This is a genomic window from Massilibacillus massiliensis (genome assembly GCF_900086705.1).
Classification (GTDB): domain Bacteria; phylum Bacillota; class Negativicutes; order FLKF01; family FLKF01; genus Massilibacillus; species Massilibacillus massiliensis.
Genome location: NZ_LT575483.1, coordinates 2,357,325 through 2,472,667, shown reverse-complemented (window position 1 = coordinate 2,472,667; position 115,343 = coordinate 2,357,325). Strand labels below are relative to the sequence as shown.

At 40.1% G+C, this 115,343-nt stretch carries 105 protein-coding genes, 3 tRNA genes, 1 other RNA gene and 1 riboswitch (2 of these 110 cut by a window edge); of the genes, 22 read left to right on the top strand and 87 right to left on the bottom strand.

What is annotated here, in order from left to right; all coding sequences use genetic code 11:
* On the top strand, positions 1-239 hold the 3' end of the coding sequence (locus BN6559_RS11925; protein WP_199883963.1) for a class I SAM-dependent methyltransferase. The gene continues 481 nt to the left of window position 1, outside the view; 239 of the gene's 720 nt are visible here — the last part of the coding sequence; its start codon lies off the left edge, out of view; it ends in the stop codon at positions 237-239.
* Positions 240-530: 291 nt separating this feature from the next.
* On the opposite strand, the gene BN6559_RS11920 is transcribed toward BN6559_RS11925, so the two are convergent.
* The gene (locus BN6559_RS11920; protein ID WP_110954921.1) at positions 531-824 is read right to left on the bottom strand and encodes a hypothetical protein; all 294 of its coding nucleotides are present in this window, start codon (positions 822-824) and stop codon (positions 531-533) included.
* A 360-nt stretch (positions 825-1,184) separates the two neighbouring features.
* On the opposite strand from BN6559_RS11920, the gene BN6559_RS11915 reads away from it, so the two are divergent.
* On the top strand, positions 1,185-1,640 hold the full coding sequence (locus BN6559_RS11915) for a DUF441 domain-containing protein (protein ID WP_110954920.1): 456 nt from the start codon (positions 1,185-1,187) through the stop codon (positions 1,638-1,640).
* 65 nt (positions 1,641-1,705) lie between these two features.
* A complete protein-coding gene (locus BN6559_RS11910) occupies positions 1,706-2,773 on the top strand; it encodes a tetraprenyl-beta-curcumene synthase family protein (protein ID WP_110954919.1) in 1,068 nt (355 codons plus the stop codon).
* Positions 2,774-2,784: 11 nt separating this feature from the next.
* On the opposite strand, the gene BN6559_RS11905 is transcribed toward BN6559_RS11910, so the two are convergent.
* Complete coding sequence (locus BN6559_RS11905; protein WP_110954918.1) at positions 2,785-3,387, bottom strand: DUF3846 domain-containing protein; 603 nt, start codon at positions 3,385-3,387, stop codon at positions 2,785-2,787.
* 230 nt (positions 3,388-3,617) lie between these two features.
* Here BN6559_RS11905 and ssrS point away from each other — a divergent pair.
* Positions 3,618-3,791: non-coding RNA, 6S RNA (gene ssrS, locus BN6559_RS11900), on the top strand.
* Positions 3,792-3,839: 48 nt separating this feature from the next.
* On the opposite strand, the gene BN6559_RS11895 is transcribed toward ssrS, so the two are convergent.
* Positions 3,840-5,000, bottom strand: a complete 1,161-nt coding sequence (locus tag BN6559_RS11895) for a DNA polymerase IV (RefSeq protein ID WP_110954917.1) — start codon at positions 4,998-5,000, stop codon at positions 3,840-3,842.
* A gap of 121 nt (positions 5,001-5,121) precedes the next feature.
* Positions 5,122-5,196, bottom strand: a tRNA-Cys gene (locus tag BN6559_RS11890).
* Between the two features lie 165 nt (positions 5,197-5,361).
* Here BN6559_RS11890 and BN6559_RS11885 point away from each other — a divergent pair.
* Entirely contained in the window at positions 5,362-6,687 is a 1,326-nt protein-coding gene (locus BN6559_RS11885) for an ISNCY family transposase (RefSeq protein ID WP_110954916.1), read from the top strand.
* 306 nt (positions 6,688-6,993) lie between these two features.
* On the opposite strand, the gene gndA is transcribed toward BN6559_RS11885, so the two are convergent.
* The 12 genes from gndA to BN6559_RS11825 form a co-directional block, all read right to left on the bottom strand.
* Positions 6,994-8,412 carry an NADP-dependent phosphogluconate dehydrogenase gene (gndA, locus tag BN6559_RS11880; RefSeq protein ID WP_110954915.1) on the bottom strand — a complete coding sequence of 473 codons (1,419 nt, stop codon included), beginning with the start codon at positions 8,410-8,412 and terminating at the stop codon, positions 6,994-6,996.
* A gap of 168 nt (positions 8,413-8,580) precedes the next feature.
* Positions 8,581-9,303 carry a 6-phosphogluconolactonase gene (gene pgl, locus BN6559_RS11875; RefSeq protein WP_110954914.1) on the bottom strand — a complete coding sequence of 241 codons (723 nt, stop codon included), beginning with the start codon at positions 9,301-9,303 and terminating at the stop codon, positions 8,581-8,583.
* A 5-nt stretch (positions 9,304-9,308) separates the two neighbouring features.
* The gene (gene zwf, locus BN6559_RS11870; RefSeq protein WP_110954913.1) at positions 9,309-10,823 is read right to left on the bottom strand and encodes a glucose-6-phosphate dehydrogenase; all 1,515 of its coding nucleotides are present in this window, start codon (positions 10,821-10,823) and stop codon (positions 9,309-9,311) included.
* Between the two features lie 329 nt (positions 10,824-11,152).
* The gene (locus BN6559_RS11865) at positions 11,153-11,458 is read right to left on the bottom strand and encodes a type II toxin-antitoxin system RelE/ParE family toxin (protein WP_110954912.1); all 306 of its coding nucleotides are present in this window, start codon (positions 11,456-11,458) and stop codon (positions 11,153-11,155) included.
* The gene (locus tag BN6559_RS11860) at positions 11,448-11,714 is read right to left on the bottom strand and encodes a type II toxin-antitoxin system Phd/YefM family antitoxin (protein WP_110954911.1); all 267 of its coding nucleotides are present in this window, start codon (positions 11,712-11,714) and stop codon (positions 11,448-11,450) included. The genes BN6559_RS11865 and BN6559_RS11860 overlap by 11 nt, the downstream gene beginning before the upstream one ends.
* 159 nt (positions 11,715-11,873) lie before the next feature.
* On the bottom strand, positions 11,874-13,148 hold the full coding sequence (locus BN6559_RS11855; RefSeq protein ID WP_110954910.1) for an ammonia-forming cytochrome c nitrite reductase subunit c552: 1,275 nt from the start codon (positions 13,146-13,148) through the stop codon (positions 11,874-11,876).
* Positions 13,141-13,617, bottom strand: a complete 477-nt coding sequence (locus tag BN6559_RS11850) for a cytochrome c3 family protein (RefSeq protein ID WP_110954909.1) — start codon at positions 13,615-13,617, stop codon at positions 13,141-13,143. Before BN6559_RS11850 ends, BN6559_RS11855 begins: the two co-directional genes overlap by 8 nt.
* Before the next feature lie 73 nt (positions 13,618-13,690).
* On the bottom strand, positions 13,691-15,820 hold the full coding sequence (ccsA, locus tag BN6559_RS11845) for a cytochrome c biogenesis protein CcsA (protein WP_110954908.1): 2,130 nt from the start codon (positions 15,818-15,820) through the stop codon (positions 13,691-13,693).
* Between the two features lie 8 nt (positions 15,821-15,828).
* Complete coding sequence (locus tag BN6559_RS11840) at positions 15,829-16,197, bottom strand: cytochrome c maturation protein CcmE domain-containing protein (RefSeq protein WP_110954907.1); 369 nt, start codon at positions 16,195-16,197, stop codon at positions 15,829-15,831.
* Between the two features lie 8 nt (positions 16,198-16,205).
* Positions 16,206-16,859 (bottom strand): cytochrome c biogenesis protein, encoded by a 654-nt coding sequence (locus BN6559_RS11835; protein ID WP_110954906.1) that lies wholly within the window; start codon positions 16,857-16,859, stop codon positions 16,206-16,208.
* A gap of 30 nt (positions 16,860-16,889) precedes the next feature.
* A complete protein-coding gene (locus BN6559_RS11830) occupies positions 16,890-17,567 on the bottom strand; it encodes a heme exporter protein CcmB (RefSeq protein ID WP_110954905.1) in 678 nt (225 codons plus the stop codon).
* Positions 17,539-18,159 (bottom strand): ABC transporter ATP-binding protein, encoded by a 621-nt coding sequence (locus BN6559_RS11825; protein ID WP_110954904.1) that lies wholly within the window; start codon positions 18,157-18,159, stop codon positions 17,539-17,541. The genes BN6559_RS11830 and BN6559_RS11825 overlap by 29 nt, the downstream gene beginning before the upstream one ends.
* 136 nt (positions 18,160-18,295) lie before the next feature.
* On the opposite strand from BN6559_RS11825, the gene BN6559_RS11820 reads away from it, so the two are divergent.
* Positions 18,296-18,535, top strand: coding sequence for a chaperone NapD (locus BN6559_RS11820; protein ID WP_110954903.1), 240 nt, complete (start codon positions 18,296-18,298; stop codon positions 18,533-18,535).
* Here the strand turns inward: BN6559_RS11820 and BN6559_RS11815 are convergent.
* The 7 genes from BN6559_RS11815 to BN6559_RS11785 form a co-directional block, all read right to left on the bottom strand.
* A complete protein-coding gene (locus tag BN6559_RS11815) occupies positions 18,532-20,793 on the bottom strand; it encodes a molybdopterin-dependent oxidoreductase (RefSeq protein ID WP_110954902.1) in 2,262 nt (753 codons plus the stop codon). The two genes, BN6559_RS11820 and BN6559_RS11815, sit on opposite strands and share 4 nt — an antisense overlap.
* A 31-nt stretch (positions 20,794-20,824) precedes the next feature.
* Positions 20,825-21,355, bottom strand: a complete 531-nt coding sequence (locus tag BN6559_RS11810) for a cytochrome c3 family protein (RefSeq protein WP_110954901.1) — start codon at positions 21,353-21,355, stop codon at positions 20,825-20,827.
* Complete coding sequence (locus tag BN6559_RS11805; protein ID WP_110954900.1) at positions 21,352-22,122, bottom strand: 4Fe-4S binding protein; 771 nt, start codon at positions 22,120-22,122, stop codon at positions 21,352-21,354. Before BN6559_RS11805 ends, BN6559_RS11810 begins: the two co-directional genes overlap by 4 nt.
* 30 nt (positions 22,123-22,152) lie before the next feature.
* Positions 22,153-22,683 carry a 4Fe-4S dicluster domain-containing protein gene (locus tag BN6559_RS11800; RefSeq protein WP_199883962.1) on the bottom strand — a complete coding sequence of 177 codons (531 nt, stop codon included), beginning with the start codon at positions 22,681-22,683 and terminating at the stop codon, positions 22,153-22,155.
* Between the two features lie 126 nt (positions 22,684-22,809).
* Entirely contained in the window at positions 22,810-23,496 is a 687-nt protein-coding gene (locus tag BN6559_RS11795) for a response regulator transcription factor (RefSeq protein ID WP_199883961.1), read from the bottom strand.
* Positions 23,497-25,167 carry an ATP-binding protein gene (locus BN6559_RS11790; protein WP_199883960.1) on the bottom strand — a complete coding sequence of 557 codons (1,671 nt, stop codon included), beginning with the start codon at positions 25,165-25,167 and terminating at the stop codon, positions 23,497-23,499.
* A 691-nt stretch (positions 25,168-25,858) separates the two neighbouring features.
* Entirely contained in the window at positions 25,859-27,334 is a 1,476-nt protein-coding gene (locus BN6559_RS11785; protein ID WP_110954899.1) for an aldehyde dehydrogenase family protein, read from the bottom strand.
* A 162-nt stretch (positions 27,335-27,496) separates the two neighbouring features.
* Here BN6559_RS11785 and BN6559_RS11780 point away from each other — a divergent pair, with 162 nt between their 5' ends.
* Positions 27,497-28,144, top strand: a complete 648-nt coding sequence (locus tag BN6559_RS11780) for a TetR family transcriptional regulator (RefSeq protein WP_110954898.1) — start codon at positions 27,497-27,499, stop codon at positions 28,142-28,144.
* Positions 28,145-28,202: 58 nt separating this feature from the next.
* On the opposite strand, the gene BN6559_RS11775 is transcribed toward BN6559_RS11780, so the two are convergent.
* From BN6559_RS11775 to BN6559_RS11765, 3 genes are all read right to left on the bottom strand, one after another.
* On the bottom strand, positions 28,203-28,733 hold the full coding sequence (locus tag BN6559_RS11775; protein ID WP_110954897.1) for a DUF6622 family protein: 531 nt from the start codon (positions 28,731-28,733) through the stop codon (positions 28,203-28,205).
* A gap of 531 nt (positions 28,734-29,264) precedes the next feature.
* Positions 29,265-29,353: transfer RNA gene (locus BN6559_RS11770), tRNA-Ser, on the bottom strand.
* 23 nt (positions 29,354-29,376) lie between these two features.
* Positions 29,377-29,465: transfer RNA gene (locus tag BN6559_RS11765), tRNA-Ser, on the bottom strand.
* 366 nt (positions 29,466-29,831) lie between these two features.
* Between BN6559_RS11765 and BN6559_RS11760 the strand changes: the two genes are divergently transcribed.
* Positions 29,832-30,785, top strand: a complete 954-nt coding sequence (locus BN6559_RS11760) for a magnesium transporter CorA family protein (RefSeq protein WP_110954896.1) — start codon at positions 29,832-29,834, stop codon at positions 30,783-30,785.
* Between the two features lie 17 nt (positions 30,786-30,802).
* Positions 30,803-31,033, top strand: coding sequence for a hypothetical protein (locus BN6559_RS11755; protein ID WP_110954895.1), 231 nt, complete (start codon positions 30,803-30,805; stop codon positions 31,031-31,033).
* 453 nt (positions 31,034-31,486) lie between these two features.
* On the opposite strand, the gene addA is transcribed toward BN6559_RS11755, so the two are convergent.
* From addA to BN6559_RS11725, 7 genes are all read right to left on the bottom strand, one after another.
* Positions 31,487-35,200 (bottom strand): helicase-exonuclease AddAB subunit AddA, encoded by a 3,714-nt coding sequence (addA, locus tag BN6559_RS11750; RefSeq protein ID WP_199883959.1) that lies wholly within the window; start codon positions 35,198-35,200, stop codon positions 31,487-31,489.
* Positions 35,197-38,631, bottom strand: coding sequence for a helicase-exonuclease AddAB subunit AddB (addB, locus tag BN6559_RS11745; RefSeq protein WP_110954893.1), 3,435 nt, complete (start codon positions 38,629-38,631; stop codon positions 35,197-35,199). The genes addA and addB overlap by 4 nt, the downstream gene beginning before the upstream one ends.
* 12 nt (positions 38,632-38,643) lie before the next feature.
* On the bottom strand, positions 38,644-41,694 hold the full coding sequence (locus BN6559_RS11740; RefSeq protein ID WP_110954892.1) for an AAA family ATPase: 3,051 nt from the start codon (positions 41,692-41,694) through the stop codon (positions 38,644-38,646).
* The gene (locus tag BN6559_RS11735; protein WP_110954891.1) at positions 41,691-42,845 is read right to left on the bottom strand and encodes an exonuclease SbcCD subunit D; all 1,155 of its coding nucleotides are present in this window, start codon (positions 42,843-42,845) and stop codon (positions 41,691-41,693) included. The genes BN6559_RS11740 and BN6559_RS11735 overlap by 4 nt, the downstream gene beginning before the upstream one ends.
* A gap of 99 nt (positions 42,846-42,944) precedes the next feature.
* Positions 42,945-43,082, bottom strand: coding sequence for a hypothetical protein (locus BN6559_RS19295; protein ID WP_199883958.1), 138 nt, complete (start codon positions 43,080-43,082; stop codon positions 42,945-42,947).
* 74 nt (positions 43,083-43,156) lie between these two features.
* The gene (locus BN6559_RS11730) at positions 43,157-44,116 is read right to left on the bottom strand and encodes a phenylacetate--CoA ligase family protein (protein ID WP_110954890.1); all 960 of its coding nucleotides are present in this window, start codon (positions 44,114-44,116) and stop codon (positions 43,157-43,159) included.
* 98 nt (positions 44,117-44,214) lie between these two features.
* Positions 44,215-44,937 (bottom strand): polysaccharide deacetylase family protein, encoded by a 723-nt coding sequence (locus BN6559_RS11725; protein ID WP_110954889.1) that lies wholly within the window; start codon positions 44,935-44,937, stop codon positions 44,215-44,217.
* 142 nt (positions 44,938-45,079) lie between these two features.
* Here BN6559_RS11725 and BN6559_RS11720 point away from each other — a divergent pair, with 142 nt between their 5' ends.
* Positions 45,080-46,243 carry a D-alanyl-D-alanine carboxypeptidase family protein gene (locus BN6559_RS11720; protein ID WP_110954888.1) on the top strand — a complete coding sequence of 388 codons (1,164 nt, stop codon included), beginning with the start codon at positions 45,080-45,082 and terminating at the stop codon, positions 46,241-46,243.
* Here BN6559_RS11720 and BN6559_RS11715 read toward each other — a convergent pair.
* The 4 genes from BN6559_RS11715 to BN6559_RS11700 form a co-directional block, all read right to left on the bottom strand.
* Positions 46,240-47,022 (bottom strand): CheR family methyltransferase, encoded by a 783-nt coding sequence (locus BN6559_RS11715; RefSeq protein WP_110954887.1) that lies wholly within the window; start codon positions 47,020-47,022, stop codon positions 46,240-46,242. The genes BN6559_RS11720 and BN6559_RS11715 overlap by 4 nt on opposite strands.
* Before the next feature lie 83 nt (positions 47,023-47,105).
* Positions 47,106-47,837 (bottom strand): nuclease-related domain-containing protein, encoded by a 732-nt coding sequence (locus BN6559_RS11710; RefSeq protein WP_110954886.1) that lies wholly within the window; start codon positions 47,835-47,837, stop codon positions 47,106-47,108.
* A gap of 66 nt (positions 47,838-47,903) precedes the next feature.
* Positions 47,904-49,901: an LTA synthase family protein gene (locus BN6559_RS11705; RefSeq protein WP_110954885.1), complete on the bottom strand. Its 1,998-nt coding sequence runs from the start codon at positions 49,899-49,901 to the stop codon at positions 47,904-47,906.
* 302 nt (positions 49,902-50,203) lie between these two features.
* The gene (locus BN6559_RS11700; RefSeq protein ID WP_110956386.1) at positions 50,204-50,428 is read right to left on the bottom strand and encodes a helix-turn-helix domain-containing protein; all 225 of its coding nucleotides are present in this window, start codon (positions 50,426-50,428) and stop codon (positions 50,204-50,206) included.
* Positions 50,429-50,595: 167 nt separating this feature from the next.
* On the opposite strand from BN6559_RS11700, the gene BN6559_RS11695 reads away from it, so the two are divergent.
* Entirely contained in the window at positions 50,596-52,317 is a 1,722-nt protein-coding gene (locus tag BN6559_RS11695) for a methyl-accepting chemotaxis protein (protein ID WP_110954884.1), read from the top strand.
* Positions 52,318-52,542: 225 nt separating this feature from the next.
* Here BN6559_RS11695 and BN6559_RS11690 read toward each other — a convergent pair whose 3' ends face one another.
* The 3 genes from BN6559_RS11690 to BN6559_RS11680 all read right to left on the bottom strand — a co-directional run bounded on the left by BN6559_RS11690 (position 52,543) and on the right by BN6559_RS11680 (position 55,929).
* On the bottom strand, positions 52,543-54,426 hold the full coding sequence (locus BN6559_RS11690; protein WP_234407839.1) for a heavy metal translocating P-type ATPase: 1,884 nt from the start codon (positions 54,424-54,426) through the stop codon (positions 52,543-52,545).
* Between the two features lie 22 nt (positions 54,427-54,448).
* Positions 54,449-54,724: a metal-sensing transcriptional repressor gene (locus tag BN6559_RS11685; RefSeq protein WP_110954882.1), complete on the bottom strand. Its 276-nt coding sequence runs from the start codon at positions 54,722-54,724 to the stop codon at positions 54,449-54,451.
* Between the two features lie 239 nt (positions 54,725-54,963).
* On the bottom strand, positions 54,964-55,929 hold the full coding sequence (locus BN6559_RS11680) for a GGDEF domain-containing protein (protein WP_110954881.1): 966 nt from the start codon (positions 55,927-55,929) through the stop codon (positions 54,964-54,966).
* Positions 55,930-56,158: 229 nt separating this feature from the next.
* Positions 56,159-56,254, top strand: a riboswitch (guanidine-I (ykkC/yxkD leader).
* Positions 56,255-56,323: 69 nt separating this feature from the next.
* Here BN6559_RS11680 and BN6559_RS11675 point away from each other — a divergent pair.
* Together BN6559_RS11675 and BN6559_RS11670 are read left to right on the top strand one after the other, a co-directional pair.
* On the top strand, positions 56,324-56,662 hold the full coding sequence (locus BN6559_RS11675; RefSeq protein WP_324609410.1) for a DMT family transporter: 339 nt from the start codon (positions 56,324-56,326) through the stop codon (positions 56,660-56,662).
* Position 56,663: 1 nt separating this feature from the next.
* On the top strand, positions 56,664-56,978 hold the full coding sequence (locus tag BN6559_RS11670; RefSeq protein ID WP_110954879.1) for a DMT family transporter: 315 nt from the start codon (positions 56,664-56,666) through the stop codon (positions 56,976-56,978).
* Positions 56,979-56,990: 12 nt separating this feature from the next.
* On the opposite strand, the gene BN6559_RS11665 is transcribed toward BN6559_RS11670, so the two are convergent.
* The 6 genes from BN6559_RS11665 to BN6559_RS11640 form a co-directional block, all read right to left on the bottom strand.
* Positions 56,991-58,229: a multidrug effflux MFS transporter gene (locus tag BN6559_RS11665; RefSeq protein WP_110954878.1), complete on the bottom strand. Its 1,239-nt coding sequence runs from the start codon at positions 58,227-58,229 to the stop codon at positions 56,991-56,993.
* A gap of 354 nt (positions 58,230-58,583) precedes the next feature.
* A complete protein-coding gene (locus tag BN6559_RS11660) occupies positions 58,584-59,711 on the bottom strand; it encodes a mechanosensitive ion channel family protein (protein ID WP_110954877.1) in 1,128 nt (375 codons plus the stop codon).
* A 97-nt stretch (positions 59,712-59,808) separates the two neighbouring features.
* A complete protein-coding gene (locus BN6559_RS11655; protein ID WP_110954876.1) occupies positions 59,809-60,135 on the bottom strand; it encodes a YnfA family protein in 327 nt (108 codons plus the stop codon).
* A 76-nt stretch (positions 60,136-60,211) separates the two neighbouring features.
* The gene (locus BN6559_RS11650; protein ID WP_199883957.1) at positions 60,212-60,646 is read right to left on the bottom strand and encodes a pyridoxamine 5'-phosphate oxidase family protein; all 435 of its coding nucleotides are present in this window, start codon (positions 60,644-60,646) and stop codon (positions 60,212-60,214) included.
* Between the two features lie 71 nt (positions 60,647-60,717).
* Positions 60,718-61,245, bottom strand: coding sequence for a ClbS/DfsB family four-helix bundle protein (locus BN6559_RS11645; protein WP_110954874.1), 528 nt, complete (start codon positions 61,243-61,245; stop codon positions 60,718-60,720).
* 152 nt (positions 61,246-61,397) lie between these two features.
* Positions 61,398-62,252 (bottom strand): AraC family transcriptional regulator, encoded by an 855-nt coding sequence (locus BN6559_RS11640; RefSeq protein ID WP_199883956.1) that lies wholly within the window; start codon positions 62,250-62,252, stop codon positions 61,398-61,400.
* A gap of 267 nt (positions 62,253-62,519) precedes the next feature.
* On the opposite strand from BN6559_RS11640, the gene BN6559_RS11635 reads away from it, so the two are divergent.
* Positions 62,520-63,941 carry a sugar porter family MFS transporter gene (locus BN6559_RS11635; RefSeq protein WP_110954872.1) on the top strand — a complete coding sequence of 474 codons (1,422 nt, stop codon included), beginning with the start codon at positions 62,520-62,522 and terminating at the stop codon, positions 63,939-63,941.
* Positions 63,938-64,960, top strand: coding sequence for a Gfo/Idh/MocA family protein (locus BN6559_RS11630; RefSeq protein ID WP_199883955.1), 1,023 nt, complete (start codon positions 63,938-63,940; stop codon positions 64,958-64,960). The genes BN6559_RS11635 and BN6559_RS11630 overlap by 4 nt, the downstream gene beginning before the upstream one ends.
* A 62-nt stretch (positions 64,961-65,022) precedes the next feature.
* Here the strand turns inward: BN6559_RS11630 and BN6559_RS11625 are convergent, their stop codons facing one another.
* On the bottom strand, positions 65,023-66,723 hold the full coding sequence (locus BN6559_RS11625) for an ABC transporter ATP-binding protein/permease (protein ID WP_110954871.1): 1,701 nt from the start codon (positions 66,721-66,723) through the stop codon (positions 65,023-65,025).
* Between the two features lie 222 nt (positions 66,724-66,945).
* On the opposite strand from BN6559_RS11625, the gene BN6559_RS11620 reads away from it, so the two are divergent.
* Positions 66,946-67,626 carry a hypothetical protein gene (locus BN6559_RS11620; protein WP_110954870.1) on the top strand — a complete coding sequence of 227 codons (681 nt, stop codon included), beginning with the start codon at positions 66,946-66,948 and terminating at the stop codon, positions 67,624-67,626.
* Positions 67,627-68,067: 441 nt separating this feature from the next.
* Here BN6559_RS11620 and BN6559_RS11615 read toward each other — a convergent pair whose 3' ends face one another.
* From BN6559_RS11615 to BN6559_RS11575, 9 genes are all read right to left on the bottom strand, one after another.
* Complete coding sequence (locus BN6559_RS11615; RefSeq protein ID WP_110954869.1) at positions 68,068-69,483, bottom strand: GntP family permease; 1,416 nt, start codon at positions 69,481-69,483, stop codon at positions 68,068-68,070.
* 84 nt (positions 69,484-69,567) lie between these two features.
* On the bottom strand, positions 69,568-71,160 hold the full coding sequence (locus BN6559_RS11610; protein WP_110954868.1) for a solute:sodium symporter family transporter: 1,593 nt from the start codon (positions 71,158-71,160) through the stop codon (positions 69,568-69,570).
* A gap of 209 nt (positions 71,161-71,369) precedes the next feature.
* A complete protein-coding gene (gene iolE / locus BN6559_RS11605; RefSeq protein WP_110954867.1) occupies positions 71,370-72,266 on the bottom strand; it encodes a myo-inosose-2 dehydratase in 897 nt (298 codons plus the stop codon).
* A gap of 103 nt (positions 72,267-72,369) precedes the next feature.
* The gene (iolG, locus tag BN6559_RS11600; RefSeq protein WP_110954866.1) at positions 72,370-73,395 is read right to left on the bottom strand and encodes an inositol 2-dehydrogenase; all 1,026 of its coding nucleotides are present in this window, start codon (positions 73,393-73,395) and stop codon (positions 72,370-72,372) included.
* 46 nt (positions 73,396-73,441) lie between these two features.
* Positions 73,442-75,373 carry a 3D-(3,5/4)-trihydroxycyclohexane-1,2-dione acylhydrolase (decyclizing) gene (gene iolD / locus BN6559_RS11595; RefSeq protein WP_110954865.1) on the bottom strand — a complete coding sequence of 644 codons (1,932 nt, stop codon included), beginning with the start codon at positions 75,371-75,373 and terminating at the stop codon, positions 73,442-73,444.
* A 26-nt stretch (positions 75,374-75,399) separates the two neighbouring features.
* Positions 75,400-76,185: a 5-deoxy-glucuronate isomerase gene (locus BN6559_RS11590; protein WP_110954864.1), complete on the bottom strand. Its 786-nt coding sequence runs from the start codon at positions 76,183-76,185 to the stop codon at positions 75,400-75,402.
* The gene (gene iolC, locus BN6559_RS11585) at positions 76,182-77,213 is read right to left on the bottom strand and encodes a 5-dehydro-2-deoxygluconokinase (RefSeq protein WP_110954863.1); all 1,032 of its coding nucleotides are present in this window, start codon (positions 77,211-77,213) and stop codon (positions 76,182-76,184) included. Before iolC ends, BN6559_RS11590 begins: the two co-directional genes overlap by 4 nt.
* Positions 77,214-77,227: 14 nt before the next feature.
* Positions 77,228-78,073, bottom strand: a complete 846-nt coding sequence (locus tag BN6559_RS11580) for a class II fructose-bisphosphate aldolase (protein ID WP_110954862.1) — start codon at positions 78,071-78,073, stop codon at positions 77,228-77,230.
* A gap of 29 nt (positions 78,074-78,102) precedes the next feature.
* Complete coding sequence (locus tag BN6559_RS11575) at positions 78,103-79,254, bottom strand: iron-containing alcohol dehydrogenase (RefSeq protein WP_110954861.1); 1,152 nt, start codon at positions 79,252-79,254, stop codon at positions 78,103-78,105.
* Positions 79,255-79,539: 285 nt separating this feature from the next.
* Between BN6559_RS11575 and BN6559_RS11570 the strand changes: the two genes are divergently transcribed.
* On the top strand, positions 79,540-80,295 hold the full coding sequence (locus BN6559_RS11570; protein WP_110954860.1) for a DeoR/GlpR family DNA-binding transcription regulator: 756 nt from the start codon (positions 79,540-79,542) through the stop codon (positions 80,293-80,295).
* A 73-nt stretch (positions 80,296-80,368) separates the two neighbouring features.
* Here the strand turns inward: BN6559_RS11570 and BN6559_RS11565 are convergent, their stop codons facing one another.
* The 6 genes from BN6559_RS11565 to serS all read right to left on the bottom strand — a co-directional run bounded on the left by BN6559_RS11565 (position 80,369) and on the right by serS (position 85,841).
* Positions 80,369-81,043 (bottom strand): GGDEF domain-containing protein, encoded by a 675-nt coding sequence (locus tag BN6559_RS11565; RefSeq protein WP_110954859.1) that lies wholly within the window; start codon positions 81,041-81,043, stop codon positions 80,369-80,371.
* Between the two features lie 64 nt (positions 81,044-81,107).
* A complete protein-coding gene (locus BN6559_RS11560) occupies positions 81,108-81,884 on the bottom strand; it encodes a histidinol phosphate phosphatase (protein WP_199883954.1) in 777 nt (258 codons plus the stop codon).
* 105 nt (positions 81,885-81,989) lie between these two features.
* Positions 81,990-83,831, bottom strand: a complete 1,842-nt coding sequence (feoB, locus tag BN6559_RS11555; RefSeq protein WP_110954858.1) for a ferrous iron transport protein B — start codon at positions 83,829-83,831, stop codon at positions 81,990-81,992.
* 28 nt (positions 83,832-83,859) lie between these two features.
* A complete protein-coding gene (locus BN6559_RS11550) occupies positions 83,860-84,078 on the bottom strand; it encodes a FeoA family protein (protein ID WP_110954857.1) in 219 nt (72 codons plus the stop codon).
* Between the two features lie 184 nt (positions 84,079-84,262).
* The gene (locus BN6559_RS11545; protein ID WP_110954856.1) at positions 84,263-84,523 is read right to left on the bottom strand and encodes a TIGR03905 family TSCPD domain-containing protein; all 261 of its coding nucleotides are present in this window, start codon (positions 84,521-84,523) and stop codon (positions 84,263-84,265) included.
* Positions 84,524-84,569: 46 nt separating this feature from the next.
* Positions 84,570-85,841: a serine--tRNA ligase gene (gene serS, locus BN6559_RS11540; RefSeq protein ID WP_110954855.1), complete on the bottom strand. Its 1,272-nt coding sequence runs from the start codon at positions 85,839-85,841 to the stop codon at positions 84,570-84,572.
* A gap of 303 nt (positions 85,842-86,144) precedes the next feature.
* Between serS and BN6559_RS11535 the strand changes: the two genes are divergently transcribed.
* The gene (locus BN6559_RS11535; RefSeq protein WP_110954854.1) at positions 86,145-87,164 is read left to right on the top strand and encodes a YkvI family membrane protein; all 1,020 of its coding nucleotides are present in this window, start codon (positions 86,145-86,147) and stop codon (positions 87,162-87,164) included.
* Between the two features lie 46 nt (positions 87,165-87,210).
* Here BN6559_RS11535 and alr read toward each other — a convergent pair whose 3' ends face one another.
* Positions 87,211-88,320 carry an alanine racemase gene (alr, locus tag BN6559_RS11530; RefSeq protein WP_110954853.1) on the bottom strand — a complete coding sequence of 370 codons (1,110 nt, stop codon included), beginning with the start codon at positions 88,318-88,320 and terminating at the stop codon, positions 87,211-87,213.
* Between the two features lie 46 nt (positions 88,321-88,366).
* Positions 88,367-88,534, bottom strand: coding sequence for an aspartyl-phosphate phosphatase Spo0E family protein (locus BN6559_RS11525; protein WP_110954852.1), 168 nt, complete (start codon positions 88,532-88,534; stop codon positions 88,367-88,369).
* Positions 88,535-88,768: 234 nt separating this feature from the next.
* Between BN6559_RS11525 and BN6559_RS11520 the strand changes: the two genes are divergently transcribed.
* Positions 88,769-88,981 (top strand): alpha/beta-type small acid-soluble spore protein, encoded by a 213-nt coding sequence (locus BN6559_RS11520; RefSeq protein WP_110954851.1) that lies wholly within the window; start codon positions 88,769-88,771, stop codon positions 88,979-88,981.
* 64 nt (positions 88,982-89,045) lie between these two features.
* Here BN6559_RS11520 and BN6559_RS11515 read toward each other — a convergent pair whose 3' ends face one another.
* The gene (locus BN6559_RS11515; protein WP_110954850.1) at positions 89,046-91,013 is read right to left on the bottom strand and encodes a penicillin-binding protein; all 1,968 of its coding nucleotides are present in this window, start codon (positions 91,011-91,013) and stop codon (positions 89,046-89,048) included.
* Positions 91,014-91,239: 226 nt separating this feature from the next.
* Here BN6559_RS11515 and BN6559_RS11510 point away from each other — a divergent pair, with 226 nt between their 5' ends.
* On the top strand, positions 91,240-91,686 hold the full coding sequence (locus tag BN6559_RS11510; RefSeq protein WP_110954849.1) for an Lrp/AsnC family transcriptional regulator: 447 nt from the start codon (positions 91,240-91,242) through the stop codon (positions 91,684-91,686).
* Positions 91,687-91,760: 74 nt separating this feature from the next.
* On the opposite strand, the gene BN6559_RS19820 is transcribed toward BN6559_RS11510, so the two are convergent.
* From BN6559_RS19820 to BN6559_RS11450, 12 genes are all read right to left on the bottom strand, one after another.
* A complete protein-coding gene (locus BN6559_RS19820) occupies positions 91,761-92,123 on the bottom strand; it encodes a methyl-accepting chemotaxis protein (protein ID WP_267886731.1) in 363 nt (120 codons plus the stop codon).
* Positions 92,124-92,583: 460 nt separating this feature from the next.
* Positions 92,584-93,405 carry a methyl-accepting chemotaxis protein gene (locus BN6559_RS19865; RefSeq protein WP_199883952.1) on the bottom strand — a complete coding sequence of 274 codons (822 nt, stop codon included), beginning with the start codon at positions 93,403-93,405 and terminating at the stop codon, positions 92,584-92,586.
* 18 nt (positions 93,406-93,423) lie between these two features.
* The gene (locus BN6559_RS11495; protein WP_110954846.1) at positions 93,424-94,770 is read right to left on the bottom strand and encodes an MFS transporter; all 1,347 of its coding nucleotides are present in this window, start codon (positions 94,768-94,770) and stop codon (positions 93,424-93,426) included.
* A 32-nt stretch (positions 94,771-94,802) separates the two neighbouring features.
* The gene (locus tag BN6559_RS11490; protein ID WP_110954845.1) at positions 94,803-95,654 is read right to left on the bottom strand and encodes a hypothetical protein; all 852 of its coding nucleotides are present in this window, start codon (positions 95,652-95,654) and stop codon (positions 94,803-94,805) included.
* The gene (locus BN6559_RS11485) at positions 95,654-97,147 is read right to left on the bottom strand and encodes a DUF362 domain-containing protein (RefSeq protein ID WP_110954844.1); all 1,494 of its coding nucleotides are present in this window, start codon (positions 97,145-97,147) and stop codon (positions 95,654-95,656) included. The genes BN6559_RS11490 and BN6559_RS11485 overlap by 1 nt, the downstream gene beginning before the upstream one ends.
* Positions 97,148-97,245: 98 nt before the next feature.
* Positions 97,246-97,596 (bottom strand): XdhC family protein, encoded by a 351-nt coding sequence (locus BN6559_RS11480; protein WP_110954843.1) that lies wholly within the window; start codon positions 97,594-97,596, stop codon positions 97,246-97,248.
* A 4-nt stretch (positions 97,597-97,600) separates the two neighbouring features.
* Positions 97,601-98,359, bottom strand: a complete 759-nt coding sequence (locus tag BN6559_RS11475) for an XdhC family protein (protein ID WP_110954842.1) — start codon at positions 98,357-98,359, stop codon at positions 97,601-97,603.
* Positions 98,359-99,246: an NAD(P)-dependent oxidoreductase gene (locus BN6559_RS11470; RefSeq protein WP_110954841.1), complete on the bottom strand. Its 888-nt coding sequence runs from the start codon at positions 99,244-99,246 to the stop codon at positions 98,359-98,361. The genes BN6559_RS11475 and BN6559_RS11470 overlap by 1 nt, the downstream gene beginning before the upstream one ends.
* Before the next feature lie 77 nt (positions 99,247-99,323).
* Entirely contained in the window at positions 99,324-100,730 is a 1,407-nt protein-coding gene (locus tag BN6559_RS11465) for an SLC13 family permease (RefSeq protein WP_110954840.1), read from the bottom strand.
* 123 nt (positions 100,731-100,853) lie between these two features.
* Complete coding sequence (locus BN6559_RS11460; RefSeq protein ID WP_199883951.1) at positions 100,854-102,212, bottom strand: MFS transporter; 1,359 nt, start codon at positions 102,210-102,212, stop codon at positions 100,854-100,856.
* A 136-nt stretch (positions 102,213-102,348) separates the two neighbouring features.
* The gene (locus BN6559_RS11455; protein WP_110954839.1) at positions 102,349-102,930 is read right to left on the bottom strand and encodes an amino acid synthesis family protein; all 582 of its coding nucleotides are present in this window, start codon (positions 102,928-102,930) and stop codon (positions 102,349-102,351) included.
* A gap of 17 nt (positions 102,931-102,947) precedes the next feature.
* Positions 102,948-104,114, bottom strand: a complete 1,167-nt coding sequence (locus BN6559_RS11450; RefSeq protein ID WP_110954838.1) for an amidohydrolase family protein — start codon at positions 104,112-104,114, stop codon at positions 102,948-102,950.
* Between the two features lie 277 nt (positions 104,115-104,391).
* Between BN6559_RS11450 and BN6559_RS11445 the strand changes: the two genes are divergently transcribed.
* The gene (locus BN6559_RS11445; RefSeq protein WP_199883950.1) at positions 104,392-105,288 is read left to right on the top strand and encodes a LysR family transcriptional regulator; all 897 of its coding nucleotides are present in this window, start codon (positions 104,392-104,394) and stop codon (positions 105,286-105,288) included.
* A gap of 23 nt (positions 105,289-105,311) precedes the next feature.
* Here the strand turns inward: BN6559_RS11445 and BN6559_RS11440 are convergent, their stop codons facing one another.
* The 9 genes from BN6559_RS11440 to BN6559_RS11400 form a co-directional block, all read right to left on the bottom strand.
* A complete protein-coding gene (locus BN6559_RS11440) occupies positions 105,312-105,965 on the bottom strand; it encodes a nucleotidyltransferase family protein (RefSeq protein ID WP_199883949.1) in 654 nt (217 codons plus the stop codon).
* A gap of 64 nt (positions 105,966-106,029) precedes the next feature.
* Positions 106,030-106,890 (bottom strand): FAD binding domain-containing protein, encoded by an 861-nt coding sequence (locus BN6559_RS11435; protein WP_110954835.1) that lies wholly within the window; start codon positions 106,888-106,890, stop codon positions 106,030-106,032.
* A gap of 18 nt (positions 106,891-106,908) precedes the next feature.
* Positions 106,909-107,559: an HD domain-containing protein gene (locus BN6559_RS11430; protein WP_110954834.1), complete on the bottom strand. Its 651-nt coding sequence runs from the start codon at positions 107,557-107,559 to the stop codon at positions 106,909-106,911.
* Positions 107,560-107,640: 81 nt separating this feature from the next.
* Positions 107,641-109,899, bottom strand: coding sequence for a xanthine dehydrogenase family protein molybdopterin-binding subunit (locus BN6559_RS11425; protein ID WP_110954833.1), 2,259 nt, complete (start codon positions 109,897-109,899; stop codon positions 107,641-107,643).
* A 12-nt stretch (positions 109,900-109,911) separates the two neighbouring features.
* Entirely contained in the window at positions 109,912-110,373 is a 462-nt protein-coding gene (locus tag BN6559_RS11420) for a (2Fe-2S)-binding protein (protein WP_110954832.1), read from the bottom strand.
* A gap of 269 nt (positions 110,374-110,642) precedes the next feature.
* Positions 110,643-111,251, bottom strand: coding sequence for a manganese catalase family protein (locus BN6559_RS11415; protein WP_110954831.1), 609 nt, complete (start codon positions 111,249-111,251; stop codon positions 110,643-110,645).
* Positions 111,252-111,262: 11 nt separating this feature from the next.
* Positions 111,263-111,520, bottom strand: a complete 258-nt coding sequence (locus BN6559_RS11410; RefSeq protein ID WP_110954830.1) for a spore coat protein CotJB — start codon at positions 111,518-111,520, stop codon at positions 111,263-111,265.
* A gap of 18 nt (positions 111,521-111,538) precedes the next feature.
* A complete protein-coding gene (locus BN6559_RS19290) occupies positions 111,539-111,748 on the bottom strand; it encodes a spore coat associated protein CotJA (RefSeq protein WP_199883948.1) in 210 nt (69 codons plus the stop codon).
* Positions 111,749-111,860: 112 nt separating this feature from the next.
* A complete protein-coding gene (locus BN6559_RS11400; RefSeq protein ID WP_110954829.1) occupies positions 111,861-113,033 on the bottom strand; it encodes an FtsW/RodA/SpoVE family cell cycle protein in 1,173 nt (390 codons plus the stop codon).
* Positions 113,034-113,152: 119 nt separating this feature from the next.
* On the opposite strand from BN6559_RS11400, the gene BN6559_RS11395 reads away from it, so the two are divergent.
* Positions 113,153-114,085, top strand: a complete 933-nt coding sequence (locus tag BN6559_RS11395; protein WP_110954828.1) for a YncE family protein — start codon at positions 113,153-113,155, stop codon at positions 114,083-114,085.
* 100 nt (positions 114,086-114,185) lie between these two features.
* Here the strand turns inward: BN6559_RS11395 and BN6559_RS11390 are convergent, their stop codons facing one another.
* Positions 114,186-115,343, bottom strand: the 3' portion of a protein-coding gene (locus BN6559_RS11390) for an L-cysteine desulfidase family protein (RefSeq protein WP_110954827.1). Its footprint extends 120 nt past the window's final position; the window shows 1,158 of its 1,278 coding nt (coding positions 121-1,278); the start codon falls outside the window, past its right edge; it ends in the stop codon at positions 114,186-114,188.

Here is a 115,343-nt window from a genome sequence, read left to right as displayed (position 1 = left end):
AAAAAACACAAAATGTACACCATGGAATCGATACAAAATTACTCGCTGAATGTGATGCATTGAAAAATGGGTTACCCATCAGCCAAAGGAAAAGACCTCAATGGGATATAACAGTATTGCAAAACATCGGCTTTCATTCTTGTAAAAGTTATGAAGCTATAGAAAATAAAGTCCACAAAGAAACAACCACCATGCGTTATGATACACCACCGTTATTCGCACTATATGCGAAAAAATAAACAACTAAGATTTTATTTATAAAAATCTTAATCCATCCATAAACACGTAAATGTCCTTTTGTCATTGCCACAAAAGGACCAAAAAGTCTAGGCCCAAACCTCCAAAACACTTGAAAAATGACTGACTTACTAAAATTCTAAACTCGCTTCGCTCAGACAAACGAATTTCTTTACGTAAGTCAGTTATTTTTCATCCTTCGGAACATGTTTTTCCGGAAAGACCAAATACGCGAAAAATAGGGGTGGCGCATTAAAAAATGCGCCACCCCTTATTTCATTCAATATAAATAATTATACGTTTACTGGTCTGCTCCAATCAACATAAACACCAGTAATCCCCCATAACCTTGTCAAAGATAATTTGAATTCTTCCAGGCTATTTAAAGGATTTACCATTCGCTTTGAAAAATCAAGAATTGTTTCATTAGGTACATTTATTTCATGCGTTTGTGCTAAATAAGATTCTACTTGTTCTTTTTTATCCACCGTTTCTAACACAACTTTTGCAGCTTTTTCTTCCTTTGCATATTCAATATAACCATTGTCTTCATTATAGTGTATTGCTACACGATAAATATTTTCCATCCAAATATACTCCTTTAAATTCTTATAAAATATTATCAATTTTACATATTAACAACAATCACCATGTTATCATTATAATATTTATAAAGAAATTTGTCTCGTTAATTTTTTCATTCCCTTTTTCAAGCCGTTTGCATATAACATACATTGTAACAAATTATTTTAGCATTATACATAAAAATTTTACTTTAGCATTTCATTTACACTACCACACCTAACGAAACCCTTTGCTTTAGATTCCCCTGTTTATTTTTTTCTTCATTCAGTGTAAACTGATAGTATTTAAGGTAATCAACATGCTTGTTTCTCTACATACTATAAACTATGTACTGATCTTTAATATTGAAAGGATACGACAAAATGAATAACACGTATATTCCCTTACTTGCAATTTTTGCAATTAGCTTTTTCGGTCATAATATGTCCGTTGCCTATGCAACAGGCATTCTAATTATTATGAAACTACTCGGTTTAGATGCGTTATTTCCTACAATTGAAGCACATGGCTTAAGTTTAGGTATTATGTTATTAACAATCGCAATTTTAGTCCCCATTGCAACTGGACGAATTACTTTACCCATCATACTGGAGTCTTTTAAAAGCCCACTTGGAATTATTGCTATTCTCGCCGGTATCTTTGCGGCTTTTTCCGGTGGAATTGGCATTGATTTATTAAAATCATCCCCAGAAATTGTGAGTTCTTTGATCATTGGTACAATGATCGGGGTATTCTTCTTCAAAGGAATTACCGTAGGCCCTTTAATTGCGGCTGGTATGGTTTATATGATTTTATCACTGGGCAAATTATTTCACTAACATACACCTATTTCTTTGCGAATATCTTATCCTATACTGTGTTTTTACAGAGCGGAGGTTTTTAAATGAACAAAAAAATCTTTAACACCACTGCAAGTATCAAAATGATCCAGCAATTTCTGACGAAAGTTCTGCCAAGTGTAAATCAAGAAGTAAACTATTGGCAGGCATATGCAAAACAAAATATGCATGGTGAACTACAAATGCAAGCTTTATCTAGCATCGCTAGCAAACGATTTCATTGTCAGGGCGGTAATTTTTACAGCATCTATCCAGGTGTTCCTACCGAAGAATTTATAAAATTCATTGTTGCTTTGCAAACAATCAGTGATTATTTAGATAATTTGTGCGATCGTGCTGCTGTTACGGATGCCGCAGCATTTAAGCAGTTGCATCTAGCAATGACAGATGCACTAGACCCCGATGCAGCCCTGCATCCGTATTATGCATTCTATCCCTTCAAAGAGGATGGCGGCTATCTAAATAATCTTGTGATCACCTGTCAATCTATTATTAAAAACATACCGAATTATCTTTTGGTAAAGCCTTCGATTTTGAAATTTGCTGCACTTTATTGTGAATTACAAACTTACAAGCATATTGACCCTGCTTTACGTGAAGAAGCTATGCTCACGTGGTTAAATGAATGCAATACGACAGATACACTAACAAACTGGGAATTTGCCGCAGCGACTGGTTCGACACTAGGGATGTTTGTACTGGCTGCGATCGCCTATCAGCCGACACTAACAAAAACTGAAGTCGAGGCTGTAACAGATGCTTATTTCCCTTGGATTTGTGGACTGCATATTCAGCTTGATTATTTTATTGACCAAGCTGAAGATCGCTTAAATAATGATCTTAATTTTATCTTCTACTATAAAAATGCAGCGCAGATCTCTTATCGACTTCGGATGTTCTATAGAGAAGCTTATGCAAGAGCTGAATTTACACCTCATAGTTTTTTTACAAAGACCATTGTACAGGGACTGCTTGCACTCTATTTATCAGACAAAAAAATTAAGACTCCAACAGAAAAAGCAATCCGAAATGATTTACTCAATCAAGCTGGAGTCTCTGCAAAACTTTTATACGGCTTTTGCAAGGTACTACGACATCAAAAGGTGCTATAAATCCATTTTCTTTACTGTAATGGAGTCTTTTTTGTCGCAATCGTCACTTGTTTAAAATAACGACCATTAATTTCGATGATTTCATGGGTATCATGTTTAATCAGTTTTGCACGACCTGCGGGAATAAAATCATCTACATTCTTAGGTTTTTCTATTTCACGCCATTTGAAACTGCGTTCATTTTCACTGTCGATGTATACCTCATCTTGTGAACGCGGCTTTTCATCGCCATTACAAGCTTTGAAATTCTGTTTGATCTGTTCGATAAACATACGGCAAACATGTTCAGGCATATTTACCGACCCTTCAAACTCACTTTCTTCATTATAAATTGCAATAAAAATAATATTTCCAAATAAAATTTCATCCTGATCCTTGCCTGGTAAGTGGCGATTTGGCTTTAATCCCAATGGTACAGCAAAATCATTCACCAAAATCCAAAGTGATGCACCATTGCCGATATCAAAAAACTCTGTACTACCAATATTGCCATCTAAAATATTGGAAATTTCTTCTATCTGTTCATCGACATTCATGGGCAATTGACATATTTCCGGTTCTTGCCCAGGTCTCGCTAATATCGCATTTATCAATTTTTTTTCTTCAATTGTCATAACATTCTCCTTATATGTGCATATTATAGAATATACAACGTAAATAACAAGTAACTTGATTCGCCATATCATAAAAAAAACCTTTATTTCGATATCATAATTGATGCATACGCACGCATTGATTATATATATTATGTAAACTTAATAAAATTCTAAAAATTTAAACTAAAAATACAGATCTTCTGACTTGCATACCTGTTTTATTTATGGTATCATTACAAACATAGAGAAGATGCCTGAAATGCACGCGAACCTTAATATGTCTAACCTACTTTTATTATTAGGGAATCGGATGTTTTGCGGCTGCTGAGCCGCCTTGAGCGGATAGCAAAAACAAGGCTATGATGCCCACCTGCTAAGCTGCAGGTTTAGACATAAAAAGTGAGCGACATTGCGGGCTAAAATTTTAAAAGACCTTATTCTTGATAAGGTCTTTTTTGTTATGTCAACTATTATTTTTCAGTTTGAATTGGATTTACCAGCTTTGCTTTTGTAATAATTTTCTCGCCAAACCGCTCTTTCAATTGATCCACGGTTCCATATAACGCTTTTCTCTTATCTTGCTCCTGAAATAAATTGCCCTGCTCATTTATCATTAAATTGCTGCCGGTGACCCCAAGCAAGCGAATCTTTTCTGTAATTGCAGCTTTTCTATATAAATCGATGACAGCATGATAAATCTCTTCATCAAAATTGGTCGCTGCCGGTAAAGTCCTGCTCCGTGTAATCGTAGTAAAAGAAGCAAACCTAACCTTAATTGTAATGGTTCGTGCTGCACAGCCTCCCATGCGTAAACGCCAGCCAACTTTTTCTGATAAAGCGAGAAGTTCTGTTTCCGCCTGTGCACGAGTCAACAAATCCTGTTCAAAGGTAATTTCATTACCAATCGATTGCAAACTTCGATCGGCTTCAATTTCCCGATCGTCTTTGCCGTTTGCTAAATTAAATATATGATAGGCAAAATTACCAAAATGTTTTACTAAAAAATTAAGATCTGCTTGCGCAATCTGTCCAATTGTCTCAAAACCTAATCTTTGGAGTTCAATCGCAGATTTCTTGCCAACACCCCATAATCGTCGAATCGGTAAGTTCTCAAGGATATGTTTTGCATTGTCTCGTTCAATCAGAACCAACCCGTTCGGCTTTTCCAAGTCAGAAGCCAATTTGGCTAAAAATTTATTCGGTGCAATACCAACAGAAGCCACTAAACCAACTTCCGACTGAATCCGCTCCTTTAATTGCATCGCGTAAGTTCGCCAATCATGTACCAAATAGTTCATCCCACTAACATCCATAAATGCTTCATCTAAGGATAACGGCTCAATTGTCGGAGAGAATTCTGATAAAATCGAAAAAATGCGTTGTGATACCTGACTGTAATGCGCATGATTTGGCCAAACAAAAATCCCCTGGGGACAACGTTTGCGTGCTTGTACCATTGACATCGCGGAAAACACGCCGAATTTCCGAGCTTCATAAGAGGCAGTCGAAACTACGCCACGATTGCTAAGCCCGCCCACAATGACGGGTTTACCACGATATTCTTCATGATCACGCTGTTCTATTGCAGCATAAAAAGCGTCCATATCCACATGCATAACCCATTTTTCCATATGATATACACTCCAAAAAAGTTTTCTTATCCATCATAGAATATATGTTCTTTTTTGTAAAGCTATACATTAAAATAAAAAAACTCATAATCCTTAGATTATGAGTTATCATAATAACTTTTGGAGGCGACACCCAGATTTGAACTGGGGAATAAAGGTTTTGCAGACCTCTGCCTTACCACTTGGCTATGTCGCCGTATTTAATTTTCGCTAAACCTATTTAGCGTCAATAGCTATATTATAGCTACTTTTTATTCTTTTGTCAAAACATATTTTATATAGCTGTGTTTAACTTGTGATAATGTCACTATGTAGACTATCGTGAGATAATGTCACCATGAACAATGAGGTGCGTTATTTAATGTCTGAAAAACAACTGAATAGATTCTCCGTCATTTCAAAAACAATTGATGGTCATATGACCATTGCTGAAGCTGCCGTTAGCTTAGGAATCAGTGTGCGCCAAATTATACGGCTTAAACAAGGAGTTATAGCCGAAGGTGCCGCCTTCCTCATCCATAAGAATACGGGACGCAAACCACAACATGCCTTTGACGATAAACAAATCAAAGATATTATTACACTAAAACAATCTGAAATCTACTCGTCTGCTAATTTTCAACACTTCCAAGAATTGCTTGAATGTAATGAAAAGATTAAGATTAGTTATTCTGCTCTCCATTCTTTACTAACTCGAGCCAATATCAAAAGCCCGAAGAAACGACGGAGGTTTAAACCTCATCCCAGACGTAAACGCAAACCACAAGAAGGGCTTTTAATTCAAATGGATGCCACTCCTTTTGAATGGTTTAATTCCTCTGAGAAGTTTTCCTTACACGGCGCAATTGATGACGCTACTGGTAATATTGTCGGTCTGTATATGACAAAAAATGAGTGTCTTCATGGTTATTGGGAAGTCATGCGGCAATGTATTCTAAATCATGGTCTCCCTGTCAGTTTATACACCGACCGACATGCTATCTTTCTTTCCACACTTGCTGGCAAGCTTTCTATTGAAGATCAACTTTCAGGAAAGGTCGTTAATGATACTCAATTCGGCAGAGCTATGGGCGAGCTTGGCATTACCTTGATTCCTGCACGTTCCCCTCAAGCTAAAGGAAGAGTTGAAAGGCTTTGGGAAACACTACAAAGTCGTCTGCCTGTGGAGTTTAAAATTGCTAACATTTCAACCATTGATCAAGCAAATGAGTTTTTAACCAATTACATTGCATTATTCAATGCTAAATTCTCTGTAGAACCAGAAAGTACAGAATCTGCTTTTAGATCTTTATCAGTTGCTTTAAACATTGATTCTATTTTATGCGTTAAACTTACCCGATCTGTTGATGCTGGTGGCGTATTCTCATTTTACAATAGACAATTCAAGGTCGTTACATCTCCGGATTTACCTTTGCTTACCAGCAAAGCGAAAGTAAGTGTTCTAGTAGGTCCTAGAATTGGGGTCGCTGTACAATTCAAAAAAACTATTTTTAAGGTATTGCCATATATTAAATCAAAAAGATCTGTTAACGAGCGTGCTCCACAATCCAGCAAAAAACCTTATTCACCACCAAATACTCATTATTTTAAGTATGGACACAGCCTAGTTAAAAAACTTACTTTTGAAGACACTCACAACGATATGCTTTTAATGCTAGAAAGCATCTTTCTTAAAAATTATGCTTAACTTTTGAAGTGACATTTTCATGCGATAATTAACTACTTTCGAGGGTGACATTTTCATAAGTTATTGACAAACATATTTTATATAGCTTAGTATATGCAGAATCACAAAAAAAGGTACTGTTGCACTCATATTTTATTTGTAAAACGCTAAATGTAATACTGATTTCTTTTTTTCATTGCCATAAACGAACCAAAGAGGGATGCCGCATTTTTTATGCAGACATCCCCAAAATAAATTATTTATGTCGCTACATCAGAAACTATTTAAGTTTGTTCCACTTATAAACTTGCACGAAGATAGGTTACATTACTTCTTTTCAAGCCACTGTGTATGAAAAATTCCCGCTTTATCCACACGTTCGTATGTGTGCGCACCGAAATAATCGCGCTGTGCCTGAATCATATTTGCTGAAAGCACTGCCTGACGATAACTATCGTAATAATCAAGCGAAGCGCTAAAGGCTGGCGTTGGAACGCCGAGCTTTTTGCACAAACTAACAACTAAGCGCCAATTATCCTGCATACGATTTAATATATCACAAAAAAATGGATCTAACATAAGATTTGGTAAATTCGAATCCTCAGAAAAAGCTGATTTGATTCTTTCTAGGAATTTCGCTCGAATAATACAGCCGCCCCGCCATAAAAGAGCCAGATCACCATAATTTAAATCCCAATGGTATTCTTCACTTGCCGCTTTTAGTAGTGCAAACCCTTGTGCATAAGAACAAATCTTCGAAGCGTACAACGCATCATGGATCGCTTGAATCAAAGCTTCTCGATCGCCCTCATATACCGCTTTAGGCGCAGCAAGAATTTTTGCTGCTTCCACTCTTTCTTCCTTATATCCAGACATACACCGTGCAAAAACAGCTTCGGTAATTGTCGGAACTGGCACACCTAAATCAAGCGCACTTTGTGAGGTCCATTTTCCCGTACCTTTTTGTCCAGCTTTATCTAAAATAACTTCAACTAAAGGCTGCTTCGTTTCTGTATCTTGCTTCAATAAAATATCACTTGTAATTTCAATCAAATAGGAATTGAGTTCCCCTTGATTCCACTGATTGAAAATTGTGTGCATTTCTTCAGCATTTAGCCCCAAGACCATTTTCATCATGTAATAGGCTTCACTGATGAGCTGCATATCACCATACTCAATTCCATTGTGCACCATCTTTACATAATGTCCGGCGCCGCCTTTACCGACATAACTGCAGCAAACACCATCGGAAACTTTCGCTGCAATCGCTTCACAGATTTCTTTCACTTCCTGATAGGCCGACAAATCTCCGCCCGGCATAAGACTAGGTCCAAGCAAAGCACCTTCTTCACCGCCGGACACCCCCATACCGATAAAACGAATGTTTTTTGCCGTAAGTTCCTTAAAGCGTCTTTCGGTGTCAAGGAAAAATGAATTTCCGCCATCAATGATGATATCCTCTTCATCCAAGTAAGGTAAAAGCTCTGCAATCATTGCATCTACAGGTGCTCCAGCCTTTACCATTAACATGATTCTACGCGGTTTTTTGAGCATTTGAACAAATTCACCAATCGAATTTGCCGCGCCAATATTTTCTGCATTCTCCGCTTGTTCAATAAACTCTTTGGTTTTACTTGCCGTACGATTATAGACAGCTACACGAAAACCATGATTGCGCATATTTAGAACAAGATTCTGTCCCATAACAGCCAATCCTACGAGTCCAATATCATATACTTCAGCCATCATACTCCTCCATCCCCAGGTCTTTATTTGTTTTTATTGCCATAAAAGTACCACTTCTTGATATCATTATATCATTTTTCAAAACTACTGCAATGTTTTTTTCATTTTATTGACCATAAAATGATATAGTTACATCATTTTATGTCTAAGCAAATGTATTGAAAATGATCATTTGGCTGTCAATAAATTTGCCGCAGCTTGATCTAAAACCCAAATCAGCTCCCCTGATGCCGGACAAATTCGTTGTGCTGGAAACGCATGATTTTTATCGATAGGTTCGACTATATTTTTTACCATAGCTGCTTTTTCAATACCTGTGACAAGAAAACAAACTTTGGTCGCATGGTTGATCACCGGATAAGTCAGTGTGATTCTTTCCGGTCCCTGCGCATTGACCTTTGACGGACAGACCCACCGTATTTCTTCTTTTAATGCTGCCGATCCCGGAAATAAAGAAGCAGTATGCCCATCAGAACCTAACCCCAGTAAAATTAAATCAAACACCGGTAAATGAACAAATACACGTTTCAAATCTGCTTCATATTGTTTGGCAGCTACATCAACTGTTGCTAAGAAAGGTATCGGAAAAATATTTTCTTCGGGAATGGGCACATGATTTAGCAAAGTTTCTCTTGCCATCTTCTGATTGCTTTGTACGTCAGTTGCCGGCACAAAACGTTCATCACCCCAAAAAACAAGAATTTTTGACCAGTCAAGCTGCTTTTGCCACCGTGGCTTTGCCAGTTCAGCAAAAAGTGCTTTTGGTGTCGCCCCACCGGATAAGGACACGGTAAATCTTCCTTTTTCTAAAATTGTCCGTTTTGCTTCAGCAACTAACCATTCTGCTGTCTCTACACACAATTGATTCACGGTTTGATAGACTTTTAACATCCCAATCACCCCCGCTTTTTAGGCTCAAACGATACCGGTAATAACCAGGTTCTTCGATCCCGCGCAATTAAATTTTCCGCTTCTGATGGGCCCCATTGTCCGGCTTGATAATTTGGGAAATTTAATTCTTTTGTTTCGCTCCAAACATCCAAAACCGGTTGAATCACCTTCCACGCTGCTTCCACCTGATCCGCACGCATAAATAGACTCGGATCATTCCGCATAATATCTACGAGCAATGTTTCATAAGCATCTGGCGATGGCTGATGAAAAACATCCTGATAGCAGTATCTCATATCCACTGGTTTTAACTGCATTCCCATACCAGGTTCTTTCGCCTGTGTCCGCAGTACGACTCCTTCATTTGGTTCAATTTGAAGCACCAGACGATTCGGCTGGAACACTTGTGTGTTTAAATGAGAAAATGGATGATGCGGTACCGGTCGAAATTGCAGTGAAATTTCAGAAACTCTTCCCGGCATTACTTTGCCAGTCCGTAAGTAGAAGGGAACTCCCTGCCAACGCCAATTATCCACAAATAATTTTAACGCCGCAAAAGTTTCAACATTAGAAACCGGATTTACGTCCTTTTCATCACGATACCCCTGCACCTCTTTTCCTTCTATCCAGCCTTGTCCATATTGCCCTCTGACTGCATACGCTGGAACTTCCGCTTTAGGAATCAAACGGATTGCATGCATAACATCGACTTTTTTATTACGAATCTCATCGGCAGTGAAAGAGGTAGGTGCCTCCATCGCGATTAAGCATAAAAGCTGCATCAAATGGTTTTGGATCATATCCCGAAGTGCTCCGGCCGAATCATAATAACGTCCACGCTGCCCTATACCGATTTTTTCTGCAACAGTAATCTGTACATGGTCGATAAAATTACGATTCCAAAGCGGTTCCCAAATCGCATTGCCAAATCGAAATGCCAGTATATTCTGCACAGTTTCTTTACCTAAGTAATGATCAATACGATAAATTTGCTGTTCTTCAAAGACCTGCAATAGTTTGTGATTTAACTCTTGTGCTGACTGCAAATCATGCCCGAAAGGTTTTTCAATCACGATACGATACCTCATATCGCCATGCAGTGCAGGAATTTTACCTAATTGCTCAATAACAACTGTAAATAAATTCGGCGGAGTAGCTAAATAGAAAATAATATTCGGCGGTTTACTCCAAGATTTATCTCCTAACTGAATTAAACGTTTATAAAGTTTCGGATCGTCATAATCGGCTTGTATATAATGTACATTTTCGGCAAAAGCTTCCCAATCCTCCTGCTTTGCCTCACCTCGTCTGGAAAAACGATTGACACCATCATGAAGCTTATCCCGCAATGCATCATCATCAAAATCACTGCGCGCTACGCCAACAATTGCATACTGCTTGGGTAAAAGTCCGTCAAGATGCAGATTATACAACGCCGGAATTACCTTTCGCGCCGACAAATCACCGGAAGCTCCAAACAAAACAATCACCACAGGATCTAAATTCATATTTTTGTTCATCCTCGTTTTCACTCCTTCATCATAAATTTAATAAATTAAAATCACCAAATTCATAATAATTATCAATAAATTTTCATTCTCACTTTACAATTTCATTTTATCATTCCTAGAAAATTTTGCAATCAAATAAACGCCCTTCCCTTCATTCATGATACAAATTTTTCTATACTTCTTTTAGGTTTTGCATATCTGAGCTTTATATACAAATACCTCATATCGTCCATTTATCTTATTATGGAACGATATGAGGTATGTATAAAAATTTATATTATCCAAGGAATATAAAATTTACTATTGTTACTTGCAACACCAATTTGTATATCCTTACTCTAATCAAACAACTTCGTATACTCCGTCTGTGTATTTCCTATGTGATACACATAAACATCATGATCGATTATCTTATAAATTGCTACAAACTTTTCACAAATAATCAAACGATAGCCTTGCTCATTTAACCATGGATCTGGCGTAAGCGAACCCGAATCCGGAAAATCTTCCAATCGCTTTAATGTATCTAAAATATGCTGACTTACTTTGATTGCCGACTGCAGGCTAAATTTTATACAATAGTAATCTTCAATCTTCTTCAAATCTTCCCATGCGGTAGGCAAAATCTTAACTTCATATTTCATGCATTCTATCAACCAATCTTTTTCTAGCCTCACGAATACTTAACGTTTGCGCACCGGATATTCTTTCTGCTTCGGCTTGTAGAACTTTTGCTCTTAATGCTAAAATCTGCTCTCTCTTTTCGAATGCTTCTATACTCATTAAAACCATATCACCTTCTCCATTTTTTGTGATATAAATTGGTTCACATGTCTCGCGTGCCATCATTGATATTGACGCATACTCATTTCGAAGCGCAGCTGATGGTTTGATAATCATTGATCTCACCTCGTGTATATTTTAATGATATTATTATATCATTATTTTGTTATATGTTCAAAAATATTCTTATTTTATGCGAATACTTTGAAAGAGGAAACGAAAAGGAGCTGTCACACTAAAAAATTAGTGAGGCAACTCCTTTGCATATATGCTTTTCTAAAGATTCGTACCAGCTGCGCGCTGCGCGGCATCAATGGCTTCGTAGCCAAGCTGATTTGCCTGACCTAAAGTACTCAATACCTGATCTGGATTATGGAAGCCCATACCGTTTTCTGCGGCAACCATATCCCAAAACCATTGTGCCTTGCGCACAAGTTCTCTTGCGTTTGCCAGCTCTTCCTGATTTGCATTTGGTGCTTCGCTGGCTATTTTGATTGCTTCATGTGCTCTGGCAATCGTAGTACCTGCAGTATGCTGCATTTGCCAAGTTCGATCTTGTATCGTTTTTACACGTTCCATCGCCCAGGCTTCACCTTGTGTATGACATGGACTGCAAGAAGCATCTAACGTTTTCAACGGGCTTGTCATCCAATGGGAAGAATATTTTTGTCCGTCTTCACGCATATATGGCATATGACAATCCGCGCAAGATACACCGGATTTTCCATGTGTACCATTCATGAAAGTTTCAAAATCAGGATGCTGCGCTTTCAACATTGGTGCCTTGGAATCAGGATGTACCCAATCCTGTTTAAAACCATTTGGTTGGGTTTCATAATATGCATACATTTCCTCTGGCGTAAATCCATTATCCCAAGGGAATACCACCTGCGTTGTCCCAGGCGCAAAATAGTACTCTGCATGACACTGTGCACAAACATAGGTACGCATTTCTTCTCTTGATGCCTGCTTTACATCAACACCACGTCGTTCCATCGCCTCAATAAACGCCGGATTAATGACCCGAAGATCCATAGTTTCTGCATCATGGCAGTTTGCACAAGTAACCGGGTGCTTCGATTTTTCTAATAATTCCGCGAAAGGTTTGTTCGCATACTCCCAGCCGGATTCTTGATAAAACTGTTCTACATAAGGTGTTTTACAGGTAATACATGCACCCTTTGTTGCCGGACCAACCCGTTTACTTTCTGCAATATCTTCAAGCGCGTAACTATGCCCTCGATCTTCTGTGTAATCTTTACTAAACGGCATACCCTTGAAATTTTTAAAAAGCTCCGGCTGCATATCAGATTTTTGTACCTTGCTACTTCCGCCATACCCTGTTGGCGATGCTGACATATCAAAATTTTTCATATAGCTTTGATACTGCAATGGATAGTACTTACCCCAAACCGCCGGATCATATTCACCCTTTGGAATATTTGCGGCTTTTACGGTAGACGGTTTCGCACCAATACGCACAATGACAAAGCCAAAGAATACGATACATATTGCCAGTAAAACAGCTAATAATTTCTGCGTTTTATTCAACCTTTATCCCTCCTTGTGTCTTGTTAGTACCGTGCACCAAGCTACGGTGACACTTTTGACAATCCTGCCCGCCAGCTGCCATGCCGGTGTTTTCTACTGTCGATTTGTGGCAGCGTAAGCAATTGTCCTGCACAATAGCTTTACCCTCTAAACTTAACTTCATTGTTGCGGGATAATCTTTTAAAACTTCATGATACGTGTCATTCATACCGGTCTTTGCCTTTGTCACCAGCTTTGTCACAAGATTTCCCTGTGGCAAGTGACATTCTGTACATTTTAGTTCTTTATGATTTGACACCTGCCAACTCGCATGTGCCTGCTGCATGGAGTGACAAGTACTGCCACAGAAAGCACTGCTGTCTGCATAGGCATACCCAGTTCCGACAAAAATTACGACGACTGCCGTTACTGCTAGAGTCACTGCCGCAACAGCAAAATTACGACGGTTAAAATATTGACCAGTATCCAAAAAATCTCCTCCCTTCCTCAAAAATCAGTTCATCTGATCCGACAGTACGACCAGAATCGCTTGGACATATAATTTATCTGGCGAAACGTTTAAGAGACGCCAGAATCGTCCCTACAGTAATCAAAAACGTTCCTAACCAAACGAGATTGATGAATGGCTTATCGCTGATTTCTGCCTGCATCGTTTGCTTCTGATCCTCAGAATTTGTATCCCTATAAGCAAAAATAACACTTTGATCGTTCGGATTTACCGTATATAAGGTAAACTCATACTGACCAAATACTACGATAGGCTGACTATGAATATGACCATTGCGATAGCTCATTTCAGGTGCTACCTGCACTGTTTCTCCAGCTTTATCAATCTCTAACTGTGCAGCCACCCGAACATCATTGCTGCCCATTCCTTGCATTGCAAGTTTAAGAAATGTAACCTGCAGTTCATCTACTTCCATGCTTTCACCCTCACGCAAAGCAACTTGCTTAAGCTGAGGAGCCTCACTTTCCGGGCTAGGCGCAATATATAAGTCTGAAAGCAACGTGCGATAGATTGCGGGTTCTCTCGCTGCAGGATTGCCTTCCTTGTTTAATTTGGTGTAGGCTTGTAACGCCACTTGATCCCCGGCATGCGCTGCGATAAAGTTCTGATAAATCCCCGATCCATCCGCCGCCTTTTCATCCCCCAGATAAGTCAAATCATAGCCAAAAACTTGCTGCGCCTCTGTTTGCTTAAAATTTATATGCGCGGATTGATTTTGACTCGAGGAAATCACAATCCCCATGACCAAAACTGCCAGTCCGACATGCGTAATCGCAGCACCCGTAGAAACCACCTTTTTATAGCCCATCCAAGTGTTGCTAACAACAGCACCGCAGGCAAAACTCATTGCAAGCAGAATCAAAGGCTGTTTGATTCCATATAGAAAAGCGAAGCAGAAAGAAATTACAATGATACCCGCGAGCATCCAAACTTTCTTTCGGCTCGCAGTATAAACTACCGGCAATGCCGCAAGCAAAATCATCAAACAAATCCCTAACGGTAAAGATACCGCGTTATAGAAAGAAATTTGCAGACTTTGCGGATTGCCAATCATCATCGTAATCAGTGGCGTAGACATTCCGATAAAGACAAATACAGAAAGTACCCCAAGTACCAATGAAGTAGCTAAAAGCACACTCTCTTTACTGATGAGTTTAGATGTTAATTCTCCCTGCGGTAAATTTGGCAGTCGAATGATATAAAGCCCCAAAGAAACAAACAAGGTAATCAGAACAAAACCTGCTAATACACTGCCAATACCTTCATCAGAAAATGAATGGGTAGAAAAATTACTTAAAATCCCACTGCGGGTCAAAAAAGTACCATATAAAACACTGACGAAGCTAAAAATAGCCGAAAAATACGCTAAACTGATACCGGCGGCTCTATGTTTTGCCAATACGATTGTATGTACTAGCACACCCGCAATGAGCCAAGGCACCAACGACGAATTTTCTACCGGGTCCCATGCCCAGTATCCGCCCCAGCCTAATACTTTATACGCCCAAAAACCACCAATGAAAATGCCTGCCCCAAGCGTCCCCGAAGAAAAAAGTGTCCAAGGCAGCGCCGCCGACAACCAGCTTTTATGGTCTTTAGACATCAACCCATGCATTGCATAGGAAAATGGGACTGCAAGCCCTGCATAGCCTAAAAAAAGAATCGGCGGATGAATCACCATCCAAGGATCTTGCAGCAGCGGATTTAACCCGAAGCCTTCCATCCTTGGCTGGGCAAGCATCATAAAAGGGCTTTTCGCGAGTAAGATCATCAGCAAAATTGCCTGCAGCGCACTATATACGACCATCACGCCCGGCGCCGCTTTACGGCTTAGAATTCCTCCGAATATAACATGAAAAACCAGCCACAGCATAAACGAGCCCTCTTGCCCTGCCCAGAAAACCGACAGTTTATAGGCAAGCGGTAAATCTGTTGAAGAATACCCAGCCACATACATAAACTGAAATTGATTCGTTAAAATGATATATAACAAATAAAGAGCTGCGATGCCAATACATCCGGCCGCCGCCGTATAAAACTTGCGGCCGCCTTGACTTTTTTTACTCGATGACTTTGTCAATTCTGCCATATGATGATGAAAATAAAAAAATGCAGAGATGCAGGTCATAACCAATGCTAAAAATAATGCACCATATCCAATCATGCTTTCATTCAACTCCCTTGTGTTGTTCCCTGATACTTAGAAGGACATTTTACGAGCAGTTTTTCGGCGGTAAATCTTCCATTTTTCACTTTGCCAATTGCAACAATACTGGATGCCTGCTCAAATCCTTCCGGTCTGACACCTTGGTAAGTCACTTGTGCTTCTTCTCCATCTTCATCCCGTAAAGTAAAATGAACTGCACCGGCGCTTGCTGTCACACTATCCGCTACAAGTACGCCCTTTACCTGTACAATCCCGGTATTGCTGCGCGCCTCGGCAAACGTAACATACGGCGTAAGAGATTCTTTAAAACTAAATGCGCTAAACAGGAAAAACGCGCCGATAAGACCAATTCCAACTAAATGACGTACTTTCATAGAAATTTTCACTCCTCACTACAATTTTCTAACTGCGCTGCGTGTTTTTTTCTGTTCACCAGATACTGCAGCATTTGCCAAAAAGCGGCTGTAACTATACATAATGTAAACATAAGCACCGCAACCATCGTCGTATCCATTCCCAGCGTACCTTTGCCGTTAATTACCGGTTCCGGATGAAGCGAAGCATAAAATCGGGGAATGATAAATACTAAAAAAGGTACTGTCAGAAACGACACGAGCCCATAAACAGCAGAGATTTTAGCCCGTTCCTCTTCATCACTGATTGCCGAACGTAAAACCATATACGCACCATAAATCAAAAGTAAAATAAAAATCGTCGTTTGCCGAGGATCCCAGTTCCAGTAGGCGCCCCAAGTGAGTTTTGCAAAAATAGCCCCGCTGACCGTTGCCAATAGACAAAATACCAATCCGAGCGCAGCCGCACTAGAACTTTTCCAGTCATAGTCCATTTCACGCTTTCTTAAATACTGCCCGCCCCAGTAAGCAGACAGGAAAAAAGCAAGTACTGAAACCCAGGCAACCGGAATATGAAAAAAAGCGATTCGCACCAAATTTCCGAGTCCCGCTGCCGGCGGTACAATATAAAACACTGCATATAGCGCACCTAAAAAACCTAAAATCAAGCCGGTTACTCTCATAATATCCTCCCATATTTCTAAAAATAGGTGCTAGTTATACCAAAAATAATCAAATAAAATATAGGCCGCAACGATCAGCACCAAGTCATACCCCGCCATAAAGATCAGATCATGATACGTTGGTGGAATCTGCGAGAAAAGACAGATCGTTGCATGAATGCTGCCCAAAAATTGCGGCAGTAAAATCGGAAAGGTCAGCACCGTAAATAAAGCATGCTTACCGCCCGCTTTTGCGACCATAGCCGCCGTCAGCGTCGAAGCCGCCGCTATCCCAACCGTTCCCAAACATAAAACCGTAAGAAATGACCACCAAAACGAAATATCCACGTTAAGAAACATAATAAACAGTGGTACAACAAACCAACTCAAAAACAATAACAATACCGTGTTAAACAACATCTTGCCTAAAATAATCGCTTGACTCGGCATATAAATACGCAAAGCAAACATTGTACCTGTTTCCTGCTCCTCAACAAAAACCCGCGACAGACCTGCCATAGAGCAAAAAAACAAAATAATCCATAACAGTACACCACTGATTTGCGGCGCTAAACTTACCCCACCGACCGCCATACTTACGCTGGACAGCGTAACCAAAGCAAACATAACAAGTGTGCTCAGTACATACTTCGTCCTAAATTCACATAAAAGTTCCTTGGTAAATACACACCAGATTGCATTAAGTAAGGGATATTTCATCATCGGCATACTGCGCCTCCCAACGTTCATTTGTCGCAATGATGACAGTTACGCCTTGCTGCAATGCTTCCTTGATACAATGCATAGCTAAAGCTTTACCCTCATCATCAAGATTTGCCGATGGTTCATCTAAGAGCCATAAAGCAGGCTGCAGAATTTTTAGCAGTGCAAACTTCAGCCTTTGTTTCATCCCCGTAGAATAGGTACTGAGCAAACGCTTCGTCTGCAGACCAACCTGCTCCATAGCTTGCTCTGCCTGCTCTTTCGTGCAACGGCAACCATGGCCGTTAGCAAAAAACAAAAGATTTTCCACGCCTGTCAATGTGGGATAAAACACCAACTCCGGCGAGATAAATCCCAGTTGCTTTAGACGCTGTTCAGTATCCAGTGTTTGATTGCCACAAATCATCTCAACCGCTCCCGAAGTGGGGCGAACCAGCCCGGCAATTAATTTTAACAATGTCGATTTTCCCGAACCGTTTTTACCGGTAATCGCTATACATTGTCCCGGCTGCACTACTTTATCGATTCCACAAAACAAGACTTTACGACCATACCGCTTGCCTACGTTTGTTAAATGAATCACCAACTGATTTTCCATACATCGTTCCTCATCTCTGCTGACTTCTTATATCTCTACATTTCACACTCATTTTACCAGTATCCTCTGTTGAAACGATTGCCAATTCTCTTCTACTCTCTTATACTAAAGTAAAAGAGGAAGAGGAGGCCAAGTAATGGCGATTGCAAGTATCATCGTACAACCGATTGCGCAAGATATAGAAAATATAACATCGCAGCTTGCACAGTTTCAGGAAATAGAGATTCATTCTGTTTCACCCAAAGGAGAAATCATCCTGCTTCTTGAAGCGGACAACCTAAATGTCATGCATACGGTATGTACCAAAATAGAACAACTAAAGGGCGTAGCCGGTGTATTTCCAAGCTATATCACGACAGCCGATGAAGAAAGCTAAGCTCTGCTGATTTTCACTGCACAAAGTTTATATTCCGGTTGCTTTGATACGTCATCAAATGCATCAATCGTTACAAAATTAATCATACGAATCATTTCCTGATCATGAAATGGTACATACACCATTCCCGGCCGTGGCTGTCCACGGCCATTTATTTTTGCCTTCAGCTTACACGTACCACGACGGGAAGTAACGTCTACCAACATACCATCTTTGATGGCAAGACGCGCTGCATCTTCCGGGCAAATTTCAATATACATCTCAGCCGCAGCTCTTTTTAACTCCGGCACATTAAAGGTCATCGTGCCGGTATGCCAATGTTCTAAAATTCGCCCCGTTGATAAAAAGAAAGGATATTCTCCATCAGGCACTTCCTGCGGAGCGGCATGCGGTCTTGCATAAATCACCGCTCGTCCATTTGGACGCCCATAAAATTTGATGCCTTCCGGTACAAACGGATCATAAGGTGCGGCGTAACGTATCGCAGTAGGCGGCGCATCATCTTTCGGAATCGGCCATGTAAGTCCGTGTTCTTTTTTCAAACGCGCATACGGCGGCAAATCCATTTTTGTGCCAGTCGTACATTTCCGATATTCTTCCCATATCGCTTCGTTGTCTTTATAATTGAAAATTTCTCCGTAACCCAACCGCTTGGCGACTTCAAGCAAAGCCCATACATCCGGTTTTGCCTCACCCGGCGGCTCTACAGCCTTATCCAGATGTTGTGTACGCCGCTCACCATTTCCGTAAACCCCTTCCTTTTCCATCCATAAAGCCGCCGGCAAAACAACATCCGCCAACTCCGAAGTACGCGTAGGATGATAGGTTTCCGAAACTACCATAAAGGTATCTTCCATCCCTTTACGATACGCATTTAAATTGGGAAGTGACTGCCCCGGATTGGTGCACATCACCCACAAAGCTTTTAACTTGCCTGCAGCGGCAGCCCGGAACATCTCAATTGTATGATAACCCGGTTTAGCGCTCATATGATTTGGATCAACACCCCAAATTTTTGCGATTTCCGCGCGATGTTTGGGATTGGCGACAACACGATGTGCCGGCAATAAATGTGATAATGCACCAACTTCACGAATACTGCCGCAGGCACTGGGCTGTCCGGTCAAAGAGAATGGTGTATTGCCCGGACGACAGATTTTCCCCGTCAGCAGATGTAAATTATGGATGAGATTATTCACCCAAGTTCCTCGAATCCTCTGGTTCAGCCCCATACACCATAGCGATATCGTATTTCTATCTTTTGCGGCAAACAGCCTTGCTACATTCTTAATTTCCCCTGCATCAATGCCTGTCAGCTCACTGACTTTCTCCGGTGCATAGTCTTGCAGAAACCGCTTAAATTCTGCAAAATTTAATTTTTGATCTGCACCTTTGACAAATTCCGTATGTTCGTTTATAAAATTCATATCAACCAAATCTTCTTCAACAATCACATACGCCATACTATTTAAAAGTGCCAAATCTGTCCCCGGTGTAAACTGCAGCAGTACATCGGCAATATCCGCCGTACGCGTCCGCCGTGGATCGGCAATGATAATCTTCGCATTCGGATTGCTATTTTTACGATCTACCACCCGAGAATAAAGAATCGGATGCGCCTCTGCCAGATTGGAGCCAATGATAAAAAATACATCGGCAGCTTCAATATCCGCATACGTTCCCATCGGCTCATCCTTGCCGAAGGTACTGATATACCCCGCGACTGCACTCGCCATACAAGTCCGTGGATTACCGTCAATGTTATTGGTCCCGATCGCCCCCTTAAACAATTTATTGGCGATGTACGCTTCTTCGGCAACGTTTTGTCCCGAACCGTAAAAGCCCACTGCATCCGGGCCAAATTCATCAATGGAGCTTTTAAACTTCGTTGCAATCAAATCTAAAACTTCCTCCCAAGAAGCCTTGACAAATTCACCATTTTTTTTAATTAACGGATGCAATACCCGATCTTTTGTATCCATAATTTTAGGCAATAAAATACCTTTCACACATAGGCGGCCTTTATTCACCGCACAATCCGGATCGCCTTTCACCGCAACAATCTTGCCTTTACTGACACCTGCCAATACACCGCAGCCGGTACCACAATATCGGCAAACACCTTTATGCCATTTTTCCACATCTTGCTGAGAGGTAGGTCCCTGCGTTTTTCGACTCGTATCCATCGCACATCCGGCACTGAATAAAGCCGATGATACAGCCATTGCCTTCAAAAATTCCCGTCGTGAAAACTTCATTGTTCTTCCTCCTTACGCGAAGTATTATCCATTACTTATTCATCTCATCCCAATGACAAGATACGCAAGTCGCCCGACTCGGTAATGTTTTATTTTTCATCTCATCGTGCACAAGACCACTATGGCAAGATAGACAATTCATGCCATTATCAAAATGTTTTTTGGTATGCGGATCTTTCCTTTCTGCAGCAGTTTCCACATTTTTCACTTTATCTTGATGACATCCATAGCAATTTACATCCCTCGCATCTGCTTTCGGTGCTGAAAAATCTCCCGTCATATGCAAATATAATTCTTTCGTCCCTTTTGCTTTCGACTTAACGACCCCTAAAGCTCCCGGCTCTTCATGGCATTCTGCGCAAGCGATATCTTTATGACCCGAAGCCGCCCATGTCTTATACATCGGTGACATTTCATGACAACTGCCGCAAAAATCACTCTGTGATGTATATGCCACAGCGCCTGCTGTAGATAGGATAAAAACCACCATGAATAAACCTAACCCAATAAAATGTTTCAACGTGAACTTTTTTTCCCCGCATACTTTATCCCATAGTTTCATAGAGCTTCATCTCCCCTCTTTTTCCGTTTCCCGCAGACAGCATAATATAAGGCCTTCTCCTCACAAACATCAATACAATCTCCGCAATTGGTACAGCTGACCTTATCGAGTAAAGTCAAACTACCGGGCCTTACTGCCATACTGCAAGTCTGTACACATTTTCCGCAATGCGTGCATCTCTCTTCATCAAAACCAATCATTATCCAGCGGCCTATTCCCATTACGCCATAAAGAGCACCTAATGGACAGATCGCCTGACACCAAATTTTACGTCCATAAAACCAGGCTCCAAGTAAAACAGCAACCACGAAAACAAATTCTATACCAAGCCCAAATAAAAACATCCGCATCAAATTATGCAGGGGGGATAGCATCGTAAAAATGGGAATTTGCACCAGAGCAGAAAGAAGCACAACAACGAAGATACCTGCAATCGGCCACCACTTTTTCCTGACCTTCGCTTCTTTTTTCATTGGCAGCAATTCCAATAAAAAATTAAGCGGACATATAAAACTGCAAAACACGCGTCCTGCTAAAGCTGCAACAAGGACCAAAGGGATCACCGACACGAGCAGCGGCCACCATACAGTGCGCCCCGCTGCCAGTATTTCCAGCGCTGTTAAGGGATCTGTAAGTGCCACGCCTAAGAAATCCGCTGAAATATAAGTGCCAAACCATATCGTAGGATAAAAAAACAACGGGATCAGCAGCACGATGACAGCCCCGCTCTGCACAACTCTGCGCCTGCTCCTGAAAGAAAGTTTCATGAAAGCGCCTCCTGTTTTAACCTCTTCATTTTAAAGCGTTTTTACCCGTACCGCCGCAGGCTGTGCAATACATACATGTTCACATTGCCCGCAACCCGTGCAGTAGGTTTCATCAATGATTGGATATTTATGATCTTTCAGTTGAATTGCCTTATCATAGAAAGGACAGCTTGTATAACAGATTTTGCATTCATCACCCTGCCAGGCAAGACATGTATCATGATCAATTTCCGCGCGACCCATCCTCACCTGCTCTTTTTCCTTAGGCCGCAACGCACCGCTCGTACAAACCTTGGTGCATTCCATGCATAAATCACAAGCTTGCTCCCTTGGCACAATATACGGTGTCCCGATGGACAATCCCGTCTCACCATGCCCGATCACAATCGCTTTTGCTGTGCAAACTTCCGCACATTTTCCACAGCGAGCGCAAGTAGAAAGAAAAAGACCTTCTTCAACTGCGCCCGGCGGCCGAATATAGGCTTTTGCTTTGTTTGTACCGAATAAAACCGCGAATATACTTCCACTCAACAACAATTGAATCATCGTCCTCCTCTCCATGCAGCTCGGCCTCCTTAAAAACTTTAAAAATACTGAAAATTTCAATTTTTTATGATAAAAAAATCATACCGCAAGATACTTACGGTATGATAACGAAACTATTACAAAAGTATTAAATTTATGATATTATATGTGAAATTTATACCCTACACCCCAAACTGTTTTGATGTATTGAGGCTGAGACGGATCTTTCTCTATTTTTTCCCGCAACCGTCGTATGTGAACCGTCACCGTATTCTCATCGCCTTTATAATCACTATGCCAAATTTTATTTAAGAGTTGCAGCCGCGTAAATACAGTCGTAGGATTGCAGGCAAATAACCATAAAAGCTCAAATTCCTTGCTCGTCAAGACAATCGGCTTACCTCCGGCCACGACCAATCGCTTCTGCTCATCAATCGAAAGTTCTCCATAGGTGAGTTTTTGCGGATTTGTTTTTTTCCCACGAACCCGGCGCAAAATCGCCTGCACACGCAACACGAGTTCAGTCGGGCTAAACGGCTTGCTAATATAATCATCCACACCCAAACGAAACCCGACAATCCGATCTAGTTCATCTCCCTTTGCCGATAAAATAATCACCGGGATATCATATTCCTGAATTAAAAGTTCACATAAATCGAGCCCATTTAATTTTGGCATCATCAAATCTACTAATGCAATATCGGGCTGCGTTAGTTTCGCAAGTTTTAATGCCTGCTCTCCATCTGACGCCGTTACCACCTCGAACGCTTCTTTCTCCAAACAATACTGCACAATTTTTAATATTTTGTCATCGTCATCGGCAACTAAAATTTTCTGACCGCTCACCATTTATTCCTCCCCATATACCGCTTCGATAAAAGCATTTAGCGGTAAAGTAAACGTAAAGGTACTGCCTTTCCCCAATGCACTCTCTACCCATATTCGGCCACCTTGTAATTCTACTAGATTACGGGCAATTTCAAGACCTAACCCACTGCCTTGATTTTCTCGGCTGTCACTATCATGTACCTGTCTGAATTTATCAAAAACATAAGGCTGATCTTGCGTGCTGATCCCTATGCCGTCATCACAAACGGCTACTTTAAGCTCGGCATTCTGAATGCGCACATCTATGCCAATCGCCCCACCTGTATCCGTAAATTTGATTGCATTGCTGACCAGGTTGTTCATAATATGTTTCACTTTATCATGATCGGCGAGAATCATCGGCAGAGCTTCGTCTACATGGATGGATAGATCAATCTCCTTCTTCGTAAGTAGCGGACGAACAATTGCCACCACGCTTTCCACAACTTGTCTAATATCAGTAGGACGCGCATTGATTTTAACCAAGCCTGACTCAATTTTAGACATATCTAAAATATCATTAATCTGCCGCAATAGCTGATGCGAACAATCAAAAATATCTTCTAAATACTCTTTATGCTGGGAACTTAGCGTTTCCCCTTCACTCAGTAAGATTTCAGAAAAAGCAATAATCGCTGTTAACGGGGTTTTTAATTCATGACTCATCACCGCTAAAAACTCCGATTTCATCTGATCTGCCGCAAACAATTTTTCATACATTTGCTTAAGTTCTCGGCTTTGATCGGCTAATCTGACATTCACTTCACACAATTGCTGTGTCCGGTCTGCGACCTTTTTCTCCAAGCTGTCATATAATCCATTCAGTTTTATCGACATTTCATTAAATTGGTCTGCTAAATCCCGCATTTCATCATAGGTACAAATCTCATTCAATTGCGTCCACTGCCCACTGCCGATCTGCGACACTTTATCAGTCAGCTGTACAATCGGCGTGATTACAATGTGTTTCATCAAGATATAAATCATTCCGATGGTAGCCATAATCATCAATAAAATAAAAATCAAATGACTGATAATATTTTCATACTGATGATTTTCAAAGGCCGTCATTGGAAATACAATACTGATGGCACCCGCAAAATCTCCTGCTGCATAACCTTCCCTTGGGTACCCGGAAATATCAATCGTTCCGGCCGGCCCACCATGACAAGACATACAAGATTGATCGTAATACAGCGGCGTCAAATATCGAAACACTCGTACTCCATCGACTTCATCAAAGCCCCAAATCTCCGTCAGCTCACGATCAGCCGACAATTCTCTCATTTTTTCCACTTCAAAATTATCCGGTGCATTTTCCTGATCCCGCACAATAAATTTTGTTTGTTTAAAATTGTATCCGGAAAAACGATTGAATTCATCACTGATTCCTTTGCCCACAGCTGCCGGATTCAAATGCTTAAACTGATAATGCCCCGCCGCATCTATATTGATCGTATCCTGCTGCGAAGCAATAAAACTGCGCGTTGCAACCAGCTGCTGACAAATCACTTGCGCCTTCTCCTTTAAATCAGCCTCCCCCTGCCGCCGATATTGCTGGATACTCCAGAGCAGATTGACTGTCATAATCAATAAAATCACGGCAGCCACGCCCATCATAAATTTTAAACTCAGGCTATTTTTTATCTTCATAAAACATCCCCACATCCACTACAATCCAAATACCGCCCCGAAATTCTTTCTAAATTCTACAAAATATTACAGTAAAAATCAAACGAAAGGTAAAAATATAGAATTTTCAAACGAATCTTATCTATATGTGGAATTAATATTATCATTAATGATGTATTTAGGTCAATTCTGTAAATAAAGCTGGGAAGATACACTAAGATTTTTTTTAGAAATCTTAGTGTATTCATATCCACGTAGATGTCCTTTTGGCATCGCCCCAAAAGGACCAAAAAGTCTAGGCCTCAAACCTCCAAAATACTTGAAAAATACCAACTTACTAAAATCTGTAAACTCACTTCGTTCAAACAAACAGATTTCTTAACGTAAGTTGGTATTTTTCATCCTTCGGAACGTATTTTTCCGGAAAAGGCCAGGGGACGAAAAAACTGCCGCATTAAAATGCGACAGTCAGATTGTAGACAAAGTAGCTCGTATTCACATAAGTGAATACGAGCTACTAAAATACGTACCACTTCTAAGCTAGCACGAAGATAGGCTGCCGGCTGGCGAGAAGTGCTTAGCTGCTAGGCGCATGAAGGTGTTGTGAAGGAGTCGTACTTGCCGTACGTCGACGAGCAGCACCTTCATGCAACGACGCAGATGAGTGCTTATCGCCTGCCCGCCGCCTATCTGTCCCCCATGAAACCAAGATTTAATATAGACCTAGTGGAGTTTCTTTTAGGCTGATGAAGATATTTTTAACCTGCGTATAGTTTCTCAGAATCATCTTATGTGTTTCTCTGCCTATACCAGATTTTTTATATCCGCCAAATGGCGCATGTGCTGGCAGATTGTTATAATCATTAACCCACATTCTGCCGGTTTCTACAGCACGCGCAACTCTAAATGCTCGATTGATATCTTTGGTCCATACCGCGCCGCCAAGTCCGTATTCACTTTCATTGGCAAGCTGGATTACTTCGTCTTCCGTATGGAATTTGATAAAGCATACGACTGGTCCAAAGATTTCTTCACGTGCTACGCGCATATCATTCGTCACATTGCCTAAAATCGTAGGCTGCATATAAGCGCCATTTTCAAGACCTGGTCCCTCAGCTCTCTTACCGCCTGTGACAACAATTGCTCCGTCTTCTTTGGCAATATCTATATAGGACAAAATTTTCTTTAATTGTTTTTGACTAACCTGGCTACCAAGCATCGTCTCTTTTTCTAAAGGTAAGCCAACTTTAACCGCTTCAAATTTTTGTTTCACTGCCGCTAAGAATTTGTCATAAATCGTGTCTTGGACAAAAACGCGTGCACCAGCGCAACATACCTGACCTTGATTGAATAAGATACCCATACATACACCTTCAATGGCTTTTTCCCATGGCATATCATCAAAGAAAATATTTGCCGATTTACCACCGAGTTCAAGTGTTGCCGGAATCAATCTACCTGCCGCCGCTTTTGCTACATTATAACCGACTTCCGTAGATCCAGTGAATGCCAATTTACTGATATCAGGATGCTCTAACACATAATTACCAGTTGTTGAACCTTTACCGGTTACGATATTGATGACACCAGCAGGCACTGCATCGCCAATCAATTTTGCAAGTTCTAATATACTTAGCGATGTTTCACTGGATGGTTTGAAAACAATACAGTTCCCTGCCGCCAATGCAGGTGCCAGTTTCCATGCTGCCATCAAGAAAGGAAAATTCCAAGGAACGATCTGTCCGACTACCCCAATTGGTTCTTCCGTAACAATACTTAAAGTTTCTTCATCTATAAAAGTTGCCGTGCCTTCTTCAGCTCTCAAGACACCGGCGAAATAACGAAAATGATCACTTGCTGCCGGAACATCCACAGCCAAAGTTTCACGAATTGGTTTACCATTATCCAAACTTTCCGTCATGGCAAGTTTTTCTTTATTTGCATCAATGATATCCGCAATTTTAAGCAAGATCGCTGAACGCTGCGCAGCACTTGTTTTCTTCCATGCAGGAAAAGCTCTCCATGCCGCTTTTACAGCTAAATCAACATCTTGTTTCGATGCTTCAGCACAAGTGGCCAAAACCTCTCCAGTTGCTGGGGAAACAGTTTCATACGTCTTGCTGCCTTCTGCGTCTATCCATTTACCATCAATCCATAGTTTATAATTTTTATCAACGATTTTATTCATGTCATATACCCTCCTCATAAGATCATTTAATTGCTGACACTGTGTCGTTAATTAGAATATAACAAACAATTGACACTGTGTCAACTATAATTTACAATGAAAAATTAGAAATATAATTTATGTTGGGGTATAATAGTAAAATATATCAACTGGGAGGAAACTATGGATTTTCAAAGGGCTCGCACCGAAGAACAAATTACGCATCGACAAAAAGAAATTATCGATGCCTGCGACACACTGTATGGCAAATCAAATTTTGACAGTGTTACGATCAAAGCCATCTCCGAACTCACCTCTTTTACCCGTTCATCGATTTATAATTATTACAAAACAAAGGAAGAAATCTTTTTAGATCTCATGCAACGCGAATACATGGATTGGTATGATGAAGTCAAAACAAAATTTGAGACAGAAAGAACGATGACGAAAGCAGACTTTTGCCAATTCCTTACCCTCTCTCTCATCAAGCGTGAGAAAATGCTGCGCCTGCTCTCCATTCATCTTACCGCAATTGAAAATAATTGCCGCGTAGAAAAATTAGTCGAATTCAAAAAAAATGCATCTGTTATCTTTAAAGTTTTTTCTCATGGAATAGACAAGTTCTTCCCTGAAACACCCTTTAGGGATAAAAAAATATTTCGCTCCGAGCTCTTCATTTATGTCTTTGGCATTTACCCATTTACGCATTTAAGCCGAAAGCAAAAATCGGCAATGAAAGAAGCACACGTAGTTTTTAATACCATTAGCTTCGAAAAACTTTGCTATCATGGCATCTATTTACTTGCTGCAAATCTGATAGAAAAAAAATAAAACAAGATGCTGCCGGCTACCGTTATGGCGCGCCAGCAACATCTTGTTTTTATTTTTATCATACTAAAGATTTCCCGTTCTCTCTACTCTCTGCATTTTTAAAACAAACAAAATACCTAAGCATTTTTCCAATAATCAACCCCGTACACAAACCAGAACTACCTAAGATACTCACTTTAAACCATAACTGCTCAACAACAATTGAAAGAATTGCCTTCTGATATCCAAAATAATATCGTATCGCAAAAATGAGCAGTATAATCCACATTGAACTCCACGAACCCGGAATGCGGATCAGCCAATTCTTTCGATCCACCTGTATCTCGTTGTTCTTTACCTGTCTCCAGCCGCCGATACTGCCGATCACCAAGCCAATGCTCCAACTGCCAACGACGACTCCATTACATTCTGTAATTGTACCAACTAGCATAAGGATTGACATCGTAAACAAAATCATAGGCATGATAACGATATGATATAGTTTTGTAACACGTGTTTTCGCTGCTCTTACACCAACAAAAATCAGATATAGCAATAGAATATAAACCCAAATCGGTGTATGCATTACAATCTGCCAAATTTTCTCCATAAAAACTCCTTCTTTGCCAATAGGTTGTACATAGTGCCTAACCACCTTATCACAACGGATTAAAAATTTGATTCACACGGTTATTGACAGTATAAATTATATGTTTATGATAAACAGATAAAAGGTGCTACCGATAAACGGTTAGCTCCCATAGCAATTAAATTAGATTAACCGCAGAGTTTGGTAGCTGGCGGTTGATCTTTTTTTATCAGTAAAACCAGAATAATCAAAAATAACAACGTTAAATTTGCCTCATTCATGGCATCACCCCCATCCTTCCGCAAACTGCGGAACCCAAATGGGAACCAACCACCGATCGTTATCGTAGCACCTGCAACGATTATAACAAATTTTCTTTTTCCGACAATCTAAATAGAGCGCCCAGTACGCACAATGCGAAACAATTTAAAATAAAGCATCAAATATATTTTTATATACAAAATAAGCCAAATGCAACGTTAGCACCTGACTTGTTTCTATAACCCGGCTACAAACGCATTGCAGACCAGCTATGTATTTTATTAAATAAAATGGCGGAGTGGGTGGGGTTCGAACCCACGCATGGTTACCCACCTAACGATTTAGCAAACCGTCCTCTTGAGCCTCTTGAGTACCACTCCGTATAAACAAATTTTAAATTTTATGGCGGAGAGGGTGGGATTCGAACCCACGGTTCCTTGCGGAATCACTGGTTTTCAAGACCAGCTCCTTAAACCACTCGGACACCTCTCCGTGATTAACACATTTAATATTATAGCAAAATTAATAAATAGTTGTCAATAAGAAGATTTTTTCTCATAATAAACGGAATTATATAAAGAAGTACCTCATCGTAAAATAAAAAATCTATCAATTCTTAACGTAAATTTTACACTGTTTCTGCAGTGCTTATCTTGACTATTATATGGGCAAGGAGTAATATCTTAATGTAATCTTTTATAATCTTTAAGGCAGGTGAGAAAAATGGATGTAGACCCTCCTAGTTTGTGTTTATTGTTAAAATTAAATAGAAATAGGGGAATATTGCCGTTTTTTTACTTGTCAGAATTAAATTTGTAAAAACATGGTTGTGTTTCCCTATCTGAAGGGGGAACTTATATGCTTAGAATTTTTAAAAGCTTAGAAAGCGGTCCGCTTAATGAGTTAAGCATAAAAAATATTGAACGGGGTGCCTGGATTCATCTGGTAAATCCAACACCTTATGAACTAAAAGTCATCAGTACGATCACAGAAGTTGAAATAGATCTTCTCAAATCCGCACTTGATGAAGAAGAACGCTCGCATACTGAATTGGAAGATAATTGTGTAATGGTTGTTACGAACGTACCTATTATGCGTAATAAAGACAGTTATGATACATTACCGCTCGGTATTATTTTAACGCAGGATTACATCATCACTGTTATTTTAGAAGATAATCCTGTTCTTTCTGAATTTAATGAAACTACAGCTCGTAATTTTAGAACCTTTAAAAAAACGCGCTTTTTATTTCAAATTTTATATAAATCAGCAACTTTATATTTAAAATATTTAAGACAAATCAGTAAGCTATCAGATGATATGGAAAAAAGACTGCGTAAATCTATGAAAAACCAAGAACTCCTGCAACTACTAGAATTACAAAAAGGCTTAACTTACTTTAATGCTTCTCTCCGTTCGAACGGTGCTGTGCTCGATAAATTATTACGCCTTCGTTCTAGTCACAACTTGCAGCATATTGTAAAAATGTACGAAGAAGACGAAGATCTGCTTGAAGACGTTATCATAGAAAATAAACAGGCTAAAGAAATGGTTGAAATGTACAGCAAAATTTTGAGCCGAGTTGCAGATACATTCGCTTCAATTATCTCTAACAACTTGAACTTGGTGATGAGATTTTTAACTTCTATCACAATCATACTTGCGATTCCAACCATGATTTCAAGTTTTTTTGGAATGAATGTGCCAGTCCCTTTTGCAGGCGTTGAAAATGGATTTTTATATGTCTCAATCATCGCCTCACTCTTGACTTTTATCTGTATATTTGGACTTTGGAAAAAGGATATGTTTTAGAAATTGGGTGATTTTATATGAGTGTTATGGTAACTGCCGAATTAAAAGCCGGCGTTATTTACGGTGACAATATCAGTCAAGAATATGTCTATATGCCCGCAAGTGAAATTGGGGTTGACAACCCAATCTGCGTAATCGAAAGACCAAACAACCGAAGTGACATTTCACTGAAAGAAGCGGTTACGCTCGTACGCAAACTTAGTTTGAAACCAGTTAAGCATCCCCGGTTTGGTGAATCTTCTTGCTGAGCTAAACACCTATGGACAGATAGGCTGCGGGCTGGCGAGAAGCACTCATCTGCGTCGTTGCGGCAGGGGATGCTCGTCGACGTACAGCAGTACGACTCCTTCGCATCCCCTTGCCGCGCCTAGCATCTGACCACTTCTCACCAACCGGCAACCTATCTTCGTACTAGTTTATAAGTGGAACGTATTTCAGTAACGCATATTCACAGAAGTGAATATGCGTTACTTTGTCTTGAGCCTGCCGCATTTTAATGCGGCAGTTCTTTCGTTCCTCTGGCCTTTTCCGGAAAAATACGTTCCGAAGGATGAAAAATGACCGACTTACGTTAAGAAATTCGCTTGTCTGAACGAAGTGAGTTTGCGAATTTTAGTAAGTCGGTCATTTTTCAAGTATTTCGGAGGTTTGAGGCCTAGCCTTTTCGTTCTTTTGGGCAATGCCAAAAGGACACCCCCGCCCTATTGCATCGCCAATACTTTCCCAGCATGGAATAAATATAAATATTTTTCTTTCACTTTTTTCTTTAAAATTTTTTCAATTGCCTCTGCATAAAGGTCAATCTGCAAAGCATATTTTTCTCTCAGTTCCGTTTCATGAAAAGAACGATCCGTTTTGTAATCGACTAACACCATCCCATCGGGTTCATCAAAAATGACATCAATAATCCCCTGTACAAAGATCTTTTCTTCCGCATTTTTCATCTCCGGATAAAAACGTTTTGCTTGCAGCATGACACTAAACGGAAGTTCCCGGCGAATTTTATCTGAAGCAAGCATCCGCTTCCCAATACTGCCCGAAAAAAATGCTTGTACGGCCTCCAAATTGATGCTTTCCACATGTTCCGGCAAAACCTTCTCTTCAAGTACCATATGCTGCAGTTGCGCCTGTAGACCTCCCAAGGATAGATCGCCCCAAATGTCAACATACTGCATCACACTATGCATCAAGGTTCCATACTCTGCACCGGTCAATTTTGTCTTCTCCTGCACAAAACGTGGCCGAGAAATGATCTTTGGCTTTTTAAAGATTGTCTCCTCCGAATTGTCTGCTTGCTGCGCCAGATCAAAACGACGTTTCATCTCAGTTACCGATAGTTTTGCAGGCACGTCTTTGGTCGTCTGATCTGGATACTGCCAATCCAGCGTTTTATCCACCCAAGTTTTTGCCTCACTTGCTTCCAATGGCAAAAGTGCTTTGATCTTTTGCAGCCACGCCCCATCCTCTTCTTCGATCGCAGTGCTTTGCAAAATATCGGCTGCAGCGATGATCTTTACCTGCCAGCGCGAAGTATCCTCATGACTGGCATTGATGCGCATTTCTGTCGTATCCGCCAAATTTCTCAAAGGCGCTCCGTCCGCATGCCTGGCAACCGCCAGACAAACCCAATCCAAATATGTATTTGCACCAGCGATAGCGTAATCAGGCAAGAGTCGATCATTTGACCCGATATACTGACACCATCCATTGACTTTCGCTGCAAGTTTTGCCGTTGAACCAACTAAAATCAATTTTTCACGTGCCCTTGTTAACGCGACATAGAGTACCCGCAGTTCTTCGGCTTTGCTTTCCATATTCATTTTGTAAGCGATGGCCTGCCTTGCAATCGTTGGATATTTAAACTGCAGTTCACTATCCGTAACAAACGGCCCCAAACCTAATGTTTTATGCATGAGTAAATTACCGCGGCTGTCAAGTAAATTGAACGGTTTACCAAGATCCGCAACAAGCACAACAGGGAACTCCAGCCCCTTGCTCTTATGAATGCTCATAATGCGCACGACATTTTCACTTTCTCCCAATGTCCTTGCTACAGCTAGATCTGTCCCTGTATCACGCATTTTTTCGATAAACCGCAGAAATCTGAATAAGCCTCGGAAATTTGTCGTTTCATATTGTCCTGCCCGGTCATACAGCATCCTGAGATTGGCCTGCCGCAGTATCCCCCCCGGCATTCCACCCACATAATCGTAATACCCGGTATCACGAAACAACTGCCAAATAAGTTCCGGCACGCTTTTCCGTCTCGCTAAATTGCGCCATCGACTGACTTGCTGGACAAAGCGGCTTAATTTTACTTTCGTTGCTTCCTGTACTGTGCTCTCAGGCGCACTTGCCCGTAATACAGCCGACCACAAATCTGCTTTTGGTAAAACCAAGCGGACTGCCGCAAGTTCTACCGTAGATAAGCCAACAATCGGTGCGTGCATCACACTCGCAAGCGGAATATCTTGGTAAGGATTGTCAATGACGTGTAACAGCGCTAACATAATCTGAATTTCAACTTCTTGAAAATAACCGGAATCCACTGCCGCATAAGAAGGAATATCTGCATTACGCAAAGTTTCTAAGAGCACATTTGCTTTATTTTTAACCGAACGCATCAAAATCACAATATCACGCCAAGCCAGTGGACGATATGTTTTTGCTTCTTTATCAAACACATAGGGAGCTTCTGTCATTAAACCTTGAATACGCTCTGCAATAAAAGCGGCTTCTAGTGCAAAACCAGAAAGGTCTTCGCTTTCTTCCGCAGTCTCCTCTAGTTCTTTTTCTTGCTGCATTACATCATCATCGGCTGCTTTAACAGCGTTGCCTTGATCTACGATACAAAGCTCAATCGCCGTAGAAACAATCGGCTGGTCTGTCAACGGATAGCCGGGGCCTGGGTTTAACTTCTCTGCCTCACCATATGCCAATTCAGCGACTTTCGGTGACATCAACTGCATAAAGATAAAATTAATTGCCGCCAAAATTTCCGGCCGACTGCGGAAATTTTGTGCTAAATCAATGCGGCAAAATGCATCGCCCCGTGACGGATAGCTATGATATTTTTCAAGAAATAATGCAGGCTCTGCCAAACGAAATCGATATACACTCTGCTTTACATCACCAACCAAAAATAAATTTGGCTGCGCAGCCTTGCGTACCAAGGATAAAATAGCCTCTTGCACACCATTTGTATCTTGATATTCATCTACCATAACTTCTTTGTACTTTTCTTGCAGTGCTTTAGCAACAGCGGATGGTTTTACCTCCTCCGGCGTAGAAGTTTCATCTGTTAATATTGCTAAACAAAAATGTTCTAAATCATTAAAATCGGCAATTGCCTTCACACGTTTTGCTGCAGCGAACCGCTCTGCAAATGCAATCGTTAAGTCGCAAATCGTTGCCATCATCGGTGCGACTTGAATCAAATCTGCAATCTGCTCACTGCCTGTTACCGTAAAATAATGCTCTCTTAATGTTTGGATGATTTTTTTTACCTTATTACGCTGATCACTGCAGCGCTTTTTCAATGCTTCATCGGTTTCTTTCGGTGCTCTCGCCATCGTCGCAAACTTGACCGCAAACATTGCTTTCTGCAAACTATCCCAGGGTAAATCTACGGCTTTTAACAGCCCTTCAAGCAATTGAAGATCTGCTTCAAATGTCGGCACGTAAAAATCAAAACCAATTTGCTGCGCGTTAAGCAACAGCTCATCCATGATATGCTGACATTCAAGCAGTGATAAGGTAAGCTGCTGGCGAATGATGCCTGCCCATACCGTTGTATCGATATCCGTATCTGCCGGAATCGTAAAACTCTCTTTCAATTGATTCAGCCATATCTGTGGATAGGGTTGACTGCAGGAAAAACGATGTAATCGCAAAACCATTTCATACAGTGCTTCATCACCGCGTTCATTGCCGTAATGATCGACAAAGTTCAAAAAATCAGGTTCTGAACGTACATATTGATCTTCAAATAGATTTTCCAACACATCTTGTTTTAAAAGCTGAATTTCCTGCTCATTTGCTAAACGAAATTTTGGATCAATATCAAGAAGATGAAAATTTTGACGAATCACCATTTGACAAAACGCATGCAACGTTGAAATAGAAGCCGCATTCAAAAGAACCAGCTGTCGTTCTAAATGCCTAGACTGCGGATGTTCTTTGAGCGCTTTGCTGATCGCATTGCCGATGCGTTCCCGCATTTCAGCTGCCGCTGCATTCGTAAACGTCACAACGAGAACTTGATCGATGTGAAACTGTGCTTTCTCATCTAAAATTCGGCGAATGATTCGCTCAACCAACACCGAGGTTTTTCCCGATCCTGCCGCTGCAGCTACGAGTAAATTTTTATCATACGTTGTAATCGCTTTAAGCTGTGCCTCTGACCACGCCATCATTCCACCTCCTTTAATAATGTTTGCATAATGGTTTCATGATCAATTTTTAATAAATTGCGATAGGTATAGGCAGGCAGTAAACGATCAAATTGGCAAAACGAATGATACTTACAATAACTGCAAGCTTGTTTCGTCTCTAATTGATATGGACTGACTGCAACATCACCAGCTAAAATCTGTTTTCCTGTATCAACGAGTACTTCGTCCATATGATGCAGTAGTGCAAAAAACTCCTCTTCGGTTTTTACACTGTTTTTTGTAGTTGCATTGATCGTTCCTTTTGAAGTAAGCGAAACTTTAATAAAATGAAACGAACTATCAATTTTTTTTACCATTTCTTCATCGGCAAGAATCCATCCGGGCATCTTAAGCTTTTTATTAATTTCTGTCATAACTTTTGCCTCACTCATTTTTGCGGCAGCAGTCAAATTTGGGTTTTTAAGAAAATAATACAAAACACCTGCTGGCAGCGCTTTTTCACCTAAAATTTCTTTTGCCGAATTTTGCACCACCAGTAAATACGTCAACAATTGCAATTTTAATCCATAGTAAACATCAATCAAATTGATATAAGCCTGACCTGATTTATAGTCGATCACCAAAAAATAACGTTTTCCCTCATGGCAGATACTATCTACACGGTCAATCTGTCCGGTAATCTCTAAACGATACCCATCTTCCAGCGCATAAGAAAGCGGCGGCAGCGCATCTTTACCACGCCCAAAGGATTTTTCTAACCCAATCGGAGAAAATGCACTCACACGATCAAACTCAATCAAGCGTTTGATCGATTTTTCCACAGTCCGTTTAATTCTGCCCAGCAGATGCTTATGCTGATTTGAACTGAGCAAGATTTCATTTTGCAGTTTGGGTGCCAGATGATCGACAATTTCTCCGCAAATTGCTTTATATTCCTCGTCAGCAACACTACCCCAAGAACGATTTTCCGCCTGCATCCGATCACCAAAATTTTTTAAAGCCGCATGCAATAGTTGTCCCAAATCAGGTGCTGCAAAGCGAAATTCCGCCCGTTCTTTCAGCATCAGTCCATATTGTGCAAAATGCTGAAACGGGCAAGCTCTAAACTGCTCAAAACGCGTTACACTGCCACGCAGACGTTTATTCGTTGTATAAAGTTTTCCTGCCAGTTCTGCCGGCAGAGGTTTTACATTGCCTTGATGAAACAAACCGGATAAAATCGTTTTTAATAATGGATGTATTTGTTCATGCGCTACCGCCCAATTATAAACATCTTGCCAAATCGGACTGATCTGCCGTTTTTGTCTGTATTGCCGAAACGCCTGCAACAACTGAGACAAAGCTTGCCGCGGTTGTGCAATCACACTGCGTGCCATATCCGGGTTCAGCTCTAAAGGAATGCTCTGAATCGACTTGAAGCTTAGCATTTCCCGCAAACGGCTGACCAAAGAAGAAATCCCAAGGCCATTCCCTTCGCTGTCCGCCAGCGGATAACTCACCCAAAGATATTGGCTCGCTCGTGTCAATGCACTATAAATTAAAAATCGTTCAGCAAAATTATCCGCACTTGCCCCCGGAGATAATTCGAGGCCGATATTTACCATCTGCAATCGTTCTGCATCTGTGAGCAGACCTTCACTGCGTATACGTTTTGGCAACACACCTTCGTTTGCACCAACAATATACGCTGCTTTACAATTGGCAACACTATTTTGATCCAGCGGTGCAATCGTTACATAATCAAGTCCCGGTGGGATCAGACTCAGCGTCAGTCCTTCCAAGCCATCACCGAGTAATGCCTCATAGGTTTCCAAAGTCATGGTTTCTTCACCGCTGGTCTCGACCATCTGTTCAAACAAAATCACAACATGATCCCATAGCTGCTGATGCTCACGTGCTTCATCCAAATTTCCGTTTTTTTCTGCAGCAAATGCCCACGCCTCTAACTGATTCGGTACTGCAAGCTCTAATAAAAAATCATATAAAGCCGTGGTCAGTTCCGTGACAGTCTGCGCAGCATGCATCTGTTTCTCAAGCTTTCGCAAGGGTGCAATCACCATTTGGCGAATTTCATTGATCTGCGCTAACTGATTTGCCGCTCGTTCATCCAAGTCTTGGTCTTCTTCGAGAGATAACCGTTTACTATACGTCCAATCCTCCGTCATCGTCCAGCGATTTCCGCGAATGCCAAATTCCAAAACATAGTTTTCCAGTAAATCAATTTGCTCACGTTTTACCGGGAAAAAATCGGTTTTGAAACAGCGAAACAATGCCTCATATTGAAAGCCATGAATGGCTTCTAACGCAGAACGTAGAAGCTCAGACAACGGATGATGCACACTGCGTCGTTTGCGATCACTAAAGAACGGAATATCATAATCGGTAAATACAACAGATAAAATATCTTCATAACTTTCTTGGTCACGCACCAAAACAGCGATATCTTTCCAAGCATGGCCTTCTTCTCGGCAAAGACGAATCATATCCGCAGCGACGCCTTCTACTTCTAATCGCCGATTGGCAGCTTCAACAATATGTACAGCTTCATTCTCAGCGATTGTACGAATCGGAAAGCGATAAAAATTTTGCTCAATATGAAACAGGGAAGGTACATCCTTTAACCGATAATTTATCTTGCACTCTTCCTCCTGTACAGGAATCGCCAATGTCTCGGCAAGCTCTAATAACTTGCACCGCGTTTGCCATTGCCGATGAAACAAGGATGTTTCGATTTTGTGATCAGGATTTAAAACATCGTCTATACAAAGTGTAATCGTCACTGTGTTCGCCATTTTTAATAAACTGCAAATAATCGCAGATTCTTGTGGATTAAAGAAACGAAATCCGTCGATCCATACTTCGGCGTTTTGCACCATCTTTGCATTTGGCAGTCTTTCGGCAAGCAAATTTAGGCAATCTTCTGCATCGGTATAATGCCCTTCCATACCAGCCGTAAATCCTTGATAAACAAAAGATAAGTCTTCTAACTTATCTTTTAACGGAGAATCATCCAGTGCTGCAACGACATCTTTTAAATGTGCACTGTCAATTCCATAAGACTTAAATTCTTCAATCATACTCGCCAGCGTTTCAGCGAAATTTCTTTGTCGCGCTGCTTTATGAAAGGATTTCCATTCTTGTTGACTGGCATGCAGGACTTTTGTTAATAACAACCTTTTCCCCAGCTCTGTAATCTGTGGTCTGAGTGCACCGCCAGTTTCGAGCAATACACGGTGTGCAAATCTCCGGAATCCAAATACATAGCTGCGCGTAAAACCACCTAGCCCCGGCGTACTGGCAAGCAGTTTTTCTGTTTTAAAAGTTTCATGCTCCGGCAGCAGCAAAATGAGCGACGCACCTTCTGGTGACGCGCTAAGCTTTTGCCGGATTTCATTTAAACAATATGCAGTTTTTCCTGTACCAGCACGCCCATACAATAATTTTAATGCCACAAAACTGCCTCCCTACCCTATTTTAAACCTTGCCGTACTTCCATATTTCGTCGTACTTACCTCCAGGCGCGCATCGATCCGTTCCTTCAGTTCCGGCACATGGGAAATGATGCCGACCAATCTGCCGCCTTTTTGCAGATCAACGAGTGCTTTCATTGCCATATCCAAAGCTTCTGGATCCAGCGTACCAAATCCTTCATCTACCAAAATCGTATCCAGATGCATACCGCCCGCATAACTTTGTACAACATCAGCAAGGCCCAGTGCCAATGACAACGACGCTAAAAAAGTCTCTCCGCCTGATAAAGTCCCTACACTGCGGGCAATACCGGTATAATTGTCAAGCACTTCGAGTTCCAGCCCACCGGCAGCATTTTTTCTGGCACGATCCATGGTTCTTTGCAGCAAATATCGTCCACGACTCATCATCTTAAGACGCATATTGGCGGCATCCGCAACGTCCTCAAGCAATGCGCCCAGAACGAAACGTTGAAACGTTAAACCATATTCGTTTTTACCGTTGGCAACTTCGGCTAATTTCCCAATGATCCCGTATACTTCACCAAGCTTTTCTAACTGCTGATTCATCTGCCGAATTTTTTCTTGCTGCGCGCTTTGTTTTGCGATTTGACTTTTCAAATTTACTTGCTGGGTAAGCACTTGACGATGCGTCGCCGTTACAGTTTCCAACATTTGTTCAAGCTTAGCCATGTCCGGTAATTTCAGTTTGGCTGTCGTTGCCAGTGCACGTTCATAGCGGGCTTTGGCATTGTTTAAACTTGTATCGAACAATTGTATCCGCTCTGCTAATTTTTCTATATACTCACTTGATTTTTTTGCTTTTTGATAATCTTCCATTGCAAAAAAACCTGCTTTTTCTAAACGCAGCGAAAAATCGTCTTGTTCCTTTTTATATCGCTGGGTGGTTATCGTTAGCTGCTGCTCTAAGCTCGCCAAATTTGTTTTTGTAACTGCAAGCTGCTGCTCCGATTCTTTCACCGCAAGCTGCGCTTTTTCAAAAGCTGCTTTTAGACTTTGTTGGTTTTTTAGTATTTGCGCCTCTGCCTCCGCCAACGCACGATGATCACGATACATCTCTGGCACCACTGCTTGCCGCTCTAAAACGATCGCCTCCAGCTCCTTGACGCTGCGATCTGCAATACGCCACTTTTCTTCAAGTGTCTCTTGTGCCGTTGTTTGCTTTAGCTCCTCTTCTTTTAACCGTGTAATTTCTTTTTCTAATCCTTCTAATTGTTCACTGGCAATTTGTGCTTGCTGCAGCCGTTTGGTCTGCGCATCTACGGCTGCAGTTAACGCATCTACCGTTAATAAACGATCCTCGCCCAACTCTTTTTCAATATCCTCACGGCGATTGATCAAGGTCTGCACTTTACTTCTCGCACCGTTTACGAACTGCTGCACGTCCTCTCGGGATTTCTCCAGCTTGTTTAATTGATCTTGCACTTTTTGTATTTCAGCTTCACTCGGCAGACGATCTTGTGCGACAGCCGGACTCGGATGCGTTGTAGAGCCACAAACGGGACAAGGCGTATCCTTGCCTAACGTAGCTGCTAAAATAGCCGCTTGTCCCTCCATAAATAAATGTTGCAGTTTTTGCAATAAATTTTGCACTACATCATACTCTTGCTGCAATGCGCCTAGTTTGCTTTCTTCATTACTTAAAATTTTCTTTGCATCAGCGAGTTCTTTCATTGTGATTTCTAATGCCTTACGTTTTTGGACAATGCGTTTTGCATTCTCCACTTCTATTTTACTACCCGTCAATTGGCTGGCTTGCAGCTGCATCTTTTCTTGCTGCTTAAGTTGCTCTTGCAAAGTCATTTTTACCCGTGTAAGTTGCTCCTGCCCGGCAGTTTTTGCCGCCGCACTTTGCACTAAAACCTGCTTACATTGATTTTTCTTTATCTCAGCTTCCTGCAAAGCAGTCACCTTATCTGCAAGCGCATTTAATTCAACTAACGTCTCTGCTATTTTCTGCCGTTCTGGTTCCTTTGCAAGCTCTGCCTTTAATTGGTCTGCGGCAATTTTACATTCTTTTTCTAAACCTGCAACTTGCTGCAATTGTTGTTGTCGCCCGGTCTGATATTGCTGCTGATCTTTTTCAAGCTGCTGCAATTGTCTTTCAGCATCCAAGAACACAGCCGCATTTTGTGCTTGCAGCAAAGTCGTACGGCCTACATTTACCGTTTCAATTTTTCCCTCAAGTTCTTTTCGCTCTGCATCTGCTGCCGCTAGTTCTTGAAATTGACGCACGATAATTTTACCGTCATTCACCTGTTGCTGGGCATTTTCCATTTCTGCCTGTACTTTATGCAACTCAGCATCTTTAGCAGAGAGCCCCCGTTGATTTTCTGCTATCTTTTCCGTTAATTCTTCTAACGTTTCTGTTTGTGCTTCATTTAGCACCCAATTACGCTGTCTCGTTAATTCTTCTCCCACTTGCCTGGTCTGTTTATATTTTTCATTTAAATGTTCCTCAATTTTCCGATAAAGTTCTGTCTTGAACAACGTTTGCATGATTTCCTGCCGTTCTGTTGAATTGGCTGTCAATAATTTGCGAAAATCTCCCTGTGGTAAAAGCACAACTTGTCGAAACTGACTGCTTTTAAAACCGAGTAAACATTCAATTTCTTTAATGACATCACTATAACCAGTCGTAAGCAAAGTAACTTCCTGATCTTTGATTTTAAAAAGCTCGGCTTGGGCAGTTTGCAAGGTTGTCCCTTCACCGCGTTTTTTAGGGCGCAGTTGTTCAGGACTGCGCTTTACTTTATATTGCAGTTCACCAATGGCAAACGTAAATTCAACCTCTGTCGCAACGGAAGCCTTTGCATGGTCACTGCGCACCGACTTACTGTCACGGACATGTCCGCTCGTATCACCATAGAGTGCAAAACACATCGCATCTAAAATTGTTGTTTTACCCGCGCCTGTCGGTCCATGAATCAAGAAAAAGGTCCGTCCCGCGAGCGCGCGAAAATCTAAAGTTACTTCTTCGGCATACGGTCCAAACGCACTGATTTTCAGCAGTAAAGGTTTCATGCCTTCACCTCCCGTTCTGCCTGGAATAATGCATCGAGATGTTCGTGAAAAACTTTTCTTTGCACTTCAGTTAAATGCTCGCCGGTCATCTGTTCAAAGAAAGAATCGAACAACTCCGTTTCACTCATCTTTCTATGATCGCCATTCGGTTTTTGCAGCTTACCGTCAACCATCAGATTCGGACGCTCTATTTGCAGTAAGTTCTGATATACTTTTTCCAATTGTCCGTGCACATCTAAAATAGGCATCGTATCAAGCAGCTTTACGCTTACATAGTCCTCACTTACAGGATAAACTTCACGATTGACTAAAATATCTTTAAAATAGCCCTCGACCACACGCACATCGTGTTTTGGCGTTAGGCTGATCATTTCAATCTTTATCGTTCCATCCTTGTCTAATTCGACAAGATTCAGTCCCTTTTTCTGATTTGCCTCATCAAATGAATATTTGAGCAATGAACCAGAATAACGGATTTTCTCACTGCCGGCACGCTGGCTGTTATGTAAATGTCCGAGTGCGGTATAGTGAAAGGGTGCAAATAAACTGCTTCTTACCTGACTTGTACCACCTACAGACAATGGACGTTCGGATTCACTTTCTAGCCCTCCGGCAATAAACGTATGTGCAATCGCCACTTTACGCGCATTCTCCGGTATATGTTTTAAACTTTGCCTGATCAGAAACTCCATGGCAACATCATGATTTTCTAAGTTTGACTTTGCAAATACATGACGTACCAAAGCCGGCTCAGCATAAGTAAACGGCATAAAATACACTTTACCATAATCATCTTCCAAAACGACAGGCTGCAGCATTTTTTCCAATGTTCCCGTTACGTGCAAACCTTGACCCGCTAATAGCTTACTGCCAAAACCAATTCGCTCAGGGCTGTCATGATTTCCGGCAATCATCATAACCGGCACTTTTGCGTCGAGAAGAATCTTTGCTAACGTATCATCTAAGAGTTCAACCGCTTCGGTTGGCGGTACAGATCGATCATATATATCGCCGGCGATAATCAACGCATCTGGCTTAGTTTCTTTGATTACATCGTGAAATTGTTCTAGTATATAGGATTGGTCATCCGTTAAATGACGTCCATGAAATAACCTTCCCAAATGCCAATCTGAAGTATGTATAAACCGCACAAGCGTTCCCTCCTCTGTTATGAATTAAAATTCTTTATTTTTTTTTAGAATCCTGCATAAAAAATTGCCCCAGCTAAAAGCCGGGGCAATTTTTACGCATTAATCCATAATTTCTTTGACAACATATTTTGCTGCCTGATAAACAATGAAGCCGGCAATTGCCATCTTTGCCATACTTCTCATCTCACCGGAGTTCATTGCTCCCATCATTTGATAACGTCTTCTATGACCAAACATTTGCAACACCTCCTCAATATCTAATCTACCCAATATTGAGTCAGAAAAAACAACATACTTGCTGTCAATAAATTCTATGGTATTTTTATTCTTGCAAATGTTCTGCCGCACGCACAAGGTTCCGAATCAATTGCTACGATTTGTCCGGTACGATAACGAATCAGCGGCATCGCATCGGCCGCCAAAGCAGTAAGTACCAGTTCGCCCATTTGTCCGGAAGCAACATCACCAGTATCTGTTATATGTACAATCTCCGGATAATAATAATCTTCTTGAATATGTAAACCTGCCTTTTTATTACATTCAAACATCATGGCTGAAGCACCAAATTCCGGTGGCGAATAAAGATTAAAAATTTTTGCATGAAACCGGCTGGCAATATGCTCATCCATTGAATTTTTTGTATCTTGATTTAAAGAAAATATCGTTGAAATAGAGCTGTTTTCCAGATCATAATTTAATGCCTGCCCGGCTACTAACAGTTGCAACATTTGCTGCGCATTACTGGCAATCGCTGTCACTCTAAATTTATCAATCATTTCCCACTGCCGATCAAGTTTTGCAAGTTCTGACGGAATCACTGTCGCGCCTAGAACTTCGGCTGCATAATGAATACCCAAACTATGTTCACACGTATAATCTTCACAAATTTGCAATGCTGTGGCCATCGTTACACCACCAGCAACGAGCGCCCGAGCGGTCATTTCCACATTACGGCCAATATCACCACTCGTATAAGCTTTCGTAATCGGACGATTTTGCCCAATCATCCGCATGCGAATCGTACTGCTCAATGGAACCGCTAAAAATCCAAAAGGCGAATTTACAAAAAGATCTTCTCTTGTTGTAAATGGAAACTTTTTTAAATCGTCAAGTGTTTTAACAGATCGATCGTTCAATCCGATAAGCGACATTTTCTCTTTATAAAAAGGACTCTTCTCATAAGCCCATTTGATCATGTTCTGCAATTTTTTTGTTTGTAATTCAATCATTGCATCTCTTGACATCGTTTCAATTTCATGATTACAGTACATATTTATCCTCCGTATGTTTCTGATAATATGTCACTTTTTTATTTTACCACACTTCAGCACAAATAATCATAATCGGCAGTCATTTTACAGAATTTTTTTTATTTTAAAAATGAAAATAACCCTGTTTCCCGCACTTCATAATATTTTAACAATTCACCAATCGTTACAAAGGTATAACCTTCTTGTCTTAGATCATCTATAATCTGACCGATTGCTTCCGGTGTCGGCAATGGATACTGTCCATCATGAAGCAGTACAATCCCCCCCGGTTCTACTGTGTTTGTAACGACTTTTACGACCTGTGCAACACTTGGTCTTTGCCAATCTCTTGGATCTACTGACCACAGGATCGTCGTATAGCCGCGCTTGTTGGCTTCTTCGATCACGCCTTCGTTATATAAACCGCCCGGCGGACGAAAAAGCTGCGGTTTAATTGATAAATTTTTTAAAATTTTTTCTGTTTTATCTAATTCAGCCGCACATTCCGCTTGACTCATCTTCGTCAATGCATTATGTGTATATGCATGGGTCGCAATTTCGTGCCCGTCTTTTGCTGCAAGCGCTACCAATTCCGGATACTTCTTAGCGTTCTCACCTAAAATAAACATCGTGACTTTTACATTCTTTTCTTTCAATACCTGTAACAGCTGCGGTGTTGTTTTATTATGCGGTCCATCATCAATCGTCAAAGCAACGACTTTATGTGTCGTCGGAATTTTTTTGACAACTTTAACCTCTTCTAAAAATATTCCTTGGCACAATTTTGCCGCCATCGCTAATGCGACGATTGTCATTGCAAAATAATTACGCATTGGAACCATAAAAATTGCCTCCTTCCAGCGCCTCATTGGATCTTACGCTGCTTACAAAAAAATATGCATCATCGCCTGCTTTGATTCATATAATCTGCGTAAGCAAGATAAATGAATGCTACGGATGATCACATAGCGAGGAGGATTTTGTATGCTCCCTTGGATAAAAAAATTGATAGTACCCTTTATTTCTTTACTGCTGCTGACAAACATTGTCGCCGCCAAAGCAGCACAGCCAGTATTAAACACTGCATATGGTGCTATATTGATGGATGCAAAAACCGGGCAGGTACTATTTGAAAAAAATGCAGATAAAAAATTACCACCAGCCAGCACCACCAAAATTATGACCGCAATTCTTGCTATTGAAAGCAACCGCCTCGATGAAAAAGCAACCGTAAGTGCCGAAGCAGCAAGTACCTCTGGATCTACAATGCATCTAGAGAAGGGGCAGATCCTCACCCTGCGCGAGCTGGTCACCGGGCTGATGCTGCGTTCCGGCAACGACAGTGCCATTGCAATTGCTGAATTTTTAGCCGGTTCGGTCGACGAATTCGTTGTCATGATGAATGAAAAAGCGCAAGAAATTGGTGCAACTCATACACATTTTAAAAACCCAAACGGGTTGCCTGACCCGCAGCACTACTCAACAGCTTACGATCTTGCCTGGATAACGCGGTATGCAATGAACAATCCAACCTTTGCCGAAATTGTAAATACCAAGCACACCAGTGTTGACTTGCAAGACAGCCGTGGAAATGAAAAAGAACAAAATTTAAAAAATACCAACAAATTACTCTGGATGCTAGCGGAAGCAGATGGTGTAAAAACCGGAACGACAAGTGAAGCCGGACCATGTCTGGTCGCAAGTGCTACCAAGCAGAACCAACGTCTAATCGCAGTTACACTGCATGATAAGGCACGTTGGCAAAACGCACAAAAGCTACTGCAATGGGGCTTCACGCACTATGAATTATTTGAATACGCTGGCAACGGCACATTTGTCAACACCGTATCAATTGAAGACGGTTTTGCGGATACAATTGATGCTGTACTGAGCAGCGATGCAGCGATGGTAGTCAGTAAAAATCAATCCAAAGATGTCACCATAGATATCGATCTCCCTGAAAAAATAAAAGCCCCTGTTTACCAGGGACAAAAAATCGGTGAATTAAATCTGCGCATCGATGATAAAATCATAAAAACCATCGATATCATTGCACAGACTTCCGTAGAAGAAAAAACTTTCTTACGTGTCTTTTTTAATAATCTAACGAGCGTATTTAAAACTTTTTACGGGTGGGGAATTTTTTAAAACGGTTTACGATAAAAGAACGGTAAATAACTTACAAAACCGATATCGCGAAAATTTAAAATTGCCTCGGTTCCACCTACGAACAACACTCCGCCCGGCTTTAATGCTGCAAAAAAGCGGCGATAAAGTTTGTCCTTTGCTTCCTCGGTGAAGTAAATAACAACATTCCTGCAAAGGATTAAATCAAATCCGGACTCAAAATTATCTAATAATAAATTATGCCGTTTATATTCAATACGGGCTCTAATATCTTCAGAAACGCTGTATTTATCGCCATCTATTTTAAAATACTTCTGTTTCCGTTCATTCGAAATATTTTTAATTTCATTGACATTATAAACACCGGCTTTGGCCTTGGCAAGAATTTCAATATCAAGATCTGTCGCTAAAATCCGATGTCTTACGGTTGGCGTCATATCCTTTAATATCATCGCCAAAGAATACGGCTCAGCGCCAATGGAACAACCGGCACTCCAAAGATTGAGCTTTGAACTTTTCGACAATAAATCTGGAATTACCTTTGATTCCAATTCTGAAAATTTCTCTGGCGTACGGAAAAATTCACTTACGTTAATTGTCAAATATTCAATAAAATCAGCAAATGCTTTTTTATCATTTTCAATAGAATTATAAAATTCCACATAAGATTTATGGTTATGTCTCAGCATCAAATTTGTAATACGACGCTGCATTTGATTTGCTTTATATTGATTCAAGTCAATTCCGGTTTTTGTTTTTAATTTTTGCTTAAACAGATCCCAATCTCTCTCATCACTCATCTTACATCCTCCATATAACTGCATTGTATCATATTCCACTTGAATAATTCGCCAAAATCTAATAAAATCCTACTTTTATCCTATCACGACTTCTTCATTTGCATTTCTAATACATCCACAATCTGCTGTACTTGCTTTTTATCGAGTTTACGCTGTGGTTTATAATTTAAAATATACGAATTGACCTCTTCACAGCCTTTTAAAACAGTCATTTTTCCCGCATCGATGTCTAAGCGCACTTTGGGATTGGTAAATACCAATAAACGCTGTACACCAACATGCAGCCCCGCTAAATGCAAGATTCTTTCAATATGAATCGCATGCCATTTTGTACGTTTTATTGGATTGGCAAAAGATTTTCTTTTTTGTTTGCCCTTTTGATCAACCCTAAGCTGGTTCCACTCAATATCATCTTCTTGACCGATAATTTTACCAACATGGTGTTTCACCTCAATGACAAAAACGCCTTGCGTACCGACTACAACAAAATCTACTTCATCATAGATACGTTTTTCCTTCATCGACAAATTCATAAAAACGTGATATTGATTTGGCAGTTTACGTATATAATCCAGTAAACTGATTTCTCCATCTGATCCCGCTTTGAAAATCTTATATTTTCTGTAATAAAAGAAGGCTCCAAAGATCCAAAGTATCGGTAAAACCATGAAAAACATAGGTATCTCCATGTCCTCACCACTCTGCAGCAACATAGCTGCAAAAACAATGAGCAAACCAATACAAAGCAAACTCATCATGAAATATTGTCTTGCCTGCCCGTTTAAACTTTTCTTTCCCTTATGGACAACTGCCACCAATCTCACCCCATAAACAATTGTTATTATCTAAACCATTACTATAGCATATTCATTATACTTGGTCTATGGATTGATCAATTGACTGCCATATTTGCTGCGCCACCAAGATACGCTGCGTACTGCTTCAACCTTTGCCTGAATCTCTTCTGGATTTGGTTCAACTGCACTTGCTCCATCTATTGCTTCAGGTTCAGCTTCTATATCCGTTTTTCCTATATAATCGGGTGTAATCCAGAGACCATAGTTTACACCAAACGCATTTCCTCTGGTTAGACTTGTACCCACAGAATAATATGCAAACCCTTTTGGTGCAATGAGTTCAAATAAAGTAGGCATCACGTCAATATGACTTCCGGCTGTTTTTTCCGGTAAACTTGCTTTCGATATCCCTTTCCCTGTTACAATAAACGGTATGCCATAACGTTCATACATCGTTGGATTTTTATCGATATTCATCCGATCGGCATGATCGCCAACAATGATGAAAACACTATCTGGATATTTTTCTTTTGCCTCTTTTATAAACTTGGCGAGCATCTTGTCTGCATACCAAAAATGGCCAAGCTGTTTGATTAAATCTTGATTTCCTTTTACTTCATCCGGCAACTGCTGCAACAAAGCTTCTCGATCAAATCCCTCACGCTCTAAATCTACAGAAAACGGTGAATGATTTGATACATTTAAAACGATATTAAAACTCGGCTCATCTTTTTTCACGTTCGCCAGCACAGCTTGATACAAATACGCGTCATCACAACCCCAAACATTTCCCGCTGCATGTTCAAAATCACCGCTCCCATAAAAAGCATCAAACCCCTGTGCCAAAGAAAACTCTTTTACCCTTTCCCAAGAAGCCGGTCCGGCATACCAAAACTTTGCCTGATACCCGAGTCTTTTCATTTGCGGTGCAATTGCTGTAGAATAAGGTTCTTTATAGGCTTCCGGCATTGTAGTCAAATATAAATTTGCATCTGTGAATCCTGTGACAATTCCCATAACGGCAGAAATTGTACTCATGCCATTCGGTAAAAATTGTGCAACATAATCTGTATCCGGTTCAGCGATCAGCGACTTCATTCCATTCGCAATATTTAAATTTTGATACTTATCGAGCAATGGCCAATTTGCATAACTTTCTGAAAGAATCAAAAATACTTGTTTCGGTTTCGTCTTATTTGCGCCTTGCGCCGTCTTTTGCAAATAGACATCTAAATCATCGCTTTCTAATTGTTTACCTGTCAGGTTTTTGGCATACTGCGTAATTTGCGTAGCCTCAAAAGCAAGGCCTGTTGAGCTCGCCAGGCGTCCATTCATCTCGTAGGCACGGTAGAGTGCCTGCATATCATCCAAGATTGCTTCATTCAACAAATGATCTTTTGTAACGCCTGCATTTTCCCATCCTACATTGCCGGCAAAACTCATACTACCGCCAAAGTTAACGAAAATAGCACCTTGATAGATAAAACACAAAAAAACAATGCGCACCACTATATTTGTATACCATTTTTTAAAACGTGGCAACTCGAGAATCGGCAAGTTCAGCCATTTCACTGCCAACCAGAATAAAAAAGCAGCCGTTAATCCTGCAATAGATAAACGCAATGGAAGCTGGAATTGTTCTACAAGTGAAACAATCAGCGCATAAATATCATCATTCAATGTATTGAAAATCAATTGATTAAAACCAGAATGGAACTGTATATAATATGGAATTCTAGCGAAAAACAAAATCGTTAACAAAAAGATATAGCCTGCGGCAATATACTTGCGTACCCGATTTGCCCAGGTAAATGAAATGCAATAGATCGCCAAACAAAGAACGAACGAAACAATCGCCAATAGTCCCGCACTTTTTAAACTTAGTTTCAAACCATACTGCAACGCGATGAAAATCTCTGTAAAGGTTGTACTGCTGCCTAAATACTCATACATAAGCGCGATAAAAGCTATGCGAAATACCATAAAAAGTGCTAATAAATAGAAAAATAACTGTATATCTCGGTGCATCAATTCATAAAATTTTCGCCAATCTAAAACTTTATGTACCCATTGAAAACCCATCTAAAAAACCCTCCATCATATCCTACTGCTTAAATAATCTAATCTCCTTGATCAATGCCCAACAAAAAATGCTTCCATCTGCAAACAGCCATAAAATAAGCAGTATTGAAAACTATCGGTAGTATTCAATACTGCTTATGATTTTCACTACACTTTTTGATTTTTTATATTTTGTGGTTATCTTACTACGATTTTTTGCTTTTCACAAGTAATAAATTCAGAAAATACGCCTATATTATACGTTCTCTTCTAAAAGACATTTCTGCATTACGAAAAAGCGAGCGCTTTCTTTTATTGCTCGCTTAGACATCATGATATTTTTCTACTTCTTCCATAAATTGAGAAATTGTAAATTCCAGCTCCTTACAGATTTTTGCTATTGTTCTTAGGGAGGGACTCTTTAAACCTCTTTCCAATTGACTAATATAAGTACGATGCAACCCCGTATTAAAAGAAAATTCTTCTTGGCTGATCCCTTTCCTTACTCTTAGGCTTTTTAAGACTTTTCCAAAACTTTCATCTATCATAAACAAAACTATATTTCCCAAATTTTAAATTTTCTACAGACTATAGTATTCAAATTGCTATTTTTAAGTAAAATTTGAAGGGTTTTTACATATTTCAACGAATTATCCTACAATAGTACTATAACGCTATCCTTTTCGGAACAAAACTATATAAGGGAGAGATTTTTTTGAACTGGTTAAATAATCTAAAAGTTGCCCAGAAATTAATTCTGCTCATTGCACTTTTACTTACCGCTTTAATTTGTGTAGGAGGAACAGGATACTACTTTCTCTCAAAAACCAATGATGCATTAAATAAAATGTACAGTGAAAAACTGATGGCTGTTGAATTACTCACTGAAAACAGAGCACATGCAAGAAAAATTGAGGCAGATACCTTCTCACTCATGCTACCATCCACTAACGAAGAAAATAAACTTCTACAAGAAGACATCGTCGCACGCGGGAAACAATTTGATGAAAATTTGACGAAATTTGAAAATTTGACTTTAAATGAACAAAATAAAACCAGGATAGCACAAATAAAAGAGGATTTAGTCAAGTATCGTGCAGTTCGAAGCAAAGTAGTTGATTTAACGCTGAAGAATAAGGATGCCGAAGCATTTACCCTTTACAATCAACAAGGCAAAGCCTTATCTGTACGATTCACAGATGAACTCAGTTCTCTTTCTGAAGATATGCAAAAATCTGCAAGTGAAATGAATACGCAGAATCAAAAAGATTTCGTTTTTGCTAACAATTTATTCATTTCTATTATTGTCATTTCCCTTATTTTCGGCATTCTATTAGGATTATTCATCATTAATCAACTCACTTCTCGCCTAAAAGATATCGTTCACTACCTGCTGATTCTCTCTAAAGGAGACTTCTCTGAAGACATTGCGCAGAAAAATTTACTTGATAAAAGTGAATTCGGAACCGTTTCAAGAGCAGTCGATGAAATGAAAAAGAGCATTAGAAATCTAATCCAGCATTTATCCAATACATCTGAGCAATTGGCTGCATCTTCTGAAGAATTAACCGCCAGTGCCGAGCAGTCCGCACAAGCATCCAACCAAGTCGCCGGTTCAGTCACAGAAGTTGCCCAAGGAGCGGAAAAACAACTGCAATTAGTGGACAGTGCCAATCACACAGTACAACAGATCTCTACAGCGATTTCACAAGTAGCCGAAAATACAAATACGGTTTCAAATGCAGCTGAAAAAACAGCTGAAACAGCAAACCATGGTGAAGAAGCAATTAAACAAGCCGTAACACAAATGAATATTATTGAACAAAAAACAAATGACACTGCCAGCGTAATCGGAGAACTTGAAGAAAAGTCCGAAAAAATCGGTCAAATCGTCGATGTAATCTCAAGCATTTCCGGTCAAACAAATTTATTAGCTTTAAATGCAGCGATTGAAGCGGCACGTGCCGGTGAAGCAGGCAGAGGCTTTGCGGTAGTTGCAGAAGAAGTTCGTAAACTTGCTGAACAGTCACAAGAAGCGACAAAACAAATCACCGATCTGATCCAAGAAGTACAAGCTAAAACCAATGACGCCGTGACTTTTATGAATGACGGAAAAAAAGAAGTCGATGCTGGAACAAATGTAGTATCACTTGCAGGACAAAGCTTTGAAGACATTCTGACTATGGTAAGAAACATGACAGAGCAAATCCAAGAAAACTCCAACGCAATTCATGATATTACGAAAGGTATCCAAAATGTAGTGAAAGCTGTACAAGCCAATGAACAAGAAAGCAGAAAAGCCTCTGAACAAACACAGACAATTTCTGCTGCTACGGAAGAACAATCTGCCTCAGTAGAAGAAATTGCTTCTGCAAGTCAGCACTTAGCAAAAATGGCTGAAGAATTACAACAAGCAATTCGAAAGTTTAAGATTTAATAAAAATGGTAGGCGTATAGATGCCTACCATTTTTTTATTTCACGAGCGACTGAAAATACTTCTATTCCGTCGTTATCGTACTACGATTTTTATTTTTTAGCAACAAACAAAATCTTCCTAATAAGCACCTTTGCAGTCCCGAAATCTGCTTACCATTTATTCTATACTTATGACTAAAAAGCCCTTCTTAACCATGCTAAAAAACTTGTAAAACAGCGATTTAATTAAGATGCGATCGCTGCTTTACTTTTGAAATTTAACAACATTGCCGAATTTATAATTACAGCAACTGATCCTACATTATGAACTAAGGCGCCAACAATTGGATTTAAAACTCCTGTCATAGCTAAGATAATCGCAATAAAGTTTAAAATCATCGACAACGCCAGATTCCATTTGATCGTTGACATTGTTTTTTTAGACAAAAGCAATAAGTGTGGGATCGTTTTTATATCATCGCGCACAAGCGCAATATCCGCAGCATCGACAGCAATATCACTGCCGATCCCCCCCATAGCAATCCCAACGTACGCCGTTTTCAGCGCCGGTGCATCATTTATTCCATCTCCAACCATACAAACCATATCATTTTTGTCTTGATACTCTTGAATTGCAATCATTTTATCCTCTGGCAAGCAGGATGCATGCACTTTTGTAATACCTACATGATTTGCAATATGAAAAGCAGCCTCCGGATGGTCACCTGTAATCAATATACTTTCAACACGACAATTCTTTAGCTGTCTCACCATCTCAGAAGAATCCTGCCTCACAACATCCGCCAAAGCAATAAGCCCTGCCTCCTGACCATTCACAGCCACATAAATCATCGTACAGCCATCCTTTTTATACGCATCAGCTTTACGCAGCATTTGCGAAGACAATGCAATCGTGTTTTCAGAAAACAATTTTTCATTTCCCGCCAAAACTCGATGATCACCAATTGTTGCCTGGACACCTCGACCTGCAATTAGCGCAAAATCCTGCGGCTCTTCTAAGGCAGTAGCCACTGTCGTTTTAAAATGCGTCACAATTGCTTTCCCCAGCGGATGCTCAGATCTTGCTTCTGCACAAGCCGCCAACGTCAACACTTTTTCTGAACTTATCGTCTCATCAAAGCTTTCAATTGCCACTACCGCAGGTTTACCATAAGTAAGCGTACCTGTCTTATCAAAAGCAAGTTTCGTCACTTTAGACAGTCTTTCTAAAGCATCGCCCTCGCGGACGAGAATGCCGTATTTAGTTGCATTGCCAATCCCAGCCATAATTGCTGTAGGTGTCGCAAGCACTAATGCACAAGGACAGAATACAACGAGAATAGTAACAGCACGGATGACCTCTCCGGTATAAAACCATGTGCCAACTGCGGTTACAAGTGCAATCACAACAATCCAAGTTGCCCATCTGTCCGCAACTCCAACGATCTTCGCCTTACTTGCATCCGCAGACTCTACAAGTTTGATCATTCGCTGCAAGGAACTGTTCTCACCGACTTTGGTAGCTTTCATATCAAAGGTTCCAAATTGATTTACTGTACCACTAAAAACTTCATCACCAGTGCTTTTGTCGACAGGCAATGACTCTCCCGTCATCACAGATTGATTAATCGAAGTCTGCCCTGAAAGAATGATTCCATCGACTGCAATCGTTTCTCCCGCAAAAACGCGAAGCAGTTCATCGACTGCTACGTCCTCTGCCGGGATGATCTCTTCCTTTCCTGCACGAACGACTCTTGCTGTGCGAGGTGTAAGATGCACCAGTTTTTCAATACCAGCACGCGCTTTTGCAACTGTACGTTCTTCTAATAGTGCACCAAGCGTCATAATAAATGCAATTTCACCAGCAGCAAAAATTTCATTAATAAAAACTGATGCAATCAAAGCAATCGCAACTAGGACATCCGCTTTAATATCAAACTCTGTAATCAAACCTTCAAGTGCTCCCTTGATGATTGGAATTCCACAAAATAAAATTGCAATCCAAGCCGCATCAAAGTTTAAGTTTCCTATATGAAAGAAACTAATAAAAAGCGAAACGACCGATAAGATTAAAAATAAAATAGTTCTTTGCTCTTCATTTTTTAATAATTCTATAAAGCCTTTCATCATAACCTCCAACTTTCACTAAAAACTAGCCCATTCGCGAAAAATGCTCTACAGCCTTGGCAAATTCAGCAATTGTTTTATCCGCATCTCCATGTTCTATCCCATCGCGAACACAATGCTGCAAATGACCTTCTAAAACAACCTGCCCCACCTTGTGCATTGCACTCTTAGCTGCATTGATTTGTATCAAAATATCCTCACAAGGGACATCCTTGCCAACCATCTCTGAAATCGCTCTAAGCTGTCCTTCAATTTTTTTTATTCTCAATTGAACTTTTGGTATATCCATACATTGACGCATAATTTAGCCCTCCCTTTTTATACCCTTAGGGGTATAGGTATATAATATTGAATAAAAAAAAATTTGTCAACCAATAAAATTACAGAAACCATCATGAATACATTGATTGATAAATAAAAGGGGATCGCATTAAAAATGCGATCCCTCAGACTGTAGACAAATCATATATTTATGTTGATAACTTAGAAAATACCTATCTTCATTCTACTTATAAACTACTACGAAGATAGGTTGTAAATTCATACGACAATTCTATTTCCTCCAGTTGCTTTCGCTTCATAAAGTTTTTTATCTGCACAATCAATCCATTCCGTCATCGTCATTTCTTTTTCCAAAATACAAATACCTAAACTGCAAGTGATATTAACAAACCCGCTTGGTATCGTAAATTGGGTATATTCTATTGCTTTCCGAATTTGTTCTGCTACTGTTACAGCCTGCTCAAGATTTCGATTGTGAAGATACAGCAGAAACTCTTCTCCACCGTAACGTGCCACCCAATCGCGCTCCTCTTGCACACCATTCATTAGTAAATAAGCAAACTGCTCCAATATCGCATCCCCTGCGATATGTCCATACATATCATTCTTATTCTTAAACTTATCGATATCAATGATGACCAGAGCCGCTGGATTTGCATTTGCTATACTATGAAAAATTTCAATCGGCAATCTTTCATTAATATAACGACGATTGAAAATTTTAGTCAATTCATCTCGCACAAGTGCATCATTCAGCCGCAATACTAAATTCGTAAAATCCTCGGTACTCTCACCTGCCATACTTTCCAGAACACCCTTACCAGTAATATCAGTTAACATTTCAACGACGTAACAGCCATCTTGATATTCGACTGGACTGGCTGTAATCATATAAACACGTTCATCAATCACTTCGAATTTTACAAACGTATCTTTCTCCTTTATCGCCCGATAAGAAATACAATTGTCACAAAACTTATTCTTTTTCCAAATTGCATAGCAGGCTCCTTCACGCAATACTGCTGGAGATTTTCTATCTTTTATATGCAGAATTGTATTTTGCACGGGATCTACAATACGAACAACATCGTATATATTCTTTAATATTTTTACGGCATCTACAATATTTTCTGTATTAATTTTTTTAATATCTACACACACTTGCGCTTCACCTTTTTCTGGCATTTTCGTATATTTATCTAAGTTTATACTTTTTCTAAACACCGGTCAATGTATTAAATCCTAGAAAGAATTTTGCTAGCTATTCATCCATAATAAAAGAAATAAATATTTAGCCAATGCACTGAAAATGCTTATTTTTTTCAATATCGCATACGGCATTTTGCGAAAGTCCATTCCTTTTCAAGGCTACTTTATTTTCTAAAGATGCATACACCTTCTTATGCCAGATGCAGGATTGACAAATTGATCAAATTGCATATAATAAATAGCATACTTAGTTTTCTAGGGTTCCGCAGTTTACTGGTCTGGTCCGAGAGAAAACGACAGTCTTTAGACTGGATCACGGAGGGATAAAAGCCCGGGAGAATAGCTGCACACAATTGCGGCTGATTCTCCCGGGCTTTTATCTGTATCATACGAGTTAAAAAGGAGATAAATGATGAATAAAACTTGGATATCTGTTATAATTGCTTCCTTCTTTGAAGTTGGGTGGGTAATTGGTCTCAAACATGCGGACAATATTTTAGCTTGGGTGGGAACCTGTATCTGCATTTTTGTTAGCTTTTATTTAATGATTCAAGCCGGGCGCAATCTTGCCGTGGGAACAGTATATGCTGTTTTCGTAGGTCTTGGCACTACGGGAACTGTATTATCCGATATTGTCTTATTCGGCGCGCCTGTTAACCCGATAAAAATAGCTTTAATTGTTACTTTATTACTTGGCGTCATTAGCTTAAAGCTAGTAAGCAATTGCCAAGAGAAAGAGGTGCATTAATATGGATTGGATATGCCTGATACTGGCAGGAATTTTTGAAATGACCGGCGTTGCCATGATTCATAAACTTCATAAAGACCACAACTTAAAGGCATTTTTATTATTATTTACTGGCTTTGGACTAAGTTTTTTATTCTTATCCATTGCTATGAAAACACTGCCAATGGGAACAGCCTATGCTGTATGGACAGGAATTGGCGCTTCCGGTGGCGCCTTACTTGGCATGTTTGTCTATGGTGAACCTAGAAATTTGCCAAGAATTATCGCAATTACTGTTGTACTAGGCTCCGCAATTGGCTTGAAATTGATTGGATAATAACTGCGCCTTCTATTTTAGCCCGATTACCTTCATCGTACTATACATCAAGATAATCCACAATAAAATAGCCAATACAACTGATGAAATAATCATAATTCCGAGCATATCAATCATATTATTCCAGGCAAAAGAGCATAACACCATACCAACGCTCCCTAAAATAGTATGCACTGCATTGATAAGCGATGAAGCCGCCCCAATATCTTCTTTTTGCTGTTCCAACAGAATATCTGTACTAAGTGGGCGAATAGCGCCTTCCACCAAGGTAAACGGCAGAAATGTCATTAAAAAAAGCCAGGGGGAATGATTTCCGAAAAAGAATAAGCTCAAACCACTAATAAAAGCTACCCCAAAACAACATTGCGTAAACAAACGCGGCGAAAATCGTCCAATGGAACGAATATAAACAATTGGTCCCAAAATAGCAAATGCTGAATTTGCCGCAAAAAAATAACTGTAAGCCTGAACAGACAAAGCAAACGTATTTTCGTATATATAAGAAGACATTGCAACATAAGCCATATATGGCGCTGACAAAACAGCAGCAATCAAAAGAAAGAACGTAAACCCTGGATTTTTTCCTACAATCAACAAACGTTGTAAAGAACCGATTAGCGTTCCCTGATAGCGTTTTTCTTTTGGCAAACTTTCTTGGAATAAAAATACGAGAAATCCGTTTAAAACCCCCGTAACGGCGAGTACCCAAAAAGTGTCACGCCAAGTTCCGCCAATCTGCAAGATCAGCGCGCCTGCAATAGGAGCTACCATAGGAGCCAGCACACCCATTACTTGCACAATGGCGAGAATCTTACTTTTCATCTTTCCTGAAAAACAATCTTTTACCAGGGCCGTCGCAATAGACGTAATATTTCCAGCACCCAACCCTTGCAACACACGAAATACAATCAATTGATAGATCGACAATGCCAAGGCGCAAGCAATACTTCCTCCAATATACAAAATCAGCCCAATTACAAGGATCTTTTTCCGCCCATATTTGTCACTTAACGGACCAAAGACAATAATCCCTATTGCAAAAAAAACAAAAAATGCAACTAAAGTTAAATTAATCATGGCAGATGTTGTCTGAAAATATTGTGCCATAGAAGGCATGGCAGGCAGATATAGGTCAATTGACAGGGGAATAAACATTCCCATAAAAGCAATAAACACGATCATTCCCTTCACACCTAGATAATTTTGCGGGTTCAATAACACGCTGTCTTTTTTTTGTTCGATCTTAAACATTTTTAACTTTAACTCCAATCTAATAAATTTAACTATATTCATAGAATTAGACGAAAAAAAAAGATAAGCAATCAACTTCTGTTGATAACTTATCCAGCACACACGAGTATACCCTCCGTCACGCCTCAATTATAAATTCCGATACCCCTTTGTGTCAATACTTAACTTGCTTTTATCCCATGCGCAAATTTTTTCAAATATAAGCCTACTAAGCAAGCAGTGCCTTTCTATAACATTTATCACTGCCGTTCGTCCGAGAATTGATTTACAAATGAGGATGTTGCAATCATGCAACATCCTCATTTTAAATTACAATACATTTCTTTTCAGTATTTTCAACGTCCAATTTATACTTTACCAGGATGCAGATTCCTTTTCATTCTTCAATTTCCCACTGGATTTCTCAATATAAATGCTAGTACTAGGCAAAGCAAATGAAATCCCTGCATTCTGTATAATATCCATAATTTTAAAATTAATTTCCTGCTTAATTTCTAAATACTCTTCCCATACAATCGTATTCGTAAAAAAATACAAAAATAATTCCAGACCACACTCTCCAAAAGAATCAAACTTGACAAAAATCGTTTTTTTATCAACCTGTGGATGCATATAAAGAAACTTTTCTATATTTTTCACACACTCTTTTAAATTGCGCCCAGGTGTATCATAGCGCACCTTTAGTCGAAACGTAATTCTGCGTACCGACCGATTCGTATAGTTAATAATAGGTGAATTGACCAAATTCGCATTTGGCACCGTAACCAAAGCTTGATCAAAAGTTCTTATCTTCGTACTTCTAAAATTAATATCTTCAATCGTACCTTCAATTTCACTTGTTTTTACCCAATCTCCGATACTAAAGGGCTTATCTATTATGATAACAATCCCAGAAAAAATATTAGCAAGCAAATCCTTTGCCGCTAAAGCAAACGCCAATCCACCTAATCCTAAACCTGCAATAAATCCATTTACATCATATCCCCAAGTACTGGCCACCGCGACAAAAGCCAATGATAACACAATAACCTTTGCTATTTTTGAAAGAAAAGGGACCAGAATCTTATCCATTTCATAACATGAAATCCATTTTATTTCCATATAATTTTCCGCATAATACCCAATCAAGCCATATAACGCATTTGAAAATAAAATAATGATCCCTGTTCTAAAAAACTTAACAAGTAAAAGATCAAATGTAATCGGCAAACAATTTTGTAAAGCTAAATAGATGCCAGTAAAAACAATCAAATTTTTCATGGGGTTATGCAAAACAACTAAAAAAGAAACCTGATTCTCCTCATCCCCGCAAAAAAGTTTTAGAAAGAAGTGAAAAATATAATTTGTAAATAAGTTTTTAAATATCCAAAAAACAAAGAATATCGTCATCCCTACAATTAAATCATATATAGAAATCTGCTCTGAAATATGCATCATAAAGTCATAAACTTGCGTAGGGACTTGTATATCTAACTGCATCATATCCTCTCCTTTCCAAGAAATTAATGAATATTAAACCTACCCAAGGGGCTTCATCGAAAACTCGGTCTAATTTTATGCTCATACAAGTATTGAACTATTATCTAGGCCAATACATGATGATGAGAACCCCTACCAAGGATATGATTCCACCTATCATATCGAAGCGATCGGGCATAACTTTGTCCACACCCCACCCCCATAAAATGGATAAAACAATAAAGATTCCACCATATGCAGCATATACGCGGCCAAAGTTTGCAGGCTGTAAAGTCGGTATGATTCCATATAACACTAAAATCACCGCACCAACCATCGCATAATACACACTTTTTCCTTCACGCATCCATAACCAAATTAAATAACCTCCGCCGATTTCAAACAGACCAGCAAGAATAAAATAACCGATAGATTTTAAAAATTCCATTACAACCTCCCAATCATTATCAATTATTTTACTACAACTGTAGTGGTTTGTTAAATTTCTTGCGTATACAAAAGCTCTATCTTCCCCGTTTTCCTGTCATATGCTCGATTTGTATCTTATAAACAGCAGCTGTATGCATGCTTTTATCAATATACGCCATCCCTTTTTCCAAAAATCCATCCGAATACTTCTTTATTAACCCCTTCAAAGCTTCCTTCTTTTCAAAGTCTTCCGTAACTTCTTCCACCAACCCAAATACAATAACACTATCGTATTCAGTATCAAATTTATCAGGTAAAAGTTGAACATAACTTACTGCGGAAAAACTGACTTTTCTATTCTGCTTAATGTTATTTATCTTGTGTCCTTTATGCGCTGAATGAAAATAAATACCCTCGTTTTCATAAATGAAATTTAATGGCACCGCATATGGATATCCATTTTCACTGATACAAGCAAGTGTGCCAAATTCGGCATCTGCTAAAACGCGTTTTACCTCTTCTCCAGACATAAGTTTTCTCTTGTGCCGCATTTCTATAAACAAATGATTCTCCCCTTTTCTCTTCTATGTAATGTCCGCACTTACGAATTTAACGTCTTCTCAAAAACAAGCTTCTTCCATTTTCTAATTTTAGGACGAAAATTTTTAAATGGTGCAGCAGAATTTATATGAATCCACTTCCACATTGGCCAGTTCGCACTTGTAACCGTCCATTTGCGCGTGCCAGCTATAAACAATTCCTCATCACTTAACTGTTCTATCCACGCACACCATGCGTCAACACTTTTTTTTAACGCACTGCGTAATGCCTGTAATGTATAATCGCGATACGCCGTATAAAAAGATTGATAAAGCTGACCTAACTGATTCCACTTATACCCCAGAGATGGCGTAACAACTTCTCTTCCGTTCAACTCATCGTCTTCCCACCCCATCACGAGGTTCAGCCAACCCAGCTGATAGGCGAGCATTTCTTGCGGCGTCTTATCCACCCCCTGAAAACGCAACGCCTTCTGCGCTTCAGAAACTCCATCAAATTCTTTATCAAAAAGCATATATGCCGTCTTGACTGCTGTAATTAACTCTGCTTTGCTGCTATACGTTTGCATGCTACACCTCCATTACAACCCTTAACTTCTATTCTATCCCAAATGAATAAAATATCCAAGCACCTTATTTTTGCAATCAACCTATAGATACTTCCATCATCAAAAAATCACATTTTCATAGAGCGATGCACCTAAACTCATTTTATTTTTCTCTATAAATCAGAGAAAATGCTACGAAAATTATTAGGGGTCAAATTTACAGCTTTTTTAAAGGCACGAATAAAGTAGGATGCACTTTGGAAGCCGCTTTTCCCAGCAATACTTTCAACGCTGTCCGAGGTCTCGCATAAAAGTTTTTTCGCATGCGCCAAACGTATGTTGAGCAAATATAAATGCGGAGATATAAGCATTGCCTTTTTGAATAATCTAGTAAAATAAAACAGACTAAAATTTACGTGTTCTGCAACATCACAAATCATGATTTGCCGCTGAAAATTTTCTTGCATAAAATGAATAGCCGCATCAATTGCAATCTTATTTCTTGCTGAAACTGAGAATCTTTCCAGCGTCGGTGCCGCTGCTTCACATAAAATATTGTACAAATTTTTTGAAAGAACCATTTCATTTTCATCTTCTTTTTTTATGCTTTCTAAAATTTCATTTACATACTTATCGATCTTAAGCGCTTTACGATTTGAGAAATGACCATTTCCATTCATTTCATAAATATATTCCAAAAGTGGCTTGATTGCATTCCCATTAAAATGAAACCATTTTACAGTTGCAGGAATCTCCGCCCAATAATGATTGGGTTCATGACAATCAAAAAGAACAAATTCATTTTCTTTTGCCACAAAATGTTGTCCACGCAATTCAAAATGTACTTCACCGCTCGTAACAAACTGCAGCATATAGGCATCCATATAGCTTCGTTTCACACGATAAGGCGCATCCAAGCGATACGCAGCACCCCACAAAATATAAAAAAGATGTTCTCTTGCAAATACACTCGCAGAGTAAAAATATATCCCCTCTTTCCCAATTACGCCCTTTTCCTCTTTTTGCATAGCGTCCCCCAATTCCATCGTATTTTCTATTGAAATATGATTTTTTATATTCGCACCTAAAGTAAATATACTCATAAAACCAAAATTAATCAACTATTAAAGAATCAATACATACTCAAAACAAAACCAAAATATAATTAAAATGAGCAAATCATGTAAATATCTGGGCAATTTACTGTAATGACAATTCTGTATAGTATGATTATTATTAATATACAGAACGTTCTGATAAATCAATAACGCAAATAAATACTTTGGAGGATTATAATGGAAAGTAAAAGTCCAAATAAAAATCTATCACTTATCATACTTATTTCTACCTTTGGCGGTTTATTGTTTGGTTATGATACCGGTGTAGTAAATGGAGCTTTACCTTACATGTCAATGCCCGATCAATTAAATTTAAACGCCTATACGCAAGGTCTGGTCGTCGCTATATTGCAATTAGGTGCCGCAATAGGCGCAATCACGATTGGAAAAATCACAGACATCTACGGCAGGCAAAAAACCTTAATTTTACTTTCATTGCTATTTTTCATTTCAACAATTGCTTGTGCGTTATCTCCTAATGTTCCAGTTATGGTAATTTCCCGATTCATGCTTGGCTTGGCAGTCGGTGGTGCCTCTGTCAATGTCCCAACATACTTAGCCGAAATCGCTCCGTTTCAGCGTCGCGGTAAGGTTGTAACAAAAAATGAATTGATGATTGTTTCAGGGCAGCTTTTAGCATTCTCCTGCAATGCTTTCATCGGTATTACATGGGGTGAAAACGAAGGTATTTGGCGTTATATGCTCGCTTTAGCCGCTCTTCCGGCAATCGTTTTAGGCATCGGTATGCTGAAAATGCCGGAAAGCCCAAGATGGCTAATTAGTAAAAATCGTATTACAGAAGGGATTGCCGTCTTAGAAAAAATCCGCCCGCCCAAAGAAGTTAAATCCGAAGTAGCGCAAATACAAAAAAGTATAGAAAAGTGTGCCGCAGTCTCACAAATGACAGTCAAAGATCTGGGCATATCTTGGGTCAGATCTTTGGTCGGACTAGGCGTGGGCATGGCCTTAATCAATCAATTTACAGGCATAAATTCTATTATGTATTACGGCACAGAGATTCTTAAGACCTCTGGCTTAAGCACAGAATCCGCCTTAATCGGTAATATCGCCAATGGTCTGATTTCCCTAATTGCCATGTGCTGCGGTATTCGCATGATGGATCGTGTCGGACGGCGGCCGATGATCATCACCGGGCTAATCGGTGTGACAGTAACACTTTCGTTGATCGGGATTGCTTCCAACCTTCTGCAGCATCTCACGTATTTCCCTTATATTATTTTAGGATTAATCGTAATTTATCTTGCCTTTTTCCAGGGTCTGATCGGACCGGTAAACTGGTTAATCATTTCAGAGATTTTTCCATTACGACTACGTGGCTTGGGTATGGGAATTGCCGTTTGCGTATTATGGATTGCAAATTTCTGTGTAGGTTTGACTTTTCCGATTTTGCTTGAATCGATCGGATTATCCAATACATTTTTCACCTTTGCATTCATGAGCATTTTATCTATATGGTTCGTTGTGAAATATCTACCAGAGACCAAAGGACACACTCTTGAAGAACTCGAAGACTTCTTTATGCATACTTATGGAAAAAAATCCATAAAATCAATACAACAACGAGGAGAATTTTTATGATGAACAAAATTAAAATCGGCATCGCAGGATTGGGTAGATTAGGGAAAGAACATGCGAAAAATCTTGCGTTTAAAATTCCAAACGCGACACTTACAGCCGCTTGCTCTATCGTTCCCGCCGAATTAGACTATGCAAAAAAAGAACTGGGTGTGGAAAAAGTCTACACCGATTTTCGTGAAATGCTGCGCGATGCTGATATTGAAGCCGTTGCCATTGTGACAACGAGTGATCAACATTGCTGGCAAATAGAAGCCGCCTTAGATGCTGGAAAACACGTCTTTAGTGATAAACCGCTCGGTATAACCGTCGCAGAATGTAAAATGGCGGAAAAAGCAGTAGAGCGTCATCCTGAACTTACCTTTTTCCTCGGATTTATGCGAAGATTTGATCCTTCCTATGCCTATGCCAAAGAAAAAATCAAGCAAGGGGCTATCGGCAAACCTTATATGGTAAAAGCTACAGGTATAGACCCTGAAGCTTTAGTACAAGGTGCTATTAAATTTGCGGCAACCTCTGGCGGTATATTCATCGATATGGCAATTCACGATATAGATCTCATTCGCTGGTTCCTAGATTCTGATCCAATAGAAGTCCACTCTGCCGGCGCCACTTTCAAGCATAAAGAATTCCAAACTGTCGGTGATGATGAAACCGGGGTTGCTATGTATAAATGCGAGAATGGGTCTCTTGCCTTCATCCATGTAGGACGAACCGCACCGCATGGATACCATGTTGAAACAGAAATTATCGGTACGGAAGGCAGCCTGCGTATCAGTTCCGTTCCTGAAAAAAATCTCTGTATGATCTATAATGAGCATGGCGCTGTAACCGAATGCGTAAGCGGATTTCCTGAAAGATTTGCTGAAGCATATCGTCTTGAAATACAAAACTTCATCGATTGTATACAGAAAAAAGAGCAGCCGGATGTCACCGTATATGACGGAACAAAATCAACACAAATCGCTTTTAGAACCACAGAAGCTTATAAAACAGGCAAAACACTCTCTATCGTTTATTAAATAAAAGAGCCTTTATGTTCATCGTTTTAAGTGAACATAAAGGCTCTTTTTAAATAACTTGTCTATTCTATGACCCAACCACCATTGCCAATTAAATGCAATCTCTTTTGATGGTATTTTACAAGCGTGTTTCTGTGTCCGATACTAATGACCGAAGTATTCGGTAAATGCTTTAGTAATAATTCATACATAATTTTTTCCGTAGGTTCATCCAACGCTGAAGTTGCTTCGTCTAAAAATACCCACTGAGGTTTTATTAACAGCACTCTGGCAAAAGCAATCCTCTGCTGTTCACCAAGAGATAAAATTTTTGACCAGTCTTCTATACTTTCTAAGCTAGAGATAAATTCTGCTAACTGACATTGCCGCATTACTTCCTCAACCTGTGCATGCGCAAGATCTGACATTTCACTCGGATATAAAAGTACCTCCTTCAAACTTCCTAAAGGTAAATAAGGTCGCTGCGGTAAAAACAATCTTTTCTGTCCTTGCGGGACGACAATACTTCCATTACCAAATGGCCAAATACCCGAAATTGTCCGCAAAAGCGTACTCTTTCCGGCTCCGGAAGCACCCGTAATCAATAATTTTTCGCCACCTGCAATTTGCAAATTCACATTTTGCAATAATGCTTGACCGCCAGGTAATGCAACTGTTAAATTCTGTACAGCCAAACAATCCACATTGGCTTGTGCAATTGTTGTCTCAATTGCCAGGTTTTCCACCGTTTCCATATGTTTCACAAAGCCAAGCAAACGTTTTACTACAGCCTGCCACTGTGCAATAGACGTATAGCTATCCACAAAGAAAGACAACGCATCTTGTACTTTTCCAAATGCACTAGATGTCTGAATCAAGCCACCCAATTGAATCGCACCACCAAAATATCGAGGTGCAGCCAAAAGTATTGGGAAGATAATGGCCAATTGACCATATCCCGAAGTGAACCAAGTTAAACGTTTCTCGTATTTCATTAAGGACCAATAGTTTTTAAAAACATGTCTGAATCGATCCAAAAATTTTATTTTCTCTAGCGTTTCGCCACCGTAAAAAGCAATACTTTCACTATTTTCTCTTAGCCGTATCATATGAAACCGAAAATCTGCTTCATATCGTTGTTGGTCATAATTCAATCGCACTAATGGATTTCCGATTTTCGCTGTTAAATAAGTGCCTACGCCTGCGTATAGAATCGAAAACCAAACCATGTAACCATAGATTGTTACTTGATAATTACCAAATGGAAGACTAATAACGCCAGATAAATTCCATAATATAACGATAAAAGCCCCAAGCATCGCAGTCTGTTTTAGGAAGCCAAGCGTTAACGTAAGCGTCAAAGAAACAAATTGGTTGATATCTTCACTAATTCGTTGATCGGGATTATCTGTTTTGTCCTCTAAAATTTGCATCCTATAATAGGTCTGATTCTTCAGCCATTCATCAAGATATCGCTTCGTCATCCATTTCCGCCATTTAATTTGCAACATTTGCTGTAAATATCTTGCATAGACTACAATTGCGATATAAATAAAAGCCAGAACTGCAAATTCCCCGTTTAAAGACCAAAATGCATTTTGATCATAATTTTGCAATGCATTATAGAATGTGTTATACCATTGATTGATTAATACCACAATATATACCGCTGCAAAATTCAATAGAATAACTGTACCAAGAAGTCCCCTTGCTTTCCACTTTTCATCTGAATTCCAATACCCTTTAAATAGGCTCCAAACTGCCTTACAAAAACTTTGATTCATAAAACATTCCTTTCTAAATTATTTTTATCTTTTGAAAAAGAACTTTCATTTTATGTTTATATGAAATGAACTATATACCGTTTAGTATATATTGAAAAAAAAGCAACTGCAATAACCATAAAAACACTTTACAACAAATCAAGATTAAAACCTACAGATAATCAGCAGGAACTGGCAAAGCCTTTGTAGAAGGTAGATATAGTTTATATGAAGGAGATTTCTATGGCTATCTTAACACCTTTAATTTTAAAAATTTTATTTGTTTCACTGATTCTTTGTATTTGCTGTATCATCTTTCTTGCCGTGCGAAAAAAACAGATTTTTCCAATTGTTATTTGTCTGATTCTTCTTAGCATTCCCTTTATTTTTAAACCCTCACTGCCTGAAAAACCGGAACCGATGACTCCAGAGAAAGAACAGCTTTTCATTCAAGAGCAAATGAGCTTTGCCGAATGGTATACCTCTTATAAAAAAATGATTGATCGAATTGATCAGCATTGGCAGCAATATCATAAAATAATAAAATCCTTTCAAACTGACGAAATAAGTGCTGAGACCGCACATCTACGATTTATTGATCTATACACAAAAAGTAAAATACTTAATGAAGAGTTAACCCGGCTTACTCCACCAGCAAATTTAAGTAATCAAAATGATACACATGTCCTAGAAATTATTAATAAAACCAAAGATTTTTCTGACAAGCAAACTAAAATTATTGAGCAAAGTGTTTACGTACTTGACGAAAAAAACCTACGTATTAATAAACAACATCAGGAACAAGTCAACGCTTTGCAAACCATTTTTACACTTACAGATCCAGTCACTTTAGATATTAGCGAAAATCTTTCTGCAATAAAATCAAATTTAACCCCAGTTAATGAAAAAAAACAAGCGAACTAAAGTGTATCTAGAAACTAGTGGAATGGTCAATGGCGCAAAAAGCGTCGTCAGTGGCCGTTTTGATAGTTTTCAGATACGCCCTAAGCAATTTCGCTTGCTTTTTCTTAAACAGACCTTGTCCTTTAGTCCTATTTTTTTAATATTTGTAAAATATGGTTGTTTTTTGTCTATTCTAACGATATAATTGTATATATTAACAGTTGTACGTTTTTAGATTTGAGGTGTAGCATAAGATATGAAGATAACAAATGAAAATTCCGTTCGTTTAATTAACACAATATTCGCACTATTGATCGTTGTCTCAGCCTTTTTTTGCGTAAGTTCTTATTTATAATGATTTAAAATACACATATTTTTAATCAATAAAAATATAAACCCAAGAATGTAAGCTCCTACTTTACATTCTTGGGTTTTTTATTTTGCGGAATCTATCGTAGAATGTCAAATTAGCCCGGTTATACTATAAAAAGCCAAACAAATAAAGGCGATTGCCGTTTTTAATATCGTTAAGATAAAAATATCATAATAAGAATCTCTATGGGTTAAACCACAAACAGCAAAAAGTGTAACCAATGCACCTGAATGCGGTACTGTATCAATTCCTTCTGAAGCAATACAAACAATTCGATGTAGAATTTCCGGTGACATCTGCATGCTATTTGCCCAAGTAAGCCATTCATTACCGAGCATCCCTAAAGCTATGGTTAAGCCGCCTGATGCCGATCCAGTAATCCCCGTCATAATATTGGTTGTAATGATTGCGGAAAGTAACGGTCCGTCACCAACACTTAAATTGAGCAGCATTTCTTTGATGATTTGAAAACCTGGTAAAGTAGCGATAACACAGCCAAAAGCATAACCAGAGGCTACATTTAAAACTGCCGAAGTAGATGATACTGCTCCCACATTGATTGGAGAAAGCACGCCACCTTGTGTTTTTAAACGTTTTCGTCCAATAAATGCTGCAACAATACTGCTCATAATAAGCGCAACATTAATTGACCAAATCGCTTGTACACGGTCGACACTAGGGGCTAAAAGCGACAATTTGAGCGTTGAAAAATTTTCTAAGCTATGGCTATCCCAATGATACGCCCATTGCCAAGTAAAAGGATTACTGACAATTAAGTTCATCACCACAACGAGGATAAGTGGTAAGGCCGCCAGGCTCCAATGAGGCAAATCTTCTTTTATATTCTCTGGTTCATTTAAAACATAATTGCCATACCCTTCTCCGTGGCTTGCCAATTTTTTATGCCGATAACGAATCCAACTCCAAGCTATCATAAAATACAATACTGTGGCAAAAAGTCCCGTATGAATTCCCGCCCAAGTCGTTGTACCAAAAAAAGCGGTGGGAATAATATTTTGAATTTGCGGAGTTCCCGGAATTGCAATCATCGCATAGGTGAGTATCCCCATCCATAAAGTTGCCGGGAGTAATCGTTTGGGAATTTTTGCTTGTTTAAATAAAATAGCTGAGAACGGGTACATGACAAAAGCAACTACAAATACACTTAAACCTCCATAGGTTAAAGCCCCACAACCTAAAAGCACTGCTAAAATAGCCCTTTCTTTGCCAAGCGTTTGTACGATTTTGCTTGCAACTGCCGCTGCGAGTCCACCAGACTCCATGATCTTAGCAAAGACTGCGCCCAATAGAAATACCGGATAGTAGTTTTTAATATACTCTGCAGCTTTTGTCATATAAAGCTCACTATAAATCGGCATCGCCGCATAACCACTGCCAATCGCCGCAACCACAGCAAAAATAGGGGCGATTAATATAATGGAATACCCGCGATAAGCAAAATACATTAAACCAATTAAACTAATTAAAATTATGATAAGATCCATTTCGAACACCTCTCTTCACTGCGAAGAAAAATAGCAAGCATATAAAGCAATCTTAGACTGCCTCATATGCTTGATTTCATTTATTTACGCTGCAAGACCAATTTTTGAGAATATTGCATAGATGAATAACATACAGCCGATAAGCAGACAAGAAGCAAGCTTTACATGTTTCCACGGTGTTACATCTACCTCGTCAGTATGATGTTCAATAAAGGCCTCTGCTCTTGGTTTGTATTTACCAACCAGTAATAATACTAGAATATTGATTGGGAATAATGCACTTAAGATATAGAGAAAATGTATATCGCCCAAGAATACTTTTGAAGCACCATATAAAACAATATGAGAGAGCAAAGCGATTTTGACTGCCATAGCAGGGACCCATTTAGAATATATCCCAACAACTACAGCAGCAATAATTGGTATGTTGTAGAAGCCAAAGCTTTCTTGCAGATAATAATACAAGCCGGATGGTGCAAAGTAGATTAATGGCGCAACTAAAATTGCGATACCAGCTAAAGCGATAGCAAATCTACGGCCTACTTTTACTGTTTGTTCTTCTGTTGCTGCCTGATTAATCATTGGTTTATAGATATCAAGTGAAAATAAGGTTACCGAACTGCTAAGTGCTCCATTGAAGGCGCTCATGATCGCACCAAATAAGATCGCCGCAAAAAGTCCAGTAAGAGGTTTCGGCAATACATCCATTACCAAGGTAGGATACGCCATATCTGCATTAGATAAAGATGTCCCATAAAGATGATACGCAATAATGCCTGGAATCACGAGAAAAAATGCATCAATGATTTTAAAGAACCCTGCATACAAGGCACCTTTTTGTGCTTCCGCCAAATTGATTGCCCCAAAAGCCCTTTGTACAATCGCTTGGTTCGTACAAAAATAGAATAAGTTATTAAAAAATAGTCCTAGAAATAACGTTGGCCAAGGCACCGGAGAGCTATTATCGCCAATGGCATTTAATTTTTCCGGATGATTGGTAACTAAGGTTTTAACCCCTTCGACCAAACTACCATCAGCTAAAGCAATCAAACCTAAGATAGGTATGAATAAACCACCAACTAATAAACCAACACTATTGATCGTATCAGATACTGCAACGGCTTTTAAACCACCGCTTACAACATAACTAATACCAATACAGCCTATCATCGCGGCAATCATTGCCACGGATGCCATTTGGCTAACACCAATCCACTCGTGTATGCTAAAAAGCCCATCTAACACCAAAGCACCGGAATACAATACCGTAGGTAAAAATACCAATCCATATCCCAATAAAAATAAGATCGTAATAATTTGTCTAACACGACTGTCATAGCGCTGTTCTAAAAATTTTGGAATTGTCGCTATCCCGCTTTTTAAATACTTGGGTAAAAATATCATCGCAAAACAAATTAATGCGACCGGTGCTGTAACTTCCCAGGCCATAACTACCATAGAAGTCTTATAACTTTGTCCATTCAGTCCAACCAATTGTTCTGTCGACAAATTTGTCAAAATTAAAGACCCCGCAATAAATATACCAGTTAAACTACGCCCGCCTAAAAAATATCCCTCGGCACTCTGCATATTATCATGCTTACATTTATACCACGAATACAAAGCAACTAATCCTGTATAGGCAAGAAAACTCATTATTGGCACAAAGTGTTCCATTTTGTTACCCCCATATTGATATTTCACAAAATTTAGACAATGCTAAACTAATCATAGGCACAAATGCATGCATCATCCCTATAATTGCGAAATTATTATGACTATTTCGATAAATCCTAGTGTAAACATACTTTTTTTATTGGCAGGCAAAAAACTCTCCTCGTGCATATTTTTTGCCTGCTGCTATTGTGCTAAATACAGAGTAACCGCTAGATTTTTGCTGTCTTTTTAATATAGGCTCTTGCTTTTTGTGCATATTCAAATGGATTTGCTTTAGCAGGATCTTGTTCTGCTTCGACGATGAACCAACCTTGATATTTTGCATTTGCTAATATTTCAAAAATTGGCGTAAAATCAATGGAACCGTCGCCGGGGACTGTAAAGGCACCTAAGCGAACCCCCTCTAAAAAGCTGCCTTGCTTTGCTTTCACTTCTTGTACTCTTTCAGCTCGAATATCTTTTAAATGCACGTGTTTAATACGATCTACATGCTTTTTCAACACGGCTAAATGATCTTCTCCTGCATAAACTAAGTGCCCACTGTCAAATAATAGATATACAAACGCAGGATCTGTCATTTTCATCAATTTATCAATTTCTGCTGCTGTTTGTACGCCCGTCCCCATATGATGATGATAAACGACCTTCATGCCTTTTTCTTTTGCAAGTGCGCCAAGTTGATTTAATCCTGTAGCAAGTTTCGTCCATTCTGCCTCTGTAAAATATGGTTTTCCAGCAAAAATCGGCGTTTTTATTTGCCCTTGAATACTGTGTCCTTGTTCAGATACGACCACTACTTTGGCACCCATTACATATAAAAAATCACGATGTTCAATAAACGCATCTATTGTTTCTTGCAATGGTTTTGTGGTTAAAAAAGAACTAAACCAAGCACTCGCAATCTTTAGTCCACGCAGTTTTAATGCTTTGCCTAAAATCTCCGTATTTCTAGGATATTTATTGCCGACTTCGCACCCCGTAAATCCAGCCAAAGCCATTTCACTGATACACTGTTCAAACGTATTTTCTTTGCCTAAGTCAGGCATATCATCATTCGTCCAAGCAATTGGTGCAATCCCTAAGTGAATCTCATTTATATTTAACATAAGTTACGCTCCCCAACCCTTTATTTTATAAACTTCTACACACTTCGTAAACTCTATTTTTATAAAAATGCAAATTATAAATTCAAGCCCACCCTAGATTTATTTATAAGCCAAAAGCTTGCTTAATTTCAGCAATTTTAACTGGTCTATTTTCAAGTAATGATTTTTTAGCAGCCAGACCGATGATGACTGGTTCTAATCCATCCTGTGCATTTACCATAACTTCTTTATCTTCAGTGATTGCATCAACAAAAGCACCAATTTCATCAGCATAAGCACGCATATAACGTTCTAAGAAGAAATACAATGGTTTCTCCGCAGTAACACCATCTTTATTGCTCAGAACTGCATTGGAGGCACTATCATTACCGATTTGAATTACACCTTCTGTTCCAAACACTTCAGCGCGTTGATCGTAGCCATACGCAGCCTGCCGGCAGTTATCAATTACAGCCATCGCACCATTGGCAAGTTTTAAGCTGATAATTGCCGTGTCAACATCACCGGCTTCACCAATCGCTGGATCAACCGTAACACCGCCTACAGTGTATACTTCATCCACTTCACTGCCAGACAAAAATCTAACCATATCAAAATCATGAATTGTCATATCTAAGAACATGCCGCCAGAAACTTTTACATAACTGATTGGCGGCGCCTCCGGATCACGCGAAGTAATTTTAATAATTTGTTGTTTACCAATTTTATCTGCAGCAACTGCTTCTTGCGCAGCTTTAAAATTATGATCAAAACGGCGGTTGAATCCAACTTGATATTTTCGATCAGAAGCTTTGACAACAGCTAAAACTTCTTTGATTTTTTCTACATTGTGATCAATTGGCTTTTCACAAAAAACATGTTTTCCAGCTTTGATTGCTTCAATAGAAATGAGTGAATGCATATCGGTTGAAGCACAAATAAGCACCGCATCAATTTCAGAATCAGCCAGAATTTTTTTATAATCCGTGTAGCTGTACTCTATTCCCATAGATTTCGCCCATGCTTTTGTTGCATCATTTAGAAACGGGTCAGCGATTGCTTTTACCACAGCATTTTTTACATATTTAGTAATACTCTCTCCATGAACTTTACCAATACGACCTGCACCAATAATACCAATTTTCAACATTTCAAAATCCACCCTTCAATATATGCACTCTTATTTTGAGTAAGTATTAATACCGTCTCGCTTTGTCTAAGAAGTTTTTACGGTTTTGATATGCGGTATGGATCTTAGCATTGCTAGAAATTTCAGCTAAGCCAACATTCCAATCTGCACCATACCCATGGGTCATTGTTTTTGGTAATACTTTTATATCAAATAATGTTGATACGGTTTGTTTTTTTGCATCTATAATCGCCGCTTCCAATTCTGCTACCGTATGGATGGAATATGTTTTTGCCCCATAAGCTTCGGCATTTTTCGCAAAATCGATTTGCATTAGCACGCCATTGGCTTTTCCATCTTTGGAACGTTTTCTAAATTCCGTATAGAAGCTGCCCATACCGTTCCCCATTTGCAGATTGTTGATACAGCCAAAACCACTGTTATCAAGTAAAACAATATTGGTTTTTATCCCCTCTTGAATGCTCGTTACCAATTCTGTATGCAGCATCAGATAGCTGCCATCACCAACAAAAGCATATACTTCACGATTTTCTTCCGCTAATTTAGCCCCAATCGATGCCGCAACCTCATAGCCCATACAGGAATAACCATATTCCATATGATAACCGCCAACTTGTTTTGGACGCCATACCCGCTGTAAACATCCCGGTAAACTTCCCGATGCGCCAACAACAATGGCATCCTCATCAAGTAATCGATCAAATACACCAATTACTTCCGTTTGCGTCAAGCAAGTTTTTAAAGATTCGCTATATTCGGTCATCTTACTTTCATGAAAATCACCGGAAACTTCTGGTACAAAATTAGGGCAATATTTAACAGCATATAGCCGGTCTAACTCTCGCTGCCATTTTTCTTTTGCAAGCTTGATTTCATCAGTATAACCGGCTTTATAATTTACCTTTCTCAGTTCCTCTTCCAATTTTTTTAGACCAACTTTTGCATCAGCGACAACTTTTACCGCATCTAATTTGCCCGCATGAAAATCAGAAACATTGATCGTTAAAAATTCTACATTAGGTGCGTCAAATACACCTTTTGATCCCGTTGTAAAGTCAGTAAATCTCGTACCAATCCCGATAACCAAATCAGCTTGATGCGCTATATCATTTGCTGCTGAATTACCAGTTACACCGATTCCACCTAAATTATATGTATGATTATAAATAACCGCACTCTTGCCAGCCTGCGTCTCCCCATACGGAATATGAAAAGCCTCCGAAAAACTTTTTAATTCTTCACCAGCTTCGGCATAGCGTACTCCGCCGCCGCAAATAATGATTGGTTTTTTCTTGCGCGTGATAATCTTCACCGCATCTGCAATCGCTGCTTCTACTGGCAATCTCCGATCAATCCGGTGAACGCGCTCTTGAAAGAAATACTCTGGAAAATCATAAGCTTCACCTTGTACATCTTGTGGCAATGCAATCGTCACTGCTCCAGTGTTTGCCTGATCGGTCAATACCCGCATTGCATTGATCATTGCCGTCATCAATTGTTCTGGGCGGCTTACCCTATCCCAATATTTACTTACGGCTTGGAAGGCATCGTTGGTCGAGATTGCCAAACTATTTGTTTGCTCAATCTGTTGTAGAACAGGATCGGGCTGACGAGTTGCAAAGACATCCCCGGGCAAGAGTAAAAGTGGAATATTATTTGCCGTTGCCGTCGCAGCCGCCGTAATCATATTTGCTGCACCAGGGCCTACGGATGATGTACACGCATAGACCTGATAACGATTCTTTTGTTTTGCAAAACCAGTCGCAATATGTGCCATACCTTGTTCATTTTTTCCCTGATAAACTTCTAGTTTATGTTCTAATTCTTCCAGCGCCTGTCCCAGACCAACGACATTACCGTGACCAAATATAGTAAAAACTCCGCGAACAAATTTGGTTTTCTTGCCGTCCACTTCGATATACTGTTGGTCAAGAAATCTAACGACTGCTTGGGCAACGGTCATTCTTACAAACCCCATTGTTTCCCTCATCCTTCCTTATTCTTTTATTTCGGTTCCCATATTTTTACACCATCTTCTAATAACCAGACATGCGCTACATCATCCGTTCTTGTTTTATTCCAAGGATCATTTGGCAAATGACGAATCATCCAGCTATACCACATCGCATACCCCGGTGCTGTCACTTGCGGATGACTATCGCCACCAGGAATGGCTGAATAACTGTTATGCGAGATCTTGAAAGCGTCCTCACCAATAAACGAGCAGCCAAAGCCTTGCGGTTTATTAAACTTGTAAGTATAGACCTCCGGCTGCGGATGTGTATGCGGAATATATCCCGACCATCTACCAGGACGATTAATTACTTCACCATTTACCATATTAGAATATGGGGCATTCGAATAATCAAATATCGTCCTTACGGTACGTTCAGCAGTACCATTCCATACCCCAGCACCAAATTGATCACATTGGCAATCCTCCGGTTTATAAAACTTAGGAACGAAATGTTTTTCATTCTCAGTTTTTTGAATCAATACCTCAGCATTGCGATTGGCTTGCATAATAACTTCAATTCCTGCTGGAACATGTAAGCAGTATGGATTATCATCAAAAAGTGAATTTCTCTTCATAGTTTCCGTTTGATGCTCCCAATGAACCATTACTTCACCAGTTAAAATAACAAATGCAGTTTCCTTCTGCGCATCTTTGAATGTTAATTTTTCTTGCGCATTCATGACTTGATAACCGATATCCATAAGCATTGCACTTTCACAAGTTGTCATAGCATTGTAGCCATGTTTCAATTCACCCAAGCGACCAAACTTCATAGCGCATCCCTCCAACCAATTGAGGTAATAACTTTTTCCTCTTTATGCTCTTCAATAAATGCATGAATCGCATCTGCACTTTGCATCGCATCAGAGCAACTATGACTTGCAACAACCATTGCCGCATGTGCTGTTGCATATTCTAAAGCCTTGTCTAAGCTCCATCCTACAAGTAACCCATAAATAAAGGCTGATGCATAAGCATCTCCACCGCCAAAGGATTTCAATAACTTAATATGAAATGATTCCACTTTAAAAGCTTTTTTATCTGCACTATAGGCAATTGAACCTTTTTTGCCGTGTTTTATAATAACAATTTTATTACCAAACTTCATATATTTTTCAGCAATTTCATAATCGGGCACTTGATTATTTTCCGGGAGCATTTCAGTAAGCTCAAACTCTTCTCTGGATCCAATAATGATATCACTCATTTGTCCTACCAATGAATAATAAATGCCAATTTCAGCTTTTGACTTCCAAGTATACCCGCGATAGTCAATATCAAAAATAACTTTTACACCGTGTTTTTTTGCATATTTAATCGCAAGAAAACAAGCCTCTCTTGATGGACTGGCTGCTAATGCAGTACCAGATACCAATAAAATTTTACTATTTTTTATGTATTCTTCTGAAACATCCTCCGTGGAAATTTGCAGATCCGCTACGCCGTAACGATACATCAAAATTTGGCTGTCCGTTGGACTAGAAATTTCAGTAAACGTAAGACCTAGATTTTCACCGTTTTTTGCTCTTACAACACTCGTTGTATCAATCTTTCTTTCATTAAAATAATCCAAAACAAATGTACCAAATTGATCATCAGATACAGCCCCGATAAACCCAACCTGTTTCCCTAATTTCGATACACCAACTGCAATATTTGCAGGTGATCCCCCCACATATTTCGTAAAAGTATTTACCTTATCTAATGTACGATTCAATTCATTTGGATTAAAATCAATTGCTGCCCGACCGATCAATACAATATCCATAGACTTCGTGTTATCAAATTCAATCACTGCCATTTGCTCTTCTCTCCTTACGCTTTATCTTTTAAACCAAAAATCAACATATGTTTTTTTACATTTCCATAGGTCGCCATCATTACAGTGTCCGTATGATCAAAATAATTGAATTCAGGTTTTTCCCTTGCTAACTGTTTGACATCCCTTGCCACGCTGTCATAAGATGCTGTTGCAATATTAATTTTCTTTATTCCATTTTGTAAACTGTTTTTAAAATCCTGTTCAGTTAGCCCTGTACCACCATGCAAAACAAGTGGGCATGCAACGGCTTTTGTTAGTTCTTTCAATCTATCAATACGAAGTTTTGGTGCTTCTTTATAGTTACCATGTGCCGTGCCAATTGCTACGGCTAAAGCATCCACTTTTGTTGCTTCGTAAAATTTTACCGCCTCATCAACACTTGTGATCATGATATCCACACTTTCATAATCGCCTTCAGCACCACCAACTCTGCCGATTTCAGCCTCGACATTTGCATCATACCGATCTGCAAGGTTCTTAACTTGCTTCGTCTTTTCAATATTTATATCCAATGGATACTGTGAACCATCGAACATCACTGAAGTAAATCCGATCTCCAATGCTTGATGAATGGTTTCAATTGTTCCACCATGATCGAGGTGTACTGCTACCGGAACTTTTGCTTCTTTTGCTGCAGCTACCATCATCGGTCCAAGTGTATGCAGCGGAGAATACTTCAATCTACCTTCTGCGATTTGAATAATCACAGGCGCATTTAATTCTTCAGCTGCTTTTATCGTCCCCATTACCATCTCCATATTTGAGACATTAAAAGAACCGATTGCATAGGAATTATCCTTTATCCCAAGTAAAAGTTTCTCTAACTTAACGATTGGCATCTCTTTTCCTCCTTTCTTTACAATCTAAACTAATAGAGTTTTTTGTATATTTCGATAATTTCATCTTTTGTTGGCACTCTCATTGTATTCCCTGGGCTTCCGCTATCCAAAGCATCCTCTGCCATCTTGTCTAGTCTAGCAAAGAAGTTTTCTTTCTCTACACCCAATTCTTCGAGTGTTGGCACTTTGAGCACATTGCAAAAACGCTCAATCTCTTTTACCATTGCCTGCGCAGCCTGCGCAGCCGTCATATGTTCGTCTGCAACTCCCATAATTTTTGCAATCTCAGCAAATCTTTCTGTATTCTTTTGAATTGCAAATTCCATGCAACATGAAAGAAGTATTGCATTACTTACACCATGCGCGATATGAAAAATTGCACCAATTGGTCTGCTCATCCCATGAACAATCGTAACCGACGCATTGTTAAATGCAATTCCTGCCTCATGCGCACCAATTGACATCTGAAGCCTTGCATCCTCATTTTTACCGTCAGCAAAACAGATTGGTAAGTTTCTGTGTATCCGTTTAATTGCTGATAATGCAAATATATCAGATAATGGCTGTGCTTTTCTTGAAGTATAAGCTTCAATCGCATGCGTTAATGCATCTATCCCAGTCGCTACAGTCACCTTTTGCGGTGCTGTCATTGTAAATGTCGGATCGACTATCGCAAGTGCCGGTAAAATAGACGGCCCTGCAAGCAACATCTTCACGTCATTTTCCGTATCTGCAATAATCGTAAACTGCGTAGCCTCTGAACCGGTCCCCGCCGTTGTCGGAATTGCCACCAGATAAGGAACTTCTGTATCAATAACTTTTTTCATATAGCTGCTGATTTTACCAGTATTATTTGACATAAAGCCGATTGCCTTTGCTGTATCGATTGGACTTCCGCCACCAAGTGCTATTAAAAAATCGCATTTCTGTTCTTTATAAAGTCGCACTCCTTCATCTACCATTTTGTCAGTAGGTTCACTGTTAACCCCATCATATACATAGTATTGAATATTTGATTGATCCAAAACTTCTGTTAATTTTGCAACATTACTAAATTGTACCATAAATTTATCCGTTACGATCAAGGCTTTTTTTCCTTTATCTTGAATATGATCTCCAATCTGTTTCACTGCCCCAAGTCCGGTTACTATCTTTGATGGAACTAAAAATACATTACTCATCGTAGCCTTTACCTCTTTCTTCTCATATTTGATTATGTTTTGATGTTTTTATGATTATCTATTGATTATCTATTGGTTATAAATTAATATATTTCGATTGTTTTGTCAATAGGTTTTTACGATTTATAAAAAGTATCGTTATATAAATTTCGACTATTCTTTTACTGTTTGCTCCATAAAAAATTATGTGAAAGCTTTACTACAGCGTCTATATATGGTATGATCTTTTGACAAACTATTGATTAACTATTGATTAACTATTGATGAGGATACAGGTGATATAGCGTGAAAATTAATCGTATTGAAAAAATTGAAGATTTTCTTAAATTCGAAAAAACAGCGTCTTGGGATAAATTGTGCGAAACATTTGGCGTGTCTAAAAATACATTGCGTCGTGATGTAAACGAGTTAGAAAAGCGAGGCTTTATTAAAAGAGTTTACGGGGGCATTATGCTCAAAGAGACAGATGTGCCTGAGCCTTTTGAATCACGTGAAATAAAGCATAAATCACAAAAGAAAATCGTCGCTAAATTAGCCAATGATTTAATCAATGATGGCGATGTCATCTATATTGATTCCGGCACGACAACAATGCATCTTGTCCCTTTCTTAGAATCACACAGCGGTTTGACCGTCATTACTTCAAATTTATACGTAATCAATGCTGCGCGGGATTATCCGAAATTGAATATCCTTTCCCCCGGCGGAGTATTTTACCCACCTTCCAATGCTTTCGTTGGACCAAGCATTTTACGATTTTTAGAGGATTACACAATTTCGAAAACCTTTTTTGCTTCGACAGGCGTTTCCATTGATAAAGGCGTAGCAAATGCATCGCCGCTAGAGGCCGAAATAAAAAGTTATTTAATTAAAAAAAGTTGTAAAAACATCTTATTGGTCGATTCATCTAAAATTGACGGTGCATCCCTCATGAAATATTGTGATTTAAAAGATTTGGATTATTTTGTGACAGACCAAATGCCGCCAGATAAATATATTTCATATTTTAACGAACATCATATTCAGTTAGTCACAAAATAAATCTGCACATCAATAAAAAAGAAGCCGCCTCCAAATTTGGAGACAGCTTCTTTTTTATTGATACTTGCTTTATTTATCCAGCAACCATCGTAATAACCGCATTTTTAGAAAGTTTCGCCTTATACAAAACAGCATCCACAAAATCAATGATTTCTGTAATCTTAAGGTTCTTCTTAAACTCTACAACACCTACACTGACAGTTACATATTCGCACTGCCGATCTACATTACTGCGGATTCGCTCCGAAATCATTTTTGCTTTTTTTATTTCCGTTCCAGAAAAAATAATAGCAAATTCATCCCCACCAAGGCGGATTACAGAATCCGTACTACGAACATTCTGCATCAATACATTGGCTATTTTTTTTATTACCTTATCTCCAGCACTATGTCCATATTTATCATTCACCTGCTTAAAATTATCCACATCAATCAGTGCAATACATAAATTCTGCTGCTTCTTCCTTTTATCATGCAATTCTTTATTTAACCGATAATAAAAATATTTACGATTCCAGACACCTGTCAAAAAATCACAATATGCCCAATGATGCAGTACCCGTATCATTTTACCATTTACTAAGCCTAAAAAAACCAAGATCGCTGTAAAGCATATCCATATTATTTCTTCCGTTATAGCAACTAAGCCAAACTGTAAAATCTTATGCACGATATACATACTCAGTCCAAGAAAAAAACCAAATGCACCCATAACATAATTGGCATTACGAAATAATGTATGTTTCACCTAACTATCTCCTAATCACAATTACGATCAGTCGGATTTATGAAAACAGCTGCTCTATGCTTTCTTATTTTTTTATCATATATTCAGGACTTCTATTTTTAAAATATATCAACTGCAAATTACACTGCTCCGCAAATTCACTGGCAATCTTAAAATAACTGCCAATTGCTTGCTTAGTATGCGCATCAGAACCAAGCACTGTCATTCTGCCGCCTAATTCATAATATCGTTTATAAATTGGGGTCAATGCTTTGATCACATTTCGATCACCAAAGCGCCGACTATTCAACTCCAAGACTATATTTTTCTCTATAATGCTTTTCAATATCAAATCCAAGTAATCTTGGAATTCATGATAATAGATTTCAGTCTCTTCATAAGGAGCGTAACGTGCAATGTAATCAATATGCCCTAGAGCATCAATGAAAGTATATTCTTTTAAACAATTTACCATGGTCTCAAAATAACGAGCGTAAGTTTCTTTTTTGGCACGACCATGATAAAAATCATCATAATATATATCTATGCCGTCTACCAGATGAATAGAACCTAAAACATAATCAAATTTATAATTTTTTATGATATCAAAGCTATTTTTTAGGCAGATGTTTTGCATGCCAAGCTCAATTCCCAGCAAAAACAAATCATTTCGATATGGAGCATACGCATCAAAATAACGATCTACATCAAATATAAACTGTCCTTTTTCAGGATACGACAAATCCATATGCTCCGTTGTAATAAACCCGAGCCCAAGCGTTTTTGCCTGTTGCATTGCATCCATAATCGACATTGTAGAATCCGAAGAAAAATCAGTATGTACATGCGTATCAAAAATCATTGTTTCAGCTCCTTTTTCTTTCTACAAATACTAGATCATAAACAACGTAAACGATCATTTTCATCCATGCATAAACAACCAAATCGCTTTATAGGCTTTTCTCCATCATATCACCAAACATGCCACAATACCACCAATAATAAAAGCAATCAACCAAGACCCCATCCATATCATTAAGCCTTCAAATTTTCCGCGTTCTTTAAACATAACAATCACCGATGCAATACATGGTACAAATAAGGTAATCGTAATCAAAGCCACGATAAGCTGCCCCGGATTAAGCGGCATATGAGAAATCCCAGCCGCACCAAAATCTCGACGAATAAGTCCCATAATAAACACATTTGCTGTTTCACGCGGTAATTTTAATATTCCCATCGTAAGCGGCGCTAACCAATTTTGAATTACATCAAGCAAATCGGTTACTTGCAGTGTCGTAATAAATAGCGCACCTAAGGCAAAAATAGGCGCGGCCTCTTTAATAAAAGCATAAGATTTACCGATCATCTTCGTTAACACATTCCTAAATCGCGGCAAACGAATCGGCGGTAAATCAATGAATAAATCCGTCGTTTTCCCTGGCAGCAACTGATGCAGCATTTTACCAACAATGCCTAGAACAAACAGCATAACCCCTACATACAAAGCAACATATTGAATACCAAGCCCTGCTAATAAACCAGTAATAACACCAAGCTGCGCGGAGCAGGGAATTGTAAGCCCAAGCAAAGATACTGCAATGGTTCGCTCACGCTGAGAGCCTAGCAATCTTGTTGAAATCGTCGCCATTGTGACACAACCAAAACCTAGAATCATTGGAATAACAGCCCGACCATTCAACCCCACCGCGTGCATCATCCGATCTAACAAAGTGGCAAGTCGCGGCAAATATCCTGAGTCTTCCATAACGGATAAAACGAAGTAAAATCCTAAAACGAGCGGCAAAAGCAGCCCAAATACATAGCTAACCGTCATCGTCAAAATGCCAAATTCACCAATCAAATATTTCCCCACAACGGATTCTTCCGAAATAAAATCGCAAACAACATTGCGAATAAAAGGCTCATATACACCTCGCATCATACGTTCTTCCGTAATCTCAGCAACATCTTGCGCAACAAAGACACCAATCATATAGTACATGATAACCAATACAAAGATTAAAATCAGACTGCCACTCAAAGGCCGTAACATAGCTCTGCCTACTTTTACAGAAAACCGCATTTCATGTTTAGCATAACGAACCACCTCTTGTACCAATTGGTCTACCGCTTGACGCCGTGCCTGATAAATAGATTCACGTTTTTCACCAGGCTTCACCCGATGATTCCGCGCAATATGAAGATCTCCCTCCGCAATTAAAAGCGCCTCAGCTTTTGTACACTTATGCGTAATAAAAGGTTCCACTTCTGCCTGAATTTCCGGAATTTCATTCCCGATTCTCGCTTGATATAAGCTTGCTTTTATCTGTGAAATCCCCTCACCTTTTATCGCAACAGCAGGTATGATAGGTACACCCAACTTTTCTTCAAGTGCTGTAACATGAATTTTAATGCCTTGCGCTTTTACATCATCCATCATATTAAGAACGACCAATGTTGGAATTCCTGTTTGAATTACCTGCATCGTTAAGAATAAATCCCGTTCTAAATGCACTGCATCCACAACATTTATAATAACGTCAGCCGATAAAATCACATCTCGTGCAACTCTTTCTTCGTCATTAAAAGATGAAATTCCATAAACACCAGGTGTATCAACAATAAGAGCATCTCCAAATCTACCATACGAAAGATCAACCGTCGTTCCCGGAAAATTGGATACTTCAGCATAAATTCCCGTCAATAAATTAAAAAGTACAGATTTGCCAACATTCGGATTACCGGTTAAAACGATTTTTTTATCATTTTTAGATAATTTTACATTACCAAGTGCACTGCAGTTCATTTACTCACCTCTTCGTCACTTAGTAAAATTACACAAGTTCAATCTGAATGCGTTGCGCCAATTCTCTACCTATAGCAATTTCCTGCTTTCCTCTCGTAAGCACGATTGGTCCACCTGTAATTTTTTCTATACACCGGACTTTACATCCATACGAGATCCCAAAACGTATAGCTTGTGCTCTTATTTGTTCATTAGGAATCGCCATAATATTCGCATATTGTCCACGCAGAATTTGATCTAAAGTCATTTTCTCACCTACTTATCCATCCATCTATACGATAAAAGCCTCTGTTATATTCATCTTATTTTATAATTTACAGATGTAGTCTTTATTTTATTTGAGAATAGAGGATATAGATATCAGCACAATTTTTCGCAATAAAAAACAGGATTGGCATAACATGCACAATCCTGTTTCTACTACCTTGCCGTTATTTCGTTTTACTTGATGCAAAAGCTTCTTTCAATGCCACAGATAATTGATCCGGACAAGAAGTATTTCGCGGACCGCAAGTTGTTCCAGAAAACCTCTCAATGACTTGCTCTATAGGCATACCCACAACCAAACTAGAAATACCATTTAAATTACCGTTACAACCACCAACGAATTCCACTTTTTTTATGATATTCCCGTCCAGTTCCACAGTAATTTGTTTTGCACAAGTGCCTTGTGTTTTGTAAATATAAGACATACACGCTAACTCCTCTACACCACCAAAATTCAAGCAAAAAGAACCTTTACGCTTTTATTCTATCCGTTCCCATATACGGACGTAAAACCTCTGGAATCACAACAGATCCATCTTCTTGCTGATAATTTTCTAAAATAGCCGCAACCGTACGACCGATTGCAAGTCCTGAACCATTTAATGTGTGTACATACTCTGGTTTCGCCTTTGCTTCGCGGCGGAACTTAATATCAGCGCGACGCGCTTGATAGTCCTCAAAATTTGAACAAGAAGAAATTTCACGATACATGTTAAAGCTTGGAAGCCATACTTCAATATCATATGTTTTCGCTGAACTAAAGCCCATATCGCCTGTACAAAGAAGAATTACACGATAAGGTATATTTAATAATTGCAACACTCGTTCAGCATTATTTGTTAATTTTTCTAATTCATCATAGGAATCTTCCGGTTTTACAAATTTTACGAGTTCTACTTTATTAAACTGATGCTGGCGGATGAGACCACGCGTGTCACGTCCTGCTGAACCAGCTTCTGCTCTAAAGCAAGCACTATAAGCGCTATAATATTTCGGTAAATCTTTGCCATCAAGAATTTCACTACGATAATAATTGGTTACCGGCACCTCTGCCGTTGGAATCAAATAATAGTCAAGACCTTCCAGCTTAAACATATCTTCTGCAAACTTAGGTAATTGACCAGTCCCAGTCATACTTTCTTTATTGGCCATAAATGGTGTAAGCATTTCTGTATAACCATGCTCACCAGTATGTAAATCTAGCATAAAGTTTATGACAGCACGTTCGAGTCGTGCGCCCAAGCCTTTGTAAAAGGTAAAACGTGCCCCCGTTACTTTTGCCGCACGTTCCGGATCCAAGATCCCCAAACCTTCTCCAATATCCCAATGCGCTTTAGGTTCAAAATCAAATTTAGGATACTCGCCCCAACGACGAATTTCTGGATTATCATTTTCATCTTTACCAACAGGAACTACTTCATTTGGTACATTTGGAATGCTAAGCAGGATATCTTTCAAAGATGTCTCTACTTCCTTTAACCGAGTATCAAGTTTACTGATCTCTTCACCAACTTGACGCATTTGAAGCACGAGATCATCTGCATTTTCTTTATTTTTTTTCATCACACTGATTTGTTGTGAAACAGTGTTGCGTTTACTTTTTAAAGCTTCTACTTCACCGAGGATTTGACGACGTTCTTTTTCTAAATCCAAAAAACCGTCCAAAGTCATGGAACTGCCACGATTTTTAAGGGCTTCTTGTACTTTTTCTGGATTATCTCTGACAAATTTGATATCAAGCATTTTTCTACAAACCTCCATATTAAAAACACGGCTTCCACCACGCTCTGAAATCTTATCTTTCACTGATCCATTATCTAATTTATTATATATTTTAACCAAAAACCTGTCAAACTAAGCCAATCAATATTTTCAAAAAATAATCATACCTATAAAACTTTCTTCTAACATATATTTTATGGTCTACACTCATACTATAAAAACATACATTTTAATACATTGCTAATTTTAATATAACCAGTTTTTTATTTCATATAAAAACTAATTCATCAACCTAAATTTTTTTATTGATGTTAGGAGGATTGTATGCAAAGAACCTCAGTGAAAGAAACATTAAAAATTGCGTTGACTTTCTCCGGTACAATTATTGGTGCCGGTTTTGCCTCCGGACAGGAACTTTTACAATTTTTCATCACCTATGGCAGTTTTGGATTGTATGGAATTTTATTTGCGGGGATCCTATTCGCTTGGCTTGGCTATCGTTTATTATCGATCAGCTATCGCTATCAATTATCATCTTATCCAGAACTTATTTATAAATTATGTGGAAAAAAGCTTGGTCTATTTTTTGATGGGGCAATTTCTTTTTTTATCTTTACTGTTTTGGTTATAATGCTTGCCGCCGCCAGCACTTTACATGCATACGGCTCTTATATCCTAGCAGTCCTAATTACTGTACTTTCCTTAAAAGGGATTAAAGGCATCACGATCATTAATTTACTGGCTACGCCCTTTTTAACGTTCGCCATTCTTAGTGTCAGCTTTAGCTCACTTGCTTATCATGGAAATTTTTTTACAATCTTTTCTACTGCCGCAGAATTTTCTTTGCAACCTGCCCCCCATTGGCTGCTTTCCTGCATTCTATATGTTTCTTATAACATCGTACTAGCCATGACAATTCTCATTCCACTTGGTCAATCTACGCCAAGTGAAACTGCGCGCAAACTCGGCACATTGATTGGCGGTATTCTACTTACTTTTTTGGCTTTTTTAATTGTATGTACAATTTTAATTCACTATCCTGACATCCTAACCACAGAAATCCCGATGCTAACCATTGCTTGCACTCAAACAAAAATGCATTCTTTATTCTATACCATCATTTTTTTGATCAGTATCTTTACTACTTCATTAAGCTGTTTATATGGATGCGCTACAAAATTAAAAAGTATTTTCAAGCTCTCTTATCCTATTTGTTTACTAGTGAGTATTACAGCAAGTTTGATTTTTATACAAATCGGCTTCAAAGATTTAATTGCAATCGCTTTCCCGATTTTCGGGTATACTACACTTTGGATTCTATTTAAAATAATTTTCAGTAAATAAAAAATTTGAGCTGCCACATTGCACAGGGCAGCTCACTCAAAGAATATTATTTTTTATACACACGCGGTACGCGCTTTCCTACCATACAGACAATCTCATAATGAATCGTGCCAAGCAGATTCGCAATATCATCGATTGAGACTTGCTCACTGCCAAATAAGATAACTTCATCTCCTATTTGTACATCAGCAATCTCTGTAACATCAGCCATACATTGATCCATGCATATTTTCCCAACAATCGGCACCAATTTGTTATGAATTTCTACACGTACTTTACCCGTTAAAAGCCGTGTCCATCCATCCGCATACCCAATCGGCAAGGTTGCAATTTTACTTTCCCGCTGTGTTCTAAAAATCTGTCCATAGCTGATGCCGCAATCAGACGGCATCGTTTTCACATAAGCTACTTTTGCTTTCAGCTGCATTGCAGGTTTTAAATCAATACTATGTTTCACTTCATCCGACGGCCATAAACCGTATAAAATGATTCCGGCCCGAACCATATCAAAATGAGCCTCCGGCATCTCTAGTATCGCAGCACTATTGGCAATATGTTTGATTGGAATATGAATTTTTTTACTTTCTACCTGCGCAATTGCCGTTTTAAATCGAGCCAATTGCGTTTGCGCAAATGCTTTGTCTTCACTATCAGCAGTAGCAAAATGCGAAAACATTCCTACAATCTCAAGATTCGGCATGGATTGAATTTTTTCGGCAAATGCTCCAGCTTGATCGGGACGAATTCCGATGCGCCGCATACCTGTATCAATTTTCAAATGCACTTTTGCTGTCTTCTGCTGATTAGCGGCTGCTTTTGATAAAGCCTCAGCCATCTCCAATGTAAACACAGCCTGCTCGATATCATGTCTCACCAATTGATCTGCATGTTCCGCCGGAGTAAAACCCAAAATCAAGATTGGCTCTAAAAAGCCTGCATGCCGAAGCTCTAAAGCTTCATTTAAAATCGCTACCGCTAAATAATCAGCACCAGTTTCTATCGCAGTTTTCGCAACCGCGACTACACCATGTCCATAAGCATTCGCTTTGACAACGGCACAAATTTTCGCATTCCCCTGCACTTTGCTTTTAATCTCTTTCATATTATGTGCAATTGCCGCTAAATCGACTTGTGCCCAAACTGCACGATTTGGCATATGACTCCATCTCCCATTTTTATAAATTAAAAAACTTTCTCAACCTTTATTTTGTTAACTTCATTTTTTCATACGCAACAATCAATTTGTCGAGTTGTTGACTTAACCGGGTTACTTCCTCATCAACAAACTTCCCCTTTTTCTCTAATACAAGCGTATGCAACTGTTCACGCAATCGTTCAATATCTTGACTAATCTTTTTTAATTCAGACATCTCTACACCTCACATTTTCGCTTGCATTACACTAAATAACAATATTTTTTAAGTTTAAATATCTTATAATAGTATTTTTTAAGTTCGATATGAAACTATTTTTCCCTGCTCAATGGAAAAATTTTCTCATTACAAGCCTCCTAAAATCCCACTATTTACATATTATATGCCAAGTATAATCTTGTTACTTTTTGTAGATAATAGGTTTAGAACGCGAGAAGGAGGTGACACAACATGTCGAGATCAAGCAAACCTGTAAACCCTGCTGCGAAAAACTCTCTTGATAAAATGAAGTATGAAATTGCTAGTGAATTAGGTATTGCCGACACCGTTCGTCAAAACGGTTGGTCCACCATGACGTCTGCCGATTGCGGTCGCGTAGGTGGTCATATGGTTCGTAAAATGATCGAACAGTATGAATCATCCATGAGTAACAACCAACAATAGTTCACCTGTATTACAACAAGGGGGCGGCTAATTTAGCCGCCCCCTCTATATATGTATAGCGATCTTAATTTGATTTAAAATACACCGTAATTTCTGTACCTGGATCCACAATACTATTGGGCGCTACACTTTGTTCAGTCGCAATTCCCGTTCCCTCCGGTACCAGACCAAGGCCGCTTCCTTTAAGTTCATCTGCGGCTTGGCGCAAACTCTTCCCTTGTAAATCAGGAACTAGTACCTTATCTTGTGGCACAACGATTGGAGTCCCCAACTCTATTTCTCCAGCTTTTTGATTTTGTTTCATCCCCTGCAAATCTAAATTATTTGATGAAGGTTTAATATTCATATACCGAAGTACTTGTTCAAAAATTTGTCCAGCAATCGGTGCAGCAATCTGTCCGCCATAATAAACCCCAACCGGATCATCAATAATAATAAGAATTGTAATCTGCGGATCTTCTACTGGCGCAAAACCGCAAAAAGATGCAATATAGTGCCCAGCCAGATACCCACTTCCATCATCACGTATTTTCTCTGCCGTACCTGTTTTTCCGGCAATACGATATCCTTTGACCGACGCTTTACTGCCACCACCGCTAGAAACAACCTGTTCGAGCATACCGGTTAATTCAAGCGCAGTCTTTTCAGGAATTGCTTGTCTGACTTCCGTAACTCTAGTTTCATCAAAAATAGAGGTATCGGCATTACGAACCTCTTTTAAAATATAGGGTTTTAGAAGCATTCCTTTATTGGCAATTGCCGACATCGCAGTGACAAGCTGAATCGGTGTAACTGCAATACTTTGACCGATAGACATTGTTGCTAAATCAGAATCTCGCATGTCATTTGGATTGAAAAGAATCCCTACTTCTTCACCAGGTAAGCCAACATCGGTCACTTTGCCAAACCCAAAGGAATGTACATATTCGTCTAGTTTTTTTGCCCCTAACTGCATACCCACTTGTACAAAACCCGTATTGACAGAATTCTTAATAATATCTGTAAAAGTAATCGTTCCATAATTTTCATTGCTCCAATTCTGGATACGACGGCCTGATACCATAACATAATTAGGCACATGAAACATCTGCTGTGGCCGCACTGTGCCTTCCTGTAAAGCGGCAGCCGCAACAATCGCCTTAAACGTTGATCCGGGTTCATACACAAAAGAAACAGCCCGATTTTTCCATTCTTGCGGTGTATATTTTTGAAATTCATTTGGATTAAATGTTGGCCTGTTTGCCATGGCCAAAATTTCTCCGGTCTTTGGATTCATCACAATTGCCGTAATCGCCCGTGCCTTTGTTTCAAGCATTGCTTTATCCAAATTTTGCTCCACAATAAATTGAATCGTACTATCAATCGTTAAATATACATTTTTACATTTTTCAAAAGACTTATTGGAAAAAACAGAATGAAAGATCGGTTTATTATTTTTATCTGTCATAACATAATATTTTTCGGATTTGCCTTTAATCAGCTTATCTTCAAACAGCTCAATCCCATCGAGGCCGATATCATCGGTACCAACAAAGCCCAACACTTGTGCTGCTAATACATCATTGGGATAATATCGTTTACTCTCTTCTTCAAAATTTAAGCAATTTAGATTTTTATCGTTGATCAGCTGCCTTACTTTCGCAACTACATCTGGTTCTAATTTTCGCTTCAACCAGACGAACCCACCGCCAACATCAATGCGTTCTTTTATCGCCTCAACTGACATACCAAGTATAGGCGCAAGATCATTGGCTAATTCGTCGGCATCTTTCACTTGGCTGGGATCTACATATAAAGATTTTGTCAAAATACTCACAGCAAGTTCTTTGCCCTGCCGATCATAGATTGTTCCGCGCGGCGACTGCAATATTTTACTCTCTTCGACTTGATGATCTGCTCTTGCCTGCAATTCAGCACCCTGCACCAGCTGTACCCAGGCAATTCTGCCACATAATCCAATAATAAAAATCAGCATACATGATATAAAGATAGCAATTCGTCGCTGCACATTTACCCGCATCTTTGCAGCCATTATAAACCACTCCTAAAAACATTTAAAATTAATCCAGCTAAATATATTCTGTAAGATTGTACATTTCTCCTTTAACTGCTAAAACAAATCCTCTTTGAAAATGACATTCCAAACATTTTTTAACATATATTTTTAAATATTCCGCATGAAAACACTTACAGAAATTCATTTGCCTGTTATAATAAGAACATATAGAAAATTCTGTAGTCAGATTGGTGGTGATTAGATGGATGATATTGATAAAAAAATACTACAAAATCTACAAAAAAATGCTCGCATGACAATCTCTGATTTAAGTTCAGAAATATCGCTGTCAATGCCAGCGATTAGTGAGCGGTTAAAAAAGCTTGAAGCATCTGGCGTAATCAAGCAATATACGGTTATCTTGGATCCTACAATGTTAAATAAACATCTCATGGCGCTCATGTTTGTTCGATTTGAAAACCCAAGTCACAGCGATGCCTTTGCGCACTTTGTCAAGAACGAAACTGAAATCAAAGAATGTTTCTATATTACCGGCGATTTTGACTATTCATTGAAAATATTAACGGAAAACACACATACTTTAGAAGCATTACTAACCCGAATTAAAAATCAGCCCGGCATCGTGAAAACGCAAACCATTGTTATCTTATCAACAATTACAGATAATCCTTCCGTAATTCCAGAATGATGAACAAAAGCCCTGCACATCTCTTTAATGAAGATTGCAAGGCTCTTTTATTTTTTATGTAGACTTCGATGCATCTAGCTTTTTAGCGCTTCACCGCTAATATTGCGCTCAGCAACAGTGGCCGTTTCTGCTATTCCTGAAACAATTGCTTGCATAGAAGTTTCTATGCTATTTAAAATAGCACTTATTCTCTCTGTTGCTTCAACACTATCGTCGGCTAGTTTACGGACTTCATTGGCTACGACAGAAAATCCTTTTCCCTGTTCACCAGCACGAGCCGCTTCAATTGCCGCATTTAATCCCAAAAGATTTGTCTGCTGCGAAACCTTATTGATAAAGCCAATCACTTCATGTGTTTTGTTAATATGCATTTTTGCTTCTGTTACTGCCTCTGATAGGACGCCCACTTTATCCTTTAATTCACTTGCCAATATCATCTGAGATTTTATTAGATGATATAACATGGAGGTGATAAAAGAATCTACTAATTTCACTTGTTCAGGTTTATGTTCCTCAATGAATTTGTTAACATTAGGATTGCCCGTAATGTTAATTACAACATCAATTCCCTTCACATTCACTGCATCTTTTATATCTTGAAACGTTCTAATCCCCAATTTATTCGCTATTTTAATACCCAATGCATCTGTTTTCAGATCAACTACACCGATGATTTTTATATCCGTAACATTTTGTATCAATTCCAAAAAACCGGCACAAGTACTACCGCCACCTACAAGTAATATATTTGTCATCATCGTTACCTCCTATATTGCAACAATCATTACTTATTTCATTATACATCAAAAAAGACAACGAAACAGTGAATAAATAGCACCAATTTTATATACATCAACAAGAGACATTTCACAATAGCAATGTGAAATGTCTCTTGTTTTATACATCTTTAAATAAATGATCTGCCGCAGCATTCATTTGCTGTACTGCACTACTAACCTGCTGTGCAATGCTGGCAACACCTTTAGCAGCTTCACCAATTTCTTTTATCTTCTCCTGAAGTTCCGTTGATTTAGCCGATACTCCACTGCTTTCGCCTTTAATATGCGTTAAAGCCGCCGCGATATCTTTTATAGAATTACCGCTATCTAATGCCAGTTTTCTTATTTCTTCTGCTACCACACTAAAGCCTCTTCCATGTTCACCGACCCGCGCCGCTTCAATTGAAGCATTTAGCCCAAGTAGATTGGTCTGACTGGCAATTCCACGAATAAAATCTACAACCTGATCCGTTTGACCAATCCGCATCTCCGCATTTTGGGCAGCTTTAGTCAACCCAAAACTGACCTCTGACATTTGCATTGTCTGCGCAGAAATTTTCTCGGTCGTTTTCACCAATCCATCCATACTTTCCGTCAAAGACTCGGCCATTTGTCTAAGCATATCCTCAAGCTCAACAGACTGCGTAATCGCAATAGAGCCAATTACCTTGCCATCTAAGCCTCTGATTGGCATCGCCATCGAAATGTACGGGACACCATACAAGGCCTTATCCACATGTGCTGTAATTCGTTTTTTCTCATGAACTGCCCGATATATCCCGCTCCCAGTTGCCAGCAGATCTCCTGCCTTACACTTTAAATCCAGTGTTTTTGAGGGGAGATACAACATGATTTTATCTAAATCTGTCAGCGTCAGACCACATCGTTCATTATGCAGCGCATGCAAGGTTGGAAGTATAACCTGATAAGCTTGATACATACGATTTTCCTCTTCCACTTAAATAACCTCAGCCTTCTTCGCCTCAACCGGTTCTTCCAACGATTTATGCATCGTTTCTTCACCTAATATCAAAACATTGAGCCCAATGATGACTAACACTCCCGTAAACATCGCAAATACCAACGAAAACTTATCCGGTCCGGTAAACATCATGCCAACTACCATTGGCGCCAGCATACCACCAATTCGTCCGCAGGCACCAGCCCATCCAGTACCTGAAGCACGTGCCTCTGTCGGATACATTTCCGGTGTATACGTATACATTAATCCCCAAGCCCCAAGATTGAAAAATGACATCAAGCAACCCCAAAATAAGATTTCATTCCAAGTTGTCGCATGTCCAAAAAAGTAGGCTGTAACCGCACATAAGATCAAAAACGAGGATAACGTCGGTTTGCGCCCAATTTTATCCACCAACATTGCCGCAGTAAAATAACCCGGAATTTGTGCAAGGGTCATCCACATAACAAAAGAAAAAGATTGCACCATGCTATGTCCCGCTTTAACCAATAAAGTCGGCAGCCACATGAAAATTCCATAATAGGAGAAGACCAGACCAAACCAAAGAATCCATAAACAAATCGTCTTTTTTAAATAAATACCGGAAAATAATTGCGTAAACGCGAACGAGGTCTTCTTCTGCGCGGTATTGTCTACCGTCGTCGGCATTGCACCGCAAGGAATGCCTGCTGAACGTTCGATCTCACACACAATTTCATGCGCTTCCTGCAATCTGCCCTTCTTCACCAAATAAAGTGCGGATTCAGGGATGACTTTCCAAACGTAGATTACCCATACTGCCGGGAAAGCACCGATAAAGAAAGCCAACTGCCAGCCATATTTCGGAATCACCAAATAGGAAATAACTGCTGCCACAAGCCAGCCAATTGCCCATGAACTTTCTAAAAGCACGATCATACGTCCCCGATATTTATCCGGTGAGTATTCACTCATGAGCGTCACAGCGACAGGTACCTGACCGCCAAGGCCAAATCCTACCACAAAGCGAAAGAACAATAGCGATTCATAATTCCATGCCAATCCACAGCCACCTGTTCCTAATCCATAGATTAGCATCGTAACCGCTAACAGCTTCTTTCTCCCCATAGAATCGGCCAAAGAACCAGCTAATGCAGCCCCGACTGCCATACCGATAAGGCCAACACTGCCAATAAAGCCAACTTGTGCACCGCTGAGATTCCACAATCCCATTAATTTAGGTAATACAAAAGAAACAATACCTGTGTCCATTGCATCAAAGGCCCAGCCCACTGAAATAATTGCCAGAAGACGCCAATGCCAGCTGCTTAGCGGCATTTCGCCCAAACGTTTTGTAATTCCCATACGATTTCCCCCATCCGCTTTATTCGCATAAATTATTTATATAAAAGCTGCTCCTCCGAATTTAGCCAAACCTCCGGAATCATCGCGCTCCAATCTTCGATGTATATGGCCGCTTTCAGTATAATCTCATCTTCTAAAAGCTTTTGCGCATATACTTTGCCGTTGTAAATTGCTTTCTGGATCACAGTAAGCGGTAATATTCCTACTTCTTTCACCACAAAATGCCCTCGAATATCCGTATTGGGATCCAACGCTTCAGCAGGCATCAAGCGAATATGTGGATGTGCAGTATAAACTGCATTTCCTACACTTGTTGCACAAGCGTCGGCAAGCCCGGCGGTTCTCGCCGCAACAACTGCAGCTGTCGCTATTCCTTTTGTAAGGCTGCGGCCGCCAATTCCACTTGTAGCGATTCCGCCAATCCCGCTTTCTTTTGTAATACACACGGTCGTCATAACGGGCAAATGCGAGCTGACAGCAACGCCTACTTTGGCGGTTTGCCCTTCTTGCAGACGTATGGCAATATCGCCACCATTATTTACGATAACTTTCAACGCGCCACGCGCAGCCAAGTCGTCTGCAATCATGTCCGCAATCGTCCCCGCAACCGCTGCCATTGGTGTAAGCGTCGGATCCGCCGCCTGTCTTACAGCATCAACCATACGACGTAAAACCGCTGCATTAGGTAGCTTCGAGGGTAGCTTTTGCTGCGCCAATTTCGCAACTTCTTTATGCTGTGCAATCTCATGCAAAAGCTGCTTTGCATATTGACCTGCAGCTTGTACCTGCACATCACTGCTACTCTGTTTGTCGGCAAAAACAGCTTGTATCGAGATCTGCATTGGTCCGTAGTTCACAAACATACCACTTTGCGTCGTAGCCATCACGATTTCACTTCACCGACCGGGCGAATGGCTTGCATGTGCCCGCCCAAACCGGCAAACGTTTCTTTTGACATGGTATATTCAACCGGCACTACGGTAGCCGGTGTCGCAACCCACGTAAACGCTTTCGGCACAACTTTTTCTACATCCACCATAAAATTAATCCCGCCGCCCGGCAGAATATACGTATTGCCGCCGCCAATCGTCACTTTGACATCTCCTGCGTGAACTGCCTGTGACAACTTAATCGGATGCTTTGTAACGCCGGCTCTGGCACTGCCACCTGTTCCCCCCACATACATAGCGGAGACACGGGCATCCTCACAATTATCGGCAATAAATTTAACAACTTCTTCAATCTGCTTCGTCAACGGAATTTCTCTGACCGTTCCATCCGCCTGTACCTCTAATAGTCCGGCCTGCTGCGCAGTTGTCTCTGTGACCAAAATGCGTAGCCCCGGATACGCAATCGTCATATCTATTTCTTTTACAGCATCTGTTGCCGCCATGATCGAGGTGCCGCCCCAACCACGACCGGCTTCACCGAAATAGCGTCCTCTGGTACTTTTTCGTCCATTTGGTACGACGCCGCGATACACTAAACCAACTTCTTCACCAGCTCTGTGCTCACTCAGCAGCCCGATGACATGAAAATCAAGTATAATAGCCTCATCTACAACCTCGCTGAGCATTTTTGCAAACATTCCAATGGTTGCACTACCACAGCCCACCCGCATCTTTTTCTCCACCTTGCCATCAATAATTGGTGCTTTTCCAACTTGAAGTTTTAATCGGCTGCCCTTTTGTACCTGCAGATCGACTTCCTCACCATTGGCTAGCGCGACAACCGTTTTTGCCGCAATAAAACCATTTTTACCGCTTAAAATGCCCGCTCCACCAAGTGAAAGCATTTTTGCACCATATTCCTCTGTATCCACCATACCAACAATTGCCCCTGCACATAGCACAGGTGTACCTTGTTCTCCAATATGCGTATTGGCATCAATTTTCACTTTAATGCCGCTGTAACTTAGCGGTGCTTCCGTTACAACCGTAACAACGTCGACCCCGTGGACATCACATTCCACAATATAAGGAGCCGGCTTACAGCAAGGATACGATGTGCCAGCCCCTACTGCCGTAATGAGCGGTTTTTCCGGTAATATCGCCTTATGCGCCGCCTCTGTCAATGCATCGACGACCAAATCACGGTTGCGAACAAGCTGACCGCTAATATTGGTATAGCGCTTGCAAGCACCTTCAAATCCGGGTAAAATTTCACACTCTACCGGACAACACCGACAATGAAGTGCTGCAGATGAACCATTTGCTTTCGCCAATGCACCAAAGGGGCACACCCTAAGACAGACACTGCAGCTTACACATAATGCACTGATTTCAGCAACTTTTTCTTTTATTTCAATTGCCGCTTTTGGGCAATTTTTTTTGCAGATTCCACAGCCTTTACAAAGCTCTTTTTTTACCTGAATCATAGAAGTGCCTCCAAACTATATAAAATAAAAAGCCAGTGAAGATACGTTATTCACCTTCACTGGCTTCATTGCCAACCTTTTTGTTGAAAATTTATATTCTATTTTTCTCGTCCTCCATCGATGCATTCCCTGTGAAAAAGAATCTGGATAAAAACTTCCATAACACCGCCGCAAACCATCCCTTCATCGGCTGCTACATCATGCAGCAAAGATACGGTGTATAACTGAGATTTCTTTTCATCCAACGCAAGGAATGCCTGCCGCTTTACTTCGGCTTCTCCGCAGCCACCACCAATCGTTCCATGCGTGCGCCCATCCGGATAAACCAGCATCTGTGCGCCTGCTTTACGCGGAACAGATCCGCGTGCATCAACAATTGTGACCAAGGCAGCAGACATTTGCTCTGCAGCGTGATTTTCGCATATGAAATGCAGTACCTCACGATCCATTTCATCATCTCCTTATCTTACTGAGTGCTCCTCCCAAGCCACCACGAAAGGCCATGATAACTTCTGCAGCAATACTGACTGAAATCTCTGCCGGCGTCTGTGCACCGATATCCAAACCAATCGGTGCATATAAGCGCTGTAGCTGCTCTTTCGAAAATCCTTCTTGCTGCAACATCTCAATAATTTCTTTCACTCTTTTTCGACTGCCGATCATCCCAAGATAACAGAAACTCTTATCAATAACAAAACGTAAACAATCCATGTCATAACGGTGTCCGCGTGTAACAATAATCAACGCAGTTGAAGCATCCATTGTCAACTGCCCCAAAGCCTTTTTAAAACTATCACAAATACAGGTTTGTGCGGCAGGAAATCTAGCTGCATTCACAAATTCCGGTCGATCGTCAATGACCGTGATATCAAAATTTAGCATGCCTAGAATTTGTACCAAGGACTGGCTGATATGTCCGCCTCCCATAACGATGATGCGGGGTGGCGGCATAACTTTATCCCAATAGAATCGATAACGTTTGCCGGCTTGGTCTTCAATCCAAAAAGTACTGGGTTTCTCCCATATGGTTTGACGGCGCTTTTCCAATATTTTTTGTAAGACAAATTCATCACAAGTGCCTTCCAGCAACCCTTCCGCATCTAACAGCAACATAGCGCCAACCAAATGTTCATTTTGGGGTTCAATGTCCAGTAACGTAAAAACATCAGCTGTACACTTGCGCTCTTGCATCCACCGTATTTTTTCGAACATTATTTACGCACCTGAATTCCCGTAAGCTGTTCGAGCGGCTTTATAATCGCAGAAATATCTTCTTTGCCAAGACCTGCTGCTTGTGACTGTCCATAGAGTTGCTGTACGACATTGCCGAGCATCAGCGGCACCTGCGTTTCCTTCGCTGTCTGCACAGCCAGTTCGAGATCTTTATATTGTAGATCAATCATAAAACCAGGTTCAAATTTTCCTTGAAACACAAAGTTTGGCATTTTAGCCTGCAACGCATAACTGTTTCCAGAACTTGTACCGATAACGTCTAACATAATTTGTGGATCTAAGCCAATTTTTGTTCCCAGCGTAAACGCTTCTGCTGCGGCTGCCATATTGACTGCCAGAAGAAGGTTATTGACCATTTTTATCGCATCCCCTGCACCTACAGAACCGACTTCGTAGATTTTCTTCCCTAAAGTTTCTAAGATCGGACGACATTTGCTTACAATCGCAGGAGCGCCTCCGGCCATAATCGTCAGCGTACCATCCGTAGCACCTTTTACTCCTCCGCTGACCGGTGCATCCATATAATCCACCTGCTGCGCAGCGGCTAAAGCAGCCAGCTGCTGCGTGAACCCGGGCGCTACACTCGACATATCTAAAATACAAAGCCCCGGGTCAGCAGCGCGCAGAATTCCTTGCTCGCCATTAACAACTTGTTCGACAATTTTTCCATTCGGCAGCATCGTGATGACAACATCCACATATTTGGCAAGCTCTGCCGGCGTAGCAGCTGCCTTTGCACCTACAGCTTTAAACTCCTCCACTACCGCTTGATTCACATCGCAAATGGTAACATCATATTGTGCCTTTAAAAGATTCAACGCCATAGGTTTGCCCATATTTCCCAGACCGATAAATCCAATTTTCATTGTTATCCCCACTTTACTTTTAAATTACGTTTTTATAACGCAAGACACCTCAGCTTAGCGCATTCCCCTCTGTGTCTTTACATTGCATGAATCAACGGCCAATACCAGTAAACACAAACAATATAAACGATACAAGCCAATATCGATACACAGCAGCCGAACAACGGGAAGTCTCGATTTTTTAGTTCTCCGGTATCACAGCATAAAATATTTGGCGTCGTATTAAAAAACATCAAAATCGGATAACCGCCGATCATAAAAGCTGCCGGCAATACCGTAAGCATTGGATTGATATTCGATACTTCGGCAATTCCTACGAGAATTGGGAAAAACACATTCGCCATTGTCGCTGTGCCAACAAATACAACATGCATAAACTGCACGATCACCAGTAAAATACTAATCGTTGCTGCCGCGGAATATTGACTGAGATGCAGCAGCGAAAAAATGCTATCTGCCAGCCAGTTTGCAGCCCCTGTATCACTCATCGCCGCGCCAAGGCTGATGCCGCCGCTACAGACAAATACTACATTCAATGAAATACTTGCCTGACATTCCTTCCAATCCAGACAGCCAACCTTCGGCAAACATAAAATACAGGCACTCAGAAGACATACAGTCGTACTGTCTAGGCCAAAGTTTTCTCCAAATATCCAGAGCAGAATCGTTCCCAAAAATATGATAAAAACATTTTTTTCACTCTTACGAATTGTACCCAGCTCGTTTAACTTCTGCTGAAAATATTCCCGTCCATGTCCATCTGCATTGATTTTTGAAGAAAAAATAAGCTGAATGAGCACCCAAGAAACGATCGTCATAAGCAATGCCGGCGGAAATCCCCACTCCAACCATTTGACAAAAGATACGGTCTGCCCTGTAACCGATGCAATGTACTGTACTGCCATCGGGTTCGTTACCGTTGAAGTTAATATCCCTGCACTAATCGTTGAGTTGGTACAGCAAAGCGTCATCAAAAGGTTGGCACCAAAACGCCCGCCACGTTGTTCTTTATCTCGAAATAAATGGATCATCTTTATGCAAATCGGCAGCAACATCGCCGTCCGTGCTGTTGAAGACGGAATTAAAAAAGCCATCACAATATTGACACACATAATGCCAAACGATATTCGTTTCGCACTGCTCCCCACCCTCACCAGCACCCAATAGGTTATTCGATCACCTAAATTCGATTTCAGCATGGCAGCCGCCATAACAAAAGAACCAATGATCAAATAGGTAGAAGTTGAGGAAAACCCTTTCAGCGCCATATGAATATCCGTAATTTGAAAAATCACCAAGATCGGTACAATCAACAAACTGATAATCGCTACATGAATCGATTCAAATAAATATAAGATGAACACCGCTGAAAAGACCGCCAGACAACGTTGCCCTACGCTGGACAGATTTTCAATTTCCGGTATCGCTAAAATACTAACGGCAACCATCATTGCCAATATAATTCCAAAGATTCTCTTTTTCATAAATTATCTCAACCTATTATCCCTGTATAAAATTAAAATACGCTACGCTCCTTCGCTGCCGTGTCTTTTCTGCATACAACATCAACCGATCCTCTGCCTGCAATTTTGTTTACAACGCAATTGTTATAAAGTTTTTCCTTTTGTTTCTACCCCTAATGTTAAAACTGCGATGCATGCAATGCCAAAGGCTACCGCTACAATTCCATATACGCCGGCGAATCCGATTGCATTTAAGCTATAACCAATAACCAAAGGTGCCGACATAGAGCCAAATCTGGAACAGGTCGATGCCCAACTTGTACCAGTACCACGAATTCCTGTAGGATAAAGTTCCGGCGTATAGGTGTAGGTGATACCCCAAATCCCCGAAACAAAGAACGAGGTCACCAAGCCAAGCAAAATAACTTCTACCGTAGCCAATTGACTTCCCATCGCAATACCAAATATAACAGCAGCCACTGCTGAGAAGAAAAGATTTCCTACGAGAAGTTTCTTCCTGCCGACTTTATCCATCAAATAAGCAGAAAGTATCTGGTTTGGTATATATGCCAGCTGCAAAAACAGTACATATTGAAAGGATTGGATCATACTATGACCTGCCTTGACCAACAGTGTCGGCATCCAAGAAAATAACCCATAATAGCCAAACATCCCCATGAACCAAAGAAGCCAAAGCATCACTGTCGTTTTAAGATATTTTTTCTTAAACAAATCGCCGATGGGTCTAGGGCTAAGATCCATGACCTTTTCCACATCCATCTCCGTGATTACCGCAATCGGTTTCGTTTTACCAACGACCGCCTCAATCCCCTGCATAATGTCTGCTGCTTCTTTTGCCCTGCCTACAGAAGCCAACCAACGCGGCGACTCCGGTAAATGCAGGCGAATCACCCAGATATAGAGTGCAGGAAGTGCACCGGCGACAAACGCCCACCGCCAGCCGACGGCTGGTATCACATAATAGCTGACCGCAGTAGCAGCAATCCAGCCAACGGCCCAAAAACAGTTTAAAAGCCCCTGTACCTTCCCTCTGCTTTTTGCCGGAATAAATTCACCCAATAACGAGGTAACAACCGGCGTTTCTCCGCCAAGGCCTACCCCAACCAGAAAACGAAAAACGACCAAAGAAGTAAAATCCCAGGCAAACGCACAAAGCAGTGAAAATATCGAAAAAATCAATAGGGTCCACTTAAATACAGCTTTACGCCCATATCGATCCGCCAATGGCCCTGATAAAAAGGCTCCGACAATCATTCCCACCATACCGGAACTTAAAAGAACGCCAACCTGTCCAGTACTAAGCCCCCAATCTTTTACGAGCGCTGTCACAATAAACGTCACGATACCGACATCAAAAGCATCAAAGGCCCAAGCCAGCCCATTGATCCCCAGCATCTTATAATGAAAACGCGATAAGGGTAATTTATCCAACCTGGCAATTATTTTTTTCGATTCGTACATGCTATCTACTGTAACTTCCATTGTCAGCATCCTCCTTTATTTCTTGCTCGGATCACATAGCTCGTTCTTTTCCTGCAAGCTCTCTTTACAAAACAAGCGTCGCAAAAGTGTCCAAACCCAGGACAGTTTCTGTGACGCCAGTGTACAGAAATCGTGCTTATCTCAAACCGTCTTCACCTTTAATTTCACACACCTGCAAACCGCCAATTCTCGGATGCGGACGACCGCCATCCGTAAAAGCAGCCGCAACGATAATTTCATCACCCTTCGGTGCATCTGCAATACGAATCTCCATTGCATCATAATGTGTTCTAACAAAAGCCGCATCCTTATAATGAAGCGGAACATCAAGACTGGTCCCAGGACCTCCGGATTTTTTCGCCGAAGGAATGATGGCTTTACCACCACCAAGTACATCGCGCATCGGTTTGCCAAATTTGGGATGCAAAATCGCAGCGCCATGTTCAAGCTCGCCATTTACGCCAATGATTGCACCTTTTCCATAGCTTTCAATTGCCTCTGCGCCTAAACGTTCTGCGGCAATTTTCGTCAGATACGCACCGAGGTATTCGCCGATTTCCGTCAATTCGCCAAGTTCTTCTGCGTAACTGCCAGCATAAGGATTCTTAATCACTGCTGCAACAACGCAACGACGTAAGGGTTTGTCTAATTTTTTAAAACCTTCAATATAAATGTCTTCTACATTGGTAACAACTTTTCTAATTTCTGGTTCTTTCATCTCTATCATCCTCTCAATTACGCTATGTCGAGTATTACTATGGCTGCTTTTTTGGCAGGCGGCGTATTTTTACTCTTGTTTACCAAAACCTTGCCATTGATCATGACGATGCTGATACCGGGAATATCGCCAGTGGCGAAAGCATGCAGCGCATCTTCGGCAATCGACCCCATCGGCGCATCCATCAATACAAGATCTGCTTCTTTCCCTGGCGCGATCTCTCCAGTATTTAACCCATATACTTTCGCGGTATTGCCGGTTGCCATACAGACCGCCTGTTCTGGTGCTACATCAGAAATGGATGCTGCAAAGCAGATATTTCTCAGAATACCTAAAGGAATCAACCCCGTGCCGGAAGGTGCATCATTACCAAAGATCACACGATCAAATGCGTTTAACTCTTTTACTCTTTTGAACACATGCTGTGCTGCTTTAGGATTACCGCATTGTACAATTTCCACAGCCAGTGTAGTATCCTCAAGAATCTTATCAATCTCCAGCGGTGAGATTGCGGTAGGCCCGCCATTAATGTGCGATACCACATCAGGCTTTGTCGCCATAACGTCAGATGCGCTTACCGTAGAACTACCCGGAATAGAAGTTCCCCCCGTATGCATTTGCACCTTAAATCCATATTTATGCGCCCATTCCACCATCACCGCAGCTTCCTCTGGCTTTTTTACACTGCCAAGCCCAATTTCTCCAACCAACCATACGCCAGCTTCCTTAAGATCAGCAAAATCTTGCTCCGTCAGCCCTTTTTCCAAAATCAATGCGCCGCCATGTACTTTAACACCTGCTGGCGGTGCTTTATAAAAAGATTTGCTTGCGACAATCGCCAGTGCTTTTGTCCCAATCGGATCATTTGGCCGTCCGGGTGTATGACATTCGCCCGCCGAAATCATCGTAGTGACTCCACCATGCAAGGCACTGGCGATATAATCCAACGTTTTTTGCCTTGGCGCATAATCACCCAAAGTCGTATGAACATGAGAATCAAACAGTCCAGGAATTACCGTTGTCCCATTCGCATCAATCACCTGTACAGCAGCACCTGCCGTCAGGTTTTTTCCAATCGAAACAATTTTGTGATCTTCAATCAGAATGGAATCCCCAGTAAGAATCGGTTGATCGATATTACCGCTCACAATCGTTCCAATGTTTTTAATCAGCACTTTTCCCATTGTAAAGTCCCTCCAAAATTTCAATATACAAAATTCACTTCGCACAAGGCAAAAATAAAAGCCGCATGAAGTCCTTGACTTCACACGGCATTGTGTGCACTGCAAAATTAATAAAATATGCTTTTTTGTTTTAAACTATGTCTTAATTATAACACTATACATTTGATATGAAAAATATTAAAATTAAATCACATTATATAAAAATTATATTAACATTTGTCTCCAATTCATGATCGATCCATATTGCATTACCAATCTAACTTATGGAGGAAACTTTATGACGTATAAGCAATTGGAATATTTTCTGGCAATCGCCGAAACCGGCAACATGACAATGGCAGCCACAAAACTCAATATGTCCCAGCCACCTTTAAGCTATCAGCTCAAATTATTAGAAGAGGAATTACAAGTAAAGCTCTTTAGCCGCGAAGGTCATACACTGCATATCACGAGCGAAGGCCTAATTTTTCAAGATAAGGCCATGCAAATCTTAGCACTCACCAATCAATCCATTTCGCTTATGCAAAATATTGGCAAAGAAATGTTCGGCACGATCAACATCGCCACAATTCCATCTGTTTGCGGCTCTATTTTACCTAAAAGCATTCATGATTTCCAACTAAAATATCCCGATGTCAACTATAAGATTCATGAATGCAATACCTTTCGGGCTATTGAATTACTTGATAACGGCCTTGTCGACTTCGCCTTCGTCCGCGCCCCTTTCAACCAAAAACGCTATCAGATCATAGCTGTAAAGAATCCATTTCTCGAAAAGAATGAAAAAGATTTTTTTGTTGCACTCGGTTCAACAAAGTTTTTGGCAGATACGAAAGACGACAGCATCAACTTAGAAGATCTGATCGGAAAACCGCTGATTGTACATCGTCGTTACAAAAAAATCCTTGATAACTTATGCGAAGAAAAGAATATCTCTTTACAAGTCGTCTGCGAAAACGATTATATCGGTTCTTCCTTTTACCTTGCAGATGCGGATATTGGCATCGCAATTATGCCTTATACCTCCGCCATGTTATTTGAGAATAAAAAATCTTTACGCATCAAAAAAATTGAACATCCTTCTATTGACTCACAGATTTATCTGATTACGAAAAAAAATATAACACTTTCATCACTGCCACGGAAATTCATTGAACAAATCACCAGTGAATAAAAAACTTGTCAATGCTGACATCACTAGGTAACCTGCTCGTGCATAGCAAGGATGGTTCTTTGCTTTTGATATTCCAAAAGCCGCATATAATCTTTCCATGTGTCGGCATCCAGCGTACATCCAATATCCTCAACCGGCACGCGTGCAGTTTCCGCTGAAAATTTGTCTAAAATAACTCTGAGTCCGCCTTCTCCACGAAACTTGCAGATTGTCGAAAAACAGGCATTACGGATGAATGGCGGATGCTTTTTTTTGCCTGCAACAGTCGGAAATACAACTTTTGCCCCTGTTTGTTCCATACTATGACGTACTTTTAAAAACGTCTCTACTGCTATAGCCGGCATATCACCAGGCATAACATAGGCTGCATCACAATCTACAGCTTCTTTTAATCCCAGCTGTACAGATTCCAGCATATCACCATATAGATACTGCTCATTTTTCACCAGTAAAACATTTTCTGCGTGTAAAAACCGCTCTGCAATTTCCGCTGACCGATACCCGGTGACCAGGATGATTTTATCTGTGCCGGCCTGTTGGAGCTTCGTTACGGTAGTTTCGATCATACTGCCATGTGTATATGGCATCAATGGTTTAAATAGCCCCATCCGTTTAGATAGGCCTGCAGCTACAACAATTCCGGCTATCCGTCTTAACTCCTTACGTTTCGTCAACATGCAAATTCCCCTTTCTTTCATCATGCCTTTGCCTATGCAACGTTTCTTTGCACCAAATGCCGCACTACGCGTACAAGCAATTCCTACTACGTTCCAGAGTTCTTTGTGCCAGCACGGCTGCTACTTCTTTTCTATATTCGGCGGTTGAACGCAAGTCGTCAATCGGATTGATCTCTGCGCCGGCTGCTTTTGCAGCTTCTCGAATGTTATCATCCGTAAGTTTTTTACCAACCAATACTCGTTCCGCCGCCAAACTCCGAATCGGGGTAGCCGCAACAGAGCCAAATGCAATTCTGGCTTGTGTTACAATTTGATCTGCATCCACAGCAACAAAAGAGGCTGCATTTACAATCGAAATCGCAAGTGCTTTTCGCTGTCCAATTTTTCCGAAGGCACTGCCTTGCCCCCTATGCTGGGCAGAAAATGAAAAGCTTACGATCAATTCATCCGCTTCCAGCACGGTTTTCCCCGGTCTGATAAAAAATTGATGCAGCGGAACTTTTCTGATGCCTCGCGCGCCAGCAATGCAGACTTCCGCACGATAAGCCAGTAATGCTGGTATCGTATCACCCGCCGGTGAAGCATTGCCGGAATTTCCACCAATCGTACCCCGATTTCGAATTTGCGGTGAACCCACGGATGCCGATGCCGCGGCAAGCGCAGGTGCAGACTTCAGCATAACTTGTGAGCCGGCGATTTGTGTATGGGTAACGGCCGCCCCAATCGTTATGATACCGTTATCCAAGGTAATCTGCTGTAATTCCTTTACATCGCTTACGTCGATGAATGTACCTGCTGTAATGCGGCCTAACTTCATTTTCACCAGCAAATCCGTACCACCCGCTAACAGATGATGAACAGGGGATTGCATCATAGCATCAACAGCCTGCGCAATCGTTTGCGATTTTATATATTGATATCCCATAGGATCACACTCCTAGTCCTACATTTTTTTTGCCATCATCGTTTCCCACAGTATTTTTTCAGTTGCTAAAATATTGGTTGTCTCTATCGTTTCCACGATACGGTCACGAATCATGCATGCCGTCTTAAACTTTCTCCGTATATTAGGCAAGTCGCCATACCTTTGTATACATTGCACCAAACGGGACTCCAAGCAAATAATTTCCGAACCTTGACAAATCTTATCTGCCAAATATAAGACTGCCTCTTCTCCAAGTGCCTGACCGGGTAAAAATATAAGTTCCATATGCACTGCGATCATCGGTTCTAAAGAAGGATATCCCATGCCCACAACAAAATCCGCGCCTCTGCTTGCATGGTTAGGCTGAAGCCTTTCGATATCATGCAGCAAAGCACCAGCCGCCAATTTGGGCAGGTCAATCTTTATACATTTACAGCTTGCCTTCAGCCAGCCGGCAATGCAAACTGCAACATAGGCAACTGTTATGCTATGAGCGATTATTGCCTGCGGCAATTGCTTTTGAGCAAAAATCCCCAAAATTTCATCCAGCGTGGGTAACACAGATTTGCTCTCAGAGTCCGATAACAAAGGTCTGATTCTTTCTATGCTCTCCTGCTGTGCTTTATCGATCGTTTGCAATACATACGGTTGCATCGTATGCTGTGACATTTTAATCTCACCTCATTTTTGCCAACATATTTTACTGTGTCAAAAGCCAATCATATAAAATCGCTTGCATGCATCTTCTATTTATTGTAATCCGTTTTTCTTTTGCAACGCTTTCAGAACTTTTTCTGGTGTAATCGGCAAAGCGCTGATTCTGACACCAATGGCTTGCGATACCGCATTGGCAATTGCAGCTGCCGGTGCAACCAATGGCGGCTCACCCAACCCCTTGGCTCCAAAAGGACCCGTATTGGCGTTTTCTTCAACAATAATTGTATCTACAACCGGAACATCCATAGAGGATGGGATAATATACGTAGCAAACGATGGCGTCTTTATACTGGCCTCGGCCGTTTTTATTTCTTCATATACACCATAACCGACGCCCATAATCGTACCACCTTCAATCTGTCCCTCTACATGCAATGGATTAACGGCCTGCCCAACATCATGTGCTGCCGCAATGCGCGTTACCTCCACTTGCCCTGTCTGCGTATCGACTTCTACTTCCGCAACATGACTGGCAAACGAATATACTTCATATGGATTACCTTGTCCGGTTTCCTCATCCAATGCTGTTGTCGTTGGATTATACCAGCCATGACCAATCGTCATCAAACCTTTAGACCGGCAACGAGTAATCAATTGTGCAACTGTAATCTTCGTCTGCTTCTGCTGAATAAAAACAGACTTCTCTTTAAATTCGACTTCCTCCAGCGAGATTTTTTGCCATGCTACGAGCTCATTTAACAGCATTTTCTTTACAACTTGAGCAGATTTTAGTGCCGCATTGCCCGAGATATAAGTTTGACGGCTGGCTGAAGATGCACCGCCGTCCGGTGTAACTCCCGTATCAGCCGACGTAACTTTTACATCTTTAAAATCGATGCCCAGTTCTTCCGCCACAATCTGTGCCAAAATAGTATTAGACCCTTGCCCAATATCAGCAGCGCCTACCATTAAATGCGCGCTTCCATCCTCCATCACGTCTAAAAATGCGCCTGCGGGATTTGGCTGTCCTGTATTGCCGATCCCAAAATATAAGCAGCCCATTCCAACGCCCCGTTTTTTATGTGACGGCAATTGCCGTTTCTTGCTTGCTTTCACTTTTTCGTAGGCTGGCACTAAGGTATCAGCAATTGTCCCTTGTATATCCATAACTTGGCCAGTTGATGTCATACTGCCTTTCTTCAATGTATTGCGGAGTCGTATTTCCAGTGGAGAAATGCCTGCTTTTTCTGCAATCATATCCATCTGCTGCTCGTAGGCAAATGCAATCTGCGGTACACCAAAACCACGCATAGCACCCGCAGTAGGGTTATTGGTATAAACGGTATAAGCATATACTCTAACCGCTGGAACTTCATAGGGGCCTGCGGCATGTACCGCCAAACGGGTAATCGGTGCCGGCCCATAGGAGGAATAGGCACCTGTATCGGCAACAACATGTACATCTACAGCCAATAGTTTTCCCGTTTTATCGGCAGCAGTTTTATACCTGATGACACATGGATGTCGCTTAGAAGAAGTAATAATAGATTCTTCCCGTGAATATACAAGTTTGACTGGACGGTGAGTTTTAAAGGCCAGCAATGCTACATAAATTTGCACCGAGATGTCGAGTTTTCCACCAAAGCCGCCACCTGTCGGCGCTTGTATCATTCGTATACGGCTTTGCGGCAATGCCAAATTACGCGCAATTTCACGACAATCGAAATGTGTATTTTGTGTAGATGCCTTGACGACAACAACCTCATCTTCCATATAGGCGATTCCCGCCTCTGGCTCAATATACGCGTGTTCTTGTATCTGCGTTGTATATTCGTTTTCCACAAGAATCTCAGCTGTTTTAAATACTGCATCAACATCGCCTTGCACGATCTTACGCAAGGCCAAAATATTGCTGTCGCCATGAACTTTTGGCGCATCTACCTGCATTGCCTTTACGGCATCTGCAACTACGGGAAGCTCTTCGAGTTCAACCGCAATAAGCTGCAATGCCTTTTGCGCGATTTCTTCCGTTTCAGCCGCAACGACTGCCAAGGCATCACCAATCTTACGAATTTTATGATCTACAAGCACCGGCTCATCTTTAAAAATAATCCCATGTCCATTCAGCCCCGGGACGTCTTTCGCCGTAAGCACAGCGTGCACACCAGGCAAAAGTTTCGCTTGTGCAACATCGATTTTTTTAACAAACGCATGTGCAACTGTACTCCTTAGCACTTTCGCATACAACATCCCCGGCATTTTCAAATCTGCGCTATAGCGTGTTTTCCCTAAGACTTTATCTAATGCATCTTTGCGAATTACGGATTTTCCTACTACGAATAGTTCTGACATGTTACTTCCTCCTTATTCCCCTTCTCCGCAAACCTTTTCAATCGCATTCGCAATTTTTGCATAACCTGTACAACGACATAAATTCCCGGATATTGATTCCATGATCTCCTGCCGATTCGGTGTTGGGTTGTGATCAAGCAACACCTTTGCTGACAGCAGCATCCCCGGCGTACAAAATCCACACTGTACAGCTCCTTCATCAATAAACGCTTGCTGCAGCGCATCCAGTTTATCGTAACTTCCCATCCCTTCAATTGTTAAAACGGTCTTTCCATCAAGTTGCGGCGCTAAAACCAAGCAGGAATTTGCAGTTTTACCATCCAAAATGATGGTACATGCACCACAGTCGCCTTCACCGCAACCTATTTTTGTTCCCGTGAGATCCAGATCTTCTCTGAGTATATCAATGGCTCGACGATGTGGTTCTACTTCCACCAAAACGGGCGCATTATTTAACGTAAAATGAATTTTCATATGCGAGTTCCCTCCAAACTATCTTTCCGAATGTCTTACTTATCATCCAATCTCTTGCGATAAAAAATAACAAGGCCGTGTGAAGTCTTTGACTTCACACGGCCTTGTGTGCATTTTGTAAACAGCAAACGCAATATCTTTTTCTTGATGCAATTATAACACCCTTTGCATTATATTTAAAATATTAATTTTAAATCACTGAATATAAAATTTATATCATAAACTAAATTCTAACTTTTCTTTGATACCGAAGATACAGATATGCAAGTTTACACTTTTTCATCTTCTTTAGCATCGGTTCCCGTCCAAACGCGTTTACATTTACACATCCACTCTTCCATATCATTAAGCGCTTCGCCAAAACGCTGCAGATGTACAACTTCACGTTGCCACAGGAAGCGAAGCATATCTTTTACTTTTGGATCACAAGTCATTGCAATTAAATGTTCATAAGTGGCACGTGCATTTTGCTCCGCCGCCAGATTTGCCGTAAGATCGGCAATTGGATCGCCTAGACAAGACACATATTTTGCACTCCATGGTACGCCAGCCGCATCAGTCCAGAACAAACCGCAGCCATGCTGTACCCAATTCGCGCCCCAGCCTGCTGCTTCGAAATCCTTTGGATTGGCACCCTCTGTTAATTTATAGACTAAAGTGGCAATCATCTCTTGGTGCGCAAGCTCCTCCGTTCCAATATCTGTTAAAAGCGCGCGTGCTTTATTTGTTGGCATAGAATAACGTTGATTGATGTATTGCAGCGACGCTGACAACTCGCCATTCGGCCCTCCATATTGCGTAACAACAAGTTTTGCAAAAGCGACATCCGGACAGCTAACACAAACTGGTCTTTCTAATTTTTTCTCATAAATCCACATTTGATTCCCCCCTATATTTCCCAGGGCCATGGGCTTTTAATCCATTGCCATACATCTTCACAATTTGCACTTAACCCAAAATTATAAAGTGGTCCAAATTCAGCTTCATATTTTCTTACCAAGCATCGTGAATCCTCTACCGCGCGATTATAATCACACAATGCCTCATCATCGCATGGATGTGTATCTAAATATAAATTAAGTTCAATCGCAATGAACTCCATCTCTTGAATTTTAGCAAGCATTGTCGCCTGCTTTTCACACATCATTATAAATCACCCCATCTCTTATTTAGGAATTCTATATACACCCCATAATTCAGGAAATAAAGTTCCTTTCATTAAAGCCTCGCGTGGGCAAAACGCTTTTTCATAACTTTGCCATTTCATATAAGAATGAGCTAGCATTCTATTCGAACACATTTTGTGTTTTTTTATCACATGCAAATCTTCTTTACAATTACAATCATCGATACAAGGTCGCAATTCTTCCTCCATAAAGAGTTCCTCCTCTCATTAAATTACTATATATTATGTGAAGTTAACAGACTTTGTGACTTCTCAAAAAGGCATAAAAATAGAGTCCATCATAAATTGACGGACTCTATTTTTATGCGCCCTTACGCAATAATCTAAAGCTTCGTTTTGGCAGTGCAGATTTTTCCCCGCCATTTGGTCCCGGTGCTTGTTTTTTTGCTGCCTGCCTACCGACATTTACAACGATTCCCATCGCAGTCATATTGATAATGAGTGATGTACCGCCATAGCTAATGAATGGTAACGGCACCCCTATAACCGGTAGAACACCGGAAACCATTGCAATATTGGCAATACCTTGTCCAACGACTAAAATCGTAATTCCAATGACAAGCATCTTTCCAAAACCATCTTGTGCTTGCCTTGCAATTTTCCCGCTGTAACAGGCCATTGCTGCTAATAAAAAGAATACACAAAGTGCACCAATAAAGCCCATCTCTTGACACAAGATTGCAAAAGCAAAATCCGTATGGGCTTCCGGTAAATAGTAAAATTTGCTCGTCCCCATCCCAAGACCTTCACCTAAAAAACCACCCGAACCAATCGCAATAATTGATTGTACGGTTTGATATCCTTTATCTCCTTGATACGCCCATGGATCAAACCAAGCCCAGACACGCTCGGCTCGATACGAGGCTGAAAAGGTCAAAATAACCGCGACCATAACAGCCAAGACAGATAATAAAACTGCCTCTTCCTTATGCATACCAGCAAGAATATGCATAAAAAATGCGATCCCAACAATAATTGCCGCAGTCCCTAAATCCGGCTGTTTGTAAACTAAGAATCCCATGATTGTTATAATTCCCATTTGTCGCGTAAACATAGAAATATTATTTTGTCTATCAATTTTCGGTCCCAGATAAGCAGCCATAAATAATATCGTCGCAAGTTTGGCAAGTTCAGAGGGTTGAAACTGCATGCCAATATTAAGCCAGCGTCGTGATCCATTTACTTCTATCCCAACAAGATCTACAGCCACCAACGCTGCAATCGTTAAAGCTAAAATTAATGGAACCATTTTACGCCATCTTTTATAATCAAATTTGATCGTTACAAGCATGCAAGTAAATCCAATGGTCAAACTCATTAAATGACGATTCAAAAAATAATAGGTATCATGATACTCCATACCAGCTTTTACAAAACTTGCACTAAAAATATTCACTGTCCCTATTAAAATCAACATAAACATAATACATAACACCGCTTCGGTGTGACTGACCCATAACCTAGACTTTGGCATTATCAAGCCTCCAAATGATTTCTTTTTTTCATTATAACAGAAAAAATCTTTTTCTAATAAGCAAAATGAACATTTCTTGCATATAATAGGATTGCGAATGTAAAAAAGAGGTGAAATCTATGGAGTGGTGCATTTATAAAATACTTGTGATCGATCTTTTAAAAAACATGGTTTTGTTGATTGATCAAAAAACATCTGGAATTCTAACGCAAATAAAAATTCCAGAAAATCATACCCCAATCCTACTGGAATACAACCGAGAACAGCAAAAAGCATGTCTCATCACCAAACACGAAAATAATGGCTCCGTCTTTATCATAAATTTAACAAATTATAAACTTTATCGTCTGCCAGTTGATTTTCCCGCTCCGCTTCAATGTACAGTCGCACCGGACTTTCAAACCATTTATTTCATTGATCAAACAGCTGTTTTACAAAGACTGGATATGACTACATTGACAATTGCCCCCATTGCACAGCCAGACAATGCCACTTGCGTTGGTATCGTTTGTGCAAATCATAAAATTTACACGGCTTGGGAAGCAAAAGAAAGCGGCAGTGTCGCAGTTTTTAAACCCGATGGAGAGTTTATCTTAGAGTACCAGTTGGAAGCAATTCCAACCAATCTTTCGATTCATCATGAAAAGCTTCTCGTTACATATACAGAAAGTAGACTCCACGGTGAAGGCTTAGCTATATTTAAAGAAAACGCATTGCCGATTTATCTTAGTTTTCAGTCCGCAGAAACGGCAAAAGCTTTGCATGCCTATCCTTGTAATATTGCCATCGATTCCGCATCAAATCATGCTTATATAATCAATGAAGACAGTTGTTCCATAACGGTGATTGACTTAAATATGGATCAAATTATCGGTGCATTCCCCCTCGGACGTTCCATTACAAATCTTTATCTTCTGCCGAATCCAAAATTCGCAATCGCTACAAGCAATATGTTTGCCGATTTATCTGTGATTGATTTAATCAATCAACGCCTGTTGTCCATTAGTAATAGCAATTGTGAATTTGCAAATATGTTAAGCGTCTTAGCCTAGATAAAGGCCACGGCTATCATCCGGCGGCAAGTTCAACAAGATTTTGCAGATACGTGCTTACCGCCTCATGCTTGTCCTCGGTTTACAACCTGTTCTTATTTTATTCTTTATGAATGATCATATCTAAAATAAGTTTATCAATTGTTTCACTGCCTTCATTACCAAGTACAGCAAAATTATCAATTGTTTTTTCACTTAATTGTTCAACAATTCCCTCGTTTGATTTTATGCGCAAATGATTCAATGCTAAAAGTGATGCCTGCATCGCAGCATTGGTACAAGTAGAGATTTTCAGTGCACAGCTGGATTTTGCACCATCACAAACAATACCTGCGACATTTCCTAGTGTATTATGGATGGCATTTTCAATTTGCTCAAAATCACCACCAAGCAGATATGTTATGCCGCAAGCCGCGCCGGAAGCGGCTACTACAGCACCGCATAACGCTGACAATACGCCAAATTTCTGTTTAATATAAATCGTAGCCAAATTACTAAGTGCACAAGCACGTATTAATGCTTCTTCATCTTTGCTCTCCATTTTCTCCCACACACCAACAACTGGCATTGTAGCCGCAATCCCTTGGTTACCGCTGCCAGAATTACTCATGACCGGCAAGCTAAGCCCTGCCATGCGAGCATCACTTGCTGCAGCAGTAATCATCATGGCATAATTGATCATATCATCAGCAAGAATTTTTTTGCCTATATTGGTCTGTATCATCTTGCCAACGGCCAACCCATACTGCGCTTCTAATCCTTCCTTAGAAATACTGGAGTTTAACACAATCGCCTGCTTAATTAAATCTAGCTCTTGTACATCCACCTGTAAACAAAAAGTATATATGTCTTTCAGATCAAAGGAATATTTCGTCGTATCATTTTCTTCTAAGCCATCATTACAACCACCATTGTAAACAATTTTCCCATTTTTAACGATTTGCGTTACATTCGTATGTGTACCAATAATTTTCACTTTTACAATATCCATCGTCGTTTTCAATGTAACTTCTAAATAAAGCTTATATGGTAAATCAGCCTTCCCCAATACTACCTTATTTTCATCTACCAATTGCTTTGCCATCTCTACTTGCACTCTCGACACGCCTTCCAGTACGGCAAGTTTTCTTTCTGGGGCTGTACACATCGAACCAATTGCTACCGCATATTTTAATCCAGTCAACTCAGTTCCTGGAATGCCGACAACAAATGCATTCTTTATCATATTTGGACTAGCCAATAACTCAATTCGTTCAAT

Coding starts and splice junctions, on each gene's coding strand:
- BN6559_RS19290 (WP_199883948.1), bottom strand. CDS start 111,748: ATGGAGGAAGAATTGCGACCTTGTATCGATGATTGTAATTGTAAAGAA.
- BN6559_RS11430 (WP_110954834.1), bottom strand. CDS start 107,559: ATGTCACAGCATACGATGCAACCGTATGTATTGCAAACGATCGATAAA.
- BN6559_RS11840 (WP_110954907.1), bottom strand. CDS start 16,197: ATGAAAGTACGTCATTTAGTTGGAATTGGTCTTATCGGCGCGTTTTTC.
- BN6559_RS11820 (WP_110954903.1), top strand. CDS start 18,296: ATGGCGATTGCAAGTATCATCGTACAACCGATTGCGCAAGATATAGAA.
- iolE (WP_110954867.1), bottom strand. CDS start 72,266: ATGTTAAATATAAATGAGATTCACTTAGGGATTGCACCAATTGCTTGG.
- BN6559_RS11580 (WP_110954862.1), bottom strand. CDS start 78,073: ATGCCAATCGTTAAGTTAGAGAAACTTTTACTTGGGATAAAGGATAAT.
- BN6559_RS11465 (WP_110954840.1), bottom strand. CDS start 100,730: ATGAAAAAGAGAATCTTTGGAATTATATTGGCAATGATGGTTGCCGTT.
- BN6559_RS11920 (WP_110954921.1), bottom strand. CDS start 824: ATGGAAAATATTTATCGTGTAGCAATACACTATAATGAAGACAATGGT.
- BN6559_RS11655 (WP_110954876.1), bottom strand. CDS start 60,135: ATGGAATTTTTAAAATCTATCGGTTATTTTATTCTTGCTGGTCTGTTT.
- BN6559_RS11445 (WP_199883950.1), top strand. CDS start 104,392: ATGACGTATAAGCAATTGGAATATTTTCTGGCAATCGCCGAAACCGGC.
- BN6559_RS11510 (WP_110954849.1), top strand. CDS start 91,240: ATGGATGATATTGATAAAAAAATACTACAAAATCTACAAAAAAATGCT.
- BN6559_RS19295 (WP_199883958.1), bottom strand. CDS start 43,082: ATGTTTGGTCATAGAAGACGTTATCAAATGATGGGAGCAATGAACTCC.
- BN6559_RS11905 (WP_110954918.1), bottom strand. CDS start 3,387: ATGACAATTGAAGAAAAAAAATTGATAAATGCGATATTAGCGAGACCT.
- BN6559_RS11440 (WP_199883949.1), bottom strand. CDS start 105,965: ATGTTGACGAAACGTAAGGAGTTAAGACGGATAGCCGGAATTGTTGTA.
- BN6559_RS11645 (WP_110954874.1), bottom strand. CDS start 61,245: ATGCAAACGTATAGCAGCAAAGCAGAGTTAATTACAGCAGTCAAGACG.
- BN6559_RS11640 (WP_199883956.1), bottom strand. CDS start 62,252: ATGCAAAAAGAGGAAAAGGGCGTAATTGGGAAAGAGGGGATATATTTT.
- BN6559_RS11490 (WP_110954845.1), bottom strand. CDS start 95,654: ATGGCTACGACGCAAAGTGGTATGTTTGTGAACTACGGACCAATGCAG.
- BN6559_RS11615 (WP_110954869.1), bottom strand. CDS start 69,483: ATGGATCTTATCATAATTTTAATTAGTTTAATTGGTTTAATGTATTTT.
- BN6559_RS11590 (WP_110954864.1), bottom strand. CDS start 76,185: ATGAAGTTTGGTCGCTTGGGTGAATTGAAACATGGCTACAATGCTATG.
- BN6559_RS11670 (WP_110954879.1), top strand. CDS start 56,664: ATGGATTGGATATGCCTGATACTGGCAGGAATTTTTGAAATGACCGGC.
- ccsA (WP_110954908.1), bottom strand. CDS start 15,820: ATGATTGGATATGGTGCATTATTTTTAGCATTGGTTATGACCTGCATC.
- BN6559_RS11520 (WP_110954851.1), top strand. CDS start 88,769: ATGTCGAGATCAAGCAAACCTGTAAACCCTGCTGCGAAAAACTCTCTT.
- BN6559_RS11715 (WP_110954887.1), bottom strand. CDS start 47,022: ATGAGTGATGAGAGAGATTGGGATCTGTTTAAGCAAAAATTAAAAACA.
- BN6559_RS11525 (WP_110954852.1), bottom strand. CDS start 88,534: ATGTCTGAATTAAAAAAGATTAGTCAAGATATTGAACGATTGCGTGAA.
- BN6559_RS11415 (WP_110954831.1), bottom strand. CDS start 111,251: ATGTGGATTTATGAGAAAAAATTAGAAAGACCAGTTTGTGTTAGCTGT.
- BN6559_RS11795 (WP_199883961.1), bottom strand. CDS start 23,496: ATGGTGAGCGGTCAGAAAATTTTAGTTGCCGATGACGATGACAAAATA.
- BN6559_RS11460 (WP_199883951.1), bottom strand. CDS start 102,212: ATGGAAGTTACAGTAGATAGCATGTACGAATCGAAAAAAATAATTGCC.
- BN6559_RS11685 (WP_110954882.1), bottom strand. CDS start 54,724: ATGCGTCAATGTATGGATATACCAAAAGTTCAATTGAGAATAAAAAAA.
- addA (WP_199883959.1), bottom strand. CDS start 35,200: ATGATGGCGTGGTCAGAGGCACAGCTTAAAGCGATTACAACGTATGAT.
- gndA (WP_110954915.1), bottom strand. CDS start 8,412: ATGGCTGAAGTATATGATATTGGACTCGTAGGATTGGCTGTTATGGGA.
- BN6559_RS19865 (WP_199883952.1), bottom strand. CDS start 93,405: ATGTATCAAGCTTATCAGGTTATACTTCCAACCTTGCATGCGCTGCAT.
- serS (WP_110954855.1), bottom strand. CDS start 85,841: ATGCTTGATATCAAATTTGTCAGAGATAATCCAGAAAAAGTACAAGAA.
- BN6559_RS11620 (WP_110954870.1), top strand. CDS start 66,946: ATGGCTATCTTAACACCTTTAATTTTAAAAATTTTATTTGTTTCACTG.
- BN6559_RS11675 (WP_324609410.1), top strand. CDS start 56,324: ATGATGAATAAAACTTGGATATCTGTTATAATTGCTTCCTTCTTTGAA.
- BN6559_RS11755 (WP_110954895.1), top strand. CDS start 30,803: ATGAGTGTTATGGTAACTGCCGAATTAAAAGCCGGCGTTATTTACGGT.
- BN6559_RS11885 (WP_110954916.1), top strand. CDS start 5,362: ATGTCTGAAAAACAACTGAATAGATTCTCCGTCATTTCAAAAACAATT.
- BN6559_RS11625 (WP_110954871.1), bottom strand. CDS start 66,723: ATGAATCAAAGTTTTTGTAAGGCAGTTTGGAGCCTATTTAAAGGGTAT.
- BN6559_RS11470 (WP_110954841.1), bottom strand. CDS start 99,246: ATGAAAATTGGATTTATCGGTCTGGGAAATATGGGCAAACCTATGGCG.
- BN6559_RS11560 (WP_199883954.1), bottom strand. CDS start 81,884: ATGATTTTTGATACGCATGTACATACTGATTTTTCTTCGGATTCTACA.
- pgl (WP_110954914.1), bottom strand. CDS start 9,303: ATGTTAAAAGTCTATCAAACCGTGAATCAATTGTGTGTAGAGACAGCA.
- BN6559_RS11915 (WP_110954920.1), top strand. CDS start 1,185: ATGAATAACACGTATATTCCCTTACTTGCAATTTTTGCAATTAGCTTT.
- BN6559_RS11785 (WP_110954899.1), bottom strand. CDS start 27,334: ATGAATAAAATCGTTGATAAAAATTATAAACTATGGATTGATGGTAAA.
- BN6559_RS11410 (WP_110954830.1), bottom strand. CDS start 111,520: ATGATGTGTGAAAAGCAGGCGACAATGCTTGCTAAAATTCAAGAGATG.
- BN6559_RS11730 (WP_110954890.1), bottom strand. CDS start 44,116: ATGTACTGTAATCATGAAATTGAAACGATGTCAAGAGATGCAATGATT.
- iolG (WP_110954866.1), bottom strand. CDS start 73,395: ATGTTGAAAATTGGTATTATTGGTGCAGGTCGTATTGGTAAAGTTCAT.
- BN6559_RS11420 (WP_110954832.1), bottom strand. CDS start 110,373: ATGAAAATTCATTTTACGTTAAATAATGCGCCCGTTTTGGTGGAAGTA.
- BN6559_RS11830 (WP_110954905.1), bottom strand. CDS start 17,567: ATGCCGATGATGAAATATCCCTTACTTAATGCAATCTGGTGTGTATTT.
- feoB (WP_110954858.1), bottom strand. CDS start 83,831: ATGAACTGCAGTGCACTTGGTAATGTAAAATTATCTAAAAATGATAAA.
- BN6559_RS11480 (WP_110954843.1), bottom strand. CDS start 97,596: ATGGATCGTGAGGTACTGCATTTCATATGCGAAAATCACGCTGCAGAG.
- BN6559_RS11550 (WP_110954857.1), bottom strand. CDS start 84,078: ATGACTTTAGATCAAATTCTGCGTGGACAATATGCGAATATTATGGCG.
- BN6559_RS11780 (WP_110954898.1), top strand. CDS start 27,497: ATGGATTTTCAAAGGGCTCGCACCGAAGAACAAATTACGCATCGACAA.
- BN6559_RS11575 (WP_110954861.1), bottom strand. CDS start 79,254: ATGAGTAATGTATTTTTAGTTCCATCAAAGATAGTAACCGGACTTGGG.
- BN6559_RS11665 (WP_110954878.1), bottom strand. CDS start 58,229: ATGTTTAAGATCGAACAAAAAAAAGACAGCGTGTTATTGAACCCGCAA.
- BN6559_RS11660 (WP_110954877.1), bottom strand. CDS start 59,711: ATGATGCAGTTAGATATACAAGTCCCTACGCAAGTTTATGACTTTATG.
- BN6559_RS11650 (WP_199883957.1), bottom strand. CDS start 60,646: ATGTCTGGAGAAGAGGTAAAACGCGTTTTAGCAGATGCCGAATTTGGC.
- BN6559_RS11805 (WP_110954900.1), bottom strand. CDS start 22,122: ATGAAACTTTCTTTCAGGAGCAGGCGCAGAGTTGTGCAGAGCGGGGCT.
- BN6559_RS11700 (WP_110956386.1), bottom strand. CDS start 50,428: ATGATAGATGAAAGTTTTGGAAAAGTCTTAAAAAGCCTAAGAGTAAGG.
- BN6559_RS11435 (WP_110954835.1), bottom strand. CDS start 106,890: ATGGGATATCAATATATAAAATCGCAAACGATTGCGCAGGCTGTTGAT.
- alr (WP_110954853.1), bottom strand. CDS start 88,320: ATGCCAAATCGTGCAGTTTGGGCACAAGTCGATTTAGCGGCAATTGCA.
- BN6559_RS11690 (WP_234407839.1), bottom strand. CDS start 54,426: ATGATGAAAGGCTTTATAGAATTATTAAAAAATGAAGAGCAAAGAACT.
- BN6559_RS11485 (WP_110954844.1), bottom strand. CDS start 97,147: ATGATTCAGGTAAAAAAAGAGCTTTGTAAAGGCTGTGGAATCTGCAAA.
- BN6559_RS11790 (WP_199883960.1), bottom strand. CDS start 25,167: ATGAAGATAAAAAATAGCCTGAGTTTAAAATTTATGATGGGCGTGGCT.
- BN6559_RS11630 (WP_199883955.1), top strand. CDS start 63,938: ATGATGAACAAAATTAAAATCGGCATCGCAGGATTGGGTAGATTAGGG.
- zwf (WP_110954913.1), bottom strand. CDS start 10,823: ATGAACAAAAATATGAATTTAGATCCTGTGGTGATTGTTTTGTTTGGA.
- BN6559_RS11835 (WP_110954906.1), bottom strand. CDS start 16,859: ATGAGAGTAACCGGCTTGATTTTAGGTTTTTTAGGTGCGCTATATGCA.
- BN6559_RS11545 (WP_110954856.1), bottom strand. CDS start 84,523: ATGTCTTATATTTACAAAACACAAGGCACTTGTGCAAAACAAATTACT.
- BN6559_RS11515 (WP_110954850.1), bottom strand. CDS start 91,013: ATGGCTGCAAAGATGCGGGTAAATGTGCAGCGACGAATTGCTATCTTT.
- BN6559_RS11610 (WP_110954868.1), bottom strand. CDS start 71,160: ATGGAACACTTTGTGCCAATAATGAGTTTTCTTGCCTATACAGGATTA.
- BN6559_RS11425 (WP_110954833.1), bottom strand. CDS start 109,899: ATGTCAGAACTATTCGTAGTAGGAAAATCCGTAATTCGCAAAGATGCA.
- BN6559_RS11400 (WP_110954829.1), bottom strand. CDS start 113,033: ATGCCAAAGTCTAGGTTATGGGTCAGTCACACCGAAGCGGTGTTATGT.
- BN6559_RS11910 (WP_110954919.1), top strand. CDS start 1,706: ATGAACAAAAAAATCTTTAACACCACTGCAAGTATCAAAATGATCCAG.
- BN6559_RS11800 (WP_199883962.1), bottom strand. CDS start 22,683: ATGGAGAGGAGGACGATGATTCAATTGTTGTTGAGTGGAAGTATATTC.
- BN6559_RS11860 (WP_110954911.1), bottom strand. CDS start 11,714: ATGATTATCAAACCATCAGCTGCGCTTCGAAATGAGTATGCGTCAATA.
- BN6559_RS11475 (WP_110954842.1), bottom strand. CDS start 98,359: ATGTTCGAAAAAATACGGTGGATGCAAGAGCGCAAGTGTACAGCTGAT.
- BN6559_RS11705 (WP_110954885.1), bottom strand. CDS start 49,901: ATGGGTTTTCAATGGGTACATAAAGTTTTAGATTGGCGAAAATTTTAT.
- BN6559_RS11895 (WP_110954917.1), bottom strand. CDS start 5,000: ATGGAAAAATGGGTTATGCATGTGGATATGGACGCTTTTTATGCTGCA.
- BN6559_RS11455 (WP_110954839.1), bottom strand. CDS start 102,930: ATGAAAGAACCAGAAATTAGAAAAGTTGTTACCAATGTAGAAGACATT.
- BN6559_RS11395 (WP_110954828.1), top strand. CDS start 113,153: ATGGAGTGGTGCATTTATAAAATACTTGTGATCGATCTTTTAAAAAAC.
- BN6559_RS11825 (WP_110954904.1), bottom strand. CDS start 18,159: ATGGAAAATCAGTTGGTGATTCATTTAACAAACGTAGGCAAGCGGTAT.
- BN6559_RS11815 (WP_110954902.1), bottom strand. CDS start 20,793: ATGAAGTTTTCACGACGGGAATTTTTGAAGGCAATGGCTGTATCATCG.
- BN6559_RS11635 (WP_110954872.1), top strand. CDS start 62,520: ATGGAAAGTAAAAGTCCAAATAAAAATCTATCACTTATCATACTTATT.
- iolD (WP_110954865.1), bottom strand. CDS start 75,373: ATGGGGTTTGTAAGAATGACCGTTGCCCAAGCAGTCGTTAGATTTCTT.
- BN6559_RS11775 (WP_110954897.1), bottom strand. CDS start 28,733: ATGGAGAAAATTTGGCAGATTGTAATGCATACACCGATTTGGGTTTAT.
- BN6559_RS11450 (WP_110954838.1), bottom strand. CDS start 104,114: ATGGGAAAAGTGCTGATTAAAAACATTGGAACGATTGTGAGCGGTAAT.
- BN6559_RS11740 (WP_110954892.1), bottom strand. CDS start 41,694: ATGAAACCTTTACTGCTGAAAATCAGTGCGTTTGGACCGTATGCCGAA.
- iolC (WP_110954863.1), bottom strand. CDS start 77,213: ATGGCAGTGATTGAATTTGATAACACGAAGTCTATGGATATTGTATTG.
- BN6559_RS11865 (WP_110954912.1), bottom strand. CDS start 11,458: ATGAAATATGAAGTTAAGATTTTGCCTACCGCATGGGAAGATTTGAAG.
- BN6559_RS11810 (WP_110954901.1), bottom strand. CDS start 21,355: ATGAAACTATGGGATAAAGTATGCGGGGAAAAAAAGTTCACGTTGAAA.
- BN6559_RS11535 (WP_110954854.1), top strand. CDS start 86,145: ATGCAAAGAACCTCAGTGAAAGAAACATTAAAAATTGCGTTGACTTTC.
- BN6559_RS11720 (WP_110954888.1), top strand. CDS start 45,080: ATGCTCCCTTGGATAAAAAAATTGATAGTACCCTTTATTTCTTTACTG.
- BN6559_RS11760 (WP_110954896.1), top strand. CDS start 29,832: ATGCTTAGAATTTTTAAAAGCTTAGAAAGCGGTCCGCTTAATGAGTTA.
- BN6559_RS11495 (WP_110954846.1), bottom strand. CDS start 94,770: ATGGGAATTACAAAACGTTTGGGCGAAATGCCGCTAAGCAGCTGGCAT.
- BN6559_RS19820 (WP_267886731.1), bottom strand. CDS start 92,123: ATGATATTGGCAAGTGAATTAAAGGATAAAGTGGGCGTCCTATCAGAG.
- BN6559_RS11725 (WP_110954889.1), bottom strand. CDS start 44,937: ATGGTTCCAATGCGTAATTATTTTGCAATGACAATCGTCGCATTAGCG.